This window comes from Candidatus Latescibacter sp. IFSED24, assembly GCF_058273205.1.
The window spans coordinates 1-113,805 of sequence record NZ_CM177850.1 but is presented as its reverse complement, the minus strand read 5'-3'; the positions used below and the strand labels follow the sequence as shown (position 1 = coordinate 113,805).

Genomic DNA, 113,805 nt, shown 5'->3' with positions numbered 1-113,805 from the left:
CTGCATGTCCTTACGCACGGCCTGCGGGTCTGGCCTGCCGCGGACCTGCTCGTAGACGGCGCGCCGCTCCTTCTGCTTCGGGGTCATCGTGCCCGACCGGCGTACCTCGCTGTCGGTGAAGTAGGGGAAGAAGGCGGTCTCCCTGTCCACGGCGACGTGGAAATGGAACGGGTGGAACTGGCTGTGCTCGAAGGAAACGAAGCCGTCGATGGCCAGGTCCTTGAAGACAGGCCTGTTCTGCATCATCCGGGTGTGGAAGAGCAGGGCATGCCGACCGAGACGGTAGATCTGGCGGTCGATGGTCGAGGGCGCAACGCCGAGGTCGAAGGCGATCTGGCTGTTGCAGGCGCCGCCGGTGACCTTGGTGGGCAGTTGGTCGAGGATGTCGGGCCGCTTGAGCCAGTAGGTGGTGCTGAAGGTCTGTGAACTGAAGGTGACGCCGCAGGCTTTGCAGCGGAACCTGCGGATACGGTTTGGGGGCACCTTTCGCCGGTAGTAGCCGGAGCGTTTCCAGCGCCATCCTTTGTTCAAGGGGTTGTGGAAGTGGCACTTGCGCGAGGGGCAGTGGGGTGGGACCCACGCGGGATTGTACAGATCGTGATTTTCCATGCAGAGGAAACTGCAAGGATGGGGCCGGCAACATTTTGCGCGGAATTACTCATACCGTGGAATCTCGGGGCAGCCGCGTCCAGAGTCCCGGCAGTCGTCTCCAGAGGATGTGCTGCCAGGAAACCCATGCAATACATTGACGGAGGAGGGCTGCGGGTGTGTTCTCATGACCGGTGAGGGCGAGCAGCCCCGCCGGACGCCCAGGCTCAGCCCCAGGAGAGGATCATGACCACGGCACGCTGGGAGGTCACCGCCGTCCTGCTGACCGGCCTGGGCAACACCCTGCTGGCCGACTGGCTCGGGTGGCGTCTGGCCTTCATCGCCGGAGCCTGCCTGTTCTGGACGGGCTTCGTGGTCGTGCGCGCGGCCAGGAACTCCTCGGTCCTGGCGCAGTGGGGCTTCACCACGCGAGGTTTCGGCCGGAGCGTCAGACTGCTGCTGCCGGCCCTGGTGGTGTCCGTGGTCGGCTTCGCCACCTTCGGACTGCTCACCGACCGCCTGGTCATGAACTCGCACCTGTTCTTGATCTGCCTGCTCTACCCGATCTGGGGTCTCGTCCAGCAGTTCCTCGTGGTGGCACTGGTGGCGGACAACATCAAGAAGCATATACGGCTCCCGGATCCGGCGATCGTCTGCCTGACCGCGCTGGCCTTCGCCGCGGTCCACAATCCGTCGCCGCCGCTCGTGGTGGCCTCATTCGTCCTGGCCCTCATCACCACCTCGGTCTTTTTCCGGACCCGCAACCTCTATGCCCTGGGCTTGTTCCACGGCTTGTTCGCCACCGCTCTCTATTACTTTGCTCTCGGCCAGGATCTCTGGAGGGAGGTGATCGGTGCTCCTCTGTGGCCATGATCCCATGCGAAACGATGGACAGCAGGAATGGTTGACGCTCGACAATGCCGCGAGGATCTACCCAGCATCGCTCGCCGATTGGTCTCCCGATGTCTACCGCGTTTCCGTGACGTTCAAGGCTCCCATCCGTGTCTCGCTGCTCCAGGACGCACTGCGGACGGTGTTCCCGCGGTTTCCCTATTTCCAGGTCCATCTCGAGCGCGGTCTTTTCTGGTACTACCTGCAACGGGATGACGAGATTCCCCGCCTGCATCCCATGAGCGGCGTGCCGGTCTCCGTGATGCCGGTTCACTGGGGCAGCCGCCATCTCCTGCGGGTGCAGGCACGCGACGCCACGATCGCCGTGGATTTCTCGCACGTCCTGACCGACGGCGCCGGCGCCATCCGCTTCCTCGGAACCCTGGCCACCGAGTACCTGCGCCTGCAGGGCGTGCGTGTCACCAGCTGGGAACCCTTTCTCGATCCGTCTACAACGCCGTCTCCCGGCGAGTACGAGGACGCCTACAAGCGGTATTGCGACCCCCGCCTGCCCGCGCCGACCAGTCTGTCGAGGGCCCGCCACCTTCCCGACGCGGCCCAATCCCGATCCCGGGTCATCACCGGGCGCTTGCCGGTGGGCGACGCTCTCGACCTGGCCCGCCGACACGGCGTCAGCCTCACCGAGTATCTGGTCGCGCTCTACATGCACGCGCTGGTGCAGGTCTGCGCGTCCACGGGTGGTGACGAGACCATCGTGCGGCTCGAGGTACCCGTGGATATGCGCCGGCACCACCCCTCGGAGACCATGCGGAACTTCTCCCTGTTCGCGTCTCCCGAGATCGACATGCGCCTTGCGCCCTATGACTTCGACGACATCGTCCAGAGGGTGCATCACAGCCTGAAGCTGCTGACGGACCGTCGCGAACTCGACCGGCAGATCGCCCGCAACGTGCGCGTCGAACAGAACCCGCTCGTCCGGATCCTGCCCCTGTTCCTGAAGGATCTGCTGTTCTCGTACGTGCGCGAACGGTTCGGCGAAGCACCCTATTCCGGCGTGCTCTCGAATCTCGGCCGGATCGCCGTGCCGGAGGAGATCGATGACCACATCGAGTCCTTCGGTGTCATGCTGGGACCGAATCCAAGAATGAAGAAGAATTGCGCGGTCCTCAGCTTCCGCGACGACCTGTTCATCAACTTCGGCAGCGTCGTCGAGAGTCGGGAACTCGAGAGGATCTTCTTCACGCACCTGGCCCGGGCCGGGATCCGGGTCATCCTGGCCGAGAGGAGCAGCGAACCATGATCCTATGCAGTCATTGCGGCGTGGAGGTCGAGGACGGCCTGCAACGCTGTCCGCTGTGCCGCCGTTCGCTCGAGCCCGGGCTGGACCATGAGGAATCGCCTCCGGCGCCGCCCAGGCGCGACGTCCAGGCAACCAACCGACGCCTCCACCGCTGGCTGCTGGAGGTGGTCTCCCTCTTCGCTCTGACCAGTATCCTGGTGGTCTTTGCGGCCGACCTCGCCACCGGTTTCGACATCACCTGGTCGCGCTATCCGCTGACATCCATCGGGTTCACCTGGCTCTCGGCAATCCTGCTCATCCTCTGGGTGCACCGCACCTGGATCTTCCTGCCAGCCGAGATCATCACCACCGGACTGTTCCTCTTCATCCTGGATCGCTTCACTCCCGGCACGACCTGGTTCCTGCCCCTGGCCTTCCCGCTGACGGTCCTGATCGGCACGGTGCTCGCATTGACCCTCGTGGTCGTCAGGAAACGGCGCCTGTCGCCCTTCGCCAACATCGCCACCGTGCTGTTGGCCTGCGGCGTGTTCGTCATGGGGCTCGAACTGCTGCTCAACCGCTATGCGGATGGCCACTGGCAGCTCAGGTGGTCGGCGGTGGTGTTCGCCTCGCTATTGCCCATCGTCGCGCTATTGCTCTACCTCCGCAGATGGCTCGGGCAGAGACAGCAGGAACTGCGCAAGCTCCTGCACCTCTAGGCTGGAACATCTCTGGATCAAAATCCGTGCGGCCAAGATTCCCGGAGCGGTGCGGTTTGCTCAGCGCACCTGGGCCACTGTCCAGCCCGCCTCGGCCAGGAGCGCCGGCACCCCGTCGTCGCCGCAGAGGTGCATGGCGCCGACGACCACGAACCAGCGTCCCCGCCGATTCGCCAGGCGGTCCGCCATGCCGCGATTGCGCTTGACCAGCAACTCCTCGTGGAAATCCACCAGCCGCGGATCGTCGCCGAAATCCTCGCGGTAGACCGCCTCCATGGCCTCCGGATCGCCCTCGCGCCAGGCCTGCAGCAAACGATCCAGCATGGCCTTCATCTCGTCGGTGCTCTCGGTGAGAGCCTCCTCCAGTAGCAGGGCGTCGATCACCGAATCGGGCCCGAAGATCAGCGCCACCTGCTGCTCCGGAGTCTCCAGCGACACCACCGGACGGTCGGCCTCCATGGCGCGCGTCAGGAGATGCATGTCCACGCCCTGCAGCGCGTCCAGACCCAGCTCGCCCATCACCGACTGCATCATCGTCACCGCCGCGAGCCCCGGCCGCATCCGCGGCAACATGGCGGCCATGGTCGAGCCGGCCACGCGTTCCTGGAGGATCGCCCACGTCTCGGCCGAGACGTGGTCCTGGAGCGACTCGTCCGCCGGATACATACCTTCCTTCATGACCAGCAGCGAGGTCCGCATGGCGACCCGGGGATCGGCCACGTTGATCTCGCAGGCGATGGTGTCGGCGCCGGTGAAGGCCGCCTCCAGGCGGTCGTCCAGCGGATACCAGTCGGCCTGTCCGGCGTGGATGCTGCCCAGGAGATGGAGCGTGGCCCCTTCGCGGGTGGCGGTCCAGCAGAAGAGCGGATCGTCGGCGGCCCAGCCCGTCAGCGGCGTCAGCGTGAGCAGCAGGATCAGCAGCAGGATCGGACGGGGCATGGCACAGGCCTCCGGCTCGAGGTTGTGGAATCACGGGAACACCCTATCATACACCCTTCGCGGCGCCCATCTTCTTGCCGAGACGGCTCGCCGGCGTCATCTTTCCCGTTCGCATCGTCTGCTGGACACCGGCCAAAGGATCATGACGTGACCGACCCCGCCTTCCGCTTCCAGCGCTGCCTCGTCACCGGCGGCGCCGGCTTCCTCGGCATCAACCTGGTGCGCTACCTCCTCGACCGCGGCCACGAGGTCGTCACCCTCGACCTGGCGCCCTTCGACTATCCCGAACGCGACCGCATCACCGAGGTGATCGGCGACATCCGCGACCGGGCCGCCGTCGATCGCGCCGTCCAGGGCTGCGACCTGGTGGTGCACTGCGCCGCCGCGCTGCCTCTCTATTCCGCCGAGGAGATCCGCACCACCGACGTGGAGGGCACGCGGACCGTGCTGGCGGCCGCGCTCGCCGCGGGCATCCAGCGCGTGGTCCACGTCTCGAGCACCGCGGTCTACGGCATCCCCGACCACCATCCGTTGCTCGAGGACGATCCGCTCGAAGGCGTTGGCCCTTACGGCGAGGCCAAGGTCGCCGCCGAGGAAGTGTGTCTGGAGTTCCGGCCCCGCGGCCTGACCGTGCCCATCATCCGGCCCAAGTCGTTCATCGGGCCCGAGCGTCTGGGCGTCTTCGCGCTCTTCTACGACTGGGCCATGAGCGGCCGCGGCTTCCCCATGATCGGCAGCGGCGACAATCGCTACCAGCTCTGCGACGTCGAGGACGTCTGCCAGGGGATCTACCTCGCCGCCACCGGGCCGGTCGAGGCCGTGGACGACGTCTTCAACATCGGCGCCCGCGAGTTCACCACCATGAAGGAAGACTACCAGGCGGTGCTCGACGAGGCCGGCTTCGGCAAGCGGATCCGCGGCTTCCCCGCCGCGCCGGTGATCTGGACGCTGCGACTGCTCGAGGCGCTCAAGCTCTCGCCGCTCTACAAATGGGTCTACGAGACCGCCTCGGAGGACTCGTTCGTCTCCATCGAGAAGGCCGAGCGCGTGCTGGGCTTCGATCCACAGTACTCGAACAAGCAGGCGCTGGTGCGTAATTACCGCTGGTACCTCGAGCACGTGGACGACTTCGCGGGCGCGTCGGGAGTCTCGCACCGCGTGCCGTGGAAGCAGGGGATCCTGCAGGTGGCCAAGCTCTTCTTCTAGGCCCGGCGGTCCGCAAACAGCGCGGCCCGTCCCCCGGGGGACGGGCCGCGCTCTCTTGCCGATGCGGTCCGGACTACTTGCTCGACTTCAGGTATCGATAGTAATCCGAATCGGTGGACAGCACCAGACGGCTACCCTTGTCGATGGTCGCCGGATAGCTCTCCATGGTCATCAGGAACCCGTAGAAATCGCGCGCCTCGGGGGAGCGGTTGTAGGCCGCGGCATAGATGCTGGTGGCCTCGGCATCGGCGCGACCCTTGATCTCCTCGGCGGTCTTGTAGGCGCCGGACTGGATGCGCAGGAGCTCGCGCTCCTTCTCGCCAGAGATGCGGCTGGCCTCGCCCTCGCCCTCGCTGCGGAAACGATCGGCGATGCGCTTGCGCTCGGCGACCATGCGCTCGTAGACCTTGCGCTGGACTTCCTCCACGTAATTGATGCGCTTGAACTGAATGTCGAGGATCTCGATGCCCAGGTCGCCGGTGCGCGTCTGGGCGTTGCTCAGGATCTCCTCGCGGATGTCGCCCCGACCGGCCGCGATGGGCACCAGGGTGACCTCATCCTCGGCCTCGGCCTCGCTGCGCTGGGCGGTGCGGTTGGTCGAACGCACCACCTCGACCACGTCGTACTTGGCGATGGCGTTGCGGGTCTCGCCGTCGAGGATGTCGTCGAGGCGAGTCTGGGCGCCGCGCTCGTCGCGCAGGCGCTGGAAGTAGAGCAGCGGATCGGTGATGCGCCAGCGCGCGTAGGTGTCGACCCAGATGAAGCGCTTGTCCTTGGTGGGCAGCTGGTTGGGATCGCCGTCCCACTCGAGGAAGCGCTTCTCGAAACGGTTGACCTTCTGGATCATGGGAATCTTGAACTTGAGGCCCGGAGTGTCGACGGGATCACCCACGGGTCGGCCGAACTGGGTGATGATCACCTGCTCGTATTCGCTCACCACGTAGAGCGACCCGAAGACGGCGATCAGGCCCACCAGCACCACGAGGATCAACAGGATGCGGTTCATCGCTCACCTCCCTGGCTGCTCGGGGCATCGAGATTGAGCAGTGGCAGCACGCTCCGCAGCTCGCCGTCCACCACGACCTTGCTGTCGACCTGGGGCAGAACCTGCGCCATGGTCTCGAGGTAGATGCGCTTGCGGGTGACCTCGGGAGCCTTGCGGTATTCCTCGAAGAGCGCCACGAAGCGGGCCGAGTCGCCACGCGCCCGGTTCACGCGCTCGAGCGCGTAGCCCTCGGCCGCCTGGATCGTCTGCTGCGCCTCGCCCAGCGCGCGCGGAATCACCTTGTTGTACTCGGACTGCGCCTGGTTGATGAGCTTCTCGCGCTCCTGCTGCGCCTCGTTGACCTCGTTGAAGCTGGGCTTCACCGGGTCGGGGGGATTCACGTCCTGCAGCACGACCTGGTCCACCGAGATTCCGATCTCGTACTGGACGCAGAGTTCCTGGAGCGCCACCTGGACCTCGCTGGCCACCTCGGCGCGGCCCACGGTGAGCACCTCGTTGACGGTGCGGTCGCCGATGACCGAACGCATCACCGCCTCGCTCATGTAGCGGAACGTGGCCTCGGGGTTGCGTACCCGGAAGCTGAACTGGTAGGGGTCGACCACCCGGTACTGGACCACCCATTCCACGAGGGCGGCGTTGAGATCGCCGGTGAGCATGTTGGCTTCCTCTGCGTATGCGCGGGTGGCGTACTGGGAGCGGACGCCGGCCTTCACGGTCCGGAAGCCGAACTCCTCCTTCCACTGCCGCTGCACCTGGACCTTGCGGACCTGCTCGATGCCGAAGGGCAGCTTGAAGGCCAGACCGGGGTCCGTGCTGCGGACATAGCGGCCGAAACGGAGCACCAGGGCGGTCTCCTCGGGTTCGACGGTGTAGAAACTGGTGAAGGCCAGGATCAGCACCAGCACGCCCACCAGCACGTTGCGAATCAGTTTCTTGTTGGGCTGTGGCAGCCTGATCTCCGGCCCCTGAGGCGAGTCGTCGAAACGACCTGGGTCGCTCATCGCAATCCTCCGCGTTGGGGAATACTCTCTCTCTGGGCGCACCATACACCGCGTCTGGCAGGAGAGCCAACCCCAATCGGACACTGGAGCCTGGCGGTGTCGGGGGCCCCTCCTATCATGTGCATGTCGGAGGTAACCGCAACCCACGGGGTTTATTCGCCCCGGTAATTCCAGAGGAGGCTGACCATGGCTTTTGAGCTGCCCGACCTGCCCTACGCCCACGACGCCCTCGCGCCGCACATCTCCCGGGAAACCCTCGAGTACCACCACGACAAGCACCATGCGGCCTACGTCAACAATCTCAACGGGCTGGTTCCTGGCACCGAGTTCGAAGCCAAGTCCCTCGAGGACATCGTCAAGACCGCGCCCGCCGGCGGCATCTTCAACAACGCCGCCCAGGTCTGGAACCACACGTTCTACTTCAACGGCCTGAAGCCCGGCGGCGGCGGCCCGGCCACCGGCGCTGCGGCCGGGGCCATCGAGGCCAAATTCGGCAGCTTCGACGCGTTCAAGGAGGCGTTCACCAAGTCCGCCGTCACCAATTTCGGCAGCGGCTGGACCTGGCTCGTGCGCACCGCCGGTGGCGATCTGGAGATCGTCAACACTCAGAACGCCGGCTGCCCGCTCACCGACGGCCACACCCCGCTCCTGTGCATCGACGTCTGGGAGCACGCCTACTACGTGGACACGCGCAACGCGCGGCCCAAGTACATCGAGAACTGGTGGAACCTGGTGAACTGGGACTTCGTGAACAAGAATCTCGGCTAGCGCCCGGGCCCTGCTTTATCATCGCGAACCCCCGCGGACTTCGGCCCCGGGGGTTCGTCTTGTCATGAACCCAGGTCCCCCGCTGGGAACACCACGGTGAAGACCGCGGTCCCGCCGCCGCCGTTCTCCAGCGAGAAATCGCAACCATGGCCCAGCAGGATCTCCTGGACCAGCGTCAGGCCGATCCCCTGTCCCCCGCTCTTGGTAGTGTAGAACGGCGTGAAGAGCTGGTCCAGGACCTCGGCTGGCACACCGCCGCCGGAATCGATCAAACGCAACCGCGGCCGGCCGTCCTGGCGGTCGAGCCGCACGGTGACCCGGCCGTCTCGCCCCACGGCCTCCAGGGCGTTCTTGGCCACGTTCAGGAGTGCCTGTTCGAGCTGGACCGCGTCGGCGAGCACCGGAAGGTGTTCGTCCGTCACCGACCAGCGCCACGTCACGTGCCGGCGCACGCTCTCATGATCCAGCAGGGCGACGGTCCGCTCCACGATCTCACGGAGATCACACGGCGCCAAGTTGGGTGCCGGCAGACGGATCACGTCGGCGAATCCCTGGACGAAGCGGTGGAGGTTGCCCGTCCGCGTCAGCGCCACCGCCACCGCCTCGGCGAAATCGTCGCGGTCGGCGGCGCGGAGCTGTTCGCGGTACTGCAGGCACGACTCGAGAAGCGAGCCCACGGCACCGGCCGTGTTGCCGACCTCGTGGCTCACCATGCGGATGAGCTTCTCGTAGGCCGCCTTCTCGGTCCGGTGCAGTTCGTCGGTGAGTTCGTCGACCAGCAGGAACCGCCGCGCGAAGCCGCGATCCATGAAGGTCAGGACCTGGCAGCGGACCCGGCGCCGCCCTTGCAGGCGGATCAGTTCGGTCTGGCCCTCCTCGAGTCGCGACAGCGCCGCCGCCAGCGGGGAGCCCAGCTCGGCGAGCCGCTGGCCCCGTACGTCGCGGGCGCCGTCGCCCAGCAGCGCGCGGGCCGCCGGGTTGGCCATGGAGATGCGTCCGTCCAGGTCCAGCGTCAGGATGCCCGCGGGCGACGCGCCGACGATGCGTTGCAGGAAGTGCTCCTGCTCCTCGCTGCGGATGCGCTCCTCGCGCAGGTGGTCGGCCATCTGGTTGTAGACGCGGATCAAGGGATCCAGCTCGACGTGACCCACCTCGCGGAAGCGGGTGGTGAAGTCGCTCTCACGCAACAGGTCGACCCCGCTGCGCACCACGCGCAGGGGACCGAAGAGGCGCTGCAGCAGGGACAGGCCCACGACCAGGCTGACCACCACGCCGACCTCGAGCGCCAGCAGCGACGGGCCGCTCGAGCGCAGCAGCCAGCCCGCGATCCCGCCCAGGACCACATGCACCAGGACGAGATGGACCGTCAGGCCGCGCCGCAGGCTCACGACCGCATCCCGTATTTCTCGAGCCGGCGGTAGAACGCCGCGCGGCTCAGGCCCAGCGCCTCGGCGGCGCGGCTGACGTTGCCCTGATGGTGCTCGAGGCTGCGGGTGATCATGGCGCGTTCGAGGTCGTCCAGGGTCATGCTACCCACCGGAGGCAGCTGGGCGTCGGCGGGCGGTGCGGCCGGTTCCATGGTCTCGGTGCTCGTGAACGCGGCCGCGGTCAGGACGTCGCCGCCGGCGATCAACAGGGTGCGCTCGACCAGGTGCTTGAGCTGGCGTACGTTGCCCTGCCAGCGCTGGCGTTGCAACCAGGCCACGGCGTCGGCCGACAGCGCCGGCAGCGGCACACCGTGGGCCGCCGCCGCACGGGCGGTGAAGTGCGTGGCCAGCCGGGGAATGTCGTCGCGCCGCTCGGCCAGCGGCGGCAGCGCCATGGTGATCAAGTTCAGGCGGTAGAGCAGGTCCTCGCGAAAAAGGCCGCGGCCGACCTCGGCGGCGAGATCGCGGTTGGTGGCCGCGATCACGCGCACGTCCACGGTGCGGGTCTCGCTGCTGCCCAGGACCTCGAAGCTGCGGTCCTGCAGCACCCGCAGCAGCTTGACCTGGCAGCGCGGGTCCAGCTCGCCGATCTCGTCGAGAAAGATGGTGCCGCCGTCGGCCTTGCTGAAGCGGCCCTCCCGGTCGCGGTGGGCGTCGGTGAAGGCGCCGCGCACGTGGCCGAACATCTCGCTCTCGAAGAGCGTGGGCGCCACGCCGCCCAGGTTGACCTTCACGAAAGGTCCGCCGGCGCGGCGGCTGTTGCGGTGGATGGCCTCGGCCAGCACCTCCTTACCGGTGCCGCTCTGGCCGGTGATGAGGATCGAGGCGTCGGTGGGCGCCACGCGGCCCGCCAGCGCCAGGATCCGGCACAGCGCGGGGTCGGCGCCCACGAGGCCCGACAGGTCCAGCGCGGCATCGAGTTCCTCGCGGGTGGGATCGGCCGGTGTCTCGTCCGCGGCCAGTTCCAGCGCCGTGCGCACCGCCTGGATCAGCCGCTCGTTGCTCCAGGGCTTGGTCAGGAAATCCACCGCGCCGGCCTTCATGCCGGCCACGGCCAGGTCGATGTTGCCCCAGGCGGTCATCAGCAGGATGGGCAGGTGCGGCCAGCCGGCGTGGATCCGCGCCAGCAAGTCGAGCCCCTCCTCGCCGGTGGTGGCGCGGGAGAAGTTCATGTCCTGCAGGACCAGCGCCACCGGCCGGCGCTCGAGAACCGCCAGAGCCTCGGCGGGTCCCGGCGCCCGGAGCGGGGTATAGCCGTGCTGCTTGAGCAGCAGCGCCAGCGAGGTGGTCACCGCGTGGTCGTCGTCGACGACGAGCACCGAGGGTCCGCTCATGGCTACTCGCACTGCAGGGCCCGCGCGGGTTCGATCCGCGTGGCCAGCCAGCTGGGGTACAGGCCGCAAACGATCACGAAGACGGACAGCAACACCGCCGACGCCACCGCCGCCAGGACCAGGACAGGATACCCGATGGAGCCGGTCATGCCCAGCAACGGTGCCTGGAAGAAGAGGAGCGTCCCCAGGGCCACCGCCACCGCGGTGAGCCCCAGCAGCTCGGCGATGATCTGCCCGCGCACCCCTTCGTTGGTGGCGCCCAGCGCACGGCGCAGGCCCATCTCGCGGGTGCGGCGGATCACCGCCTGCCAGAGCACACCCACTAGGCCCAGGCCGACCATGACGATCAGGAAGCCGGCCACGATGCTCGCCAGCAGGAGCGGCATGAGGGTCTGGGTGCGTGCCTCGTCCTGGCGGTCGGCGTAGCTCTCCACGGTGTAGTTCCAGTCGGGCCCGATACCGCGCAACGTGACCAGGAGCGTCTCCTCGAAGGCCCGCGGAGTGCCCGGCGCCACGGTGAAGACGATGTTGCTCCAGGTGGTGTAGTCGCGACCGGGTCGATTGACCGAGAAGGCCGCATGGATGACCGGGTCCCCCAGGCGTCCGTCCCGCCGGTAGGCCGAGACCAGGCCGACGATGCGGCGGATGTCCTCCGGCCCGTCCACTTCGCGCGGCGTGCCGTCATGCTCGGTGACGGGCATGAGTTGACCCAGGGGATCCTCATCGCCGAAGAGGTTGCGGGCCAGGTCGCGCGTGATGACCACGGGTGTGAAGTCGAGCAGCTCGTCGCCCTCCTCGAGCCAGCGGCCGGCCACCAGCTCGAGCGCCAGCACCTCGCGCGCCGCCGGGTCGACCACGACCTGGTCCATGCTGACGGTCCGGCCCGCGATGGTCGTGGCGGTGATGGACCGGGACCCCGCGAGCGGCGAGTTGAAGACCAGGGCCGCCTGCTCGACCTCGGGCCGGTCGGCCACCGCGCGCCGCATGTCGCGGACCATCTCGCCCAGGCGCGCCTCCTCCTCGTCGGAGACGTCCAAGAACGGGATGCCGTCGATCTCCACCTCCCAGCGCCGCTCCACCGCAAAGCCAAGCGGCTGCCGCCAGCGGTGCAGCGCGTCCAGGCCCATGGTCGTCACGGCGCAGAGGACCACGAAGCAGGCTAACAGCTCCACCAGGATCAGGCCGTTGGCGCGCTTGCGGTTCCAGATCAGCTTCAGCACGTGCCGGGTCATCGCAGACCTCCTCGCAGGGCGTCCACCGGGTGCTGCATGGCCATGCGCCAGGCCGGCCAGACGCCGGACATCAGGCCGAAGAACACCGCCAGCAGCAGCGCCCAGCCGAAGAGGCGCCAGTTCAGGCTCATCTTCACCACCACGTGATCGGGCACCAGGGCGGGCATGACCGCCATCACCGCGCCGGCCAGCAGGAGCCCCAGCAGGCCGCCCAGCAGCGACAGGAACACGTTCTCCACCACGAACTGTCCCACCAGATCGCCCGACGAGGCGCCGAACGCCTTGCGCACCCCGATCTCGGTGCTCCGGTCCCAGATGCGGCTGAGGTTGATGTTGACCAGGTTGACCGCCGGCAAGCTCATGAACAGCACAGCCAGGCCGGCGACGATGGCCAGGAAGCGGGCCACCGCCACGGGTGCGTCCTGATCGACGCCGGCCATGGTCTGGACCGTGCGCTCGAGGCGGGTCAGGAGCCGGGACTCGGCCTGGTCGTAGCGATCGGGGTCGGGGTACTCGATCCGCTGGAGCCGCTCCTGGAACGCGGCCTTGACCGCGTCGAAGTGGGCGGGGTCGTCCACCAGGAAGGCGGCCGAGAAGCCGGAGAGCAACGAGTCGCGCCAGTCGTCCGCCGGGATGGCCGACAGCGGCGCCCAGATGTTGGCCCGCGCCATCTCCAGGTAGATGGGCACCGTGGGCACCACGCCGACCACCTGGAAGGTGCGCGCGCCCAGGGTCAGGGACCGCCCCACGGCGGGTTCCCCGCCGAAGAAGCGATGCCGAGTGCGCTCATCGATGACCACGACCCGGCGGCCGGCGGCGTCATCGGCCGCGTCGAAGGCATGGCCTTCGAGGAACTGGAAGTCGAGCACGCGCCAGTAGGCGGCGTCGACGTAACAGAGGTCCGAGGCGATCTTCTGGCCACCCAAGAAGCTGGTCACGGTCTCACCGCTATTCTTGACCGCCATCGCCTGGACGTGCGGGAGATCGCGGCAGTAGCGGTCGAGCAGGAGATAACCGGCGCTCGAGGAGATGTCGGTCTTCTTGCCCCACATGTGGACGCGCCGGAGCATGAGCACGTGGTCGAACCGGCCCTCGGGCGTACGCGGCACCACGGTGTGGTCGAACTGGGCGGCCACCAGCAGCAGCACCGCCAGGGTGACGCTGATGCCGAAGAGGCTGACGAACGTGAAGAACTTGCGCCGCGCCAGCACCCTCAGGGTGATCTTCAGGTAGTTGCTCAGCATGGCTCCTCCTGGTGCACCTGGCGACCGTCGAAGAGGCGCAGGGTGCGCCGGGTGCGGTCGGCCTGGCGCTGGTCGTGGGTCACCATGACCACGGTGACGCCGGCGTCGCGGTTGTACTCCTCGAGCAGGTCCAGGATCTCGTCGCCCATCCGGCTGTCGAGGTTGCCGGTGGGCTCGTCGGCTAGCAGGACGGCCGGAGTGCCGACGATGGCGCGGGCCACCGCGACGCGCTGCTGCTGGCCGCCGGAGAGCTGGCCGGGGAAGTGGTGGCGGCGGCTGTCCAGACCAACCCGGGCGAGGGCCACCTCGGCCATGCCGCGGCGGTCGTGTCCCGGCAACCGGCGGTACAGCAGGGGGAGCTGGACGTTGTCCAGGACGTCGAGATCGGGGATGAGCTGGAAGGTCTGGAAGATGAAGCCGATGGTCTCGTTGCGCAGCCGGGCGCGCTCGCGATCGCCGAGGTGGGCGGTATCGCGGTCGCCGATCACGACCCGACCGCCGCTGGGCGCGTCGAGCAGGCCGAGGATGTTGAGCAGGGTGCTCTTGCCCGAACCGCTGGGGCCCATGATCGAGACGAACTCGCCGGCAGCGATGGACAGGTTCACGTCGCTCAGGGCGATGGTCTCCACGCGGTCGGTCCGGTAGACCTTGCGCACGTCCCTGAGCTGGAGGCCCTGGCCGATGCCGACGGGCGTGCGGTCGATGGCGGCGCTGGCGATGGAATCGTTCATGTCTGGTCGCTCCTTTGGAAACTCGGCTCAGCGGAGCCGCACCTCGGCGCGGTGCAGGTGATCGCTCATGTCGGAGAGGATGACCTCTTCGTGCTCGCGCAGGCCGGAGAGCACCTCGAAGTACTCGTAACTCACCAGGCCCAGCTCCAGATCGCGGCGTACGGCGTGCTCGCCTTCGATGACGTAGGCCTTGTAGCTGCCGTCGCGGGCCAGGAACTGGCCGCGCTTGATGCGCAGCGCGTCGGTGCGCGAGGCGGTGACCACGTGCACCTCCACGCGCAGATTCGGGCGCAGGCTGGGATGGTCGGGCTGGTCCAGCTCGATTTCCAGGACCAGGGCGCCGTCCTGGACGGTGGGCCGCACGCCGGCCACGTGGCCGGTGAGGCGCTGCTCACCGCTGGCGACCACCACCGGCTGGCCGGTCTGGACGCGGCTGACGTGGACGTCGGCGACCTGGGCGTCGACGCGATAGTCACTCAGATCGCTGACCCGGGCCAGGACATCGCCCTCGCGGACAGTGGCGCCCTCCTCGCTCAGGACCCAGGTGACCACGCCGTCGCGGTTGCTGGCGGCGCCGGCCAGGTCGAGGCGGCGGGCGGCGTCGTCGCGATCGCGGGCCAGGATGGCAATCTCCAGATCCAGGCCCTGCAGCTCGGCCGCCAGGGTGGAATCGGCACTGACCAGGGCGGTCTGCAACTGCCGCTCCTCCATCTCGGCGCGGCGGGCCTCGGTGCGCGAGCGGCGCAGCTCGTCGTCGCTGATCAGGCCCAGCTCGAAGTACTGCTCGTTGCGGCTGGCCTCGTAGTAGCTGGCCTCGCGCGCGAGTTCCTGCAACGCCAGCCGACCCGCCAATCCCTGTCGCTCGCGGCGCAGGACCAGCTCGCGGCGGGTGCGTTCGTTGCGCTTGAGGGCGAGCTGGTCGTCGCGGCGCTCGAGGTCGAGGCGGGCGCCGGCCAGGTCCAGCTCCACCAGGCTCTGACCGGTGGTCACCGCCTCGCCCGGGCGCACCAGGATCCGCGCCACCCGGCTGTCGATGCTGCTGGTGACCACGGTCTCGCGGCGCGGAACCACGGTGCCGCTGGCGGTGAGCGTCTCGCTCACGGGACCGCGCTCGACGCGGGCGGTGCGAATGCGGCTGCGGTCGACGCCGGGAGTGATCCAGGAACCCAGAACCAGGGCGGCGGCGACAACGGCAGCGATGACGACGGCGCCCAGGCCCAGGCGGCGGAGCCGGCGATTGCGACGATGCTCGGGTGCGACCGGTCGATCCATGCTTGACCTCCGCGCCAGGTCGAGCAACCGGAATGCCACGATTCAAGTCGTTGTCATGGAGTCACTTGAGATGAAGAGCCTCGGCTGCGAACGTCCGTTTGCGAACGTCAGTGTCCGGATCCGGACAGCATCCCCAGCGCCTCCGCGGCCAGGGCGTACCCGAACATTCCGGGCAGCATCATATTGCTGGGTTGCCGCCGCTGGATGCGCGGCTCGTCGGCCGGCTCCTGCCCGGGCGCCACGGCCACCGGCCCCACCGGCGTCTCCAGTGACCAGATCGCGCGCACCTGCCCCGCTGCGAGACCACGCAGCCGGAGCTTCTGCCGCACCTTCTTGGCCAGGGGGCAGACCCGCGAGTCGAAGACGTCCCCGGCGCGCAGTTGCCCCGGGTCGCGTTTGCCCGCGGCGCCCAGACTGCACAGCACCCGCCAGCCGTGTTCGACGCCGTGCGCGAGGAGCGAGACCTTGGCCTCGACGCTGTCGATGCAATCGACGAGCACGGGATAGAGCTCGCGCTCGTTGGTGGGCACCAGCTCGGTGACGTTCTCGGGATCGACGCAGGCCGCCACACCTTCCACCTCCGTATCGGGGCAGACCTGTCCGGCCCAGGCGGCCAGGACCTCGGTCTTGAGCCGGCCAAGATCCGCGGGCCCGGCCACCGGATGGCGATTCAGCGAACTGACGGTGACGCGGTCGAAGTCGATGAGCTTCAGGCGGCCGACACCCGACCGGGCCAGCGCGGTCACGCAATGGGCCCCCACCCCGCCCAGGCCCACCACGAGGATGCCACCGTGGCGGATCCGCTGGAAGCCGTCGGCACCGTAGAGATCGACGGTGCGGGTGAAACGTGGCGGATAGCGATGCGGCATGAGAGGCCTCCGGGCGATCAGGACTCGTCGAGAACGCTGGTCGCCGCTAAGATGCCAGAGGAGCCCCGCCACGGCCAGCGCGATTCGCGCCGGCTCACCGCAGCGCCGGAGGTCCCGTGATGCCGTTCCGCCTCCCCCTCACCGCCCTCGTGCTCGCCTTCTGTTGCCTGGTCGCCGCCTGCGATCGAGCGGATCAAGAGTCGCCCGTCCCGGACGACCAGACCATCCAGGCCGCCGCCACGGTGATCGGCCTCGAACTGACCCGCAGCGAGCGCGATTCCCTCGCCGAGAATCTGCATGACCAGCGCGCCGACTTCGCCGCCCTGCGCGCCGACCCGGTCGACAACGCCGTCGCCCCCGCGCTCCGCTTCGACCCGCTGTTCTGGCATCCGGGCGCCGCCGACAGCCTGGCCCGGGCAGCGCTCGTCCCCGGCACCGATCCGGTGTGGCGGCAGCACCCCGGCCTGCAGCGTCCGGACGACGATGGCGAACTGGCCTGGCTCTCGGTGGGCGAACTGGCCGAGCTGCTGCGTACGCGCCAGGTCACCAGCGAGCAGCTCACTCGCCTCGCCCTGCAACGCCTGCGCGACCACGACCCGCAGCTACACTGCGTCATCACCCTGCTCGAGGACCGCGCCCTCGCCCGCGCCCGCCTAGCCGACCGCGAGCTGGCGGCCGGCCGCTGGCGCGGCCCGCTACACGGCGTTCCCTGCGGCGTGAAGGACCTGCTCGCGCTCCCCGGCCATCCCACCACCTGGGGCGCCGCACCTTTCCGCGAGCAGGAGCGCCCCGAGCTGGCCACCGTGGTCGCCAGACTCGACACCGCCGGTGCCGTGATCGTGGCCAAGCTCACCCTGGGCGCCCTGGCCTGGGGCGACGTCTGGTTCGGCGACATGACCCGCAATCCCTGGAACCTCGAGCAGGGCAGCAGCGGCTCGTCGGCGGGGTCGGCAGCGGCGGTGTCGGCAGGACTCGTGCCGTTCGCCATCGGCACCGAGACCTGGGGCTCCATCGTCTCGCCGTGCACGCGCTGCGGCGTGACCGGTCTGCGCCCCACCTTCGGCCGCGTCAGTCGCCACGGCGCCATGGCGCTGAGCTGGTCCATGGACAAGATCGGCCCCATCGCCCGCAGCGTGGAGGATTGCGCGCTGGTGCTGGACGCCATCCGGGGACCCGATGCCCACGACCCCACCGTGGTGGCCGCGCCGCTGCCCATCCGCCCCGAGTTCGATCCGGGCTCGATCTGCCTGGGCTACACCGAGGAGTTGTTCGAAGACGCCCTGGACCACGACGTCCTCGGCGTGCTGCGCGACGCGGGCTTCGAGCTCGTCTCCATCCCGCTGCCCGAACGCGACCCTTACCCGCTGGCATGCATCCTCTCGGCCGAGGCGGGTGCCGCGTTCCAGGAACTCATGCTCTCGGGGCGCGACGACGAGCTGGTTCGCCAGATCCGCGACGCCTGGCCCAACGTCTTCCGCGCCGCCCAGTTCATCCCCGCCGTGGAATACCTCCAGGCCAACCGCCAGCGCCTGCTCCTGATGCAAGATTACGCGGAGATCTTCGCCCACGTCGACGTGCTGGTGACGCCGTCGTTCGCTGGCGGCGGCCTGCTCATGACCAACCTCACCGGCCACCCGCAGATCGTGGTGCCCAACGGCCACGGCGAGGACGGCCCCCGCTCGGTGAGCTTCGTGGGCGACCTCTTCGACGAGGCCACCCTGGTCATGGTGGCGCGGGCTTACCAGGACGCCACCCGCTGGCACGAACAGCGACCGCCGGGATTCTGAGCGCGGGATCAGATGCCGAAGAGCCGGCCGGCATTGGCGGAGGAGGCCGCCGCGATCGCCGCCGGCTCCACCTCCCGCAACGTGGCGATGGCCGCGGCCACGTCGCGCACGTGGCACGGCTCGGCGGCCACGGGATCGATCCCCTCGAGCCCGATGGACGGCGCGTCGGTCTCCAACAGCAGCCGCTCCAGCGGCATGGATGCCACCGACTCGTGGAGCCTGACGGCACGCGGTCGCGTCACCGCTCCCCCGATGCCCAGGTACAGGCCCAGACGCAGGAACTGCCGCGCCAGCTCGGGTGCGCGCGAGAACGCGTGCACCACGCCGCTCAGTCGCGGCGTGAAACGGTCGAGGATCTCGATGGTCTCGGCGAACGCGCCCCGGCAGTGCAGGATCACCGGCAGGCCCAGATCGCAGGCCAGCTCGAGCTGCTTCTCCAGCACGGGGATCTGCACCGCCAGAGGCGGTGTGTCGACCTTGCCGTCGAGGCCGATCTCGCCCACGGCCACGGCGCTTGAATCCTGGAGATGGCGCGCGAGGTGGTCGAGGTCCAGCGGCTGGTCGGCGACCCAGGGATGCAGGCCGATGGCAGGGAAGACCACGCCGGGGTAGGTGCGGGCCAGGGCGGCGACCTGGTCCCAGGACCGCGGATCGTAGGCCGGCACGACGATGCGGGTCACGCCGGCCTCCTGGGCACGGTCGAGGACGGCGGAGAGGTCTTCGCTGAGGGGCGGGAAGGTGAGGTGGCAATGGGTGTCGACGAGCATCATTCCCCCCGTCCCGTCGCCAGCGCCTGCAGGTGCCCGATCATGGTCTCCAGCTCGGCCCCGAACACCTCCTCCAGCACCGGATTGCTGCTCATCTCCTGGGCGAGTTGCTGCACCGTGGCCAGGTGCCCGGTCGCCAGCTTACCCAGCTCGATCTGACCTTCTGGCGACAGGCGCGGGGCGTTGTAGACCAGGTCGTCGAGATCCTGGTTCACCTCGCCGAGGCGTTGGGCTGCGGCCTCGGCCGAGGGCATGTCGCGTACCCCGGCCAGCGCCTTCTGAGCTCGCTCCATCTGTCCGTCGAGGAGTTCGCCGTAGTTGAAGTTGGGCATCTGCAGCGACTCGTGGTAGCGCTTGCCGCCGCAGCCGACCAGGACCAAAAGCAGCGACAGAAGAGCGATGGTGACGAGGGTGCGGGACATGAGGACTCCTTGCTAGTACCAGTCGAGGATGCGGACCTCGGTGATCTGTTCGGCCGCGAGTTCGGCGGTGAGCGCCTCGAGGTCGGCCATGGTGCCGCCTCGATTGCGGAAATGATAGGGGTAGAGCACGCGCGGGGCGACGAGGCGCGCGGCAGTCGCCGCCTGCTTCACCGACATGGTCCAGGGCAGGTTCATGCAGAGGAACGCGGCGTCGATGCTGCCGAGTCCGGCCAGTTCGGGCACGTCCTCGGTGTCGCCGCTGATGTAGACGCGGAAGCCGGCCAGGTCGAGGACGTAGCCGTTGTCCCGACCCCGGGGATGGTACTCGAGGCGGTCCTGGGTCCGGTTGTAGGCCGGCACCGCGGTCACCGTCACGCCATGGGCGACAGTGGCCTCGCCGTTGGCCAGGGCCACCGGATCGTTGGCCGGAATCGACTCGGCCACGTCGGCCGGCGTGATCACCACGGTGTGTTCGCCGGCGAGGTCGCGGAGGGTGTCGATATCGAAGTGGTCGCCGTGACGGTGGGTGATCAGGATCAGCTGCGGCCGGGGCAGGCCGGCATAGCGCGCGGCTCCACCCACCGGATCGACGGCGATGCTGAGGCCGTTCCACTGGAGGAAGAACGAGGCGTGGCCGAAGGGGTGGACGAGGAGCTCGCCCTGCGAAGTGGGGAGCCGATCGCCGGGCGCGGGCGGCTCGGCGGCCGCGGCGAGCAGCGCGGACAGCGACAGGAAACCGAACAGGACGGCGCGAGCGGGCATGCATGCTCCTGGGCTGGCTCATGGGTCCGGTCGACGTCATTGAACACGAAAGTACCGCCAGAGCGCAAGGGCCAGGGCGGTCTTCCATTAGAAACGGCAGAGCCCCCGATCCGGGGGCTCCGTCGTACTCAGGCGAAAAGCGGTGGACTTACTCGAAGAGAGTCTTGACCTGCGTCCAGCTCTGGGCCTCAACGCCAACCGTCACGAAGACGAAGTTGCCGCGGATGGCGCCATTGGGGCAGGCCTCACTGGCGATCTGCACCGCCAGCATCTCGTTCTCGACGGCCGCAGCCAGCTCGGGGGTGTACTCGACGGTCATGGCCAGGGGCGAGCCCAGGGGCAGTTCCATCAGCACGGTGCCGGCCTCATCGGCGGCGCCAGCCAGCAGCACGGCTCCGGTCTGGGGAGTATCCAGACCAGCGAAGTTCAGAGTCAGATAGGCGAATGTCCGGTCGGTGTTGACGATCATCGTCGCCTGACCATAGCCATCGCAGTCACTCGGGGGAACGACATACCCGCTCATGAGCTCGGCGTCGTAGACGACGTCGGCCATGGCCGAGCCAGCACCGATAATGAGCGCGACAAGAAGGAAAGCCAGCGTTCGCATGCGCACCATATCTTATACCTCCGTTAACAAGGGTTGCGCCGAAGTGAGAGTAGTATACCACAACAGCCATGACAGGTCTACCAAAAAGATCGTACGATCCCTAAAAAGCGCTGATTTCACATCAACCCCAGTAATTCTTTGATTTCAATAGAGTTACTGGTTGGTTTCTGGCACGATCCACGCTCACAGATGTAGACCTGAGCAGCATTTTCGGTGGCGATCTTGAATCTAAGCACGGGAGCCAGTTCCAGCAACGCCTCCGCGGCTCCGATTCCGGGAACAGGGGTCACCACCAGTCCGGGCGAGAGCGAACCCGCCACCAGTTCATAGAGCGCCACGGTGTCCTCGTTGCCGGCATCGCCGGCCACCACCACCTCGCGCAGGGAGCCGTGCAACCGCAGGGCCGCGTCGAGCCACCCCGCCATCTCCAGCCCCGCCCGCCGCATGAGATCGCCCTGGCTCGCCAGCTGCTCGGCCACCGTCGCGGCGGCCTCCAGGTCCCCCGTGAGCGCGCCATGGGTCAATCTGGCCAGCAGCGTGACGGCGCTGCCGCTGGGAATGACGCTGTCGAAGGGATCGCGGCGGCGCCCCAGCGGGGTGTCCGCCGTGACCGCGGTGTCGTACCAGCCGCCGCCGTCGCGGCCGAACTCGTTGTCGATGGTGGCGAGCAACTCCCCGGCCCAAGCCAGGTGCTCGGCTTTGCCGGTGATCTGGAAGAGGTCGAGCAGGCCCATGGCCAGCAGGGCATGATCCTCGAGGACGCCCTGGCCCACCGCCTGGCCCGCGTTGCTGGCGCGCAGGAGCCGGCCCTCATGATCGTGGTGCACGCGGGCGAGGTAGTCGGCGATGGCCTCGGCGCGCCGGCGAAACGACTGGTCGCCGGTCACCCGATAGCCGTGGGCGAAGGCCGACATGGCCAGCCCGTTCCAGGCCGTCACCACCTTGCGATCCAGGCCGGGTGCGGGGCGCTGGGCGCGGACCTGGCGCAGGGTCTCGCGATGGCGGGTGAAGAGGTCGGCCACCTCGGCGGCGCTGAGTCCGTGGCGTGCGGCCACCGCGTCCGGATCCTGGCGCCGGGTCACCACGCTGGCGGCGTTTTCGAAATTGCCCGCGGGGGTCACGCCCAGCAGGTCGGCCAGGATCGGACCGTCGTCGGGGCCCACGGCCGCGGTCAACTGCGCCGGCGTCCAGACGTAGTAGGTGCCTTCCTCGCCGCCGCTGTCGGCGTCGAAGCTCGCGTAGCAGGCGCCCTCGTCACCGCACATCTCGCGATCGAGGAAGCGCAGCACGTCGACGCCGGCGGCGGTGAAATCGGGGCGGTCGAGCGCCACGCCGGCTTCCAGGAGCAGCGAGGCGAGCTGGGCGTTGTCGTAGAGCATCTTCTCGAAATGGGGCACGGTCCAGCCGGCGTCCACGGTGTAGCGGTGGAAGCCGCCGCCGACATGGTCCTGCAGGCCGCCTCGCACCATGGCCTCGCAGGTGCGCTCCACCAGCCGCCGTGCCTCGGGAGCGCCGGTGCGGCGCCAGTGATGCAGGAGATAGGACCAGCGCACCGGGACCGGGAACTTCATGGGGCCGGCGAAGCCGCCGTGGCGCTCGTCGAACCGCTCCACCGCTCCACCCACCACCGCGGCCAGGAATGCCTCGTCCACGGCCAGCGTCACCACGTCGCTCGCCGCCGGCTCGGCCTGGATCTGCCTGGCGACCTCGCCCGCCTGGCGCTGCAGCTCGCCGCGCCGGGTCCGCCAAAGTTCGTCGATGCGCGCGAGCAGCTCCAGGAAGCGGTCGTGCGGGATGTAGGTGCCCCCGAAGAACGGCTCGAGGTCCGGGGTCATGAACACCGACATGGGCCAGCCCCCACCGCCGGTCATCATCTGCACCGCCTGCATGTAGGTGGCGTCGATGTCGGGCCGCTCCTCGCGGTCGACCTTGATGCAGATGAAGTGCTCGTTGAGCGCCGCGGCCACGTCGTCGTGCTCGAAGACCTCGTGCTCCATGACGTGGCACCAGTGGCAGGAGGAGTAGCCGCTGCTCAGGAAGATGGGCTTGTCCTCGGCCCGCGCGCGCGACAGCGCCTCCTCGCCCCAGGGATACCAGTCCACCGGATTGCGGGCATGCTGCTGCAGGTAGAGCGACGATTCGGCACGCAGCCGGTTGCCGGTGCGGCGCACTTCGTCGGGGGTGCGGACGCTACTGGTGATATCCATGCCATCTCCCTGGCAACCGCTCCCGAGCACCGAGGCGAGGATCACCACGATCGGAAGGCGTCGCCCGAATAGGAATCGCTTGCGTATCCCGGAAAAATACATTCTTTATGTATACCTTTTTAGTATTGATTCAGCCACCCCGTCTCCTGCGACGGGGTGTTCCAGAGAAACGGGAGACAGCGCGACATGATCAATCTCACCGAAAACGCCGCCGCCGAGTTCCGCCGCCTCATGGACGAGCAGGGGCTCGACGCGGCCGTCGTTCGCATCGACGTGGAATCCGGCGGCTGTTCCGGCCTGCAGTACAACATGGACTTCGACGAGCAGGCCCGGGCCAACGACGTGGTCTTCGCGCAGGAGAACGGCCTGCAGGTGGTCTGCGACAAGGGGTCGCTGGTCTACCTGGACGGTCTGCAGGTGGATTTCACCAAGAAGCTCATGGGCGGCGGTTTCCGCTTCGAGAACCCCAACGCGGCCAAGAGCTGCGGTTGCGGCACCTCGTTCCGCATCTGATAATCGTCCGGATACCCGACAAAAGGGGCTGGCGTTCGCGGAAAAAAGGTTGTTAACTGGTTGGCTGACCGGGCAATTTCTCCTGCCCGGTCGGCCTGACAGGACCCGGCCCCAGGGTTCTGCGCATCCAGAACGACCTTTCAGCCCACCGGGAGGACGCCCCCCTTGGCTGACGACCACGAGAAGGGCCCCCAGGCTCCGTCGCCGGAGCCCGCCACGCGCGAGAAACGATTCCTGTTCCCCCGCTGGACCAACCTCCTGGCCCCGGCCTCGGCCGTGATCGCCATCGGTGGCCTGGTCTACATGACGGTCCTGGTGACCGCGGTCTTCCATCCCCGCAACTCGGCCATCGGCTACGCTCCCGAGCAGCCGGTCCCCTACAGCCATGCGCTGCACGTGGGCGAGCTGGGTCTGGATTGCCGCTACTGCCACACCACCGTGGAGAGCTCCGCCCATGCGAGCATCCCCACCGCCCAGGTCTGCATGAACTGCCACAAGACCGTGCACACCGAGAGCGCCAAGCTGCTGCCGGTGCGCGAGTCCTATGCCTCGGGCAAGACCATTCCCTGGGTGCGGGTCCACGATCTGGCTGATTACGCCTATTTCAACCACAGCGCACACATCACCGCCGGGGTGGGTTGCGTGAGCTGCCACGGGCGCGTCGACCGCATGGAAGTGGTCTCCCAGCAGGAGAAGCTGACCATGAGCTGGTGCCTGGATTGCCACCGCAATCCCGAGCCCCACCTGCGTCCGGTCGAGTTCGTCACCAGCATGGACTGGGTGCCCGACGAGGACCCCACGGTGCTGGGAGCGCGGCTGCGCCAGGTTCACGACATCAACCCGTCCACCGACTGCACGACCTGTCATCGCTAGGTGCCACGACCGCCGGGAGCGACGACGGAGGGAAGCATGACCACGACGAGCAAGGCCGGACTCAGCGGCCGCGGATACTGGCGCAGCCTGCAGGAACTGTCCCAGAGCGACGAGTTCCGCCAGCACCTGGAGAACGAGTTCCCCACCGGCATCCAGCCGCCCGACAGCGGCCTGAGCAGGCGGCGCTTCCTGCAGATCATGGCCGCGTCCACCGCCATGGCCGGCCTCGCGGGCTGCCGCTGGCCCGAGGAGAAGATCGTCCCCTTCGCCAAGCGCCCCGAGGGCTACATCCCGGGCGAGACGCGCCAGTTCGCCACCGCCATCGAGACGGGCGGCGTGGGCGCCGCGCTGCTCGCGACCAGCTTCGACGGCCGACCCATCAAGGTCGACGGAAATCCCGACCACGCCTGGAGCCTGGGCGCCACCACCGCCCAGCAGCAGGCCAGCGTCCTCGACGTCTGGAACGTGGACCGCAGCCGCACCGTGGTGCGCCGCGAGCGCGGCCAGGAGGTCAAGGCCGGCTGGGAGGAGTTCGCCGCCTTCGCCGCCGACCATTTCCCCAAGCTGACCAGCAGCCGCGGCCAGGGCCTCGCCTTCCTCGCCGGCGTTTCCGGATCGCCCACGCGCGCGCGCCTGCGCCGCCAGTTGCAGCAGCAGTTCGCCGCCGCGCGCTGGTACAGGCACGAGCCCATTTCCGACCGCACCCGCATCGAGGGCGCCGCCCGCGCCTTCGGCCGACCGCTGCGCGACGTGCCACTGCTCGAGCACGCCCGCATCGTGGCCGACTTCGACTGCGACCTGCTCCACGCCCACCAGGGCGGCCTGCGCAACGCGCGCATGTTCGCCCGGCACCGGCGGCCCGACCGCGACGTCATGAACCGGCTCTACGTCTTCGAGACCACCATCAGTCAGACCGGCACCCTGGCCGACCATCGCGTGCCGCTGGCGCGCACCCAGGTGCCCGCCGCGCTGGCCGCGCTGGCCGCCGAGATCTTCCTCGGCCACCATGTCGCCATCCCCGCCGGCGCCGGATTCGACGGCGGCGACCTCACGGCCTGGCGCGGCAAGGCCGCCCGGCCCGAGGTGATCGCGGCCCTGGCCGACGATCTGGTCCGCCATCGCGGCGCCGGCCTGGTCGCCGTGGGCGACCGCCAACCCGCCGCCGCCCATCAGCTCGCCCACGTGCTGAACGCGGCGCTGGGCAACCTGGGCCGCACGGTGGCGCTGCGCCCGGCCGCCGCCCTGGATCCCGACCTGCGCGCCCTCGTCGACGACATCACCGCCGGCCGCATCGACACGCTGGTGATCCTCGACGGCAACCCGGTGGCCACCGCCCCGGCCGACCTCGACCTGGCGGCCGCCCTCGGCAAGGTCGGCGTGACCATCCACCTGGCCGGCCACCAGGACGCCACCAGCCACCGCTCTTCCTGGCACCTGCCGCGCGCCCACTATCTCGAGAGCTGGGGCGACACCGTGGCCGCCGATGGCAGCGTGCTGGCGATCCAGCCGCTCATCGAGCCGCTCTACGGCGCCCGCAGCGACCTCGAGCTGCTGGCCATGATCCTGGGCGAGCCCGCCCCCCGCGGCCACGACCTGGTGCGCACCACGTTCCACCGCCACGGTGGCGGCACCGGCGAGGCGCCGCGGAACAACCCGCGCTTCGAGGAACGCTGGCGCCGCTTCCTGCACGACGGCTTCCTGCCCGCCCCGGACGCCCCCGCGGTGCCCGCCCTCGCGGGCAACCGGCTCGAGCTGGCCAGCGTGCCGGCGCCCGGTCAGGACCGACTGGAACTGGTGATCGCCGCCGACCCGTGCCTCTATGACGGCCGCTACGCCGACAACGCCTGGCTCCAGGAGATGCCCGACTTCGCCACCAAGGTGGTCTGGGACAACGTGGCCAGCCTGAGCCCGGCCACCGCCGCCGAGCTGGGCGTCGGCCACGGCGACCTGCTCGAGCTGGAATTCCACGGCCGCAAGCAGCACATGCCCGCCTACGTCCTGCCCGGCCACGCCGCGCACACCGTGACCGTGACCCTGGGCTACGGTCGCCAGGACTGCGGCCGCGTGGGCCAGGGCGTGGGCCACGACGCCTACGCGCTGCGCCCCAACGCCGCGCTGCACGGCGGCCCCGGCCTCACCGTCCGCAAGACCGGCCGCAGCTACCCCCTGAGCTGCACCCAGGACCACCACGCCATCGACCCCAAGGGTTACCAGGAGCGCGAACGCCGCACCGGCTCGCTGGTGCGCGAGGCCGATCTAAACCACTACATCGAGCACCCCGAGTTCGTCGACCACCAGGGCATCCACCATCCGCCGCTGGTGTCGCTGTGGACCGAGAAGGACTACACCGGCCACAAGTGGGGCATGTCCATCGACCTGTCGATCTGCACCGGCTGCAACGCCTGCGCCGTGGCCTGCCAGGCCGAGAATAACATCCCCGTGGTCGGCAAGGAGGAGGTGGGCCGCAGCCGCGAGATGCACTGGCTGCGCGTGGACCGCTACTTCCAGGGCGACCCCGAGAGCCCCGACATCGCCGCCCAGCCGGTGGCCTGCGCCCATTGCGAGATGGCGCCCTGCGAGGGAGTCTGCCCGGTGGCGGCCACCGTCCACACCGAGGAGGGGCTCAACGCCATGGCCTACAACCGCTGCGTCGGCACGCGGTACTGCGCCAACAACTGCCCCTACAAGGTCCGCCGCTTCAACTTCTTCAACAACATCGACGAGATCACCGAGACCGAGAAGATGCGCCTGAACCCCGAGGTCACCGTGCGCGCCCGCGGCGTCATGGAGAAGTGCACCTACTGCGTGCAGCGCATCCAGAACGGGAAGATCAAGGCCAAGAACGAGCGGCGGCCGTTGCGCGACGGCGAGATCCTCCCCGCGTGCGCCCAGACCTGCCCCACCGAGGCCATCACCTTCGGCGACCTCAACGACCCCGAGAGCCGCGTGGCGAAGGCCCGCGCCGACAAGCGCAGCTACGACATGCTGGCGTTCCTGAACATCAAGCCGCGCACCAGCTACATGGCGCGCATCCGCAACCCGCACCCGAGTCTGGCGATGCACGCCGACCACGGTGCCGACCATGCCGCCCCCGCCGGCCACGGCCAGGGCGACCACGACGATCACGGCCACGGCGGACATTAGCCGCCACGGACCGCGGCGCTCACCCCGCCGCCAGAGGGAAACCGGAGCCTGACGCATGAATCGCGCCACCGCTGCGCCCGAGATCGACAACACCATCAACGATCCCGGCACCCCCACCGACCTCGTCCTGGGCGGCGAGACCTTCACCACGGTGACCGACCGGGTCTGCGGCATCGTCGAGAAGCCCAAACCGCCCCGGGCCTGGTACATCGCCATCACCTGCTCGGCCGCCCTGACCGGCGTGCTGTTCGCCATGCTGGGCTACCTGATCACCACCGGCGTGGGCGTCTGGGGCGTCAACAGCACCGTGGGCTGGGGCTGGGCCATCGTGAACTTCGTGTTCTGGGTGGGCATCGGCCACGCCGGCACGCTGATCTCGGCGATCCTCTTCCTGCTGCGCCAGAAGTGGCGCACCTCGATCAACCGCTTCGCCGAGGCCATGACCATCTTCGCGGTGGTCTGCGCCGGCATCTTCCCCGCGGTCCACGTCGGCCGCATCTGGGTGGTGCACTGGCTCTTCCCCATCCCCAACTACCAGGCCATGTGGCCCAACTTCCGCAGCCCGCTCCTGTGGGACGTGTTCGCCGTGGGCACCTACGCCACGGTCTCGCTGCTCTTCTGGTTCACCGGCATGGTCCCCGACCTGGCCACGCTGCGCGACCGCGCCAAGACCAAGGGCCGCAAGCTGGCCTACGGGTTCTTCGCCATCGGCTGGCGCGGCAGCCACCGCCACTGGCACCGCTTCGAGAAGGCGTATCTGCTGCTCGCCGGCCTGGCCACGCCGCTGGTCCTCTCGGTGCACTCGGTGGTGTCGTTCGACTTCGCCGTCAGCCAGATCCCCGGCTGGCACACCACCATCTTCCCGCCCTACTTCGTGGCCGGCGCCGTGTTCTCCGGCTTCGCCATGGTGGGCACCCTGCTGGTGCCGGCGCGGCAGTGGTTCGGCCTGAAGCACTTCATCACCAAGCATCACCTCGACAACATGAACAAGATCATCCTGGCCACCGGCAGCATGGTGGGCTACGCCTACGCCATGGAGTTCTTCATCGCCTGGTACGGCGGCAATCCCCTCGAGCAGTTCGCCTTCGTCAACCGCGCCTTCGGCCCCTACGCCTGGGCGTACTGGATCATGGTCAGCTGCAACGTGATCTCGCCGCAGCTCTTCTGGTTCAAGAAGATCCGGCACTCGCTGCCCGCCATGTGGATCATCTACATCTTCGTGAACATCGGCATGTGGTTCGAGCGCTTCGTGATCACCGTGACCTCGCTGAGCCGCGACTTCCTGCCGTCGAGCTGGGCCTACTATCAGCCCACCATGGTGGACATCCTCACCTTCGTGGGCAGCTTCGGCCTCTTCTTCACCCTGGTGCTGCTGTTCATCCGCTTCCTGCCCATGGTGGCCATGGCCGAGGTCAAGACGGTGATGCCCGCCGCGAGCGTGCACGGCGGCCCGGCGCACCCGGTGGGCGACTACCACGGCGACATCCCCCGCGGCGATCACGGTCCCATGGGCAAGGAGGTGCGGCCATGACCGACAGCCGTCATGATCGTTTCTACGGCCTGCTGGTCGAATTCGACGACGCCCACGACCTGGTCGCCGGCTGCGAGAAGGTCCGCGACGCCGGCTACCGGAAGTGGGACGCCCACACTCCGTTCCCCATCCACGGCATGGACGCCGCCATGGGCATCCGCGGCACCAAGCTGCCCTTCCTGGTGCTGGGCGGCGGCCTGACCGGCCTGACCGCGGCGCTCCTGATGATCTGGTGGATGAATGCGGTGGACTATCCCTTCATCATCTCGGGCAAGCCGCTCTTCGGCTGGCCCGCCGCCGCGCCGGTGACTTTCGAGCTGACCGTGCTCTTCAGCGCGTTCGCCACGTTCTTCGGCATGTGGACCATGAACGGCCTGCCGCGCCTGCACCACCCGCTCTTCAGCAACCAGCGGTTCCAGCGCGCCACCAGCGACCGCTTCTTCATCGTCATCGAGAAGGACGACCCCCGGTTCGACCCCGCCCGCACCCGCGCGCTCCTCGAATCCCTCGGCGGCCTGGCGGTGGAAGAGGTCCATGACGAGGCGGAGGATTGAGATGCCACGTCCACTGATCTACATCGGGCTCATCCTGCTGGCCCTGTCGCTGGTCCCCATGGCCTGCGTGGTGAAGAACTGGAACGACCCCAACAAGACCGCGGGCCGCATCCAGGTCATCCCCGACATGGACAGCCAGGTCAAGTTCAAGGCCCAGACCGTCAACCCGTTCTTCGCCGACGGGCGCGCCATGCGCCAGTGGTCCGAGGGCACCGTGGCCCGCGGCCTGCTTCGCGAGGACTCGCGGCTCTACCGCGGCCTCGAGCCCGACAGCACCGAGACCGCGGCGTTCCCGCTGCCCGTGACCGAGGCGCTGATGGCCCGCGGCCAGGAGCGTTTCGAGATCTTCTGCGCCACCTGCCACGGCCTCGGCGGCGCCGGCGACGGCATGACCCACCGCCGCGCCGAGTCGCTCGAGCAGGGCACCTGGACGCCCCCCACCGACCTGGCCACCGAGACGGTGGTGGCGCGGTCCCACGGCTACCTGTTCAACGTCATCACCAACGGCATCCGCAACATGCCGGCCTACAACCACCAGATCTCGCCGGAGGATCGCTGGGCCATCGTGGCCTACGTCCGCGCACTGCAGCGGGCCCGCAACGCCACCCTCGAAGACGTGCCCGAGGAGAACCGGCGCACACTGCGTTGACCGATAACCTTGGCTGACCCAGGAGACGAACCGTGACCGAACGTCCGATCCCCAAGCTGAGCGACACCCTCATCGAGATGGGCAACCTGGGTCCGCGCGTCTGCCGCATCGCCGGCGCCGTGGGCGTGCTCGCCCTGGCCGGCGCGCTGCTGCTTGGCGTGACCGAGGGCGATCACCTCCGCCACTTCTCGTTCAGCTGGCTGGTGAGCTTCGCGCTGTTTTTGGGCATCAGCCTGGGCGCGCTGATCTTCCTGCCCATCCAGTTCGTGACCCGCGCGAGCTGGTCGGTGGTGATCCGTCGTCTGGCCGAGGTCATGGCCATGGCGCTGCCCTTCCTGGCGCTGCTGAGCCTGCCGGTGGTGCTGAACCTTAGCCAGGTCTACGACTGGGCCAGCGCCGCGCCCCAGCACATCACCCCCGAGCTGGCCGCACACAAGGCACCGCTCTTGAACGCGCCGTTCTTCTACATCCGCTGGGCGTTCTACTTCGTGGTCTGGACCTGGCTCGCGCTGTTCTACTGGCGCACCAGCCGCGCCCAGGACGCGAGCAAGGACAAGGCGCTCACCCTGCGCCTGGAGAACCGCTCGGGCCCCGCGATCCTGATCTTCGCCTTGACCTGCTCGTTCGCCGCCATGGACCTTTTGATGTCGCTGGACGCCGCCTGGTTCAGCACCATCTTCGGCATCTACTACTTCGCCGGCAGCTTCGTGGCGTTCTACGCGGTGCTCACCCTGGTGACCATGGGCCTGCAGAACTCGGGCCGGCTCGAGCGCCTGGTCTCGGCCGAGCACTTCCACGACTACGGCAAGCTCATGTTCGCCTTCACGTTCTTCTGGGCGTACATCGCCTTCAGCCAGTACCTGCTCTACTGGTACGGCAACATCCCCGAGGAGACCGCCTGGTACCTGATCCGCCAGAACTCGGGCTGGGGCCAGCTCGGCCTGCTGCTCGCGGTGGGCGCGTTCCTCTTGCCGTTCGCCGGCCTGATCTCGCGCTTCGCCAAGCGCAGTCGCAAGCTGCTGGCGTTCTGGGCGGTGTGGATCCTGGTCATGCAGTACTGCAACCTTTACTGGGTGGCCATGCCCGTCTTCAGCCCCGAGCGCGTGCCGCTCAGCCTGCTCGACCTCCTGTGCCTGCTCGCCGTGGGCGGGATCTGGCTCGCGCTGGTGGCCCGCCTCGCCGGCACCGGCCACCTGGTGCCCGTGGGCGATCCGCGCCTCGACGAATCGCTGGCCTTCGAGAACGCCTGATCCGAAAGGAAACGACCGCATGGCAGCCGCCAAGGACAACCTCGAGACCGGCATGATCGTGACCATCGGCCTGCTGCTGGTGATCCTGGTCTTCGCCCTCATCCTCCTGGTCCAGGGCTGGTTCTACAAGGCCCAGAACGACGAGTACGTGCGCAAGGTCATCGAGCCCCGCAGCGAGGAGTTGGCCTCGGCCACCGCCGCCCAGCAGGAGGCGCTGCACAGCTACCGACTGCTCGACCAGGAACAGGGCAAGGTGGCCATCCCCGTCGAGCGCGCCATGGAACTGGTGGTCCGCGAGGGTCTGTAGTTACGTGTCGGACAGGGCCCGGCTCCGGCCGGGCCTTTTTTGCTGATCGCCGCCGAAGGAGAGGGATATGCGGCTGTTTGTTTTCGCAGCGCTGGTGCTGGCGCTCGTCGCCGGACCGCTCGCCGCCCAGACCGACCTCAAGGACACCGACGCCCGCGGCGAGCCGCTGCCCGCCGAACTCGAGGGCGTGGGCGTGACCGAGAAGCTCGCCGACCAGGTCCCGCTGGACCTCCGGTTCCAGGACGAGAACGGCCAGGACGTGACCCTGGCCAAGTACTTCGACGGCGCCCGCCCGGTGATCCTCAACCTGGGCTACATGGGCTGCCCCATGCTCTGCGGCCTGGTGGCCAACGGCATGGTCGACGCCATGAACGGCATGAAGCAGACCGCCGGCGAGGAATACGTGGTGCTCTCGGTGAGCATCGACCACACCGAGACCGCCACCCTGGCCAGGGCCAAGAAGCAGGGCTACCTGCAGCAGTACCAGCGCCCGGCCGCCGCCCAGGGCTGGCACTGGCTCACCGGCCGCGAGGACCAGATCCGGGCGCTCACCGACGCGGTGGGCTTCGGCTTCAAGTGGAACGACAAGCGCCAGGAGTACGCCCACGCCGCGGTGCTCATCGTGCTGTCCCCCGACGGCCGCGTCATGCGCTACCTCTACGGCATCCAGTTCGACCCCAAGACGCTCCAGCTCAGCCTGGTGGAGGCCGCCGACGGCCACACCGGCAGCAGCCTCGACAAGTTCCTGCTCTTCTGCTTCCACTACGACGCCGAGACCGGCCGCTACGGACCGGCGGCGCGGAACATCATGAAGGCCGGAGGAATAGTCACGGTGGTGGTCATCGTGGGGGTGGTGCTGGGATTCCGGCGACGGGAGCGGCGAATCCAGCGGACCAGCGTTGGCAGCTGATTTTCGCTGCGGATAGTCCTTATTCGCCACCGTATCCCGGTTTACCACCCGTGCTTGGTCTTTTTTTGCACGGCAGGTTGCAACTCCGACAATTCAGGTCGATATTCAAGACCAGTTTCGGCGCCTGACCCGATACCCATCGGGCCGAACCTGCCCGCCCCCTCGTGGTGGCGGTCGACGCCACCGAGGAGACACGAGCCCTTGAGCGACCTATCCCATGCTGCCGCGGCCGCGCCGCTGGCCGCCCTGCGCCCGTTCCTGGCCCAGCTACCCGACTCGTTCTGGATGCCGGCCCAGGCCTCGTCCAACGCCGGCGAGGTCGACACCGTCTTCTACGTGATCTACTGGATCTCGGTGTTCTTCTTCGCGCTGATCGTGGGCCTGATGGCCTGGTTCGTGGTGCGCTACCGGCGCCGCAGCCCCGGCGAGGAGGCCGGCCGCTCGGCCACCCACAGCACCGCGCTGGAAGTGACCTGGACCGCGATCCCGGTCATCGTCTCGCTGATCCTCTTCGTGGTGGGCTTCAAGAGCTTCATGAACATCGCCACCCCGCCGCGCAACGCCTACGAGATCACGGTCACCGGCCAGAAGTGGCAATGGTTCTTCACCTACCCCAACGGCTACGTCAGCGACGAACTGCACGTGCCCGTGGACCGCCCGGTGAAGCTGACCATGACCAGCGAGGACGTCATCCACTCGCTGTGGATCCCCGCCTTCCGCGTGAAGAAGGACGTGGTGCCCGGCCGCTACACCCGCACCTGGTTCGAGGCCAACGAGGCCGGCACCTACCCGCTGCTCTGCACCGAGTACTGCGGCACCGGCCACTCGGACATGTTGTCAATGGTGACGGTGCACGAGTCGGGTCGCTTCGAGACCTGGCTCGAGAAGGCCGCCAACCTCTACGACACCATGCCGCCGGCCGAGGCGGGCGAGATGCTGGTGCGGCGCAAGGGCTGCGTCCAGTGCCACAGCCTCGACGGCACCGGTGGCATCGGCCCCAGCTTCAAGGAGCTCTACGGCCACACCTTCGCCACCCGCGAGGGTCGGCAGATCGTGGCCGACGACAACTATATCCGCGAGTCCATCCTCGAGCCCATGGCGTCGGTCGTCGCCGGCTTCGATCCGGTCATGCCCACCTACGCGGGCAAGCTCAAGGACAAGGAAATCACCTACATCATCGCCTACCTCAAGTCCAACTCCAGCCTCGGCGGCACCGACGAGGAGTCCGCCACCGACGAAGCCGCCGCCGAAGCCACGGAGGAGCAGTAGCCATGAACACGGGCGCCACGACCACCGCCGGCCACCTCGCCGGCACCGCCGACCACGACCACGGCGGCAACTACCTGACCTGCGACCGCGGCTGGCGCAGCTGGCTCTTCACCCTCGACCACAAGCGCATCGGGGTGATGTACCTGGCCGCCATCCTCTTCTCGTTCCTGCTCGGCGGGATCTTCGCGCTGCTGGTGCGCACCGAGCTGCTCACCCCCACGCGCACCATCATGGACGCCGACGACTACAACCGGCTGTTCACGCTCCACGGCGCGGTGATGACCTTCCTGTTCATCATTCCGGGCATCCCCGCCGCGCTGGGCAACTTCATCCTGCCGTTGATGCTCGGCGCCAAGGACGTGGCGCTGCCGCGGCTCAATCTGGCCAGCTTCCACATCTACATGGTCGGCGCGATCATGGCGGTGTGCTCGATCCTGGCCGGCGGGGTCGACACCGGCTGGACGTTCTACACGCCCTACAGCACCACGACCAACGGCGCGGTGATCCTGGTCACCCTGTCGGTGTTCGTGCTCGGCTTCAGCAGCATCTTCACCGGCATCAACTTCATCGTCACCATCCACAAGATGCGCCCCGCCGGCATGGGCTGGTTCCGCATGCCGCTCATGCTGTGGGCGCTCTACAGCACGGCGATCATCCAGGTGCTGGCCACCCCGGTGCTCGCCATCACGGTGCTGCTGCTGATCGCCGAGCGCGCGCTGGGCATCGGCATCTTCGACCCCGCCCTGGGCGGCGACCCCGTGCTCTTCCAGCACTTCTTCTGGTTCTACAGCCACCCCGCGGTCTACATCATGATCCTGCCCGCCATGGGCGTGATCTCGGAGCTGGTGTCGATCTACAGCCGCAAGCCCATCTTCGGCTACCGCGCCATCGCCTACTCGAGCATCGCCATCGCCATCTTCAGCTTCCTGGTCTGGGGGCACCACATGTTCGTCTCGGGTCAGAGCGAGCTGGCGGCGGTGATCTTCTCGGCGCTCACCTTCTCGGTGTCGATCCCCTCGGCGGTGAAGGTCTTCAACTGGTTGAGCACCATGTACAAGGGCGCCATCAAGCTCGAGACCGCCATGGTCTACACGCTGTCGTTCATCTTTCTGTTCGGCATCGGCGGCCTGACGGGCCTCTTCCTGGCCACCCTCGCCACCGACGTCCACCTGCACGACACCTACTTCATCGTCGCCCACTTCCACTACACCATGATGGGCGGCGTGATGATCGCCTTCCTCGCGGGCATCTACCACTGGTGGCCCAAGATGTTCGGCCGCGAGTTCTCGCAGAAGTGGGGCAACATCGGCGCGGTCCTGGTGTTCATCGGCTTCAACCTGACGTTCTTCGTCCAGTTCGTCATGGGCGCCAAGGGCATGCCGCGGCGGTACTTCAACTACCCGCCCGAGTTCGAGATCTACCACCAGCTCTCCACCCTGGGCAGCTACGTCCTGGCGATCGGCCTGTTCATGGCCGCCGGCGTGCTCCTGCACAGCCTGATCGCCGGCCGGCGCGCCGCCGCCAACCCGTGGGGCGGCGCCTCGCTCGAGTGGCAGGCCGCGTCGCCGCCGATCCACCACAACTTCGACGGCCCGCTGCTCTTGACCGACCCCTACGACTTCACGGGTCTCGAGTGGGACGACGCCGAGCGCGGCTTCGTCCGCCGCCAGAGCCACAAGGAGACGCCGAGCACATGAACGCCGCCGCCACCCCCACGTACGAGGGCAAGCACCACCTGGCGCACCACTTCGACACGCGCGCCCAGCAGTTCGGCAGCCACAAGCTCGGCATGTGGCTGTTCCTGGTGACCGAGATCCTGATGTTCGGCGGCCTGTTCTGCGCCTACGCCATCTACCGCGCCAACCATCCCGAGATCTTCCTCTACGCCCACACCCTGCTCGACAAGAACCTGGGCGCCATCAACACCATCGTCCTGCTGTTCAGCTCGTTCACCATGGCCTGGGCGGTGCGCGCGGCCATGCTGGGCCAGCGCCGCCTGCTGGTGGGCCTGCTCGCGGTGACCCTGCTCTGCGGCTTCGGCTTCCTCGGCATCAAGGCCGTCGAGTACCACCACAAGTGGCAGCACGGCCTCCTGTGGGGCGAGCGGTTCGACTACGCCGCCTTGCAGGAGCACGCGGGCGGGCACGACACCGAGCATGGCACCGTGGTGATCGACGAGCATGCCACCGAACCCGGGGCGGCCCACGACACCGAGGCCGACGCCGTGATGACCGAGCTCGACCAGGCCGCCGAGGTCACCGTGGCCCACGGCCATGCCCCCGAGGACATCCCCCGCAACCTCCACATCTTCTTCGGCATCTACTTCGTGATGACCGGCCTGCACGGGGTCCACGTCATCGCCGGCATGATCATGATCAGCTGGCTGCTGGCGCGCGCCGTCCGCGGCGATTTCGGCTCGCGCAACTACACCGCCGTCGACCTGGGCGGCCTCTACTGGCACCTGGTCGACCTGATCTGGATCTTCCTGTTCCCCCTGCTCTACCTGATCCACTGACGGAGGACGCCATGAACGAGCCCGGCTACATTCTCCAGCCCCAGGACACCGGTTCCGTCCACGACGAACCGGACGGCGGCGACCTCCACCCCCATCCCGTGCCGTTGTGGATGCTGGCGGGCGTGTTCGGCGCGCTCATCGTGCTGACCGTGCTGACGGTGGCCGTGACCTACGTCGACCTCGGCAAGTGGAACATCTACGTCGCCCTGATCATCGCCACGGTGAAGGCCGGCCTGGTGGCCGAGATCTTCATGCACCTGCGCTGGGACAAGCCGTTCCACCGCGTGGCGTTCCTCGGCGCCGTGGCGTTCGTGGCGCTGTTCATCGGGATCTCCATGCTGGACACCGAGAGCTACTCCGCGGACATCATCCCGGGCTACGCGCCGGAGATCACGCAGTAGCCCTCCGGCACGACCCCACCCTCACGGCGTCTCGCGGGCCAGTAACCCATACATGGCGAACGTCCCCAGCCAGTGCCCGCCCTCGTAATGGCCGGCGGCCAGGCCCTCGTGGCCGGCCGCCACGTGCCGCACGCCGGCCCCCTGCAACACTTCGCGCCGCGGATCGTCGGCTGGCAGCCCCCGCCGGATCCCCGCCAGCATCCAGCCGCGGCTCAGGTTGAGGCCGTCGAGATGCGCCAGCTTGCCGTCGCTGCGGTCGGAGACCACCGCCACGGGCAGCCACTCCGGACCTGAGACCGACGGGATCTGCGGCAAGAACCCGTCGAGCCACTCGGCGAACTCGACCGGCGGCAGCACCCGGCGCATGAGGTCGGCCTCGGCCAGCGCGGGCGAGAGGAAATCCTGCCCCGAGGGCTCGAACGCCAGATCCACGCCGCGGTCGTCGGTGTAGAGGCGGCGCGTGGTCTCCTCCAGCAGAGCCGCGAAGCTCGTGTCGCCCACCGACCTCGTGTAATCCAGGGCCAGACCGAACGCGAACGCGGTCTGGCTGTGTTCACCGGTGCGGATGGGGTAGGTGAGCTTGGGCAACCAGACGGCCAGGCGGTCCTTGCAGGCAAGTTCGAGAGGGCGCAGCGCGGCGGCCCAGCGCCGGGCGTCGGGATCTTCCCAGGCGTGGAGCGTGCCGGCGAGCTGCAGGAGCCAGGCCAGGCCGTAGGGGCGCTCCCACGAGGCGCGGCCCTCGGCCTGCAAGTAGGCGACCTCGGCGGCCATGGCGTCGGGCTGCAGGTGCGCGTCGAGGATGCGGCGGGCCTCGGACGCCAGCTCGTGCTCCGGATACCGCCGCGCGAACGCCGCCAGCAGCCAGTGGCCGTGCACCGACGAGTGCCAGTCGAAGCAGCCGTAGAACGCCGGATGGAGCGAGCGCGGCGTGCCCTGGTCGGCGTCCGACTGCATGGTGTGGGCGATCTTGTTGGGGTATTCCTGCTCGGCACAGTCGATGGCGAGCTGGACGTAAGGGGCGGCGTCCACCGCTGCCCGCGGATCGCCGGCGAACGCGGCCACCGCCGCGAACAGGACGAGAATCGCCAGGGACCTTCCCTGATGCATGGGCCACTCCTCCGTCAGGAATACCGAGACGCCGTTGCACACCCATGATCCCGGTCAGCGGGAAGTTTGTAAACGCAGGAGGTTGACCGCCGGCCGGCTGCCTCGGCCATCAGCAGCCCGCATGCAGCCGAGGCATCGGACCTGCCTCACCCGCCATCGGTATCGGGGGCATCCTCTCCACCCGGCAACCAGGCCAGGATCCCGCCCGCCACCGTGGCCGGCCGCCAGCCATTCGTGCGGGCCCATTCCGAGAACGGTCCGTCCCACGGCGAGGTGGCCACGACCACCATCGCCGACGGATCCAGCCGGGCCACCGCCCGGTCCAGGTTCCCGGGCGTCACCAGTTCCAGCGCCGACACCACCGGTTCCGGCACCCACCCGCCCAGTCGCCAGAGGAAGGGGCCGGCGGCCAGGGCATGGGCCGGCGGTCGACCTGCTTCCAGGGCATAGAGCGGATGGGTCGTGAGGATGGGCGCCTGCGGGTCGTCGACCGTGAGGGCGGCCAGCGCTCGACCGGCCAGCCGCACATCCAGCGGTGTCCAGTGCTCTCCGGCCAGCAGTCGCCTGGTCAGTTGCATGTCGCGACCCGCGTGATGGCCGACACTCACCAGGCAGGCCAATACGACCAGGACCTGCAGAGCGCGGGCCGAGCGTCCCTCGAGGCGGCACGAGGCGGCAGCGGTCACCACGGCGGCCCCCAGGATCAGCAGCAAGTAGTAGTGGTCCTGGATCGGGTTCGGCACCAGCACCAGCACGAGTCCGGCCACGAGCAGCAGCCACGCCAGCCGCCATGTGGTGGGCCAGGCCCGCCGCCCTCGCCAGCAGGCCAGCCCTGTCGCCAGGAGCGCCAGCCCCGCCACGCATGCGTGATCGGTTTCCCGGTACAGGCGCCTCAGGTCGTGGAGCTTGGCGGCCGGAGCGGCATGGTGACGCAGACCGGATTCGGCATGGAAGCGGGCGTTGAGCAGATGGTAGTCCAGGACGTTGAAGCGCAGCAGCGTCGGGTCCACACGCGCCGCCACCACGAGCAGGGGCACCAGGCCGATCAGCAGGCCGGACAACGTGAAGCGCAGGTCGCGCCGACCGTCGGTCAGGGTCTGTGGCGCCAGCAACGGCCAGCCCACCACCAGCAGCGCCGGCACGGCATAGGTGAGCTTCAGACCCACCGCCACGCCGGCCAGGGAGCCGGCCGCCACGAGACGCCAGCCCTGTTCCTCGTCACCCGGCCGCAACGGCAGCAGGAGCAGGCCGCCCAGCGTCGCCAGCAGGGCCAGGTCGTCGCTGCGGGCCAGCGGCAAGGCGCCACGCCAGACACCGTCGTGCATCAGGAGCACGACCAGCACCGCGGCCAGCCACCCCGGAGCCCCGAAGCGGCGCAGCAGCAGCCAGACGCAGAACAACAGGCCCGATCCGGCCACCGCCTTGAAGAGCCGCGCCGGTAGCAGGACCTCTCCCCCCGGCACGAGCCAGACCACCCCGGCGTAGAGCCAGGCCGAGTAGGGAGTCTGCAGGAAGGGGATCTCGGCATAGAGCGTTCCCTCGCCGAGCAGTGCGGCGGCCGTCAAGTACATGTTCTCGTCGATGTTCAGCGGTGCGGTGAGAGCCAGGGCCAGGCACAGGCAGCAGGACCAGGCCAGCAGGACGGCCACCAGCCACCGTTGATGCATCACGTGCCGGGTCCAGCCGCGAGATCGGCATAGAGCTCGCAGAAGCGGTCGACCTGGCGGTCGAGGGTGTAGCGGTCGGCGTGCTGGCGGGCATGGCGGCCCTGGACCAGGATCAGGTCGCGATCGCCGGCGTAGCGAAGCAGGGCGGCGGCCAGGGTCCCGGCCTCGGGCTCGATGATCGTCCCGGTCTCGCCCTCGACCACGACCTCGGGGATGCCGCCGCGGTCGGCCCCGATCACCGGCCGGCCGTGCATGTAGGCGTCGAGCATGGTGCGCGGAAAGTTGTCGTGCCACACCGAGGGCACGGTCACGAACGAGCACTCGCGCAGCAACGCCGTCTTGGCCTCGCCCTGGACCATGCCGTGGAACGCGACGCGACCCGGATGCCGCGCGCAGAACGCCTCGACTTCCGCCTGCAGGGGACCGTGGCCGGCGAGGTCGAAGCCGAATCCGGGCGGGGCCTCGGGCAACACGCGCTCCAGGGCCTCGAGCAGCACGCCCACGCCCTTGTGATGATCGAGCTGGCCGAGGTAGAGGCCGCGCGTGCGCTCGGCGGGCGGCTCCCGGTAGGCCGGCGGATCGCCCTCGCAGGCGTTGGGCACCACCTCGCGGCGGATGTCGGCGAAGAAGCCGAAGCCGGCGTGACGCTCGAGCACGAACCGCGAGGGCGCCGTTGCCAGGACGACCCCTTCGGTGTGCCGCCGCTTCAACCAGCGCAGCACCTGGCAGGGCAGCGGCCCGCCAGCGCACTGGGCGCCGCTGGAGCGTTGCAGGGTGGTGCGCGGGCAGAGCAGATGGTAGTCGCGCAGGGTGTGCAGCACCGGGATCCCGCGCAAGTGGGCCGCCTCCCAGACCGCGGTGGAGAGTCCGACGATGGTGTTGGTGTGGATCACGTCGGGCCGCGAGCGGTCGAGCGCCTGCAACGCCAGCCGCCGCCAGCGCGCGTCGTGGACCTGGGCGAAATGGTGGCGGCCGCGAGTGACCAGGCCCGTCGCGGGTTCATCCTCGCGGACGAGCAGGTGCTGGTGGCCGCAGCTCGCAGCCTCGAGGATCTCGCCGCCGATGCCCTCGAGCTCGCGCGCCGCCAGCTCGTCGCGCGGCCCCTCGTCGAGGTAACCGGTGCTCGCCAGGGCGTCGACGTGCCACCCACGCGCGGTCAGCTCGCGCGCCAGCAGCCAGCTCGACATCTCGGCGCCGCCGACCACCTGGGGATAGAAGGTGCTGTTGACGATCAGGATGCGATGGCTCACCTGCAGGCCTCCGGGTCGACGACGATGACGGCGGCCCCATCGAAACGCCCGGCGCGCAGGTCGTCAAGCGCGGTGTTGACGTCGGCCAGCGCGTAGGGCGTCACGGTGGTGCTCACGGGGATCCGCGGCGCGAGCTGGAGGAACTCCTCGCCGTCCCGGCGGGTGAGGTTGGCCACCGAGACGATGCGACGCTCGTGCCAGAGATCGGCGTAGGGGAACGAGGGGATGTCACTCATGTGGATCCCCGCGCAGACCACCCGCCCGCCGCGGTCGGTCGCACGCAACGCGGAGGGCAACAGCGCGCCCACCGGCGCGAAGATGATGGCAGCACCCAGCGGTACGGGGCCCGGCTCGTCGCTGGGACCCGCCCAGACGCAACCCAGGCTCCGGGCGAACTCCATGCCGCGTTCGTCGCCGCGGCGGCAGAATCCGTACACCTCGGCGCCCTCGTGCCGGGCCACCTGGACCAGGATGTGGGCGGCGGCACCGAAACCGTAGAAGCCCACGCGGCGCGGCTGCTCGCAGAAGCGCCAGGCGCGGTAGCCGATGAGCCCGGCGCAGAGCAGCGGCGCCACCTGCAGATCGGGATAGCCCGCAGGCAGGGGGAAGCAGAAGCGGGCGTCGGCCACGGCATACTCGGCGAAGCCGCCATGGCGCTGATAGCCGGTGTAGATGGCGTGCTCGCAGAGGTTCTCGTGACCGTCCGCGCAGTAGCGACAGGTCCCGCAGGAGCCGCCGAGCCAGGGTACGCCTACACGCTGGCCCGCAGCGAACCCCTGCACACCCTCCCCCACCGCCAGCACCGAGCCCACGATCTGATGGCCGGGCACCAGCGGCAGGAGCGGCTCGGCGAGGTCGCCATCGACCACATGCAGATCGGTGCGGCAGAGGCCGCAGCAATGGACCTTCAGGAGGACCTGGCCCGGTCCCGGCACGGGATCAGGAAGCGTGGCGGGTTCGAGCGGAGCGCCCTGCCGGGGGAGGATCATGGCGTGCATGGGTCGGCTCCAGGCTGAAGAACGGCAACAGATCCGGATACCTGGCGCGGATCTCCGCCAGGATATCCAGGCAGGGCCACCCGGACCACCGCCGATCCCGCCGATCGTAGACCCTGGCCGGACCAGGAGCAAGGATGGCCGCCTCCTAACCTGGAGTCCTGGGCCTGGACCCAGGCCGATCCTGGCCGGCCGATTCGCACCGCGCGAACCACCCCGGCCGCCCCCGCTCGTGCCACAGCCGGTGGCAGGCGCTGCACAGCGTGATCAGGTTCGCCGCCGCGTTGGTGCCTCCCCGGTTGCGCGGCACGATGTGATGGACCTCCAGGAACCGCGTGTGCGTGCAGCCCGGCGTCCGGCAGCGATGGCGATCGCGCGCCAGCACCGCGCGCCGCGTACCGGGCGGAATCGTGGTGGTGTTCCGCCCGCCGGGCTCGGCCAGCGCCGCATCGCATTCCACGCGGGCAGCGTCGGCATTGTCCAGTCGCCGCCCGGCCGCCTCCATGGCCCCGCACTCGGGGCAGCGATGGACGTGGATCTGGACCGGAGGACGCGTCCCCCGGGGGCTGGCTCCAGCGCATCTGCTTTCATCGCTGTCACTTACGCCTTTCGATGTTCCCCGCGCCTCCACCAGCTCCGCCAGCGCCGCCAGCAGGTCCTCCGCGTTCGGCGCCCGACCCAGCTCCTGCCACAGCGCCTCGTACCGCGCCGCCTGCTCGGCCGTCAGCCGCAGGCCGACCTGGACCGGAGCGGCCGCCGCCAGCCGGGTCTCGGACGCGGACTCGGTGCTCGGCAGCAACTCCCCCTGCCCCACCCGCGCCGCCCGACGCGCCTGCGCCTTCCGCCGCACCCGCTGGACCTTGGCCTCCAGCTCGCGGCGCGAGGAGGATGCCGCCGTCTGCAGCCATTCCGCCTCGGTGCGCGGGCTCGCAACCTTGACGATCTCCCGCGCCTTGGTGTAGCCCAGCTCGCCGCTGGCCACCGAGGCCCGCAGGCGCGGCAGCTCGTCGAGGCGCGCGGCCAGGCGGTCGAGGTCGGCGGCACGAGTGGTAGAGAAGCCCAGCCGCGTCACGGCGTACTGGCGCATGGAGGCGCAGTCGAAGGCGCGGTAGAGCCGGCGGCGGCGCACCTCGGCGAACCAGACGATCACGTGGTGCTCGGCCTGGTTCAAGGAACGAACGGCTTCCACCAGGCGCGCGTGGACGGCGCCGGCGGGCAGATCCGGTTGGAAGGACATGGGAAGACCAGCGATCCGGGAGGAGGTGGCTAGGAAGAATTATACGAAAATAAGGCGAAAATATCACGAAGAATTTCGGGTAAGATGGAATTATTTCGTTTGTCGACAAATGATTGAGATATTGGGAAAAGGTTATGAATTATATTTTCACCGACCAGACGACCAGACGACCAGACGACCAGACGGCCATGACGGCTACGCGACCACGCGGCCGCGCGACCAGCCCCCCCTCACTCCCCCACCACCTCCTTCACGAACCGATACCCATGCCCCCGCGCGAACGCCACTCCCGACCGTCGCGACAGCCCCCACGCCAGCTGATCCTTCGACCGCCCCCCCTCCGGCACCGCGAACGACGCCACCGGGAACCGCAACAGATCGCTGCTCGCATAGCTCCCATAGGGGTCGCGCTTGTAGGCCGCCCGCATGTCGGGGTCGGGCCACGGCACGGTCGTTGCGGGGAATGCGGCGCGCCATTCCGCCCATCGCACCAGCGCCGAGGGAATCACCGCCAGCGTGTCACCCAACGCCTGCCCCGCCACCGCCTCGCCCAGCAGCGGCAGCCACAACGACCCGGCGCCATCGTGCAACAGATGGTGCGAGTTCCAGACCAGCCCGCTCACGCTCAGCGAGACCACGCCATCGCCCAGCCGCCGGTCGAGCACCACCGCCGACCCGCTCAACGGATGCCGGCAAACGGCCACCGGCACGCCGCCGAGGGTGTCGTTGGCCACCTCGTGCCAGTCGAGGACGCGCACCGGGTAGGCGCGGGCGGTGGTGCCCACCACGACCCCGATCACCAGGTCGTCCGGGACCAGGTACTTGCCGCGCTCGGCGTGATTGAGCGAATCCACCTGGGCCGCGCCGAGCAGCGGGGGCCGGTCCAGGGGAATGAGCGTGTCGCGGGGCATGCCGGCGGCGAGCCACTGGCGGGAGATGGAGAGCGCCGACAGATCGAAACCGTAAGTCGCGGGATCCCTGCCGTCGCCGACGTGGGCGTGTTCACGGCTGCGCCGGACCTCGCCGAGCTGCAACACCGCCACCGCCACGAAGAACACGCCGACCACCGCAACCACCCACCAGGCGCCGCGCAGGCTCCGGCGGGGAGCAGCTGAAGGATCGAGGCGGCTCAACGGAGGGCCTCCTCGACCACCGGGGACGGAGTCGCCGCCACCGTGTCCGGTCGCGGTCTGGTCTCGAGCCACACGTCCTCGGCGCGGCCCGGGCCGCGGTCGGCCACCATCAGGAGCAGGGCCAGCGGCAGGTAGGCCAGGCTGGCGAGAAAGACGCGGCGGGCATCGCGGTCGCTGTGGCTGCGGTACAGCCGCAAGCCGAGCCAGCCCCACCACATCCCGAGCAGCAGCGACCCCACCGCGAACCACGGTCCGGCCACCCCGGCCAGCGTCACGAGGAGGCCCAGCGGCAGGTGCAGCGCGGCGAAGAGCACGGTGACCGGGAAGGTGATGCGACCCTCAGGGTCGACCACCGGCAGCATGCGCAGGCCGCCGCGGGCGTAGTCCTCGCGGTACATCCAGGCCAGCGCCAGGAAGTGAGGCATCTGCCAGACGAAGAGCAGCGCGAAGAGCAGCCAGCCGCCCAGGGCGAAGCCGCCGGTGGCGGCGGTCCAGCCGATCAGCGGCGGGATGGCGCCACAGATCGCGCCCACCAGCGTGTTGAGCGTGCTGCTGCGCTTGAGCGGGGTGTAGACCAGGACGTAGAGCAGGATCGTGGCCGCGGCGAGGACGGCGGGCCATACGCCGCTCCAGGCCAGGAGCACGAAGGTGCCGAGCATGCTCACGGCCACGCCGTAGGTCAGGGCGGCCAGCGGCGAGAGGCGTCCCGCGGGAAGCGGCCGGTGTCGCGTGCGGTGCATGTGGGCGTCGATGTCGCGCTCGCGGAACTGGTTGAGAGCGTTGGCGCCGAACGCGGTGAGCATGGTGCCCGCGAGAGTGGCCGCGAACACCGTCCAGTCCAGGCGCGGGACAGCGAGCAGATAGCCCACGAGGGTGGTGATCAGGACCATGCCGCAGAGGCGGGCCTTGGAGAGTTCAAGATAGTCGCGCAGCATGGTGATGGCGGTCCCCCGGTCGGTCGGACTTTGCAGAAGTGGACTGGTTGAATTCCGATATCAATGGTAATGTATTATTGAACACGGATTTCGCCGGAGCTTTTTTCACCCAGGAGGAACGCCCTCGATGTCCGACCCCTCCACCGCCCCCGCGGTGCGCTATCACCACGGGAGCGACCTGCTGGCCCTGGGCTTCGGCACCACGGTGACCATGTGGGCCGTGGGCTACGTGTCCCGGTTCCCCGGTGTGAACGCGCCGGCCTGGCTGCTCATGGTCCTGCTGCTCTTCTGCCTGGCCGCCGGCGGCTGGGCGGCCGTCCGGTTCACCGACCGCGGCCTGCTCGGCGGGCTGCAGGTCGGCCTCCTGGTGGGACTGTTGAATCTCCTGGTCCTGGGCAGCCTGCTGACCAGCGCCGAATCGCCCAACAGCCTGACCCCATCGGCGCTCTGGTGGGTGCCCGGCTCGCTGCTCTTGGGCGGTGCGCTGGGGCTGCTGGGCGCCGCCGTGAGCCGGCGGCCGGAGACCGGCCAGCCACCGCTGCTGTCGCGGCACGGGCTGCCGGGATTCGCGGTGGTGGCCGCCGCCGCCACCTTCCTGCTGCTCGTGGCCGGCGGCATCGTCACCGGCAGCGAGGCCGGCCTCGCGGTGATCGACTGGCCCAACAGCTACGGCTACAACATGTTCCTCTACCCGCTGTCGCGCATGACCGGCGGGATCTATTACGAGCACGTGCACCGGCTCCTCGGCTCGCTGGTGGGGCTGACCACGCTGGTGCTGGCGATCCACCTGTGGCGCGTGGAGGATCGCGGCTGGCTGAAGCGGCTGGGTCTGGTGGCGCTGGTGCTGGTGATCGTCCAGGGACTGCTCGGCGGCCTGCGGGTCACCGGCCACTTCACGCTCAGCGACGACCCCGCCATCACGCGGCCCAACCTCATCCTGGCCGTGGTCCACGGGGTCACCGGCCAGGTCTTCTTCGGAACCATGGTGGCGCTGGCCGCTGTCAGCACCCGGCGCTGGCGCGAGGCCACGGCGGTCGCCACCCCCGCCGCCGGGCTCGAGCGCAAGCTGGCGCTCTGGCTCCTGGGCGGCCTCGTGGTTCAGCTGACCCTGGGCGCGCTGCTGCGCCACACCGACACCGCGCTGCACGCCCACATCACCGTGGCCGTGCTGGTGCTGGCGGTGGGTGTGGTGCTGGGCAGCCGGCTCGCGCTGCGGCACAAGCAGCAGCCCGAGCTCAGGCGGCTCGGACACGGGCTCATGCACGGCCTCGCCGTCCAGCTGATCCTGGGCTTCGTGGCGCTCTTCGTGCGCAACCTCTCCGGCCCCGTCGGCGGCCCACACACCGCCGACGTGGTCGTCACCACCGTTCATCAGGCCGTGGGAGCGCTCCTGCTCGCCACGGCGGTCCTGACGGTCCTCTGGACGCGGCGGTTGCTGCGCCCCGAGACCGCCTGAAGCCCTCGAAAGGAGACGCCAGATGCAAGTCAAGGAACTGCTGGCCCGGAAAGAGACCACGGCCCTCTACACCGTGACCCCCGACCAGACGGTCTTCGAGGCGGTCACCAAGATGGTCCAGTGCAACGTGGGCGCCATGCTGGTGACCCAGAACGAGCAGCTCGTGGGCATCATCACCGAGCGCGACTACCTGCGCCTGGTGACGGTGCAGGGCCGCACGGCCCGCGACACTCCGGTCAGCGAGGTCATGACCCGCGCGGTGATCTACCTCACCCCCGACACCTCGCTCGAGGAGGCCATGGCCACCATGACCGAGAAACGCATCCGACACCTGCCAGTGCTCGACGGCGACACCATCCTGGGCGTGCTCTCCATCGGCGATCTGGTCAAGGCCAAGTCCCAGAAGACCGAGCTGCACCTGCGCACCCTCGAGGCCTACATCTCCGACGGCTATCCCGGTCCGTCGCGGTCGGCCAAGAGCTGAGCGAACGATCGGCCCGGCCGGCCTCTCGCGCCGACCGGGCCGACCTTGCCCCCCCGACCCTCGTTGACCACCTTATTCCTCTCGAAATCATCGACCACCGCGAGGGAGAGGTCCGCCGGAATGCTCATCACCAATCTCAGCGACGCCGACAAGGCCTGGGTCCAGGAACGCACCGAGCTGCTCTTCGGCGGCAACTTCCTGGTCAGCCGCGACGTGGTCCACGACCCCACCAGGCTGCCCGGCTTCATCGCGGTGCAGGACGGTGAGCGCGTGGGTCTGGCCACCTACGACATCCAGGGCGACCGCTGCGAGGTGGTAAGCATCGACGCGCTGTGCCAGTACATGGGCATCGGCACCGAGCTGCTGCAGGCGGTGGAGGCCGCCGCCCGCGCCGAGGGCTGCCGCTGCCTGTGGGCCATCACCACCAACGACAACCTGGACAGCCTCCGCTTCTTCCAGCGCCGCGGCTTCGTGATCACCGACTTCCGCATCGGCGGCATGGAGAAGATCCGCATGCTCAAGCCCAACATCCCGCACGTTGGCCAGTACGGCATCCCCATCCGCGACGAGGTCGAGCTGGAGAAGCCCATCGAGGTCGGCAAGGGCTGGCGGGTCGTCTGATCGCGGGAACACATCCGGCCGATCCACTGTATATTGCCTCTGATATTGGATCGCATGTTCCGGCGGGTCGCCCCGCCATACCCGGGAGAGATCCTGATGATGGATGATCGTCTTCGCAGTCCTGGCGGCGAACAGGCCCTGGGCGTGGAGCAGCTCGCTGCCATGCGCGCCACCTTCCTGCGCCGCGTCTACGGCCACCTCGCCGCGGCCATCGCGCTCTTCGTGCTGCTCGAGGTGCTGCTCTTCACCAGCGGCGTCGCCGTGTCCATCGCCCGCGCGCTCACCGGCACGAGCTGGCTGCTGGTGCTCGGCGGCTTCATGCTCTCGGGCTTCCTGGCACGCAACTTCGCCTACCGCGCCGGCAGCATCGGCAGCCAGTACCTGGGCCTGGCGCTCTACGTGGTGGCCAACGCCATCATCTTCGTGCCGCTCCTGTTCATGGCCAACTACTACGCGCCGGGCGCCATCGAGAGCGCGGCCCTGATCACGCTCATCGGCTTCACCCTGCTGACCATGGTGGCGCTGTCCATGCGCCGGGACTTCTCGTTCCTCGGCGGGCTGTTGCGCTGGGCGGGAATCGTGGCGCTCCTGGCCATCGTGGGCGGCGTGATCTTCGGCTTCGAGCTGGGCACGTGGTTCTCGGTGGGCATGGTGGCCCTGGCCGGCGCCGCCGTGCTCTACGACACGCAGAAGATCCTGGTCTCGTTCCCCGACGACCGCTTCGTGGGCGCCGCGCTCGAGCTCTTCGCCAGCATCGCTCTGATGTTCTGGTACGTGCTGCGGCTGTTGATCGGCTCCCGCCGGTAGGTATTCCCGCACCGACCCTGCCAGCCCCCGCTCCGCGCAGTGGGGGCTGGACAGGCGAGAAACTGTCCTGCCATTATCTTCTCCTGACAAGTCGATCCCGACCTCCCCCAGCAGGATGGCCAACATGCTGAACGAGAACCTGGTCGAGAGTTTCGCCGCCAGCCTCCGCGATCACTGGGATCGCCCGTGCTACAGCGACTGGCAGGGCGCCACCCTGAAGTACGGCGACGTCGCCAACCGCATCCTCCAGCTGCACTACATCTTCGCCGAGGCCGGCGTGGAGCGCGGCGACAAGATCGCGGTCTGCGGCCGCAACAGCGCGCACTGGGCGGTCACCTTCTTCGCCACCATCACCTACGGCGCGGTGATCGTGCCCATCCTGCCCGACTTCACCCCGGAGGAGATCCACCACTGCGTCTCCCACTCCGACTCGGTGCTCCTCTTCGTGGCCGACCCCATCTACGATAGCCTCGACGACAAGCGCATGAAGAACCTCAAGGGCATCTTCCGCCTCGAGGACTTCTCGCTGCGCACCCACGAGCAGAAGCAGCTGCCGGCCATCGTCGCCGGCGCGCCCACGGGCTACGTCGAGCGTTACCGCACGGTCCTCTCGCGCACCGACCTGAAGTTCGACCCCACCCCGGGCCCCGACCTCGCCACCATCGTCTACACCAGCGGCACCACCGGCTTCAGCAAGGGCGTGATGCTCAGCCATCATTCGCTCATCGTGAACGCGCGCTACTACCTGGACAGCCTGGACCTCTCGGTGAACCAGAACGTGGTGAGCTTCCTGCCGCTGGCCCACAGCTACGGCTGCGCCTTCGACCTCATCTCGCCGTCCATCGGCGGCGGCCACGTCACCTTCATCAGCCGCATGCCAACGCCCAAGGTGCTGCTCGAGGCCTTCGCCAAGGTCAAGCCCGTGGTGGTGCTGTCGGTGCCCCTGATCATCGAGAAGATCTACCGCAACAAGATCAAGCCCCAGCTCGAGACCCCCGCCATGAAGGCGGCGCTCAAGATCCCCGGGGTCAATCTGCTGCTGCGCCGCAAGATCAAGCAGCGGATCAGCGAGAACTTCGGCGGTGCGTTCCAGGAGGTCGTCATCGGCGGCGCGGCGTTCAACAAGGAGGCCGACGCCTTCTTCCGCAGCATCGATTTCGACCTGGCCAACGGCTACGGCATGACCGAGTGCGGCCCGCTGATCAGCTACTCGGTGGTCAAGGACGGCCCGCCGCTGGGGTCGGTGGGCAGGGTCATCCCCTACCTCGAGTGCAAGATCGACCTCACCGATCCCGAGCACGGCGTGGGCGAGGTTTTGGTCCGCGGCGAGAACGTTATGATGGGCTACTACAAGGACCCCGAGACCACGGCCGCCTGCATCGACCAGGACGGCTGGCTGCACACCGGCGACCTGGGCCACCTCGACGAGAACGGCTACCTCTTCCTCACCGGCCGCAGCAAGAACATGATCCTCACCGCCTCGGGCCAGAACGTGTACCCCGAGGAGGTGGAGGCACGGCTGAACGACCTGCCCTACGTCATGGAGTCGGTGGTCCTGGACTGCAACGGCAAGATCTGCGCGCTGGTCCACCCCGACGTCGAGCGCGCCGACCAGGACGGGGTCGACGAGAAGAAGCTCGAGGAGATCATGGAGGAGAACCGCCAGGCGCTGAACAAGCTGGTGCCCGGCTACGCGGCCGTGGTGCGGTTCAAGCTGGTGTGGACCGAGTTCGAGAAGACGCCGACCAAGAAGATCAAGCGGCGGCTGTACGACGTGTTCCATTGAGCGAACGGGAGCCACGCTTGAAGATCCGCCGCATCATCTCCGTCAACATGCTCCTCTCCTTCGTGGTCATGTCGCTCACCGGCCTCGTGCTCTGGATCGTCCCCCAGGGCCGCGTGGCCCACTGGGCCGACTGGCGTCTGCTGGGCCTGGACAAGGACCAGTGGGGGGCGCTGCACACCACGTTCATGGTCCTCTTCCTGGTGGGCGGGATCTGGCACCTGGTGCTGAACTGGCGCGCGCTCACCCTCTACCTCAAGGACCGCACTCGCCGGCTGCGCGTGTTCACCGGCGAGTTCAACGTGGCGCTGGTCCTGTGCGTGTTCTTCGCCGCGGGCACCCTCGCCGCCTGGCCGCCCCTGACCTGGATCACCGACCTGGGCGGCTGGGCCAAGACGAGCTGGGAGCGCACGCTGGGTTCGCCGCCCTGGGGCCACGCCGAGCTGACCCCGCTGGGCCGCTTCGTGGGCGGGCTCGAGAACTGGGCGCGCTGGGAGGGCCGAACCCTCCGCACCAGCGACCCGGAGGCCGCCGCCGCCATCCTGCGCGAAGCCGGCTACCACGAGGCCACGCCCGAGCGCACGGTGCTGGAGATCGCCCACGCCGCCGGCCGCAGCCCGCAACAGCTGCTCGAGGCCTTGCTCGAACCGGCAGCCGCCTCGGCCGCCGCTCCCACCGAGGCGTTCCCCCACCCGGCATCGGGCCTGGGCCGGCTGACCCTGAGCCAGTACGCCGAACGGTCGACCCTGGACGTGGCCACGCTCCAGGCGCTGGGCATGCGGCGAGGCTGGTCCCTGGATCCCGACACCAGGTTCAAGGACCTTGCCGAGGGGCTGGGTCTGAACCCCGGGGCGCTCCTCGACAGCCTCGAGGTCACCTGGCAACAGCCGTGACACCCGCGAGCCGGAATCGAGTGGCCTGAAGCCCGGTCCCACGCGCGGCCCACGCCCGGAAGCCATCGAAAAGGGGCCCGGATTCCAGCAGAACCCGGACCCCGGACGAGCGCCGCGATCCCGGAGCAACGCAACATCCTGTCGGCGTTCGTGCCCTGAACGCCACCACAGCCAGCGCAAGAACCAAGCCAGGTTTTGTGTTTTATTATCTCATTCTCTTACAACATGTTACGATTGTATTCGAGCAGGAGTGTTGACGGACCCCGAACAAGGGGATATACAGTCGCATAGACACGACTATAGCCCCAAGGAGTCCGCATGCCCCTCCCAGCCCTGCCTCCCGTGCTGACCGATGTCATCGACAGCATGCACGACGGTCTGTTCCTGGTCGCCCCCGACGGCAAGATCCTCATGGTCAACGACGCGTTGCTCGAACTCACCGGCTATGCCCGCGAGGAACTGGAGGGCAAGCCCTGCACCATTCTGGGCTGCGACCAGTGCTCGCAGAACCGCCTGCAATGCGGCGACCACTGGTGTCAGCTCTTCGCGGTCGGCGGCAAGATCCGCCAGCACTGTCACATCTTCACCAAGGACGGCGCCTGCCTGAAGGTGCTCAAGAGCAGCCAGCTCGTGCACGACGACCAGGGCGAGGTCATCGCCACGGTGGAGAACGTCACCGACATCGGCGACCTGCTCGCCGCCGAGCAGCGCATCGTCCAGCTCCAGGAACGCCTCGACGGCAGCGACGACTTCTGCGGCATGGTGGGCCGCTCGTCGGCCATGCGCGCGGTCTTCAACCTGGCGGAGAAGGCAGCGCAGAGCGACGTCACGGTGATCATCCACGGCGAGTCGGGCACCGGCAAGGAGCTGGTGGCCGAGGCCATCCACCGCCTCGGACCGCGCCGCGACAAGCCTTTCGTGCAGATCAACTGCGCGGCGTTCAACGAGTCGCTCCTGGAGAGCGAGCTGTTCGGCCACGTGCGCGGCGCGTTCACCGGCGCGCACCGCCACCGCATCGGTCGCTTCGAGGAAGCCGGCGCGGGCGACCTCTTCCTCGACGAGGTCGGCGACATCCCCCTGCCCACCCAGGTCAAGCTCCTGCGCGTCCTGGAGACCCGGGAGTTCGAGCGCGTGGGCGACAACCAGCCGCTGCCCATGGACGCCCGCCTCATCTCCGCCACCAACCAGGACCTCGAGCGCCTCATCGCCGAGGGTCGTTTCCGCCGCGACTTCTTCTTCCGCATCAACGTGATCCCGCTGCACGTACCGCCGCTACGCGAGCGACGCGAGGACATCCCGCTCCTGGCCGACCACTTCATCCGCCAGCTCCGCCGGCGCACCGAACGCGACATCCCCGGCCTCGCCCCCGAGGCCCTGGACCGGCTGATCCAGCACGATTGGCCCGGCAACGTCCGCGAGCTGCGCAGCGTGCTCGAGTACGCGTTCGTGGTGTGCCAGGAGGGTCCGCTGATGGTGGCGCATCTGCCGCGGCTGGAAGCGGGCGCGGCGACGGCCGGCCCAGCGACCGGAGCAGCGGCGGCCAGCCTGCCGTCCCGGCTCTCGGCCGCCGAGACCGAGCAGCGCGACGCCCTGATCGCGGCGTTGCGCGAGGCCGGAGGCAACAAGTCGCAGGCCGCGCGGCTGCTCGGCGTCACCCGCGTGACGGTGCTCAACCGGATGCGCAAGTACGGGGTGGATCTGCGGCAGGTGCTGGTGACCTAGCGAAACACGGGCGGGGGCGTGTTAAGCACCCCCCCACCCGTGATCGGTCTTCCTACTCCGACTCGAAGATCATCTTGAGCTTGACCTTGGCCTTGATCGGTTCGCCGTTGCTTGTCCCCGGCGCGAACTCGCTGGCCGTCACCGCCTTGACGGCGGCCTTCTCCAGCTCGGGATAACCCGGTACTCCCTGCTTGACCTGGACGTCCAGAACCGAGCCATCAGCATCGACCACGGCGACCACGACCACCGTTCCCCCGACCCCATCCTGCTTGGCGCGTTCCGGGTACTCCGGTTCCACCTTCTTCATACACTTCGGCGGGACGTAGAGATCCTCGCCCGCCGGCTCCGCCTGGGGTGCGACGGCGGGCTCCGGAGCCTCGGCCGGGACGGGCGCCTCGGCTGGTGCCGGCGCCTCTGCGGTGGCCGGACTCTCAGCGGGCGCGGCTTCCTTGGGTGGCGCCGGCGGCACCGGCGCCACCTGCGCGCTCAGGTCCAGGGGCACGAAGACCGCGGCGCCCACCACGAGGATCGCCGCCAGCATCACCAACTGTCCGTACTTCATGGTCGGTCCTTTCGGCGCGCCCAGGCGGGCGAGGCGCCTGTGCAGGAGATTGCCGCCGCGGCCCACCGTGGCCACGAGCGGGGGAGCGGGGTCCAGACCCCGGCGAATGGCCCGGGCCATGGCCCGGATGTAATCCTCGGCGCGGGCGCCGCCGGCGAGCGCCGCCTCGTCGCAGGCATACTCGCTGCACTCGTGGAGGCGCCCCAGCAGCCAGAACAACGGGGGATAGAACCAGAAGACCGTGGCCACCAGCCGACCGATCAGCAGGCGCAACGGATCGCGGCGCCGGCGGTGGCGGTCCTCGTGGCGGAGCAGCGCCTCCAGCTCCGTCGGGCAGAGCACGGTCACCAGATGGGGCGGCACGAGGATCCGAGGCCGCCACCAGCCCTGCACCAGCGGCAGCCCCGCGCGCGGCGCCACGAGCAGGCTCGACCGGGGGATGCCGGCCCGGGCGGCGGCGGCGAGCAGCGGGCCCTCGGTGGCCGGATGCGCGTGGCGGGCGAGCCGGCCCTGACCGACCAGGTCGCGGCCGAGGCGCCAGAGTTGGCGGGACACCCCCACGACCCAGATCCCGGTCGCCGCCAGCAGCAACGGGCCCCACCAGCCGGCGGCGGCGGGTTCGCCCGACACCGGGGCGAGGACGTCGATCACTATCGCGGACACGGGCAGCTCGGCGGGCAGTCGCGGCGCGAAGGCGGCCAGCGCCGCGGCGCCCAGGGCCGCGGGTGCCGCGACCTTGACCACGGCCAGCGACCAGAGGTCGGCGCGATAGGCGGCGGGGGCGCGGCGCAGGGCGAGGTCGAGCACGAGGAGCACCACGCCGACCAGGGTGCACTGCCAGAGATGGTTGGCCATGCCGAGCCAGAAGGCAGCCAGCGGCTCGTACCAGGCGGTCATGGCGTGTCCTTTCGGTCGGGATCGTCGAGGTGGCGTTCGAGGGCGCGCAGGTCCTCGAGGCTGAGGGCGTCCATGTCGGCGAGGGTGGAGACCAGGCCGTCGGCGTGGCCGCCGAAGAGGGTCTCCAGGAAGCGGCCCACCTCGCGGCGGCGGACGGCGGCGGGGTCGAGCAGGCTGCGGTAGAGCCAGGCCTTGCCGTCGCGGGCGGTGCGTTCGATGGCGCCCTTCTCCTCCAGGCGGGTGAGGATGGTGCGGACGGTGGAGTAGCTGGGCGGGTCGGAGAGGGCCTGGTGGATGTCGCGGGCCGAGGTCTCGCCGCGCTCCCAGACCAGGCGCAGGCACTGCAGCTCGAAGCGGGAGAGGTCTGGCAGGTTCGGGGTCATGGCGGCCTCCAAGTGTGACAGGTGTCGCACTCAATGTGCGACAATTGTCGCGGGTTGTCAAGGGGGCCCCTGACCTGCCGGCGCCCACGCCTGCCCGGCGGCAGGTCGTGGGCGCCGGTTGCGGGCACGAGTCACTTGAGGAGCGTCAACTTCCGCGCCACCACCTGCGCGGCGGTCACCAGCCGGCAGGTATAGGTTCCCGAGGGCAGGTCGCGCGGCTCCCAGGCCACCGCGTGCCGTCCCGCCGACCGTGGGCCGTGGTCGAGGCAGGCCACCCGGCGGCCCGCGACGTCCCAGACCTCCAGGGTGACCGCCGCGGCGCGGTCGAGGGTGTAGGTGATGGTGGTGCGGGGATTGAACGGATTGGGCGCTGCGGACACCGTCAGGCCGCGCGGCAAGGTCGCCGGCCCCTCGCCCTGGCCGGGGCCGTCCGCCACGCCCACCATGGTGAGGTTCTCGCACCAGTTCACGCGGTTGCGGGAGCGGGCGCACGCGACCACGTCGAGGTCGCCGTCGCCGTCGATGTCGCCGGCGCGGGCGCAGAACGCGTTGGAGAAAATCTCGTCGACGTTGCGCTGGGTGAAGTTCATGGCCCCGTCGTTGTCGAACCAGGTGATGCCGCCGATGTTGGACGCGCCGAGCAGGTCGACGTCGCCGTCCTGGTCCAGATCGGTGGGCTCGATCCAGAAGTTGTAGAACGCGGTGGAGCCGATGACGTGGCGGGTGAAACCCTGCGCGCCGTCGTTCTCCCACCAGGAGTAGTCGCTGGGGCTCCAGGAGCAGGTGGCCAGGTCGAGATCGCCGTCCTGGTCGAGGTCGCCGGCGAAGCCGGTGTGGGCGTTGTTGTAGGCGGCGGAGACGACGTGTTGGGAGAACTGGCCCGTGCCGTCATTCTCGTACCAGAGCAGGTTGGCGCCGGTGCCCTGGACCGTGACGAAGAGGTCGAGGTCGCCGTCCTGATCGAGGTCGATCGCCTGGATGCAGCAGCCCATGTCGTCGGGATCGGGCAGGTCGTGGCGGGTGAAGGCCATGGCGCCGTCGTTCTCGAACCAGGCGAGCTCGTAGCCGGTGGCGGCGAGGTCGAGGTCGCCGTCCTGATCGAGGTCGCCGGACACCAGGGTGTGGGCGCCGTCGAAGTCGGCGTCCACGACATGTTCGGTGAAACTCATGGCGCCGTCGTTCTCGTACCAGAGGAGCTGATCGCCCATGAAGGCGGTGACGAGCACGTCGCCGTCTCCGTCCTGGTCGAGGTCGAGGGTCTGGCCGTCGGGGCCCACCATGACGATGGAGCGTGGGCCGTCGGGGGTGCCGAGCACATGGGTGGTCCAGTTCTGGTCGCCGTCGTTCTCGAGCCAGATCGCCTGGTCGCCGTCGTAGCCCACGGCGCCCAGGTCCATGTCGCCGTCGAGATCGAGGTCGGCCAGGGCGCACTCCATGGCACCTTGGAGCCCGATGGCCGCCGCGTGGGCCTCGAAGTTCAGCTCGTGCGCCGTGGCCACGGATGTCCCCCCCGGGAACGCGGTCACAGCCAGCGCCACGATGGCGGCCACCGGGCCGATCGAATGGTGGCGGAGATCGGTCGTACGGTTCATGATGGAACTCCTCGGTTCGGGTGCCGGTTCCCGGCGGCGGGCCGGGAACGCCTCACCTGAAGAGTCTGGCCCGCGCCGCCTCGCGGGGCCTGATGAGGAGCTGATGAAATGGTCCGGAACGGCGGAAGATTGCCGGCCGACCCCTTCCGGCTGGGCGACTGGACGGTCCAGCCCACGCTGAACCGCCTCGAACGCGACGGCCGCACCGAGCAGCTCGAACCTCGGGTCATGCAGGTCCTGCTCTGCCTGGCCGCCGCCGGTGGCGAGGTCGTCTCGCGCGAGGAGATCCTGGAGACCGTCTGGCCCGACACCATCATCGGCGAGGAAGGCCTGACCCGTCGCGTCTCCCAGCTCCGCAAGGTCCTGGGCGACGACCGCGACCAGCCGCGTTACATCGAGACCATCCGCAAGGGCGGCTACCGGCTGGTGGCGGCGGTCGAGCCGCTGACCGGCAGTCCGTCCGCCGCGGGTCTTCCGCCGGAGGCGCCGCGCCGCCGCTGGCCGGGAGTGGTCCTGGTCGCGGTCCTCGGCCTGGCCCTGCTCTGGGTGGCCTGGTGGCGCCAGCTCGACACCACCGGCACCCCGGCGCCCACGGTCGACCTGCTGGCCTCCCGCCCTCTGACCAGCCATACCGGCCGCGAGCTCATGCCCGCCGTCTCCCCCGACGGCACCCGCGTGGCCTACGCCTGGAATCCCGACGACCGCGGCCGCTACGCCATCTACGTCCAGCAGATCGGCTCGGAGAATCCGCTGCAGCTGACCAACGGCCCCGGCCATCAGCTCCATCCCGCGTGGTCGGCCGACGGCGCCCGCCTCGCCTACGTCCAGACCGCGCGCGGCCGGTCCACCATCCGCTCGGTGGCCGCGCTGGGCGGCAACCACCGCCTGCTGCACCAGCCCGACGGCCGCCTCTACAGCCTGGCCTGGCTCGCCGACGGCTCGCTGGTCTACAGCCAGCCCGACACCGCCACCGGCACCGTGCGCCTCTACCGCGTGGATCCGGCCGACAGCACGGTGACCGCGCTGACCAGTCCCGAGGCGCGCCACAGCGGCGACTACAGCCCGTGCCAGCAACCCGGCGGCGACCTGCTCGCCTTCGTCCGCGACGACGGCAACGGCTACCGCGACATCCACCTGCTGGCGCCCGAGGGCGAGGTCCGGCGGCTCACCCACCAGAACGCCGAGCTCGCGGGCCTGGCCTGGTGGCCCGACGGCACGTCGCTCCTGGTCAGTTCCAAGCTCCGCGGCCGCTTCGAGCTCTGGCGCATCGACGCCCACAGCGGCGAGGGCGAGCCGCTGCCCGCCACCAGCCACGCGGCGATCTCGCCGGCGGTGGCCCGGGACGTGCCGGTGGTGGTGTTCGAGGAGTTCCGCTCGGATCTGGATGTCTGGCGGCTCGATCTGACCGACGCGGCCACGGCCGCGGGTCCCCCACGTCCCGCGGTGGTCTCCACACGCCAGGATTACGGCGGCGCCCTCTCTCCCGACGGTTCCCAGCTGGCCTTCCTTTCCGACCGATCGGGCTTCCTCGAAGTGTGGTTGCAAGACGACAATACTGGAGAAGTTACTCAATTGACGCGACTTGGAGGCGCCGACGTCCGCCACCCCCACTGGTCGCCCGATGGCCGCCTCCTGGCCTTCGGCGCGCGCCACGAGGGGACCCAGGCCGTGTTCCTGCTCGATCGCGAGACGGGGAGCCTGCGGCGCCTCGGCGGCGAGGGGCACCATGACCGCCTGCACGGCTGGAGCGCCGACGGCCAGCGCCTGCTCGTCAGCAGCGACCGCGGCGGCCGCTGGGCCATCTGGGCGCTGGATGCGACCACCGCCGCGGCCACGCTGCTGACCGACCGCGGCGTCATGCTCCTGGGCGCGCGCGACCACGAGCGGGTGCTCTTCTACCGCAAGACCAACCGCGCCGCCATCCACCGCCTGGACACCGCCACGGGCGAGGAGACCGTGCTGGTGGACGAGGCCGCAGGCCGGACGCTCCGCGGTCTGCACATCGCCGCCGAGGGATACTACGCCACGGTGGCGCAGGGCGATTCGGTGGCGGTGCAATGGCGGCCCCGCGACACCGGTGAACCCGTGGTCCTCGGCCAGCTGGCATGGCGCGCGGGGGCCGAGCTCGAGCTCTCCGCCGACGGGCGCACCCTGCTGATGGATCATGTCCAGGGGGTGCACAACGATCTGCGGGTGGCTGGGCCCTGACGGCTGCCGGCGCCACCACCGTGCCGGTGGCCGACAGGAGGGCACCGGGATTATGGTAGGAGCGACGGTCCCGTGGAACTCCAGCCCCCCGACTGCGTAGACCCTGGACCCACTCCCACGAAAGGCCCCTCCGGCATGAGATCTCGCAGCCTGCAGTCGCTCATCCAGATGACCACGGTGCTGGTGATCGTGGTGGCCGCCGTGCTCCTGGTGGCGGTCTGGCGCTGGCCCGTGGTGCGCGACGTGTTCCTGGCCGACTGGAAGAGCATCCTGCTCAACGGCGTCATCGTCCTGGTCTTCGCCCTCGGCCTCTTCCAGCTCTACCGCGGCTTCACCCACTACGCCCTCGAGGAACAGCGCCTCGCGCGCTTCGAGTCGCTGCGCGCCGAGGGCCGCCGCACCGCCGACATCCTCGCCGACCCCGCCGACGAGTCGCTGCTCGCCACCCGCTACCGCACCATCCAGTCGCTCTTCGACCGCGGGGTGCCCATCGACCACGGCGCCATCGCGGCGATCTCGGTGGCCGAGGAATCGCTGCACCAGAGCTTCCCGCGGTTCGTCAACAACGTGCTCATCCTCACCGGCGTCTTCGGCACGGTCAGTTCCTTGATCTTCGCGTTGATCGGCGCCAGCGACGTGCTGCGCTCGGCGCTGCCCGGCGAGGGCATGGGCCTGATGTTGCTGGGCATGAACACGGCGTTGACCACCACCGCCACGGCCATCGTCTGCTTCTTCCTGTTCACCTACTTCTACCAGAAGCTCACCGACGTGCAGACCTTCGTCATGAGTCGGGTCGAGCGTGCGGTGCTGCTGCACGTGGTCCCCGAGTTCTCGTTCGAATCCGAGACGGTCGACCACCAGTCCAAGCTCCTGTTGAACCAGCTCGGCCTGATGGTGGACGAGATCCGCAGCGGCGTGGCCACCGTGCGCCAGACCATGCAGGAGCTGGAATCGCGGCAGGCCGACCACGCCGTCCAGTGGCAGGCCGCGCTGACCGGCCAGCAGGAGCAGCAGCGCCGCCTCGACGGTCTGCAGTCTGCGCTGGAAGAACTGCGGCGGGTGCTGCTCGAGGGCTTCCGCCTGCGCCCGTGACCGGGTCCGGAGGACCAGATGCACCGCTTCCACGGCTTCGCCGACCTGAGACTGAACGCCCGCGAGCGCCAGAGCGAGGCGAGCATGTGGCCGTCGTTCACCGACATCATGACGGTGATCCTGATGGTGTTCATGCTGACGATGATCGTGGTCATCGTGAAGAACTCGCAGCTCGCCGAGCGCATCCGCCTTAGCCAGGAGCTGCAGGCCGCCGCCGAGCTGGAGGCCGCGACCGCGCGCGACGATCTGGCCGCCCTCGCCGCACGCAACACCGACCTCGAGGACAGCATGCGCGGCTACAACATGCAGATCATCCTGCTGAACGACGAGGTCGACCGGTTGCAGGAGGTCATGGACGCCAAGCTGGCGGTGATCGAGGGGCTGGCCGAACAGAACGAGGAGCTGCTGGCGCGGATCCGCATGATCGAGCTGCAGCTCGCCGACAAGGACGAGGAGCTCGAAGCCGCGACCCTGACCATGGAGGAGATCCGTGCCGCGAGCAGCGAGGCCGAGCGCGACCTGCGGCGCGAGATCACCGCACTCCTGGCGCAGCTCCAGGACAAGGAGGCCGCGCTGGTCACGCTGTCGGACGAGAAGACCGACCTGGAGCTGGCGCTGGCGCGCAACCGGCAGGACCTCTCCTCGCTCGAGGACAAGTACCTCAAGCTGATCCGCCCGGCGCGGTCGGCGGCGGGCAAGGTGGTCGTCGCGGTGTACATCGCCCGGGTCGGCGACCGGCTGCGCTACCAGTTTCAGGGGGCGGCGGTGGGGTCGGAGCCGCAGACCGTCTCGCTGGACGAGCTGCACCGGCGGCTGCAGGCGGCCAAGGAGCGGTTCGGAGCCGAGCTGTATGTCAAGGTGGTGATCCCCGACGACAGCGGACTGTCCTACAACGAGGCGTGGCAGTTCACCAAGGAGATCCTGACGCGGTACGACTATTACTACAAGGACGGGTGGTAGCCGCCGAGCGAAGCTCAGTCCTGATCGTCGACATCCACGGCATCCCCATCCGCCGCCAGGAACCGGCGCACCGACTCCTCGGGGATCACGTGATATCCGTTTTGCGGGGTGAGGGTCTCGGGCTCGTCCGTGGGTTCGAGCCAGACGTGGAGGCCCGCCACCGCGCCGATCTTTAGGCAGTCGTCCACGTCGTAGAGATCATCGGTATGGACCGATTCCAGGCCCACCAGGAGGTTCTCCTTGGCGCGGCGCTTGGCCGTCCGCGGGTCGGTGGCGACCAGGAAGGCCACGGCGTGCAGCTCCCCGAACAGCCCTGGCCGGTAGGCGCCCAGGTTCACGAAGAAGAGGCGCGGCCCGTCCGGCGGCGTCTCGGGGCGCAGCTCGACACGATGCCCGTCGACCACGGTCAGCTCGAGCCAGGAATCGACGTGCATCTCGGTCGGCGTGCCGAACCATCGCGCCAGCAGGTCGTCGTAGGTGTCCTCGAGGCGGTCGCCCGCCGTGAAGACGATGTCGTGGAGCTCGATGCTGGCGCCGGGAGCGCGGCCACCGAGGTAGACGGCGAGGAGCTTGGTCATGGGAGATATCCTTTCCGGTCGCGTCCAGCCCATTCCGAGCGCAGGATCGCGAACACCAGGTCGTCGACCCAGGCGCCCTTGAACCACAGGCTGGCGCGGAAATGCGCCTCCTGCCGCATGCCCACCCGCTGCAGCAGGGCGATGCTGGGCCGGTTCCGCGGATCGACCGAGGCGATGACGCGATGCTTCGCCAGGTCGCCCAGAAGATGGTCGAGCAGGCCGGTCACGGATTCGGTGCCGAAGCCGCGTCCCTGGTGTCGGGGCGCCACGGTGAAGCCGATCTCCACCTGACGCGGATCCTCGGCGAGGAAATGGGATCCGATGTCGCCGATGAGCAGACCGGACTCGCGGAGACGGATGGCGAACTGGAACCACGTCCCGGCGGTAGCGAAGACGTTGGCCTCGAGGCTGCCGATGAACGCCTCCACGTCGGCCAGCGTCCCGGGCTCGAAGGTCTGGTACCGGCACACTTCGGGGTCGGAGCGATACTCGTACATCGCCGGCGCGTCGCCGGCGGCGAGTTGCGAGAGCCGCAAGCGCGGGGTCAGGATCTCGGGTCCGGACACGAACCATCTCCCGCATCGGGGTCGAACTCGACCGTGGACAGCCGCCGCCGGTCCACCACCAGCCGCGTCACGTCCGGACGCGCATAGTGCCCCGCCGGATCGAAGTTCTGACGCTCCTCGCGCACGCGGCGATGGTCGATGGTCGCCAACACCAGCGCCTCCTGGCCCACCACGGGTTCGCTGACCCACTGGCCATCGGGACCGGCCAGGCAGGAGCCGCCGTCGGCGAGGACCTCGGGACAGCGTGCCAGCAGCGCGTCGCGGTGCGGCGTGCCCTCGGGGATGTCGCTGCGCCGCATCAGGCCCGAGGTCGAGATCACGAACGACCGGCCTTCCTTGGCCAGGAAGCGCGTGATGTCCGACGTGTTGTGCACCCCGCCGGGCCAGATCGCCACGTGCAGGTCCTCGCCCAGGCCGTAGAGCGCGGCGCGCGGCAGCGGCATCCAGTTCTCCCAGCAGTTCAGGGCGCCCAGGGTGAACGGACCCAGGCGATGGACGCGCAGGCCGTGGCCGTCGCCCGGCGACCAGGTCAGGCGCTCGTCATAGGTGGGCATGAGCTTGCGATGGACGGTGCCGATACGACCGGCGGGGTCGAGATAGACGAGCGAGCAGTAGAGGCTGTGGCCGCCGCGGTCGAGGGGGCGTTCGATGGTGCCCACCACCACCGCGATCCCGTGGTCGGCGGCGCACTCGGCGAGCCGGTCCAGGTGGCCGGCTTCGAGTTGCACCGCCTGGTCGAGGTAGTGGGCGTGGAAGTCCTTCTGCACGGGCGAGTCGAAGACCGCGCCGTCGGTGAGTCCGATCCAGAACGGGTAGCCGGGCAGGAGCGCCTCGCCGAAGGTGACGAGCTGGCAACCGACGCGGCCGGCCTCCTCGACGCGGGCGATGATCCGGTCCAGGGTCCGCCTTCGGTCGAGCCAGACCGGGGCGATCTGGGCCAGGGCGACGGTGAGCTGGTCGGTGGACATGGCGAGTGGCTCCCGGAAAGAGGCCCGGCGGCCAGCGCCGGGCCCGGTCGACACGAGGGGCGCCTGCTAACGGTCGCGCGCGCCGATGAACTTGTAGATCACGGCGCCGATCACCGCACCCACGATGGGCGCCAGCCAGAACAGCCAGAGCTGCCCCAGCGCCCAGTCGCCCACGAAGACCGCCACGCCGGTGCTCCGCGCGGGGTTCACCGAGGTGTTGGTCACGGGGATGCTGATCAGGTGGATCAGGGTCAGGCAGAGGCCGATGGCGATGGGTGCGAAGCCGGCGGGGGCGCGGTCGTCGGTGGCGCCCAGGATCACCAGCAGGAACATGGCGGTCATCACGACCTCGCACACCAGCGCCGCCAGCAGCGAGTAGCCCCCGGGCGAGTGGGCGCCGTAACCGTTGCTGGCGAAGCCGGCCGAGACGTCGAAGCCCGCCTGGCCGCTGGCGATGACGAAGAGGATCCCGCCGGCGGCGATGCCGCCGAGGACCTGCGCCACGATGTAGGGCAGCAGCTTGCCCGCCGGGAAGCGGCCCCCGGCCCACAGCCCCACCGACACCGCGGGGTTGAGGTGGCAGCCCGAGATGTGGCCGATGGCGAAGGCCATGGTTAGCACCGTCAGGCCGAAGGCCAGCGACACGCCGAGCAGGCCGATGCCCACCTGGGGGAAGGCGGCGGCCAGAACCGCGCTGCCGCAACCGCCGAGGACGAGCCAGAAGGTGCCGAAGAATTCCGCGCCGTATTGCTTCATGAATGGTTCTCCCTGGTCAGACGAGGTTCCGGGCAGGGCATGGATCGCGATCATCAAACAATGCATCCGGAGCAATGACAACCGTTTTGGTGCCCTACGACCCGGCCGGACAGGCAACGACGCCCGATTTCCCACCAAAACCCCATTCAGGCCTGCTAGAATGCGAATACCCCTGTCCAGGAGGAACGCCATGCTCCGCCTCGCCCTCGTCCTCGCCCTGACGATCTGCGCCTCCATCGCCACCGCCCAGATCGTCTCCATCCACGACATCCAGTACACCACCGACCCCTCGGGCGACTCGCCTTACGACGGCCAGGTCGTCGCCTGCGAGGGGGTGGTCACGGCCGTCCATTACGACGGGTTCGTCATCTATGCCGGCGCCGGCCCCTGGCAGGCGGTCTTCGTCTACGATTTCATGGTGGGCCCCGCCGTGGGCGACGGGATCGTCCTCACCGGCACGGTGCAGGAGTACTACGGCATGACCGAGATCACCGACCTCCAGGCCTGGGAGATCACCTCGCACGACAACCCGGTCATCCCCCTGGTGGTGCCGAGCGCCGAGGTGAGCCAGGAGCAGTACGAGTCGGTGCTGATCACCGTGACGGAACCCACGGTCACGGCGCTCTTGACCTACGGCGAATGGACCCTCGACGGCACGCTGGTCTGCGACGACCTCAACGACTATCTCTACTTCCCCCGACTCGACGACCAGCTCGATGCGGTCACCGGCACCCTCTTCTACAGCTTCAGCGTCTTCAAGCTCGAACCGCGCGACACCGGCGACATCGTCGGCGATGTGATCGCGCACTACGCTCTCGGGGGCGACGTGGTCACCATGAACGCGAACCGCGAGGTCCTGCCCGGCCACTGGGTGGAGGTGCTGGGTGACCGGATCGTGGCCGTCCACGCCGCCGCGCCCGCCGGCCTGCCCGCCGTCGCCACCGGCGGCCTGATCTTCCCCGGCCTCATCGACGCCCACAATCACCCGGCGTACAACGTGCTAGGACCGATCCCCTTCACCCAACTCTACGAGCACCGCGACGAGTGGCGCAACGACCCCCTCTACGACGACTTCAACGCCCAGTACCAGGCCATCCTCGACAATCCCGATTCCGACCTGCAACGCGTCAACATCGTCAAACTGGCCGAAGTCCGGGCCATGGCCAGCGGCACCACCACCATCCAGGGCCCCAACAGCTACGGCCACGGCTATGACGAGTACGCGCATCAGGGGATCGGCATCAACAACGCCCACCGCTGGCCCCCGCGCATCTTCCACAGCACGTTCCCGCTGTGGGACTCGGCCAGCGAATGGCAGGAGCGGGCAGACGAGAACTGGCGCCGCTTCGTGGTCCATGTGGCCGAAGGCACCAACCAGACCGCGCGCGACGAGTTCGCCCAGTGGCAGGCGCTGATCCCGCTCGACGAGCGCACCACCATCATCCACGGCACCGCGCTGCAAGCGGCCGAGTGGTCGGCCATGGCGGCGGCGGGAGCACACCTGGTCTGGTCGCCGCAATCCAACATCGCGCTCTACGGCACCACCACCGACGTGCCCGGCGCCCTGGCCGCCGGCGTGAACGTGGCGCTGGCGCCCGACTGGACCGAAAGCGGCTCCAACGACCTGCTCGCCGAGATGAAGGTGGCCCGCGACTGGTCCGACAGCGAGTGGGGCGGCCTGCTCACGGCCGAGCTGCTCACCGAGATGGTCACCGTGAACGCGGCCGAGGCCCTGGGCATGAGCGACCTGCGCGGCCGTATCGAACCCGGCCTGCGGGCCGACCTCATGGTCATCGACGGCGATCCGGCCCAGCCCTATCAGACGTTGCTCGCAACCGAGCCCGCCGACGTCAAGCTCACCGTCATCAGCGGGCGCCCCGGCTACGGCGACCCGACGCTCATGGACCAGTTCCCCACGCTCGACCTGACCGAGGACATCACCATCGCCGAGCAGCCCAAGCGGCTGGCCCTCGCCGTGGAGTCCCACGCCATCGACCTCTCCGACATGCCGTTCAGCGAGGTGCTGGCCATGCTCGAGTCCGCGTACGAGGTGGCCACGCCGGAACTCTGCTGCTTCCGCGGACTCGAGGTGAGCGAATGCGACCTCACCGACGTGCCCGAGTTCGGACCGTCGCTGGTGCAGATGCAGGCTCATCCCAATCCGTTCAACCCGCAGCTGGCGGTGACGTTCACGCTCCAGCGGCCGGAGCCGGTGACGGTGGCCGTCTACGGCCTCGACGGCCGCCGCGTGGTCGATCTCGCCCAGGGAAGATTCGCGGCCGGTGCCCATGTGCTGCGCTGGGATGGTCGCGGCCAGCAAGGGCAGGCCATGCCGGCGGGAGTGTATCTGGTGCGGCTGGCAGCCGGGACCACCACGCTCAGCGAGAAGGTGGCGCTGGTGCGGTGAATTCTCTTCCGATCGTGAGCCGGCACTCGGGGTGGATGGGTGTCGGTTCACGGTATCGGCGATGACCAGATTTCGCGCAGGATCCCGCGATTGTCCCGGCTCGCGGCGCCGGATCCACCCGGTTCAACCCCAGCTGATTTCCTCGAATCGCTCGTCGCGCTGGAGCCGGTCGAGAACCGCGAGACCCTGGTTCAGGCCGCGCCTGCGCAGCCCCAGGGTCACCTTGCAATACCCGGCGCCCGGATGACGGACAACGCTGCGGCTCTTGACCTGCACCCGCTCCTCGCTCAACTGGTCGATGACCTCGTCGATCAGACCGAGTTCGCCGTTCCACTTCAGATGCAGCGAGAAGTAATGGTCACCCCTGATCGGCAGGCGATGCAGCACGTAGAGCGCCACCAGGACCAGCAGGGTCAGGCAGGCGGCGATGATGTACTCCCCGAGCCCCACCGTCACGCCGATCGCCGCGACGACCCAGATGGAAGCCGCGGTGGTCAACCCGCGCACGAAGTTGCTGCTCTTGACGATGGTGCCGGCGCCGAGGAAACCGATGCCGGTGATCACCCCCGCGGCGGCCCGGGCCGGATCCATGCGGATGGCCGATTCGGCCCCGACGTTGAACTCGAGGGACAGCTTCTGGAACGCGACGATGATGGCGGCCGAACCCAGACAGACCAGGATGTTCGTCCGCAGGCCGGCGGCTCTCCCGCGGGTCTGGCGCTCCATGCCGACGAGTCCGCCGAGGACCATGGCCACCAGAAGCCGCAGCATGAAAACCCCGTCACTGCTGACGGCGTCGAGAAGATGATCCATGGCATTCTCCCGTTCGAATGATCCGCCGGACGCCGCCGCCCCTAGAACTCCGCCAGCTTGGGCGCCCGCGGGAAGGGGATCACGTCGCGGATGTTCTTGATCCCCGTGACGTAGTTGACCGCGCGGTCGAAACCCAGGCCGAAGCCCGCGTGGGGGCAGGTGCCGTACCGCCGCAGGTCGCGGTACCACCAGTACGATTCCTTGTCCAGCCCCAGCCCCTCGATCCTGGCGTCGAGCACGTCGAGGCGCTCCTCGCGCTGCGAGCCGCCGATGATCTCGCCGATGCCCGGGGCCAGCACGTCCATGGCGGCCACGGTCTTGCCGTCGTCGTTCAGCCGCATGTAGAACGCCTTGATCTCCTTGGGGTAGTCCATGACCACCACCGGCACCGAGCACAGCTCCTCGCAGAGGTAGCGCTCGTGCTCGCTCTGCAGGTCGCTGCCCCACTCGGTGGCGTACTCGAACGACTTGCCCGACTTCTGCAGCTGGGTGACCGCCTCGGTGTAGGTCATGCGCTCGAAGCTGGAATCCACGAAGCGCTCGAGCCGCTCGATGCAGTCCTTCTGGATGTGCTGGGCGAAGAACGCCATGTCGTCGGCGCGCTCGTCGAGGACGGCCTTGAAGATGTACTTGAGGTAGGCCTCGGCCAGATCGGCGTCGGCGCTCAGATCGGCGAACGCGATCTCAGGCTCGATCATCCAGAACTCCGACAGGTGCCGGCTGGTGTTGCTGTTCTCGGCGCGGAAGGTGGGCCCGAAGGTGTAGACCCGGGTGAGCGCCTGGCAGTAGGTCTCCACATTGAGCTGGCCCGACACCGAGAGGAACGCCTGCTTGCCGAAGAAGTCCTCCGACCAGTCGACCGCACCCTGGTCGTTGCGCGGCGGGTTCACCGCGTCCAGGGTCGACACGCGGAACAGCTCGCCGGCGCCCTCGGCGTCGCTGGCGGTGATGATGGGCGTGTGGATCCAGTAGAAGCTGTTCTCGTGGAAGAAGCGGTGCGTGGCCTGGGCCAGGCAGTTGCGCACGCGGGCCACGGCGCCGAAGGTGTTGGTCCGCGGCCGCAGGTGCGCCACCTCGCGCAGGAACTCCATGGTGTGGCGCTTGGGCTGGACGGGGTAGGTCTCGGGGTCGTCGACCCAGCCGATCACGCGGATAGCCTCGGCCTTCAGCTCCACCGACTGCCCCTTGCCCTGGCTCTCCACCAGCTCGCCGTCGCATTCCACCGCGCAGCCAGCCGACAGCCTGGCGACGTCGTCCGCGTAGTTCGGGAGCTCGCCCGGTGCCACCACCTGCACCGCGTCGAAGCAGGTCCCGTCATGGACCTGGATGAAGCTCAGGCCAGCCTTGGAGTCGCGGCGTGTGCGCACCCAACCCTTGACGGTGACAGCGGATCCGACTGGAACCTTTCCAGCCAGCAGGTCGGCAATCTTTTCCCAGGCCATGGTCGTTCCTCGCATTCTGCAACGGCTATTCGCGGGTTACGGGCAGGGAAGATAGCATGCCCGGCTGGTACAAACAATGCAGGGGGAGGGGACGGTGAAAGGCGCCCGATCGGAAATCCAGGCTCAAGTCCCTGGCGAAACGGTCGAATACCCCACCAGGCAATGGCTTTTCTTCGTCCGGGAGGACCTCAAATGCGCAAGTTCATGATCATGCTCGCCGCCGCCTGCCTGCTCACCGTTCCGGTGATGGCGGCCCAGACCTACACCTACGACTGGGCCGATGGCGATGCCGACTACCTCGGCTGCTTCGACAACGACACCGGTTGCCTGGTCTCGACGCTCTGCAACCGCACCGGCAGCGCCGGCAGCGGCCTGGCCCTCGAGAAGCAGACCTACCTCTACGCCGACGGCGTGGCCGAGGGCTTCCTGGCCACCGTCTGGAACCTGGTCGAAGGCGACGAGGTCACCGTCAGCGTGTGGCGTTACGACTCCAACGCCAACATGCCCTACTTCCGCCTCTGGGCGCACTACAACGACCACCTCGAGGAAGCCGCCGATGCTCGCGGCCAGGACATGCTGGCCAACGACGGCGACATGCAGGGCAACAACAGCTTCGGCAACCAGACCGGCTGGGAGCAGTTCTCCCACACCTGGACCGTCGAGGCCGGCCACACCGGCATGGTGATCGACGCCGCGGTCTTCGGCGACTACCTGGCCACGGTCTACATCGACGATCTCGAGATCACGGTGCCCGACCACGCCAGCGTGCGTCTGCCCAACGCCATCTACGCCGCCGGTGGCGAGGTCACCCCGGTGCAGATGGAGACCTGGACCTCAGTCAAGAACCTCTTCGACTAGGTTCGCCCGGTCCGAGCAACACTTGCGCAAGGAGCGGAGGCTGCGCCCCTCCGCTCCTTGCACATCCAGCGGTCAGGCTCAGAACGGCGGGCGGCCGGCCGGGCCGTAGCCCGTCAGCTCCATGTAGCCGCGCCCGCCCACCCCGCGGGCAGACCGCGCCCGCACCGCACCCTCCCAGTAAACCACGCCACTGCGCCGGCCCACGTTCTCCTGCCCCTCGATCAGCGCCTCGACCGTCAACTCCAGGTCGGCCGCGGGCACAGCCACGGTCCAGGCGACCGGGTAGCGCGCGCCGGTCTCCGGGCTGGTCCACCAGCGCTGCGGGCGGATCGCGTCGGGCGCCGGCTCGAGCCAGCGTACCGTGCCGTCGGCGGCCACCAGCGTGGCGCGAGCCACGTCGGGCGCTCCGGTGGTGTCGCGCAGCGCGAAGACCATGAGGTCGCGGCCGTCGTCGAGTTGCAGGCTGAGCCAGTCCCAGCCCTGGTGCCGGGCGGCGAGCTGGCTGGTGAAGATCTCACGGTCGAGCCAGGCGCGGCCCTGCACCGTGAAGGTGTCGGCGCCCGCGGCCGCACGCCCCTGCGCCGCGAGGCGCGTGAAGCTGTAGTAGAGGCTGCCGGCGCCGGCGGCGGGATCCTTCTCGCTGTAGCCGCCGGGTCCCTGGAAGACCAGCGGCCGCTCCGGGACGAGCCGCAGGTCGAGCAAAAGGCCGCGCCGGGCGTCGGTGGCGGCAACGGCGAACGCCTCGCCATCGTGCTGCACCGACCAGCGGCCGGCGGTACCGGCCGGGGCGCGGCACCATGCGAGCACCGAATCGCCGGGAGCCGGGAAGCCCCCGCGCCCGGGTCCGGTCCTGGTCAGGACCTCGCTGAACAGATGCTTGCCCGTGGCGAGGTCGGTGACCGCGGCGTGGCCCAGGACCAGATCGCGCGCGGTCCAGGCGCTGTCCCAGGACGGGCGATCGGGCACGAGGCCGAGGCGGAAGATGGTCAGCTGGAATCCCAGGCGCGGCGGCGTGTCGGACGCGGCGGCGAGCTGTCCCGTGACGTACCACCACTCGCTGCGGTAGTCGGGATGGGCGTGATGGTCGCGCGGGAACGACCAGTCGTGGCCAGGCGCGGCTGGTCGCCATTCGGTGGCGCCGACCGCCAGGGCCAGCAGCAGCCCGAGCATCAGCATGGCCGCCCTCACAGCAGATCCTCCCGGGTCAGTTCGGCCACCGGCGTGCGGCTCGCCCGCAGCGCCGGATAGACCGCCGCCGCCAGCGCGCCGCCCAGGATCCACACCGCCTGCCAGGCCAGGGCGCCCGCCGGCAGGGCGAAGCGGATGGTCCAGCCGAACCAGTCGCGGTTGATCAGCAGGATGAGGATGGCCGCCAGCGCCGCGCCCCCGGCCAACCCCAGCACCAACCCCAGCGCGCCCAGCCCCGCACCCTCGCTGAGGCCGAGTCGGAAGAGCTGGCGGCGGGTGGCGCCCAGCGAGCGGTAGAGCGCCAGTTCGGTGGCGCGTTCGCGGCCCATGATCAGCAGGGTCAGCGACACGCCGCACACGGCGATCACCAGCGCCATCACCTGCAGGATGCGGGTCACGGCGAAGGTCTGGTCGAAGATGCCCATGACCTCGGCGCGGAGCCGCTGGTTGCTCCGCAGCTCCACCGCCGTGCCGGCCAGGGCGGCGCGCATCCGATCGAGCACCTCCTCCACGTCGCGCCCCTCGGCGAGGGTGAGCGCCAGCGCCACGGTGCCGCCGGGGCCATAGATCCGGGCCATGGTCTCGCGGGTCAGGAACACCACTCCGTTCTCGCTGGCGTAGTCGTAGCCCACGCCGGCGACCGGCAGCGGCGCCGGCCCCCGCGGTCCGGCGATCCACAGCGTGTCGTTCACCGCGAGCTGCGCGCGCCGGGCCAGCGGCTCGCTGATCAGCACCGCGCCCTCGTGGCGCAGGCGCCGCTCCACCTGATCGGGGTCGCCGGCCAGGAGCGGCACCCGCGTCACCCAGCGTCCGGGCGCCTCGCCCACCCGCGAGAACGCCACCAGCCGCACCGGCTGGTCGTCCACCGTGCGCGCGTCGAGACGGCGCTGCAAGTCGGCGGCCCGCACCCCGTCGAAATGCACCAGCGTGTCGACCACCTCGTCCGAGAGCCACGCCCGCCCGTGGTCGCGCTGCCAGCTGGCGCCGGTGACGAAGATGTCGGCCACCAGGCTGCGCTGGATCCAGGTGTCGAGGGTGGCGCGGAAGCTGCCCACCAGGAGCGTGATGCCCACGAGCATGGACACCGTCACCGCCAGCGCCGCCACCGCGAAGCTGGTCGATTGCAGGCGCGAGGCGAGGCCGCGCAGGCCCAGGCGCCAGCCGAAGCCCGACGGCGGCACGCGGCCGCAGGTCTCGCGGAGCAGGAGCGGGGTCAACAGCGGCAGCACCACCATGAGAAAGAACGCGAGCACGAAACCGCTCTCGCGCAGCGCCCGACCACCCAGGATGTACCAGCTTAGCACCGCCACCCCGATCACCACCGCGAGCCCGGCCAGGCCCGGCGCCAGGCGCGACAGGCGCTCGGGCAGCCCCGCCGCGCCGAGCAGGGTCACCGGGTCGCGGCGGGCGATGTCGATCGCGGGCAGCAGCGAACCCAGCAGCGCGCCGCCGGCACCCACGGCCACCGCCAGCAGCACCAGCGTCAGCGGCAGCCGGAGCTGCTCGATCTCGCTCAGGAGGTAGATGTTGGTCAGCGTGGTGCTCACGGCCGCCACGTTCTGGCGCGCGGCGAGGTAGCCGAGCGGGATGCCCAGCGCGGTGCCAGCCAAGCCGAGGAGGCTGGACTCCAGGAGGATCACGCCGAGGACCTGGCCGCGCGTGGCGCCGAGGGAGCGCAGGAGGCCGAAGTGGCGGCGTCGGCGGACCAGCGAGGCGTGCACCGCGCTGAAGATCAGGAACACGCCCACCAGTACCGAGATCAGGCTGAGGGCGGTGAGGTTGAGGCTGAACGCGGCGAGGAGGCCGGCGGCGCTCTGCTCGCGCTGGTCGGGCGTCAGCACGCGGACGCCGGGGCCGAGGGCGGCCTGCAGGCTGGCGGCGGTGGTGGTGGGATCAAGGTCGGGGACGAGCCGCACGTCGATCTGCTGGATCTGACCGCGGCGGCCGAGCAGGTGCTGCGCCTGGGCGATGTCCATGAGCGCGAGCTTGCGGCTGGCCAGGGGTGCGTGGCGGCGGAAGTCCACCAGCGCCCCCACCTCCAGGCCGACCCGGCGGTCGGCCACCGCCACGGTGAAGGTGTCGCCGCGGGCCAGTCCGAGTTCGGCGGCGAATTCGGGCGTCAGCGCGATCCAGCCGGGCCGCGCCAGCAGATCGGCGAAGCGGCTGAAACCCGTCTCACCGCCGGCGTCCAGCCGCACGGGGAAGCTCACCGGCGCGAACACGTCGATACCGATGATCTCGAGATAGGTGTCGGCGCTGCCCGCGAGCCGGCCCCAGGCGCGGACCAGCGGCCAGGCGGCCGCAACCTCGGGCCGGGCGAGCACCTGCGGGTAGAGCGCCTCGTCGAGATCGGGGGCCTGGCCCAGGATCACCAGGTCGGCGTCGCCCGAGACGGCCTTCACCCCGCCGCCGAACGCCGCCATGGCGCTGGAGGCCAGGGTCTGGATGCAGACCACCGAGGCCACGCCCAGCGCCACGCCCAGCACGGTCAGGAGCGTGAGCGTGCGGGCCTGGTGCCAGTGCGCCAGCATGCTGCCCAGCAGGCGGCCATTCATGGCGCCACGGGTTCGCTGGCGAGGCGGCCGTCGCGCAGTTGCAGGACCCGGTCGGCGCGGGCGGCCTGCTCACGGCTGTGGGTGACGTAGAGCAGGCCGGCGCCCTCCTGGGCGGCGAGTTCGAGGAGATGGTCCATGATGCGGGCACCGGCGGCCTCGTCGAGGTTGCCGGTGGGTTCGTCGGCCAGGATCAGCGGCGGCCGGCGCAACAGCGCACGGCACAGCGCCACGCGCTGCATCTCGCCGCCGCTGAGCTTGCCCGCGGTGTCGCTGGAGCGGTCGGCCAGTTCGACGCGGGCCAGCAGTTCGCGGGCGCGACCGCGGACCTGGTCCGCCGGATCGCCGGCCACCCAGCCGGGCAGGCAGACGTTGTCGAGCACCGACAGGTGCGGCAGCAGGTGGAAGAACTGGAAGACCAGGCCCACGCAGCGGCGGCGCAGGAGCGAGCGGTCCACGTCCGAGAGGTCGGCCAGGGACGCACCGTCGAGGACGACGGCACCGGTGGTGGGCTGGTCGATGCCCGCAGCCAGATGCAGCAGCGTGGACTTGCCGCTGCCGCTGCGGCCCACCATGGCCAGCGACGACCCGCGCTCGAGCCGGAAGCTGACCCCGTGCAGAACGTCACGCCGGCGGCCCCCGGGCAAGTCGAAGGCCCGCCCGACCCCTTCGAAACTGAGCAAGTTGCCTGTCATGACCACTCCTTCTCGATGGCCCATGGTAGCACCGACCGCGCCGGACGGCACACCACCGAGTAAACGAGAGCATTTTCTGGACAATAGTTGGACATAAACATCAAAAGTGAAAATCACCAAGCGAACCCACGGCAGGCAGTTAGCGGATCAGCAACACGGAGTCTTGACCAATTTTGGCCATTAATGCAGACATTTGTCCGAATGTGGACGACACGGCGACACGAAGGAGCAAAAAATATACACTTGCAAGGTCTTGTTTTACGTCCAAAAAATGTCTAGATTCAACCTGTACCCAGACATCGCCATGCAGGGAGCGCAGGAGTCATGATCATGACCAGAAGGATTCCGGACATCGCGGTCGTTGGCGGAGGTGTGGCCGGACTGGCCTGCGCTGCGCGGCTGGCCGAGAGTGGTCTCCAGGTCCAGGTCTTCGACAAGGGGCGGCATCCTGGAGGCCGGGTGGCGAAGCGTCAGCGCGGCAACCTGGTCTTCGCCCACGGGGCGCCCGGCCTGCAGCACGTTGTCGACCGGCTGCTCGAGCGCGTGGCGGTGGCCAGCACCAGCCGGGTCACCCGGATCGAGCGTCTCGGCGACGGCAACTGGCGCCTGCACGTGGAGGGGCATCCGCTGGGGAGCTCGTACGCAGGTCTGATCCTGGCCCTGCCCGCCCCCCAGGCCGCCGGTCTGCTCGGCGATCACCCCCACCTGGTCTCACGTCTGGACACCGTGACCATGCGCCCCACGCTGGTGGCCATGGTTGGTCTGCCCGGTCCCCTGGGGCGTTCCTGGGACACCGTCCGCTTCAACGACCCGAGCCTGGCGGAGGCGCGCCGTCAGCCCGGTCAGTTCCGCGAGGGACCCGAGGGCTGGGTTCTCGAGGCCACCCGCTGCTTCAGCGAGGATAATCTCGAGTGCGACCCCGACGCGGTCGCCCGCCACCTCTGGCAGCGCTTCCGTGTCCTGCTGGATCTGTCCACACCCGCGCCCATCTACCTGCGGGGCCACCGCTGGCGCTACGCCCGCACCAAGCAGGCGCTGGGCCAGGACTGTCTGCACGACGTCGACCTCGGGCTCGGCCTCTGCGGCGACTGGTGCCTGGGCGATGGGGTCGAACTGGCCCAGGCCAGCGGCCAGAGCCTCGCCGCCCGGATCCTCGGGATTCCCGAGCGGCCCAGTGGACGGCGGCTCGCCACCAGGGAGGAGCAGGCGTGACGCGCGCTGGCTGCTTGCCGGCAAGTCGCAATGGATCAGCGGGCCGATCGTGCCCGTGAACGGGGATCTGCGGCTGGCGCGGCCGATGGGGCGGAGGGGCGCCCCGCTCTGCTAGGCCGCCCGGCGAATCAGTTCAGCGCCTGCTTCTTGGAACGGGCCCGCAGCGCGGGCCGGTGCAAGAGTCGACCCATCAGCGCGAATCCATCCTCGCTGATCATGGCCGTGGTCGGCAGCAGCACCGTGGTCAGGAACGTGGAGACCGCCAGACCGCCCATGATCACCAGCGCCATGGAGTAGTAGTAGACCCCGCCCAGGCTGGGCTTCTGCACCGCGATGGGCACCAGCCCGATCACGGTGGTCAGCGCGGTCATGATCACCGGACGCAGGCGTTCGCGCCCGCCGCGCAGCATGGCGTGCAGGCGGCCAGCGCCCTGGCGGCGGTGGAAGTTGATGTGCTCGAGCATGACGATGCCGTTGTTGACGACGATGCCGATCAGCAACAACAGCCCGATGCTCGCGGGCTGGTCGAAATCGGTGCCGGTGAGGTAGAGCACCCAGAACGCACCCGCCAGCGCGAAGGGCAGCGCCACCATGAGCGCGATGGCCTGGGGCACCGACTCGAAGAGGCCGGCCATGACCGCGAAGACCAGCAGCAGAGCCAGCAGCAGGTTGGCGAGCATTTCGCGCGACTGCTCGGCCTGCATCTCCTGCCAGCGCCCGAAGGTCCACGAGTAGCCCAGAGGCCAGTCGAAGCTGTCGAGGATCGTCGCCACCCGCTGGTTCCACTCGTCGCTGGTGCCCTCCTCGTAGCGGGCGAAGACGCGCACGTTGGTCATCCGGTTGTTGCGCTGGATCCGCAACGCGCCGGGCACCCGGTCCAGCGAGGCCACGGCGGCCAGCGGCACCTGCGCGCCGTCATCGGTGAACAGCGGCAGGTTGCGCAGGTCCTCCACCGAACGTTCCTCCTGCTCGTCCAGGGCCAGCCGCATCTCGCGTTCGCCATCGGGGGTGCGGAACCGGGGCAGCCGCCGCCCCCGGAAGGTCAGGCCGACCATCTGCCCGATCTGATCGGGCCGCATGCCGTAGCGCGTTGCCAGCTCGCGGTCCACGGACACGTGCAACTCCTCGGCGGCGTCCTGTCCGCCCGAGTTGATGTCGAGTAACCCCGGCACCTGCTGCAGCTCTGCGACCACCTTCTCGGCCAGCTCGTTGAGCACCGCGGTGTCCTCACCCACCAGGTTGAACATGATCCGGTTGCGCCCGCCCTGGTGGCGCCAGCCCTGGGTGTTCTCCTGGATCGTGAGTTCGACCCCGGGGATCTCGGGCAGCAGGCCGCGCAAGGTGTCGCGGACCTGACCCAGGGTGGCGTCGTCGGTGGCGCCCTCGTGGGGATAGATCCGCAGCAGCGACCAGCGGTCCGACCAGAACGCGTAGATGGCGCGGGCCTGCAACTCGTCGCGATGCGGTTCGAGATGCTGTTCCAGCTGGGTGATCAGCGCCTCCTTGCGCTCCAGGCTCACCTCTTCGGTGAAGAGGATCCGCAGCTGGATGAACATCTCGGGATTGGAGGTCCCGAAGTTCTTGTCGATGTGCGTGAACGGATACCAGGTGGACACCAAAATGCCCAGGCCGATGAGGGGCGTGAGCCAGCGGTGCCGGAGATTGAAGGCCAGGAGCCGCTGGTAGCCGCGCTCGAGCGCGCGCATGAGGCGCAGCTTGCCCCGCGGCTGGGAGCGGATGAAGCGCGTCATGGCCAGCGGGATCAGGGTCTGGGAGACGAAGAGCGAGGCGAGCAGGGTGAGGCAGACCGTCACGCCCAGTTCGCGGAGGATCAGGTTCATCTCGCTGGGCTTGTTGAAGATCAAGGGCAGGATCACGATGACCGAGGTCAGGGTGGCGGCGGTCACGGCCACGGCAACCTCGCCGGCGCCGCGCCGCGCCGATTCGCGCCGGTCGAGCCCCTTCTCGCGATAGCGGAAGATGTTCTCCATGATCACCACGGCGTTGTCCACGAGCATGCCCACGCCCACGATCAAGCCGAGCAGGACCAGCGTGTTGAGCGTGCCCCCACGGGCCCAGACCACGCCCAGCGCCACCACCAGCGAGAGCGGGATGCAGAGCACGGCGAAGAAGGTGCTGGCCAGGCGGCGCAGGAAGACGAAGAGCACGAGCGACGCCAGCAGCGAGCCGAAGATGCCGGTGAACATGAGATCGCGCAGCGCGTTGTTGATCTCGTCACCCTGACTGAACCAGGTGATGAAGTTGACCCCCTCCAGCTCGGGGTCCTCGTTCATCGCGGCGATCCGCTCCTGGAGCGCGGCGCAGACGGCCACCGTGTTGGCCTTGCTCTCCTGGGCCACCGAGACGCCGATGGCGAAGTCGCCGTCGAGGTGGCGGCCGTACTCCAGGGGCGGCTCGGTGTACTGGACGTCGGCCACGTCGCGCAGCTTGAGTCCGTCGGCGCGTAGCGGCAGCATGGCGATCTCGTCGGCGGTGCGGAAGGCCCCCACGGTGCGCAGCGAGAACTCGCGCTCGCCGGTGTCGATGCGCCCCAGCGACTGGTCGAAGTTGCTGGTGCGGAGGATCCGGCTGACCTCGCGCACATCGATGTTGTGCCGCTGCATGTCGGCCGGCCGCAGGTTGATCCGCACCTCGCGCGGATTGACCCCGTCGAGGCTCACGGCGGCCACCCCGGCCACGCGCTCGAGCGGCCGGATGATCTTGCGTTCGAGCAGATCGTAACTCTCGGAGAGGTTGCGCTTGCTCGACAGACGCCCCTCGAGGATGGGCTCGGTCTCCTCATCGCCCGACCACGAGCGGCTGACCTGGATGTCGCCGATATCCTCGGGCAGGTCGCCGCGTATGCGGTCGATGCGTTCCCAGATCTCGACCCGCGCCAGGTGCAGGTCGGCGCCCCAGTCGAAGCCCAGCCGCAGGCGCGCACCGTCGGGTCCGCAGCGCGCCCACATGTCCTTGAGCCCCTTCACCGAACCCAGCGCGTCTTCCAGCGGCCGCGCGATCATGCGCTCGACCTGCTCGGGCGCGGCGCTGGGATAATCCACCTGGACGAAGAGCTCGGGCTCGACGATGTCGGGCATGAACGCCAGCGGCAGGCGCGTCAGCGCCACCGCGCCCATGGTCAGCAGGCTGACCAGGACCATGAGCGTGGTCACGGGGCGCTTGATGGCGAGATTGGGTAGCGACATGGTTGCTCCGGATGCTGATGGGTGGGCAGAACATAGCCAGGAATCTGGTCCGCGTCACGCTCGCGGTCCGTGTCTCCGGTGCATCGGATCCTTGCTGGTGCCCGCCGCCAGGATCCTCTATCCTGCCATTCCATGTTGACCTATTGGCTTCTCGCCGCCCTGGCGCCCCTGCTGGTCGCCATGGGGCTGCTCGTCCTGCACGACGTCGCCTTCGTGTTCGTGACCTATCACCTGATGCTCTGCCTCGGCGTACCTGCGGTCCTGACCCGGCGCCGGGGCGGATCCTGGCAGGAACACTGGCGTCGCCTAGGGATCACCGGCCCCGGCACCCGGACCGGCCTCTGGATCGGCATCCCCCTCGGCCTGGCCCTGTCGGCGTTGCCGCCCCTGGCCCTGGTCCTCCTGCCAGACCTCTTCCCCGACGCGGACCAGCTCCGGACGGTCCTGCACGGCTGGGGCATGGACCCCGCCGCTCCGGGCCCCGTGCTGCTGTTCCTGGCCCTGGTCAACGCACCCGCAGAGGAAATGTTCTGGCGCGGCTTCCTGCAGGATCGCCTGCTGTCCGGGACTGCCGCCACCGCGCCACGCGGCACCGTGCTGGTGGTTCTTTTCGTCAGCTACCACATCCTCACGGTCGGCGCGCTGGCGCCCGGCACGTGGGGACTGGCGGTGATGCTGGCCGGAGTGACGGGCGCGAGCTTCTTCTGGGTCTGGAGCCGCCACCGCTGGCGATCGCTCTGGCCCGCCCTGCTCTCTCATACCGGTGCCACCCTGGGTTACCTGGGCGTTTGCTGGCGGCTCCTGCAGTAGTCCTTCGCAAATCGAGGCCGGAGCGACTATCATACCCCTGCGGCTCGCTTGAGATCGATCCCGAACCAGGCAAGAGGAACGCCATGCCCAAGAGCAAGGTCGCCATCCTGCGCACCACCCCCGCCACGGTCCGCCGCGACTACCACGAGTTGATGAACCTGGCCGACTACCAGGACACGCTGGGCAAAGACGCCGACACCGCGTTGAAGATCAACATCAGCTGGCACTTCTTCTTCCCCAGCAGCTCGACCACGCCGTGGCAGCTCGACGGCGTGATCAACGCCATGCTCCAGGACGGCTACCAGCGCGACCTCATCCACGGCTGCCACAACCGCACCGTGGTCATCGACTCGCACCTCGGCGAGCGCGAGAACAAACAGATCGACGTGGTCGACCACTACGGCCTGCGCAACGTCCACCTCTACGAGGGCGAGGAGTGGCTCGACATCAAGGACGCCGTCGGCGACCTCACGCAGAAGTTCCTCTGCCTCAACGAGGTCTACCCCAAGGGCTTCTCGGTGCCCAAGCGGTTCATCGGCGAGAACATCATCCACCTGCCGACCGTGAAGACCCACGTCTTCACCACCACCACCGGCGCCATGAAGAACGCGTTCGGCGGCCTGCTGAACGAGCATCGCCACTGGACGCACCCGGTGATCCACGAGACGCTGGTGGATCTCCTGATGATCCAGAAGAAGATCCATCCCGGCATCTTCGCGGTGATGGACGGCACCTTCGCCGGCGACGGCCCCGGCCCCCGCTGCATGACCCCCCACGCCAAGAACGTGATCCTCGCCAGCAGCGACCAGGTGGCCATCGACGCGGTGGCCGCCGCGCTCATGGGCTTCGATCCGCTACGCGACTGCCGGTTCATCCGCCTCGCCCACGAGGCGGGCCTGGGCTGCGGCGACATCCGCGAGATCGAGATCGCCGGCGACCTGTCCGCGGCGCAGGAGCGCTGGAACTTCACCGGCCCGTTCAAGAAGATGACCTTCGCCAGCAAGATGCAGCACAAGATCTACTGGGGCCCCCTGAAGCGGCCCATCGAGTGGTCGCTGAAGACCTGGCTCGCCCCGTGGTCGTACATCGCCAGCGTGCTCTACCACGACCTCTACTGGTACCCGCGCTTCAGCCGGCCCAACATGGAGCAGGTCCTGGCCAGCCCGTGGGGGAGGCTGTTTCAGAACTGGACCGAGGCGATGGAGCGGGCCGATGCGCAGGGCTTCCCCTGGGTGGGCGAGATGCAGCCCGAGTTCCAGCGCAACATCTCGGCCATGCTCAAGCAGGGCACCCGGGTGCTGGGCACCTGCATCAAGGAAGCGCCGGAGACCCAGACCCGGAAGCGGCGCCAGCGCCTGACCCAGCTGCAGGACGTGCCGCCGCGGTGAGGATTCGGAACAACGATGAATGAGCCCCGCCAGCACGACGACAAGGGAATCCGCCGCGCTCTCGCCGCGGGCATCTTCGCCAACCTCGGCGTGGCCGTGGCCAAGTTCGCGGCGTTCCTCGCCACGCGGTCGGCCGCCATGCTCGCCGAGTCGGTGCACTCGGTGGCCGACAGCAGCAACCAGCTCCTGCTCTTGGTGGGTCTGATCCGCAGCAAGAAGGCCGCCGACCGGCTCCACCCGCTGGGCTACAACGTCGAGCGCTACTTCTGGAGCTTCGTGGTGGCGGTGAACATCTTCGTGCTGGGCGCGGTGGTGGCGATCTACGAGGGGGTCCACAAGATCCTCGACCCGCACCCGCCCACCGACCCGATCTGGAACTTCCTGGCGCTGGGACTGGCGGCGATCTTCGAGAGCGCCGCGCTGCGGGTGGCCTGGCGCGAGTTCCAGCACTTCCGGCGCGAGAATCCTGGCTCGCTCTGGCGCAACCTCCGCGACGCCAAGGATCTGGCCCTGCCCACGGTGCTGTTCGAGGACACCGCGGCGCTGCTCGGCCTGCTGCTGGCGGCGGTGGGTGTGGGACTGGCGGTGGTCACGCACAACGGCGTGTGGGACGGCGCCGCCTCCATCGCCATCGGGGTGGTGCTCCTGAGCGTGGCCTACTTTTTGGCCAGCGAGAGCCACAGCCTGCTCATCGGCGAGGGCGCCACGCGGAAGGACAATCAGATCATCCGTCGCGTGGTGCTGGCCGACAACGCGGTCGAGGCCATCGTCGAACTGGCGACGCTTCAGCGTGGCCCCCGGCGCATCATGGTACTCATGGACATCGACTTCGCAGACCAGCTCGACACCGCGGGTCTCGAGGCGACCATCGCCCGCCTGCGCACGGACATCCAGGCGGCGGTGCCCGCGGCCCGGGACATCTACCTCTCGGCCAGGCGGCGGCCCGACGCTGTCAAACCCGCTTGACGCGTCGCGCCAGCACCGCCGAGCTGAGCCCCGCGGAAAGAAAGAGCCCGGCCGCCGCCAGGAACACCTCGCGGTAGCCCAGGAAGGTCAGGATCAGGTAGCCCAGCACCGGCGCCAGCACGCCGCGCAGTCCCACCATGGCCACGTGGATCCCCTGGTAATGTCCGCCGCGGCCCGGCGGCGCGAAGGCGATGCTGCCCACGTTCCATGTGACGTTGACCCCCGCCATGCCCACCGAGTAGATGACGAAGGCGGCGTAGGCCGTCTGAGTGGCGGTCAGGCCCAGCAGGGTCGGGCCCAGCGCCAGGGTCAGCGGGAAGAGGGTCACCCAGCCGAAGGCCAGCGCGCACAGTCGCACCGGGTGGAGGCGGTCCATGAGCTGCCCCGCCAGCGGGCCCAGCAGCGCGATGCCCAGCGAGCCGATGAGGATGCGCGCGCGGGCGATGTCCTGGTAATCGAGGGCCAGCTCGCCGGTGAAGTACAGCGGCACCACCGGCACCAGCATGATGAACGCCACGCCGTAGATGGTGAAGTTGATCTGGTACCAGAGGTAGGCGCGGTCGCGGCGGAAGGTGTCGCGGGCGTCGAGGAACGGCTGCCAGAGCACCGCGGCGAGGGGCCGGGCCGCGGGCGGCGCCGGTGGACCCGTGGTGACCTCGCGCGGCGGCGCGACCGGCCGGGGCAGCCGCGACAGCACCAGAGGGTAGCCGAAGCCCAGCACGCCGAGGAGCGGGTAGATCCAGCGGAAGGCCAGGGGGTCGCGGTCCAGGAGCAGGCCCACGATGAGGCTGCACAGCGCCGCGGTCCCGTGCTGGACCAGGGTGCCGCGTCCGAAGACCTGGCCGCGGCGTTCGGCGGGGATGTTCTCCTGGAGGATGCTGTTCTGCGCCGGATAGACCAGCGCGATGAACAGGTAGACCACCGCGAGCATGGCCACGAACGCGCCGGGCGTGGTCACCAGCAGCGCCGACACCAGGATCCCGCGCCCCAGGAGGCCGCCCCAGAACAGCGCGCGCCGCCGCCCGCCCGAGGCCATGAGCTCGCCCCAGTAGAGGCCCATGACCATGCCCGAGGTCTCCATCATCACCGAGAGGGTGACGAGCCAGCCGGGCGCCGCCAGCGACTTGGCCAGCACGAAGGGGAAGAGGTACTGGCCCGTGGTCCAGATCCCCTGGAAGATGGTGCCGACGTAGTAGCGTCGGGTGGTGGTGCGTTCGAGGTCCGGTGTCATGGCCCGAAGATGGTCGACCTGCCAGAGCGGGGCAACCGCCGCGGGCCCGACATTGACAACCCCCGGCCTCAACCGCGAGATTTCAGGACCGGAAACCTCCACTCCCCCGAGCCCGAGGCCAGCCCATGTCTTCCCGGCCCGCGCCGACCGCCACGCCCGCACCCTTCCTGCCCATAAGCCGGCAGGAGATGGACGTGCTTGGCTGGGACCGGTGCGACGTCGTCCTGGTGACCGGCGACGCGTACGTGGACCACCCCGCGTTCGGCACCGCCATGATCGGCCGGCTGCTCGAGCGCCACGGCTGGCGCGTGGGGATCATCGCCCAGCCCGACTGGCAGGGCCCCGAGGCGTTCGCCGCCCTGGGAGTGCCCCGGCTGTTCTTCGGCGTCACCGGCGGCAACGTGGACTCGTTGATCGCCAACCTCTCGGCCAACAAGCAGCGGCGGCGCCAGGACGACTTCAGCCCCGGCGGCCGGCCCGGCCGGCGCCCCGACCGCGCCACCCTGGTCTACGCCAACCGCGTGCGCGAGGCCTGTCCCGGCGTGCCCGTGGTGCTGGGCGGCCTCGAGGCGAGCCTGCGGCGCCTGGCGCATTACGACTACTGGGACGACAAGGTGCGCCGCTCGCTGCTGCTCGACACACGCGCCGATCTCCTGGTCTATGGCATGGGCGAACAGCAGATTTTGACCGTCTGCGAACGGCTTGCCGCCGGCGAAGCCCTCGACGGCATCCCCGGCACGGTGACCGTGCGGCCCGCCGAAGAGGTCCCGCCGGATGCCGTCCGCCTGCCCTCTTTCGAGGAGGTGGCCGCCGACCGGGAGCGCTACGGGCAGGCGTTCCAGCTGGCCGACCAGGAGCTCAGTCCCACCGACGCCCACCCCCTGGTCCAGGCCCACGGCGACCGCGTGGTCGTGCAGTGGCCACCGGCGGCGCCGCTGCCCCGCGCCGAGCTCGACGCGCTCTACGAGCTGCCCTTCCGCCGCGCCTGGCACCCCAGCTACGACCAGCAGGGCGGCGTGCCCGCCCTCGAAACGGTCCGCACCTCCATCACCGCGCACCGCGGCTGCTGCGGCGACTGCTCGTTCTGCGCCATCACCTCGCATCAGGGCCGCATCGTGCAATCGCGCAGCGAGGCCTCGATCCTGGCCGAAACGCGCCGGATCGCCGCCGACCCCGATTTCAAGGGCACCATCACCGACATCGGCGGCCCCACCGCCAACCTCTACGGCGCGCGCTGCCGGCGGTGGGACCAGGGCCGCTTCTGCCGCGATCGCCACTGCCTGCTGCCCGAGCCCTGCCCGCATCTGAAGCTGGGCTACGACGCGGCGGTCCGGATCTACCGCAAGGCCGCCCGCGTGCCGGGGGTCAAGCACGTGTTCCTCGGCAGCGGCCTGCGCTTCGACCTGCTCGTCGACGACGCCGCCCGCCCCTACCTCGAACAGGTCGCCGCCCACCAGGTGAGCGGTTTGCTCAAGGTGGCGCCCGAGCACTGCGACGACCGCGTCCTCGAGCTCATGAACAAGCCGCGCTTCGCGGTCTACGAGGAGTTCCTCAAGCGCTTCCGCGAGGCCTCGCGCCGCGCTGGCAAGCAGCAGTACGTGGTCAACTACTTCATCGCCTCGCATCCGGGCAGCTCGCTGCGCGAGACCCTGAAGCTGGCGCTCTATCTGGCCAAGCGGCGCATCAAGCCCGAGCAGATCCAGGACTTCATCCCCTCGCCCATGACCCGCGCCACCTGCATGTACCACACCGGCCGCGACCCGCTCACGCGCAAGCGCGTCCACGTGCCGCGGACCCTCCACGAGCGCCGCATGCAGCGCGCGCTCCTGCAGTACGACCGTCCCGCCAACCGCAAGCTCCTCGAGGCGGCGCTCACCGAGCTGAACAGCCTGCACGTGCTGCCCAAGTTCCTGGCCGCCACGGCGCGCGCGCCGGCCGCCGGCGCCGGCTCCCGATCCACACCCCGCCCCGGAGGGAAGGCCAAGCCGCCGGCCCGTCGCCTCCCCAGGGGCCGGGGCAAACCACGCTCCCGCCGAGGACGGTCATGAGCCACCAGCGTCCCCAGGAATTGACCCAGCGCGAACAGGCCACGCTGCTGCCCGACCTCTTCGCGCTCTGGTCGCGCTACGTCGCCGACACCGCGCCGCCTTACCTCGACCGCTGGCTCGCGCGGGCGCTGTCGGCGCTCGATGGCCTGCCGCGCCAGAAGCGCCTCTGGCTCGGCGCCCGGCTCACCGACGGCGTGCGCTTCGCCTGGCTGGCACTACTCTGCCAGGAGGCCAGCGGCCAGGCGCCCTGGATCGCCCTGGACCACGTCCAGCAGGGCATCGACGATCCCCGCGAGGCGTGGCCGCGCCTGCAGGCCGTGCCGCCGGCCGACCTCTTCTTCTGGATCTTCCTGCGCCTGCGCGAACAGGCCGAGCACCCGCCGCGCCTCGACGAGCCCCGCCCGGGCGCGGTGAACGACTGGCACCGTATCCGCACCGGCCTGAACACCGACCCCGACCTGCTGGCGCGGCTGATCTGGCACGGTCTGCCGGCGTCGCTGGCGCCCTACCTCGACCGCCGCGCCACCGACTCCGCCTGGTCGCGCGAAGCGCGCCGCCTCTTCCTGGACCGCCAGGTCCTGCGGCCGCCGCTCTGGCTGAGGCTCGCCGACCCCGCCCAGGCCGCCCCGGTCCTCGCCGAACTACGCCAGGCAGGCTTCCGGGTCGACCGGACCGACGACGCGCTCGCCGTGCGGGGCGAACGCGGCATCCACACCCTCGACTGCGTGCGTCAGGGCAGGGTCGAGATCCAGGATCTGGCGAGCCAGGCCATCGGGCAGGCGGTGGCGGCGACGCCCGGGCAGTTCATCTGGGATTGCTGTGCCGGCGGCGGCGGCAAGAGCCTGCAGCTGGCGGCGGCCATGCGCGGCACCGGCGCGGTCTACGCCACCGACAAGAACGAGAAGGCGCTGGCCGACCTGCGCCAGCGCGCCAGACGTGCCGGCGCCACCAACGTGCGCGCCTATCCCTGGGATGGCACGGACTTGCCCGACTTCGGCAAGTCCGTGGCACGACGCGGCGGCTTCGACCAGGTCCTGGTGGATGCCCCCTGCTCGGGCAGCGGCACCTGGCGTCGCAATGCCGACGGCCGTCTGCGCAGCGTGGTCGGCAGCCTGGACGAATTGACCGCGACCCAGGCCAGCCTGCTGGCCGTGGCCGGCGGCGGCGTGAAACCGGGCGGCCGGTTGATCTACGCCACCTGCTCGTGGCTGGTGGAAGAGAACGAGGACGTGGTGGCCGACTTCCTGGCCGCGCACCCCGGGTTCGCCCTGGTGGCGCAGGCGATCCACGGCAACCCCAACCAGGATGCCGACACCACGTTCAGCGCGGTGCTGCAGCGCGCGGAAGCCTGACCGACCGCCGAGGAGGGTGGTGCCGCCGCGACGGCACCACCCCCCACTCCACTCAGACCATGATCTTCTCGTAAGGCCAGTTCAGCACCCCGCCGTCCATGACCAGGACCCGCTCCAGCCCCGCCTCCTTCAGGATCAGCGCGGCCTCGTAGCCGCGGAGGCTGATCTTGCAGAAGGTCACCACTTCCCGGTCGCGCGGCACCTCGGTGAGACGGTCGCGGAGCTGGCCCAGCGGGATGTTCACCGCGCCCGGCAGGCCTACCGCGGCCACCTCGTCGGGATTGCGGACATCGAGGAAGAAGAACTCCTCGCCGGCACGCTGCCGCTTCTGCACCTCGCCCGGCGCGATCCCGTCGAAGAGACCATCCAGCTTGTTGCGCGCCACGTTGCAGGCGGTGATCAGGTTGTCCATCGCCGGCGAGTAGGGCGGTGCGTACGTGAGGTCGGCATTGGCCAGCTGGTCCACCGTCATGCCCGTGGTCAGCGCCATGGCGGCCACGTCCACGCGACGGTCGGCCTCGCCCGGACCCACGGCCTGGGCGCCCAGCAGGCGGCGTGTGTTCCGCTCTACCACCAGCTTCAGCATCAGCGGCATGGACCCCGGCATGAAGTGCGGCCGGTCCGGGCCCGGCGCCAGCACGCTGATGACGTCGAACTGCCGGCGACGCGCCTCGATCTCGGTGAGGCCGGTCCGGGCCACGTTGAAGTCGAAGACCTTGCAGATGGCGCTGCCGGTCACCCCGGGGAAATGATCGGCCACGCCGCAGATGGCGTTGGCCACCACGCGGCCCATCTTGTTGGCGGTCGACCCCATGGGCGCGAAGGTCGGCCGTCCGGTGACCAGGTCGTGGGTCTCGACACAATCGCCCGCGGCATAGATGTCATGATCCCCGGTGCGCATCACCTCGTTGACCACGATGCCCCCGGTCTCGCCGATGGCCAGGCCCGCCTCGGCAGCCAGCCGCGCGTTGGGCCGCACGCCGCAGGCCAGGATCACCATGTCGGCCGGCACGATCTGGCCGTCGACGGTGTTGACGGCCGCCACCCGTCCGTCCTCGGCCTCGATGCTGTGGGCCTGCACTCCGGTGAGGATCCGCACGCCCTTGCTCTGCATGTGCTGCGCCACCAGCGCCGCCATCTCCGCGTCGATCAGGCCCAGGATCTGATCGGTCGCCTCGAGGATGGTCACCCGGCAGCCCTTGCTGACCAGCGCCTCGGTGACCTCGACCCCGATGAGGCCCCCGCCGATGATGACCGCATCCCGGGCCTGCTCGCCGGCCAGGACCTCGCGTACGCCCTCGGCGTCCTCCACGCCGTGGAGCTGGAAGACCTGGGGCAGGTCGCGGCCCGGCAACGGCCGCGGCACCACGGGCGTGCCGCCGGTGCAGAGCACGAGCTTGTCGTAGTCGAGCCAGCGTTCCTCGCCATCCTCGAGGTTGCGGACCAGCAGACGGTTCGCCCGGCGATCGATCCGCAGCCCCTCGTGATGGTTCAGGACCTCCAGACGCTTGCTCTGCCGGAAATAGTCGGGATCGCGCACCACGCCCAGGGGCGTGCACATGAGTTCGGCCTGGCTGCCCACCTGGCCCGAGATGTAGTAAGGCAGCCCGCAGCCGGCGTAGGAAACGAAGATGCCCTTCTCCACCACGGTGACCTGAGCGCTGGGTTCCAGCCGCATGATCCGTGCCGCGACCTTGGGTCCAGCGGCGACACCACCCACGATGACCACCCTCTTCGACACCGCCATGTCACACCTCCTCGATATCCTATAAATCACTGTCATTTCGCCAGATAGGCGACCTGAAGCAAACAACGTGTCTGGTAATTTGAAAAGCAATATCAAAATAATCCCACCACCCTGGAGGGAGGTGGTGGGATGGAGGCAAGTCGTGGGCAGGTGGCTACTTCGCGGCCTCGATCACCGGCGGCAATTCCTCGCCGTCGGCCACGAAGACCAGCGAGATGGAGTTGACGCAGTGCCGCGTGTCCTTGGTCGTGAACCCCTCGCCGCGGAACACGTGGCCCAGGTGGCCGCCGCAGTTGGCGCAGAGGATCTCGGTGCGCCGGCCGTCGGCGTCGACCTCGCGCCGCACCGCCCCGGCGATCTCGTCGTCGAAGCTGGGCCAGCCGCACCGGGCGTCGAACTTGTCGTCCGAGCGGTAGAGCGGCGCGTTGCAGCGCTTGCAGAGGTACTGGCCCGCCTGCCAGTGATGCTCGTACTCGCCGGAGAAGGGCCGTTCGGTGCCCTTGTGTTCGATCACGCGCGCCTCCTCGGCGGCCAGTTCGTTGTACTTCACGGGGGGCGCCTCCTGGGGCTGGGGACCGGCGCTGGCCACCACGGCCAGCAGGACGATCGAGCAGATGGGAACGAGGGTGCGCATCGGGTTGCCTCCTCACCAGGGTCGAGTCTCGGAGCTGAGTCGTCCAACACCATCTTTATCAGATTAGTTTCATCCTTCTTCAATCGCCCGCATGGCCGCCCATTGCCGTCCGAGCCGCCTGAGCCTAGAATGAGGACAATAATTTTCCTCTTTCAACGAAGGGTCCCTCATGCTCGGCGAGACCATCGGTCCCTACCACGTGGAATCCCTGCTCGGACGCGGCGGCATGGGCGAGGTCTACCGCGCTCGGGACAGCCGGCTAGAACGCGACGTCGCCCTGAAGATCCTGCCCGCCGACCTCTCCGGCAACCGCGACCGCCTCGGCCGTTTCGAGCGCGAGGCACGGCTCCTGGCGTCGCTCCAGCACCAGAACATCGCCAGCATCTACGGCATCGAGGAATGCGAGGGCCAGCCGGTGCTGGTCATGGAACTCGCCGAGGGCGAGGACCTCAGCCGGCGCCTGGAGGCCGGCCCGCTCGACGTGGACGAGGTCGAGCGGATCGCGCGGCAGCTCGCCCGCGGCCTGGAGTTCGCCCACGAGCGGGGCATCGTGCACCGCGACCTCAAGCCGGCCAACATCAAGGTGGGCCCCGACGGCCGGGTGAAGATCCTGGACTTCGGCCTGGCCCGCGCCTACACCGGCATCACCGAGGGGTCGGGTCTCGGGTCGAGTCCCGCCATGACCCAGGCCACCCGCCCCCAGGAGCTGACCATGGCGGGCACGGTGCTGGGTACCGCGGCCTACATGAGCCCCGAACAGGCCCGCGGCTACGAGGTCGACCGGCGCACCGACATCTGGGCCTTCGGGGTGATCCTCTTCGAGATGCTCACCGGCCGCCGGCTCTTCACCGGCGAGACCGGCTCGGACGTGCTGGCCGCGATCCTGCGCCAGGAGCCCGACTTCGCCGAGCTGCCCGCCGAGACGCCGCCGGTGCTGGTGCAGCTCATCCGCCGCTGCCTGCAGAAGGACCCGCAGCTACGGCTGCGCGACGTGGGCGAGGTGCGGATCGCGCTGGAGGACGGCTCGTCGTCGGTGCTGGCGGTGGGCTCCGGCTCGGGCATCGCGCCGGCTCCGCCGCCGCGGCCTTCCCGCCACCAGCCGCTGCCCTGGATCCTGGTGGCCGTACTGGCGGTATTGCTGGGCGGCGTGCTGACCATGGGCATGAGCGGCCACCTCGGCCCCCGACCGGCCCCGCCGCCGCTGGTGCGGGCCCAGATCCCGCTGCCGGAGAAGACCACCTTCCATCTCAACCCGGCGCGCCCGGGCCCCCCGGTCATCTCCCCCGACGGCCGCACCCTGGCCTATTCCGGGCTCGACTCCACCGGGCGGATCATGCTGTTCGTCCAGAACCTGGGCGAGACCGAGGCCCACGGCATCGCCGGGACCCAGGGCGCGGCCTACCCGTTCTGGGCGCCGAACAGCCGCGAGATCGCCTTCTTCGCCGACAACGACCTCAACCGCGTCGACATCGCCGGCGGGCCGGTGGTCCCCATCTGCCCGGCCGAGAACGGCAAGGGCGGCTCGTGGCACCGGAACGACATCATCCTCCTGGCGCCCACCCACGTCAGCCCGATCCTGCGGGTCGACGCCAGCGGCGGCGAGGCCATGCCCGTGACCTCGCTCGAGGCCGACTCGCTGGCGCGGTCGCATCGTTTCCCCTGCTGGCTCCCCGACGGCGAGCACTTCGTCTACCTCTCCTGGCGGCACGCCAACGCCGCGCGCGAGTCGGGCAACGAGACCGTGCTGCGCCTCGGCAGCCTCGACGGTTCGGTGGACCGCGAGCTGATGCCCTCGCAGACCAACGCCATCTACACCGAGGACCTCCTGCTGCACATCCACGAGGGCAACCTCATGAGCCGTCCGTTCTCCTGGGAATCGCTGGAGTTCACCGGCCCGCCGCGCCCCCTGCTGGGCGGCGTGCTGGCGCTGCAGTCGGCGCACGTGGGCGTGTTCTCGGCCACGGCGGCCGGCGTGCTGACCTACGTGGCCGGCGGGGGGGTCTTCGGCCTCTCGCAGCTGCTGTGGCTCGATCCCGACGGCCAGGAGCTCGGCAAACTGGGCAGCACGGTCATCAGCCCCCAGGGCATGAGCGTCTCCCCCACCGGCTCGCGCGTGGCCGTCTCCCAGGCCGACGAACGCGCGGGCACCTTCGACATCTGGACCTACGAACCCGACCGCGACGTGGGCGCGCGCTTCACCTTCGAGGCCGAGTCCGAGATGACCCCGATCTGGTCGGCCGACGGCCGCTGGATCACCTACTCGGCCTCCTCGCCCAACTCGGCGGGCGCCATCTTCCACAAGCAGGCCAGCGGCGCCGGCCGGGCCGAGATCCTGGTGGAGCGCAGGAACGGCTGCTTCCCCTCGTCCTGGTCCTTCGACGACCGCCAGCTCCTGTTCACCACCAGCGACGACTCGGGCGATTTCGACATCTGGGTGTACGACCGCGACGGTCCCGACTCGATCCAGGTCTTCCGCGACACGCCCTTCAACGAGGGGCAGGCGGTGTTCTCGCCCGACGGCGCGTGGCTGGCCTATGTCTCCGACGAGACCGGTGAGATCGAAGTCTTCGTCGAGTCGCTGACCGCCGGCGGCGGCCGCTACCGGATCTCCAGCGCCACCGGGTCGCATCCCACCTGGGCACCGGACGCCGAACGGATCTACTACCTCGATTCCACCGGCAATCTCCTGGCCACCCGGCTCACGGCGGTGGGGACCAGTCTGGTCATCGGCGAGACCGCGACCATCACCAGCGGCCTGGAGGTGGACCTGCAACGGACCTTCGACGTGGACCCGGCCACGGGCAACCTGCTCCTGCAGCGCCCGCTCCAGGATCGGGTGAGCGATCGGCTGCAACTGGTCACCGGCTGGCAGAACCTGCTGGCCGCCACCAACGGTCGCTAAAGGCTCTCAGGCCGTGGTCAAGGCGCGAGGAACGTCGCCGTATCGGTGACCTCTGCGTACGCCCGCAGGGTGGCCAGGGTGGAAGCGTGCACGTCGGCCGCCGTCACGGTACGTCCGTTCTCGGTGAGGTCGCGCGTGGCACAGGCGTCGCCCACCACCACGCACGCGAAGCCCAGATCGGCGGCGGCCCGCACCGCAGCCTCCAGGCACATGTGGGTCTGCATCCCCGCCAGCACCAGCCGCGTTACACCGGCTTCTTGCAGGACCAAGAGCAGCTCGGTGTCGCGGAATGCGTTCACCTGGCGCTTGGTGATCACTGTCTCACCGGCGCGCGGGGCCACCTCCGCATGGATCGCCATGCCGGACTGCGCCTGGTGGCAGACGTGGACCACGAGATCGCCCTGCTCGCGAAAGCGGGCGAGCAGCCGCGCGGCGTTGCCGCTGGCCAGCTCGGGGTCGACCAGCGGCAGCGATCCGTCGGCGAAGTAGAAATCCTGCACGTCGATGATCACCAGCGCGGTGACCGGAGTCGTCTCGGCGCCGGCCGCCAAGGTCAGCGCCAGGGCGACTCCCAGGCAAATCCAGAACCTGAGCATGCTCCCTCCCGTGATCAGAGCGCCGCCAGCAGCGCCTTCTTGAGCCCGCCGTCAGCCGGCTTCTCGCCGAACCACACCGTCCAGAGCGCCTCCATGAAGGCGGTGCCGGCGATGGTCCCCTTGACCTCGCCGTTGAGCGTGGTGGTGACACCCATCGTGGGCGCGTAGTCGAAGACGATGCGGTCGCCCTCCTGGGCGTCGCGATCGAAGTAGGCCATGAAGGTCTCGAGCTCGGCGGCGAAGGGCGCGGTGTCATCGTAGTTCTTGTCGATGACGTTCTTGAACGAGTCCACCAGCTTCTCGCGGCTGAACCCGCGGCGCAGGTCCATCTGGATGCGCTTGGGCACGTCGAGGGCCCGCAGCTGCGCGCCGGGATCGTCGCCCAGAGCGGCACCCGCCTGCACGTAGGAGACGATGGTGTAGACATCGACCTTCATGATGGTCTTCTCGCGCAGCCCCACGCCGGTGGCCGTGAGCGCCGCCTCCTGGCCGCCCAGATCCACGCTCAGCTGGTCCGGATACTCGGTCTCGGTCTTGGGCTCGACCACGGCGCCGGCCACCAGGGGCAAGAGGAGCAGACAGGCAGCGACGAGCGCGACGGCGTTTCTCTTCATGGCGAAACTCCCGGGACGGGGTCCTCACGGCATGGTGGTTCGATGCCGCTGCGCCGATCCTACAAGCAGGAACGGGCCGGGACAACCGTTAGCCGTCCCGGCCCGCAAGTCGCTCGTCCGCAGCCGTCTAGAGCGCCGGCCGCTCGTCGATGGGAGTATCGACCCCGATGCGCGCCTCGGTGAGCTGGTCGAAATGCCGCTGCTCCTCGGCGGCCAGCTCCTCGCAGAACTCGCGCAGCTCGCCGTCTTCGACCCGCTGGCCCAGCGCCAGGTAGTTGTCGCGCGCCTGGGCTTCCATCTGGATGGCGAAGTCGATCACCGGCCGCAGGTCGGCGTCCTCGAGCAGCTTGACCTCCTCGGCGCCGAGCGTCTTCTCGGTGTCGGTCTCGAGATCGGCTAGGAACGCCTCGGCGTCCACGCCGTCGCGCCGCATGAGCTCGCCGAAGTTGTCGACGAGCCGCCGGGCGTGCTGGTCCTCCATCTCCACCAGCTCCATGAAGACCATCTGGGCTTCCCCGTCGCTGGCCAGCTCGCCGGCCTTGCCGTAGAAGACCTTGGCCTTCACCTCGTTCTCGATGGCGATCTTGATGATGTCGACGATGGACTCCATGGTCGGACCTTTCGCGATTTCGTTCCTGGGTGCGCCGGCCGTGGTCTCCACACCGGCGTGATCGTACGCCGGGGAAGATAACCAATTCCCCGCCATCTGCACAGGTCAGCGGTCGCCGCCGGCCTGGACCCGCGAGGGCACCAGCGCATAGGCCGCCGGGATCACCACCAGGGTCAGCAGGGTCGACAGCAGCAGGCCGCCCGCCACGGTGATCGCCAGCGGCGAACGCAGTTCGCTGCCCTGACCGAAGCTGAGCGCCATGGGCAAGAGACCGAGCACGGTGGTCGCCGTGGTCATGAGGATCGGGCGCAGGCGCGCGTGGCCGGCGCGGATCACCGCCTCGCGCTTCGGCAGGCCGCCGCGGCGATAGCGGTTGATGGTGTCGATGAGCACGATGGCGTTGTTGACCACGATGCCCACCAGCATCACCGCCCCGATGAGCACGATCACCGTCACGGTGGTGCCGGTCGCCACCAGCGCGACCACCACGCCCACCAGCGCCAGCGGGATGGTGAAGAGCACGATGAACGGATGCAGGAAGCTCTCGAAGGTGGCGGCCATGACCAGGTAGACCAGGAACACGGCCAGGGTCAACGCGAAGCGGAGGCTGCGGAAGCTCACCTCCATCTCCTCGTTCTGGCCGCCCAGCTCCACGGTGATGCCGTCGGGAGGCGGCGTGTCGGCCAGCGCGGCGCGCACGTCGGCCACCGCGCCGCCCAGGCTGCGGCCCTCGAGGTTGGCGCCCACCACGGCGGCGCGCTGCTGCTGCAGGCGGTGGACCTCGGCGGGACCGCGGTCGAGCCGCGCGTCGGCCACGCTGACCAGGCGCAGGGGTGCGCCGTCGGGGCCGGGCACCACCAGCGCGCGCACGTCCTCGAGGCTGCGGCGATCGGCCTCGCGATTGCGCACGCGGATGTCGATCTGCCGGTCCTGCTCCTTGAAACGGGTGGGCACCGCGCCCTGGACCCGGTCCTGCAGCGCCTGCGAGAGCGACGCCATATCCAGGCCCAGCGAGGCCAGGCGGTCGCGGTCGAAGATCACCTGGAGCTCGGGATTGCCGGCCTCGAGACTCGAGCGCACGTCGACCAGGCCGGGCACGCGTTCGAGGCGCCTGGCCACGTCGAGCGAGTATTCGCGCAGGAGCTCGAGGTCCTCGCCGAAGAGCTGGACCTCCACCGGCGTCTTGAGCGTGAAGTAGGCGGGACGGCCGAACTCGATCTCGAGGTCGGGGATGGAGGCGTAAGCACGGCGGAGCTCCTCGCTCACAGCCAGCTCGAGCGCCGGGTCGGTCCGGTCGGTCAGGACCACGTTGAGCTGGCCCAGGTTCTCGGCCCGCGTGTTGGTGGTCACGCCGCCGGCCCCCGAGCGGCTACCCACGGTGGCGTAGTCGAGCGCGACCCCCTCGGTCTGCGAGGCGGTGGCCTCCATGCGCTGCAGCACGCGATCGGTGGCGGCGAGGCTGGTGCCCTCGGGCAAGAGGACCTCGAAGAAGAACTCGCCCTCGCTCAACTCGGGGATCAGTTCCACGCCCAGGCCGCCGGCGCCCCAGACGCTGACGGCGAAGAGGCCCGCCGCCACCAGCAGGGTCAGCACGCGGCGGTGGACGGCGCTCTCGAGCAGGTGGTCGTAGAGCCGGCTCATGGCCCCCAGCGTGAAGAGGCCGCGTCGGTCCCCGGCGGTCAGGGCCTCGTCGTCGGCGGGTTCGGCGGCGCTCTGGCGATCCTCGCGGCCACCGCCCAGCGCGCTGAGCATGGGAATGAGCGACACCGCCACCAGCAGCGAGGCCAGGAGCGAGAAGGTGACCGTGAGCGCCTGGTCGCGGAAGAGCTGGCCGGCGATGCCCTCGACGAAGACGATGGGCAGGAACACGGCCACCGTGGTCAGCGTCGAGGCGGTCACCGCAGCGCCCACTTCGCTGGCGCCCTCCACCGCGGCGCGCGCCAGCGAGAGGCCTTGCTGACGTCGCCGGGCCACGGCCTCCAGCACCACGATGGAGTTGTCCACGAGCATGCCGATGCCCAGGGTCAGGCCGCCGAGCGACATGAGGTTCAGCGAGATGTCGAGCTGGTAGAGCAGGATGAAGGTGGCCACAACCGACAGCGGGATCGACAGCGCGATGATCAACGTCGAGCGCACGTGGCGCAGGAACAGGAAGAGCACGATCACCGCGAGCAGACCGCCCAGCAGCGCGGCGTTGCGCACCTCCGCGATGGCCTGGGCGATGAAGACCGACTGGTCGAAGAGCACGTCCAGGCTCATGCCCTCGGGCAGCTTGCCCTGGCGCCAGGTCTCGAGGCGGCGGTGCAGGTCGCGCGCCACGGCCACGGTGTTGGCGTCGCCCTCGCGGTAGATGGCGATCTCCACCGACTCGCGACCGTCGACGCGGGTGATCTCCTCGCGCTCCTTGGCGCCCCAGTAGACCTCGGCCACGTCGCGCACGCGCACCGCGCGGCCATCCTGGTGGTTGACCACGATGTCGGCGATCTCGTCCACGTCCTGATACTCGTTGATGGTGCGCACCAGGAATTGCTCGTCGCGGCCGCGGAGCGCGCCGCCGGGCAGGTTCAGGTTGCCCGCGCCCACGGCGTCGCGCACCTGGCTGAGGGGGATGCCGAGCGCCGCCAGCCGCCCCTGGTCCACCGCCACCTCGATCTCCTCCTCTAGGCCGCCCTTGATCTGGGCCGAGGCGACACCGGGCACGGTCTCCAGGTCGGGCTTGAGCTGGCGGTCGGCGATGCGGCGCAGGACGGTGAGGTCCTCGTCGCCCGAGAAGGCCAGGCGCACGATGGGGTCGAGGCTCGGGTCGTATCGCAGGACCAGCGGATCCAGCGCGCCGTCGGGCAGCAGCAGGCGGTCGAGCTTCTCGCGCACCTCGAGCGAGAGCATGCCCATGTCGCTGCCCCAGTCGAATTCCAGGGTCACCTCGGACATGCCGGCGCGGCTCACCGAGTGGATGGTGGTCAGTCCGCGCAGCACGCCCACCACTTCCTCGATGGGCCGCGTGACGAGGTTCTCCACTTCCTGGGGTGCGGTGTCGGGGAACTCGGTCTGGATCACCAGCGAGGGGTAGCTGATGTCGGGCAGCAACTCGATGGAGAGGCGCTCGAGGGCGACCCAGCCGAAGGCCACCACGGCGATGGCCGCCATGGTCACCGAGACGGGCCGGCGGACCGAGAGGTCGATGATCGCGCGCATCAGGCGTCCTGCCCCTGGCCGCGATGGTCGACCGTCGCCTCGGCGCCCGGCCCCTCGAGGATCTTGAGCGGCTGCCCCGGCTTGAGCGAACGCTGCCCCTTGACCACCACCCGCTCTCCGGCGGTGACGCCGTCGAGGATCTGGGCATGGTCGCGGTCGGTGAAGCCCACCTCCACCACGCGACGCGCGGCGATGGTCCCCTCGTCCTCCGCCACCACGTAGACCACGCTCTCGCCCTTCTCGGAGACCACCGCGGTGCGCGGCACCAGCACCGCCTCGGGACGCAGTTCGGTGACGATGCGCACCTCGGCGAAGTCGCCGGGCCGGGTGTCTGCGGGATGGTCGGGTACCTCCACGGTCACCTTGATGGTGCCGCTGGCGGGGTCGATGATCGGGCTGATGAGCGTGATGCGGCCCTGGAGGCGATCGCGCGAGCTGTCGAGCACCAGCTCCACGGTCTGGTCCAGGGCGAGTTCGCGGAACTCGCGGCTGGGCACGTGGACCCGGGCCAGGAGGGGGTCCACGTCGACCACCGTGTAGAGCGGCGTGCCCACGCTGACGTTCTGGCCGGCGTCGACCAGCCGCTGGGTCACCACGCCGGCGAAGGGAGCGGTGACGGTGGTGTAGGAGAGGTCGAGGCGCGCCAGGCCCTCGTCGGCCTGCGCGCTGGCCAGGTCGGCGCGGGCGGTCTCGTATTCCGCCTCGGTGGCGAGTTCCTCCTGGCGCATCTCCTGGATGCGGTCGAACGCCGCGGCGAGTTGCTGGGTCCTGGACTCGGCCTGCTCGAGCCGATAGCGGTACTGGTCGTTCTCGATGCGCAGCAGCAGCCCGCCGGCGGGCACGCGGTCGCCCTCCTCGGCCACGATCTCGCGGACCAGACCCTCGGCGCGCGCCAGCACCTCGGCCTCCTTCTCGGCCTCGAGGCTGGCGGTGGCGCGGTAGTAGCTGGCGATGGATCCGACCTCGGCTACGGCCACGGCCACGGGCGCCGGGGGCAGCTGGGGACGGCCCTGGGGGCCGGGTCCCTGGGCTTGGGCGGTCTCGCCGCCGCCGTCCTGGCAGCCGGTCGCCAGGATCAGGAGCATGAGCAGGGCCAGGGTGGTCGTGAGCCGCATGGGTCGCCTCTCGCTGCGTACGGGTGTCATGGGAGCCGGGGGGCCAGCGCCAAGGATATCGTCTACGGAGGAAGCTCGCCAAGGTTCTCTGCAGTGTGGATCGCCGGGGCCGCCTCCGCTATGCTCCCCAGGCAGAACACCAACACGCCCCGGAGGTCCCGTCATGATCCGCTCCGCCGTCGTCGTCTTGCTGCTGCTGGCAGCCGTCCCGCCCGCCGTCGCCCAGGAGACCATCACCCTCCAGGACCTTTCCGACCAGCTCACCGGCGTCCAGGGCACTCTCGAGTCGCGTGGCCATGATCTCGACGTCCTGCAGAAGAAGATCGACGACGTCCTCTGGTTCGAGCGGGTGGGCGACGTGGCCGCCATCGACAAGGTCCGCCTCTGGGGCCCGCCGCGCTGGAAGGAAGCGAGCGAGACCGCCATCGGCGCCGGCCAGCCGCTCAAGTTCTGGGCCTACGTGTTCATCCCCCACCGGCTCGACCGTTCGCGCCAGGCGCCCCTGCTGGTCTTCCCCCACGGCGGTGTCCATGGCGACTTCACCACCTACTACACCCACATCGTGCGCGAACTGGTCGCCCAGGGCTACGTGATCGTGGCTCCCGAGTACCGCGGCTCCACCGGCTACGGCCGCGGCTTCTACGAGAACATCGACTACGGCGGGCGCGAGACCGAGGACGCCCACGCCTGCCGCCGGTACATGCTCGAGAATTACGACTTCATCGACGCCGACCGCGTGGGCATGATCGGCTGGTCCCACGGCGGCCTCATCGGACTGATGAACGTCTTCCGCCACCCCGAAGACTACGCCTGCTGCTACGCCGGCGTGCCCGTCTCCGACCTCATCGCCCGCCTCGGCTACCTGGGCGAGGACTACGCCGCGCTCTACTCGGCGGAATACCACATCGGCCAGACCATCGAGGAGAACATCGAGGAGTACAAGCGCCGCTCACCGGCCTGGAACGCCGAGAAGCTCGAGACCCCGCTGCTGATCTTCACCAACCGGGGCGACGAGGACGTGAACGTCCTGGAGGTCGAGCACCTGATCAAATCGCTCAAGGCCGAGGGCAAGGACTTCGAGTACGAGATCTTCGACATCGCCGGTGGCCACAGCTTCGATCGGCTGGACACGCGCGAGGCCCAGACCATCCGCCTGCGGATCTACCGCTTCCTGGCGCGGTATCTGAAGCCCGCCGGCCCGTTCGAGAACGTCACGGAGCTGCATGCCGCGGGGTACCGATGAACCGTACCGACGGGCGGCGGCGGCCCTTCGTGTTACCTTGGTCGCCATCATGAGGAAACCACCGAGACCCCGTCCGCCCCACCTGCTGGCCGCCGCGCTCATCGTGCTGCTGGTGCCCCTGTTCGTGGGCATCCCCATCGAGCTGCGCAAGAACGTGCTCATCGACTCGCTGGGCGACCGTTACCACACGGTCCTGTTCCTGACCCTCACGCTCCTGCTCCACCGCTGGGGCCCCCTGGCCGGGAAGCTCTGGCGCGTGATCGCGGTCCTGCTCGCCCTCGGCCTCGCCACCGAGGGGCTGCAGATCCTCGCCGACCGCTCGTTCGCGCTCTTCGACTGGTACCAGGACGCCCAGGGGGTGGCCCTTGGCGCCTGCCTCGTCCTGGCCCGCCGCCCCCGCCTGCGCTGGCCCGCCATCCTGGCCGCCATCGCCCTGGTGGCGGCGGTGGTCTGGCCGCTCCGCCAGTTGCCGCGCCTCGCCCACGAGGTCGAACTCCAGCACGGCGAGTTCCCCGTGCTGGCCGATTTCGAGCGCCCCGGATCGCTGATCCTCTGGCGCGAGCACAAGGGCGGCCTGCTCTCCCTGGTGACGGTGTCCACCGGCAGCCAGGTGCTGCAGATCGACCACGACGGCAAGGGCGAGGACCCGGGCGCCATGAGCCGTCGCCTGCCCTACGACTGGCGGGGTTACGACCGGCTCCGCTTCGAATGCCGCCTGGTGCCGCCCGCACCCGCCGAGCTCCGCCTCGGCGTATGGATCGAGGACCGGGCCGGCCGGTACGCCCGGGACTACACCATCAAGCTCTTCACCGTCGACCACGCCTGGCAGACCATCGAGCTCGACCTGGCCACGCTGGCCACCCACCGCGATCCCCGCCCCCTCGCCCGCCAGGAGATCCTGGGCCTCGCCATCTACCTCCGCCGCCCCGACGGTCCGGCCGCGTTCCAGATCGACAACGTCCGCCTGGTCCCCGAAGGTTGACGGATCCGCCCGCTCCTGTTAATGTCCCCCTGTTCCTTTAAGCGCGGCCCGTGAGCCCGGAAGGAAGAACGTGACCGATCCGCGACGCGCACCGACAACCACCCCACGCATCGCCACGATGCGACGGGGTCTTTTTTTGCCCGACAGCACCCTTTAATTGGCGACAGCGAGCGCCAGAAGGAGTGGTCCCCATGCACTGCACCAGCGATTCCATCCCCCGCAGCGGCCTCGACCGCGCCCCCGGTTCCGCTCCCACGCCCCGGCGGCTCCGTCAGGTTCGTCAGGCCCTGACCGACGAACTGGAGGCCATGGCCGCCGACCACGGGTTCCAGCTCGAGACCGGCGCCGACCCCGACGAGCGCATCCTGCGCAGCACGGACCTGGACCTCACCTGGTTCTGCGACTTCATCGAGGCCGGCCTCAAGCGGGTGGTCCGGCGTCTGTCGGCCGACCTGATCGGCGGCACCAACGTCACCCGTCTCGACGGAGCCCTCACCCACGGGCACCCGCGCCTGCCCTACCGGCGGGCGCTGCGCATCGTCGGCAACCGCGGCTGGCGACTGCCCCTGGGCGAAGACCTCCCCCCGGCCGCCCAGGCCTCGCTGGTACGGTTCTGCGGCCTCCTACCGGTGCAGGTCATGTTCCTGGCGGGGCAGCCTGCTCCGGACAGCTTGCCCGACGGCTGCCAGGGCGTATCCTACGTGCTGCCTTTCGCGGGAGAGGCGCTGCGCGGCGAGTTGCCCGCGGCCGGTCAACCCGGCGGCGCCGTCTGCCGCTTCCGCATCGACCGCCTGCTGCAGTTCGTCCTCGCGGTGGGCGAGACCGAGCCGCTGCAGACGCGGGCGGCGGGGGACTGACGGGCCCCTGATCGGCGTTTCCGCTAAATCCGGGCGCCTTCCTGCCGAACCGGACTGAGAAACCCCAGGTTCCTCAAGCCCGGAGTCGTCATGACCGAGATCGTCGACAAGGCCCCCACCGCCGGCACCCTGATCGCCGACCTGCTCGTGCAGGAGGGCCAGATCACGCCGGAACAGCTCGCGTATGCCCTGCGCGTCCAGGCCAAGCTCACGGGCCAGCGGCCACTGGTCGCAGTGCTACAGGAACTGGGGCTCGTCGATCAGCAACAGGTCCGGCAGACCCTCCAGGCCCGCCGCCTCGACATCCGCCTCGGCGACCTGCTGTACGAGCTGGGGGTGCTCAAGGAGAGCGATCTGCAGGCCGCCCTGGCGCTGCACCGGACCCAACCGGACCAGCGGTTCGGCCAGGTCCTCGTGGACAACGCGTTCCTGGGCGAGGACACGCTGCTCGAGATCATCGCCGTCCAGCTCGGCCTGCCCTACCTCCGCAACGACCGCCTGCTCTACGACGAGCAGCTGGTGAAACGGCTGCGGCCGGCCACCCTGCGCAAGCTGCGCTGCGTCCCGGTCCGCGACGACGGCGGCGGTCTGCTGCTGGTCTTCGAGGACCCGCTGGTCGCGCCGCCGCACGCCGAGCTCCAGGTCCTGGTCCGCGGCAGCTTCACGCTGGCCATCGCGCGCCGCCAGGCCGTGGAGGACGCGCTGGGCAGCATGGTCGCCGAGGGTCCGGCGCGTCCCCAGATCAACGAGAATCTGGTGGTGCGCAAGGTCGACGCGCTGATCCAGACCGCCCTCGACGACGGGGTCAGCGACATCCACATCGAGCCATTGAAGGACCGCCTGCGCGTCCGCATGCGCCAGGATGGCGTGCTGATCCCCCGCGAGGATCTGCCGCTGGACATGGCCCGCCCGCTCACCAGCCGCATCAAGATCATGGCCGGCGCCGACATCGCCGAGCGCCGCCGTCATCAGGACGGCCGGATCCTGTACGAGAAGGACGCGAACAAGGTCGACCTGCGCGTGTCGTTCTACGCCACGGTCTTCGGCGAGAAGGTGGTGCTGCGCCTCCTGAACAACCGCAGCCGCCTGCTCGACGTCTCCGAGGTGGGCATGCAGCCCCGCACGCTGCAGCGTTTCAAGGACGACGTGCTCGACGTGCCCAGCGGCGTGACCCTGGTCACCGGCCCCACCGGCTCGGGCAAGACCACCACACTCTACGGGGCGATCAACTACCTCAATAGCCCCAACACCAGCATCATCACCGCCGAGGACCCGGTGGAATACGTGATCGAGGGCATCAACCAGTGCTCGATCAACGCCAAGATCGGCATCACCTACGAGGAGACGCTGCGCCACATCGTGCGGCAGGATCCCGACGTGATCGTCATCGGCGAGATCCGCGACAAGTTCTCGGCCGACACCGCCATCCAGGCCGCGCTCACCGGACACAAGGTCCTGACCACCTTCCACACCGAGGACTCCATCGGCGGCCTGCTGCGCCTGCTGCACATGGACATCGAGGCGTTCCTCATCTCCTCGACCGTGGTCTGCGTGGTCGCCCAGCGCCTGCTGCGACGGGTGTGCGGCGAATGCGGCGTCGAGCATCGTCTGGCCGCCGACGAGATCCGGCGCCTCGGCTACAACCCCGCCGAGACCCGCGACCTCGCGTTCCGCCGCGGGACCGGCTGCCCTCATTGCAACTTCCTCGGCTACAAGGGGCGGGTCGGGGTCTTCGAGATCCTCATCCTCAACGAACCGGTGCGCGACGCGTTGATCAACCGCCGGACCAGCTTCGAGATCCGGCGCATCTGCGCCGAGAGCACCGGTCTGGTCTCGCTGCTCGAGGACGGGATCGTCAAGGCCGCCCAGGGGCAGACCTCGTTCGAGGAGATCATCCGCACCCTGCCGCGGCTCGACAAGCCTCGCCCCGTGGCCGAATTGCACCGTCTCTTGGGAGTCCGCACATGAGCGAGAAGCTATCCCTCCTGGACATGATCGAGCAGGCCATCGCCGCGGACGAGGTATCCCTGCCCCCGCGCAGTCAGACCGCCCAGCAACTCCAGCAGATCCTGGGCTGCGACGACTGGGACATCCAGGAGATCCTGGACCTCATCGAATCCGACCAGGCCCTCACCGCCGAGGTCCTGCGCGTTGCCAACAGCGCGTTCTACGGCGGCCTCTCCGAGGTGGCCACGGTGCGCAAGGCCGTGGTCCGCATCGGCGGGCCCGAGGTGGTCCGCCTGGCCATCGCCGCCACCGAGAAACAGAACTACCTGGTCCGTGACGAGGATCTCGCCCGCTACATGCCCGACCTCTGGCAGCATTCGCTGGGCGTGGCGCTGGCCTCGCGCTGGCTGGCGCGCAAGCTGGGCTATCGCGAACTCGAGAGCGAATGCTTCATCGCCGGGTTGCTCCACGATGTGGGCAAGCTCCTGCTCGTCCGGGTCTGCGACGACCTGATCCAGGCCGGCCGGATCGACCGCGCCATCCCTGCACCGGTGATCCGGGAGATCCTCGAGGCCGGCCACTGTGAGCACGGTGCCGCCCTGCTCGCTCACTGGGGACTGCCCACGGCCTACCAGGCGGTGGTCCTGCACCATCACGACGAGGTCGTCGATCCCCACCACACCCTGGGCCTGATCATCCGCATGTCCGACCTGGCCTGCCGGCATCTCGGTGTGGGGATGAACAAGGATGCCTCGCTGAACCTCGCGGGGACCGAGGAAGCCAACCTCCTCGACGTCCGCGACATCATGCTGGCCGAGCTGACCATCATGCTCGAGGACAGCTTCGCGCTGGCCTGAACGGCCGCTGCCCCCTGATCCGCCCCCTGATCCGGGAGTGATTTTTTCAAACCGACATGCAACCATTTGCCGCCCCGGACGTTCTATACCCGGTTGATTTTATCCCCCGCTGGGTTCCGCGGAGCGAAAGGCAGCATCATGAGCGACCTCTGCAAGCGCCTCACGGCCATGGCCTTCGCCATGGTACTGACTACCGGAATTGCTTGTGCAGGCGACACTTACCTGGGCATCACCATGTCCAGCCTGAGCCCCAGCATGGCCAAGGCCCTGCAGCTCGACGAGGGCCAGGGCGTGCTGATCGACGAGGTCGTGGCCGACTCGCCCGCCGACGAGGCCGGCCTCCAGGCCGGCGACGTGATCATCGCCATCGCCAGCGAGCAGATCGAGGGCCTCAAGGGGCTCTCCCGGGCGATCCACAATCACGAGCCCGGCGACGAGGTGGCGATCACCGTGCTACGTCAGGGGGAACGCCGCGACCTGATGGTCACCCTCGGCGAGCGCAAGAAGCGCAGCTTCACGGTCTGGACCGACAAGAACAGCGACAAGAACGTCCAGGCCTGGTCCAAGGCCGAGAGCGAGGGCAAGGTCTTCCACTGGCAGGACGAGGACGGCAATCACCAGATCACCATCGACGGTCTGGGGCTGGCCGCCATGGACCGCGGCTTCCTGGGCATCGTCCCCACCGAGGATGAGGACGAACCCGGGGTGGTGATCGACGAGCTGGTGGACGATGGCCCGGCCGAGAAGGCCGGCCTGCGCGCCGGCGATCGCATCGTGGCGCTCGACGACGAGCGTATCGCCAGCGGTAGCGACCTCCACGAATTCCTCGAGGACACCGATCCGGGCGAGACCATCCAGGTGAAGGTCGTGCGCGACGGCCGCAAGAAGGAATACGAGGTCACCCTCAGCGAGATGCCCAGCAAGCTGAAGATCGCCGAGAACCTCCACCTCTTCATGCCGCGCGACCCCAGCGACCCCTCGCACCCCCGGTTCTACGAGTTCCACAGCGGCACCGTGCCGCCCACCCTCGAGCTGCAGGAGCTGCGCAAGCTGAAGGACGAGGAGCGCCAGGAGGTCGAGGAGATGCAGAAGGAACTGCAGGCCCTCAAGGAAGAGCTCGCCAAGATGCGCGAGGAACTCGAGAAGAAGAAGTAGACCGGCGCCCCGGAGCGAAAGATCCGGCCCCGCGACCCCAGGGTGGCGGGGCCGCTCGTTTTCCGCCTTCAGGCCACCCCGTCGCGGGTCTCCAGTCCGGCGAGCCAGCGACGCAGACCGGCATGGAAACGGGGGCCGCCCTCGAGGCAGGCCCGGGCGTGGGTGCCGCGGATCTTGAGCAGGTCGCGCGGCGGTGCCGCCCGACGCTCGAGCCGGCGCGCCAGGGTGAACGGCACCGTGCGGTCGTCGATGCTGTGGATGAGGAGCTTGGGGCAGCGGATGCGGCCGATCCGATCCTCGCTGGCGAGCTGGATGCGGATCAGCTGGCGCACCGGCAGCCAGGGGTAGCGGCGCGCCGCCACGTCGGCCGCGCGGGTGAAGCCGGCCTCGAGCACCAGGCCGGCCGGCTGCACCTGCGCGGCCAGGTGGGTGGCCAGGCTCGCCCCCATGCTCTCGGCCACCACCAGGACGTGGTCGGCGGGCACGTCGCGGCGGTTCGTCAGCCAGTGCCAGGCCGTCTCCACATCGGTGTAGAGCCCGGTCTCGCTGGGCCGGCCGTTGCTGCGGCCGTACCCGCGATAGTCGAGCGCCAGGATCTCGAACCCCAGGTCGTGCCAGTAGCGCAGCGCGTCCACCCGGTCGCCCAGGTTGGTGTTGGCCCCGTGCAGGTAGAGGACGGTGAGCGCGGTGCCGGGAAGGTCGGGCGCCGGCACCGCGGGGCGCGGCAACCACCAGGCGTGGAGGCTGACCCCGTCGGGGGTGGTCAGGGCCAGGTCCTCGAAAACCAGGCCGTCGGTGTCGGGCGTCGCCGCCAGGCCACGCTTCGGCTGGAAGAAGAGCTGGTCCTGACGCATGGCGAACCACAACGCCACCGCCAGGTATCCGAAGCCGACCACGAAGAGGATCGCCAGGCCGGTGGTCACAGCATCACCTCCGTGAGGGCCTCAGGTCGACCCGCCGCGGCCAGCTGGGTCCAGAGCAGCCAGCACCGCACACGGCGATCCGGATAGAGCAGGGCGAGGGCCTCGCCGTAGGCCGCCAGTTGCGGCCGGTAATGGTCGACCAGGGCGGCCAGCTCGCCGTCGTCCAGTCGGTTCGACTTGTAATCGACAATGTCCACGCGTTCGGGTCGGATGACCAGTCGATCGATGAAGCCGGTGACCCGGCGCTCGGGCCCGGCGCCCGGCAGGCGATGCAGCACCGGCACCTCGCTGAGACCGGTGCCGCCATGGACCGTGGAATGGAAGATCCAGGCCAGCTGGTCGTTCTGGAAGGTGGTCTCGGCCTCGCGCCACTCCTCGTGGGCGACGGGGTCGCGGGGCGCGGCGGGCATTCGACCCAGCCGACAGGCGTGCTCGAGCCAGCGGTGGATCCGCGTGCCGCGGCGCGTGGCCGGCGTGTCCCGGTCGACCGGCAACGGCGCAATCGCGGCGCCGTCATCGCGTCGCTCGGCCGAGCGCCGGCGATCGTCGTCGAGCTGGGAGGGCTTGACCTGCTGGAAGCGCGGAGCCAGCACCGGAGGCGTCCAGGCGCGCAGCCGGGCCAGGCTGCGGGCTGCCCGGTCGCGCGGCGCCTCCGCCATGGCGCTGGCGACCGCAACCAGGCCCGCAGCCGCCACCTCGGCGGCGAAATCGTCCGGGGATCGCCAGCGCACAGCGCGGTCAACCGGCTCGGAATCGGCCTGATCGAGCCAGCCCAGGTAGCTGCGCCCGGACCGGTCGGCGCCCTGACGGTCGTTGAGGCCGCCGATCACGTAGAGACGGTCTCGCGCGCGGGTCAGGGCCACGTACAGGATGTGCGCTTCCTCGGCATGGAGCCGGGCCAGCGCCTCGTCACGCGGGGCGGCCAGCGGTCCCGGCAGCCGCGAGCCGTCGGGGAGTTGTGGCCCCTCGTAGAACGCGCGCTGCACGTCGTGGACCCAGGGGCCGTCGGCGGTGGCCTCGGCCAGCAGCAGCTCCTCGGTGGCATCCCGCAGGGGGACCGCCGCGTCGACCACGATCACCATCGGCGCCTCGAGCCCCTTGGACCCGTGCACCGTCATCACGCGCACCCGGCCCGTGCCCATCTCCCCCGGCAGCGCCCCCTCCTCCTCGCCGCCGAGCCGGTCGGCCTGGTCGAGCTCGGCCACGAAGTCGCGCAGGCTGCCCCCGCGCGCCTCGGCGGCCAGGGCCAGATCGAGCAGGCGAAGCAGGTTGTAGCGCGCCTGCTCGCCGCCGGCGGTCTCGAAGCGTTCGAGCAGCTCGCCCTCGCGGAAGATCCGGCGCAGGAGGTCGTGCAGGGGCAACAGGCCCGCCAGGCGGAACCAGCCCTCGAATCGCTCGACCAGCTCCTGGAGCCCGTGCGCGACACCCTCGCGGCGCAGGACCTCGCGCAGGTCGCGGCGAGGGCGCTGCAGCCGGGCCTGCAGCAGGGTCTGCACCGTGCCCTCGTCCAGCCGGCAGCAGGGCGAACGCAGGACCGTGGCGGCGGCGATGTCGTCGGCCGGATAGCTGAGCCAGCGCAGCAGCGCCAGCACGTCCTGGACCTCGCGGCTGCGCGCCAGCAACCCCCGACCCGCCGGCGTGAAGGGGATGCTCGCCCGGCGCAAGGCCGCCTCGTAGCTGGCGAGGTGAGTCTTGTTGCGGGCGAGGATCAGGATGTCGTCATGGCGCAGGGGGCGCGGGCGGTCCCGGCCCATGGCGGGGTCCCAATCCCAGGTCTCCACCGCGCCGTCGAACAGGCTCTGGACCAGGGCCACGGCGGCGGCGGCGGCGCGGTCATGGCCCCCGGCGTTGGCGTCGCGGGCGAAGGGCTCGACGAACACCACCCGGCCCGGATCCACCATGCGCGCCGTGTCCTGGCGGGCGCCCGCCGCCTCGGCGCCGAGAAAACCCCGGAGCGGCTCCCGCTGGTAGAGGTCGGCCACCGTGGTGACGATGGCGGGCAGGCTGCGGAAATTGGTGGGCAGGCGCAGCAGCGCCTCGGAGCCGGCCTGCCGGGCGAGGAGCGCGGCGGCGGCGCCGAACACCGCGGGGTCGGCGCCGCGGAAGCCGTAGATCGATTGCTTGACGTCGCCCACCACGAACGCGGTGCGCGCCGCCTCGCCGCCGGCGAGGATCTCCACGAGGAGCGGCAGCAGCAGGTCCCACTGGTTGCGGTTGGTGTCCTGGAACTCGTCGAGCAGAAGGTGGTCGAGGCGCGCGTCGAGGCGGAAGTGGACCTGTGGGCCGGTGCGGGGATCGCTGAGCAGCCGCAAGGCCAGGTACTCCAGATCCTGGAAGTCGACCACGCGGTCGCGGCGCTTGGCCGCGGCGTAGAGGTCGAGGGTGCGCAGGGTGCAGCCGAGCAGGATCCGGTTACGGTCGAGCAGCTCGAGGAGCGGCGGCAGCGCCACCAGCTGTAGGACCGGCCGGCTGGCGGTGGCGAAGGCCTGCTGGCGGTCGTCCTTGGTCTCCTTACGGCCGTGGAAGGTGCGCAGCTTCTTGCGGTCGCTGGTGAGCAGGCTGGTCGCGATGGCGTCGGCCTGGGCGGTCAGCGTGGCCGGGTCGCGGTCGAGCTGGTCCGCCGTCGCCAGGAGGTCGGCCTGGAGCTGGTCGTGCTGCTTGCGGAATCCCGCGGTGAGGCCGAGCCCGGCGTCCACCGCGGCGACGGCGGCCAGCCCAGGGCCGGCCAGTTCGCGCAACGCATCGGCGAGCGGCGGCGCCAGGGCGGCCGGATCGGGCGGGTCCGTGTCCTGCCACGGCGTGCCGGTGAGCAGGGCACGCCGCAGATCGGCCAGCAGACGTGCGGTGAGTGGCGTCAGCTCGCGGGCGAGGGCGCCGGCCGCCGACGCGGCCGGCGGCGCCACGCGGTCGAGCCAGCGCTGCAGGTGGACCCGGCGACCGAAGAGGCCCGCGATCTTCTGCCGGGCTCCGGCCACCGAACCGGTCATGGTGGCGTAGGCCGCGGCGGTTTCCGGTTCGGCGCCGAGTTCGAGCTCGAGACGGTCGAGGGCCTCGGCGCGGTACTCGACCTCCTGCCGCTCGTCGAGCACCGCGAAGCGCGGGTCGAGTCCCGCCTCGGCGGCGAACCGGCCCAGGACCTTCTGGCAGAACGCGTGCAGCGTGTCCACCCCCAGGCCCGCGGGATCCTCGAGCAGGCTCTCGTGGAACCAGGCCGCCCGCGCGAGCTCGCCGGATGCTGGGGCACGGCCCAGGATGTCGGCGAGCGCCGTCTCGAGATCTTCCCCCGACCGCGTGGCCAGCCGCCGCGCCTGGGCCTGCAGCCGCGCCATGATCTCCACGGTGGCCTTGCGCGTGAAGGTGATGGCCAGCACCGCACGCGGGTCGACCCCCGGTCCGGTCAGGCACAGCCGCAGGAAGCGGTCCACCAGCACCTTGGTCTTGCCCGACCCCGCCGCCGCCTCGAGCACCACCGACCGTCCGGGGTCGGCTGCCGCGTGCTGGATCGCCCGGGCGCGCTGCACGGCCTCGCTCATGACACGCTCCGCGGGCTCTCGGCGAGCAGCGCGGCCACCCGCGCGGCCAGCGCCGGCGTGGCGTCGCGTTCCTCGAGGCGGCAGATGCCGCGGAATTCACAGGTGCGGCAGGGCAGGCTGCCGGCGGCGTCCTCGACCTGCCAGTCGGGGACCAGGGCGAAGGGCACGTCGGGGTCGAGAATCGCCAGGGCTTGCGCGAGGATCAGGCGCACCCCGATCGCGAGGTCGGCCCGGTCCTGGAGCAGGGGCTTGAGGCCGAGATCGCGGGCGCGCAGGATGTAGAAGCCACCGTTGTCGAGCTGCCACGCGCCGACTGTGGATGGTGGCGCGAGGCCCGCCACCTCGCCCGCCTCCACGGCCAGGGCGTAGAGGGTGAGCTGGAGCTGGCGGCCGTCGTGGACACTCGCCCGGGTGGGCGCCTGTCCGGTCTTGTAGTCGATCACCGCGGCCAGCGGCGTGCCGTCGCGCCGGACATCGATGCGGTCGATGGCGCCCTGGAGCGGCACCTCGGCCAGGTGGTCCGGCAACGGTGGCGGGTCCTCGCCCGCCGCGATCAGCCAGGCGCGGGCGGCGGCGAGGCTGATGGTGAACGACGCCTCCAGCGCGGCCGGCCGCCAGAGCGCCGCGCGCTCGACCTCGGCGTCCGCCAGCGCCGGCGCCAGGGCCAGCAGGCCGCGGAGGGCCACCGCGCTGCCCGGCAGGTCGCGGCCGCGCTCGGCGAAGACCGTCTCGGCGATCTCCTCCAGCAGCCGCCGGGCGGTGGCGACATCGCCTTCCCGCAGCGCCGGGAGCGCCGGACCGGCGGGGTCCAGCCAGCGCTGCATGACCGTGTGGGCCAGGTTGCCCAGGTCCTGGGGCGTGAAGGCGGCGTCGAGGGGATCGGGGCGACGCAGTCCGAGGACGTTGGCCAGCAGGAAGCGGTAGGGGCAGTCGCGGTAGCGCTGCATGGCCGTGTGACTCAGGCGCGAGGGCCGGGGCACCGCGGGCGCCGGCACGGGCTCGGGCTCGGCGCGATGGGCCGCTTCTCCGGCGGCCAGCGCATCGGCTGCCGGCAAGCGCCGGCGGTAGAGCACCGACTCGTCGGCCACCGCGGGCTCCTCGGGCGCCGTCATGGCCAGGCGCTGGACCAGCGGCGAGGGCAGGCTGGGCCGGCCTTCGCGCTCCCTGGGCCAGGTGAACGTGACGCGGGGCGCCGCGTGGAGCAGGCGCAGGAAGAGCTCGGCGTCGCGGCCGGCTCGCTCACGCCAGTGCGGCAGGCCCAGGCCGCGGCGAACGCGGTCGGCCAGGAAGAGCGGGCGCGCCAGGCTGCCGGGGAACACGTCCTGGGCGAGACCGGCGAGGAACACCTGGTCGGCATCCTCGAGCCGCGCCTCCACCAGGCCCATGAGACGCACCGGCAGGTGGCGCTGACGGTGCGGGCGGACCTCGTGGGCCGGATCGGCGGCCAGGTCGTTCAGCGCGGCGGTGATGGTCGCCAGCGGCGCGTCGGGCAGCCGGGGCGCCGCCTGTTCGAGTGCCCCGAGCAGGCCGTCGACCGCGCCCAGATCGTCGTGGTCGCCACGCGGATCGGCCACGCCGCCCAGCGGGCGGTCCGGCGCCAGATTGGACCAGACCAAGCGCACCGCGGCGAGCACCGCGGCCCAGTCCGGTTCGCCGTGGGCCAGGCGCGTCAGCGGCGCGAAGGCGCCCTCGAGGTGTTGCTGGACGAACGGATCGAGCCAGGCCTGGCCGCGCACGCGGTCGTCCTCGGCGGCCGCGGCTCGCAGCGCGGCGAGCCCCCCGCGCGCCCGGCCCGCCCGCCGCACCGCCGCCTCGAGCAGTTGAACCAACACGGCGTGGCTCGGCCGCGCATCGCGTTCGGCCAGGCGCACGTACGGATGCGTGAGCACCTCGAAGAGCGGGCCGAAGGGCCAGCCCGCCACCACGGTGCGCAGGAGGTCGCGGAGCAGGCGGCCGGCGGGCAGGCTGGCCAGGGGTCGGCCGCGGGTGTCATCCACGTCGATGCCGGCGTCGCGGAGCTGGGCGGCCAGGCGCGCGGCCAGGTCGCGATCGGGCGTGGCGACCACGATGGCCGGCGCGGTCTCGGCGCCTGCCAGTGCCTGGCAGACCGCGGCGGCCACCACCCGGCTCTCGTGCTCGGGGTCGTGGCAGGCCAGCAGGCGGAGCGGACCTCCGGGCGCGAGCTGCGCGCGGGCGCCGGCCAGGTCGGCCAGGCGTGATGGCAGGTCGCTCCCGGGAGGGATTTCCATCGGCGGGACCTCGGCGCAGAGCTTCTGGGCGAGGGCGCGCACCCCGGCCAGGGGGTGCGACGGCGCGCCCGGGTCGCGGTAGGTGGCCAGGAGCAACGGCGCACGATCATCGTCCGCCGCCACGGTCAGCCAGTGCGCGGGCACGCCGCTGGCTGACAGGCCGGCCAGCAGGTCGGCCGTGACCTGGTCCAGCCGGCCCAGGTGCGCCGCGGCCAACAGGCTGGGCGGCTCGCCGGGCCACTGGTGGGTTGCCGCGGCCATGGCCGCCACCCGATGGTCGATCTGGTCGGCGGGCAGGATCTCGCGATAGAGCTGCCAGGCCTGGCGGATGCGCTCGAGGTCGGTCTGCAGCACCTCCTCGCCCCCCGTTTCGGCGTGGCCGAGGAGGATCGTGTCGTCCTCGCCGGCCAGGACCAGCGACGCGAGACCGGCCAGCCGCGCCTCGTCGAAGAGCGCCACCAGCTCGGCGGCGAGCCCGGCCGCCGCCTCGGGGCGCTGGCGGAGCCAGTCCAGAGCGGCGAGCCGTGGGGCGAGCAAGGTCGGGCGCAGGGCGAGGTCGGGCAGGGTGTCGTCGGCCAGGCCCAGGGCCGCGGCCAGTTCGTCGGCCAGGCGCCCCGGGGTGGTGATCCGCGGCAGGAGGATGGCGGCCTCGCCCGAGGCCTCGAGAAGGGCGTGGCCGAGCTGGCCGCAGGCGCGGGTCGAGGGCAGCAGGACCAGCGCAGCGGCCAGGGCTTCGGGCGCGGGATCCGGCCGGTGCGACAGGAGCCAGCGGGCCACCGCGGGCAGGGTGGGTTCGCAGAGGGGCAGCGGGTGCAAGGCCAGCGACATATCGGTCGTTCCCGGGGTTCGGCGTGGTGTGCCGCCGAGCCTAGCACGCACGATCGCCGAGGACATCTGTTGAATCACCGCCGGGGCCACGATAGAATCCTGACTTCAACCGAGGGGGAATGGCCCGCATGACCTGGATCCGCGCCCTGTCACTCTTGTTCGTCATCCTCGCCATCGCCGTCGCCGCCCGGGCCCAGGACACGCCCGTCCACGAGATCGGCTGCGAGACCGTTTGGGAAGTCTCCGGCGAGACCGCCGACTACCTCCTGGGCGGCCTGCTGGTGGCCGCCGGCTGGGATCACGAGGGCCGGCTCTGCGTGGTCGACTACAAGAACAAGGACCTCAAGGTCTTCGGCGCCGATGGCCGCTACCTGCGCACCCTCGGCCGCGAAGGCGAGGGCCCCGGCGAGTCGCGCGACGCCCGCGGCCTACTCCTGGCCGACGACGGCCGCGTGGGTCTGATCCAGATGTTCCCGGCCTGCGTGGTCTGGCTCCAGCCCGACGGCGACCCCGGCGGCAAGCTCACCATGGAGAACACCCTGGGCGCGCGCGGCGGCTACGTCGGCATGCCCCACACGGTCCAGTACCCCGGCGGCGTCATGGCCTACGTGACGGTGATGGCGCTGGAGCAGGGCGGCATCACCGAGAACCACTGGATCGCCCCGGCCGACCTCGACGGCACGTTCGGCACGCCGGTCTGGCACCAGATCCACCAGGAGCCGCCGCGCGACGGCCAGGGCCGCCTCGCCGAGGGCGACCTCTACTTCGTCTGGGCCGCCCGCTGGGCCCCCGACGGCCGCGGCGGCGTCTGGGTCGCCGAGGAGCGCGACCGCTACCGTATCGCCCACTACGGCCACGACGGCACCCGCCTGCCCGACTTCGGCCGCGACGACTACCCGCTCGTCCGGCGCGACGATCTCGGCCGCCGGCAGGCGCTCGAGCAGCTCACCCGCCGCCGCTACGCCGGCGACGAGGTCGTCCTGCGCGACACCGCCCCGGTGGTGGCGCGCCTCCGCCTGGCCGACAACGGCAACCTCTGGGTGGACCTCGACCTGGGCGGCCGTGGCCCCGCCGAGGGCACCATCGCCCACGTCGACGTCTACGACCCCGAGGGGCTTCGCCTCCGCCAGCTGGTGATCCGTGGCGAGTTCGACCCCGAGCTGGACCAGCGCCTCTTCGTGGACGACCGCCACCTGGTGGTGCTCCACGCCGACCGCGACGAGGTCTCGTTGCGCCTGCTCCGCCTCCTGGAGGCCGTGCCGTAGCGGCAAACTCTTCCGGGCGGCAATTTTTTCCTCAAGGTTCCGCATGCGGGTGCCGATATCCTGGGTGGGTTCAGGGCACGAACCATCCAGCGAGAAGAGCAGCACATGCGCACCTTTCTTGCGTTCCTATGTCTCGGCCTGGTCTTCGCCCTTCCGGCCGCCGCCGTCGATCTGGTGACCAATGGTGTCGTCGACATCATCGAGGGCATCACGCTCACCCAGACGACCTCCCTCAACTTCGGCGTCATCGTGCTGAACAACGGCGTGCTCGTCATCTCGGCCGCCGACGGCACCTACACCGACGCCAGCAACCTGGTTTACGACAACACCAACATCAGCCAGGCCATCCTGCAGGTGGATTCGAACACCGGCGTGGACATCACCGTCAACTGCGCCGCCGGCGCCATGCCCACCGGCCTGCTCCTGGGTTCGTTCACCGCCGACTGGGCCGACGCCGGCGCCGAGGGCGCCGTCCCCCAGGCCCGCACCATGGCCGCCAATACCGAAGCCCTCGAGATCGGGGCCAGCCTCACGGTCGACCGGACCACCGCCGTGCCCACCGGCGGCACCCCGGCCTCTCTGCCCTACACGATCTCGGTGACTTTCCAGTAATCCCCGGGGTTGGGCGACCCTGGGCGATACCGGTCCACGAGGATCGGGAACGCGAGGCCGGATCCGGCCGCTCCTGTGGGAGCTGGTCGGATCCGGTTTTTTATCGCCGCCGGCGAATTCCGGCTTGGCCCCCGGGGTAGGGGCGGTATCCTGTGCACAGGACCCTCCAACCTCGCGAGGAACGAA

Annotated in this window: 93 protein-coding genes (1 of these 93 only partly in view); 46 read left to right on the top strand and 47 right to left on the bottom strand. The window is 69.5% G+C overall.

Translation table 11 applies throughout. From position 1 onward, the window contains the following. A protein-coding gene (locus IFSED24_RS00465) for a hypothetical protein (protein ID WP_491333259.1) crosses the window boundary here: on the bottom strand, nucleotides 1–609 show its 5' portion. 498 nt of this gene lie to the left of the window's left edge; only the first 609 of its 1,107 coding nucleotides appear in the window; its start codon is at nucleotides 607–609; its stop codon lies off the left edge, out of view. 225 nt (nucleotides 610–834) lie between these two features. Here IFSED24_RS00465 and IFSED24_RS00460 point away from each other — a divergent pair, with 225 nt between their 5' ends. From IFSED24_RS00460 to IFSED24_RS00450, 3 genes are read left to right on the top strand one after another with little or no spacing between them, the layout of a single operon-like run. Beyond that, nucleotides 835–1,461: a CPBP family glutamic-type intramembrane protease gene (locus IFSED24_RS00460; RefSeq protein WP_491333258.1), complete on the top strand. Its 627-nt coding sequence runs from the start codon at nucleotides 835–837 to the stop codon at nucleotides 1,459–1,461. A 4-nt stretch (nucleotides 1,462–1,465) separates the two neighbouring features. Next, nucleotides 1,466–2,740, top strand: coding sequence for a hypothetical protein (locus IFSED24_RS00455; RefSeq protein WP_491333257.1), 1,275 nt, complete (start codon nucleotides 1,466–1,468; stop codon nucleotides 2,738–2,740). Continuing rightward, on the top strand, nucleotides 2,737–3,438 hold the full coding sequence (locus tag IFSED24_RS00450) for a DUF6320 domain-containing protein (protein ID WP_491333256.1): 702 nt from the start codon (nucleotides 2,737–2,739) through the stop codon (nucleotides 3,436–3,438). The genes IFSED24_RS00455 and IFSED24_RS00450 overlap by 4 nt, the downstream gene beginning before the upstream one ends. Nucleotides 3,439–3,498: 60 nt before the next feature. Here IFSED24_RS00450 and IFSED24_RS00445 read toward each other — a convergent pair whose 3' ends face one another. Continuing rightward, nucleotides 3,499–4,377: a TraB/GumN family protein gene (locus IFSED24_RS00445; protein WP_491333255.1), complete on the bottom strand. Its 879-nt coding sequence runs from the start codon at nucleotides 4,375–4,377 to the stop codon at nucleotides 3,499–3,501. Between the two features lie 147 nt (nucleotides 4,378–4,524). Here IFSED24_RS00445 and IFSED24_RS00440 point away from each other — a divergent pair, with 147 nt between their 5' ends. Further along, complete coding sequence (locus IFSED24_RS00440; protein ID WP_491333254.1) at nucleotides 4,525–5,583, top strand: NAD-dependent epimerase/dehydratase family protein; 1,059 nt, start codon at nucleotides 4,525–4,527, stop codon at nucleotides 5,581–5,583. A 73-nt stretch (nucleotides 5,584–5,656) separates the two neighbouring features. Here the strand turns inward: IFSED24_RS00440 and hflC are convergent, their stop codons facing one another. Next, the gene (gene hflC, locus IFSED24_RS00435) at nucleotides 5,657–6,589 is read right to left on the bottom strand and encodes a protease modulator HflC (RefSeq protein ID WP_491333253.1); all 933 of its coding nucleotides are present in this window, start codon (nucleotides 6,587–6,589) and stop codon (nucleotides 5,657–5,659) included. After that, nucleotides 6,586–7,590 (bottom strand): FtsH protease activity modulator HflK, encoded by a 1,005-nt coding sequence (hflK, locus tag IFSED24_RS00430; RefSeq protein ID WP_491333252.1) that lies wholly within the window; start codon nucleotides 7,588–7,590, stop codon nucleotides 6,586–6,588. Before hflK ends, hflC begins: the two co-directional genes overlap by 4 nt. Nucleotides 7,591–7,776: 186 nt before the next feature. On the opposite strand from hflK, the gene IFSED24_RS00425 reads away from it, so the two are divergent. Then, nucleotides 7,777–8,358 (top strand): superoxide dismutase, encoded by a 582-nt coding sequence (locus tag IFSED24_RS00425; protein ID WP_491333251.1) that lies wholly within the window; start codon nucleotides 7,777–7,779, stop codon nucleotides 8,356–8,358. A gap of 62 nt (nucleotides 8,359–8,420) precedes the next feature. Here IFSED24_RS00425 and IFSED24_RS00420 read toward each other — a convergent pair whose 3' ends face one another. The 7 genes from IFSED24_RS00420 to IFSED24_RS00390 all read right to left on the bottom strand — a co-directional run bounded on the left by IFSED24_RS00420 (nucleotide 8,421) and on the right by IFSED24_RS00390 (nucleotide 16,467). After that, the gene (locus tag IFSED24_RS00420) at nucleotides 8,421–9,746 is read right to left on the bottom strand and encodes a sensor histidine kinase (RefSeq protein WP_491333250.1); all 1,326 of its coding nucleotides are present in this window, start codon (nucleotides 9,744–9,746) and stop codon (nucleotides 8,421–8,423) included. Continuing rightward, nucleotides 9,743–11,119: a sigma-54-dependent transcriptional regulator gene (locus tag IFSED24_RS00415; RefSeq protein WP_491333249.1), complete on the bottom strand. Its 1,377-nt coding sequence runs from the start codon at nucleotides 11,117–11,119 to the stop codon at nucleotides 9,743–9,745. The genes IFSED24_RS00420 and IFSED24_RS00415 overlap by 4 nt, the downstream gene beginning before the upstream one ends. A 2-nt stretch (nucleotides 11,120–11,121) precedes the next feature. After that, nucleotides 11,122–12,351, bottom strand: a complete 1,230-nt coding sequence (locus IFSED24_RS00410) for an ABC transporter permease (protein ID WP_491333248.1) — start codon at nucleotides 12,349–12,351, stop codon at nucleotides 11,122–11,124. Continuing rightward, on the bottom strand, nucleotides 12,348–13,595 hold the full coding sequence (locus tag IFSED24_RS00405) for an ABC transporter permease (RefSeq protein WP_491333247.1): 1,248 nt from the start codon (nucleotides 13,593–13,595) through the stop codon (nucleotides 12,348–12,350). Before IFSED24_RS00405 ends, IFSED24_RS00410 begins: the two co-directional genes overlap by 4 nt. Beyond that, nucleotides 13,589–14,326, bottom strand: a complete 738-nt coding sequence (locus IFSED24_RS00400) for an ABC transporter ATP-binding protein (RefSeq protein ID WP_491333246.1) — start codon at nucleotides 14,324–14,326, stop codon at nucleotides 13,589–13,591. The genes IFSED24_RS00405 and IFSED24_RS00400 overlap by 7 nt, the downstream gene beginning before the upstream one ends. 27 nt (nucleotides 14,327–14,353) lie before the next feature. After that, nucleotides 14,354–15,598 carry an efflux RND transporter periplasmic adaptor subunit gene (locus tag IFSED24_RS00395; RefSeq protein ID WP_491333245.1) on the bottom strand — a complete coding sequence of 415 codons (1,245 nt, stop codon included), beginning with the start codon at nucleotides 15,596–15,598 and terminating at the stop codon, nucleotides 14,354–14,356. A 107-nt stretch (nucleotides 15,599–15,705) separates the two neighbouring features. Next, nucleotides 15,706–16,467, bottom strand: a complete 762-nt coding sequence (locus IFSED24_RS00390) for a tRNA threonylcarbamoyladenosine dehydratase (protein ID WP_491333244.1) — start codon at nucleotides 16,465–16,467, stop codon at nucleotides 15,706–15,708. Between the two features lie 119 nt (nucleotides 16,468–16,586). Between IFSED24_RS00390 and IFSED24_RS00385 the strand changes: the two genes are divergently transcribed. Continuing rightward, a complete protein-coding gene (locus IFSED24_RS00385) occupies nucleotides 16,587–18,254 on the top strand; it encodes an amidase (protein WP_491333243.1) in 1,668 nt (555 codons plus the stop codon). Nucleotides 18,255–18,262: 8 nt separating this feature from the next. Here IFSED24_RS00385 and IFSED24_RS00380 read toward each other — a convergent pair whose 3' ends face one another. From IFSED24_RS00380 to IFSED24_RS00360, 5 genes are all read right to left on the bottom strand, one after another. Beyond that, nucleotides 18,263–19,024 (bottom strand): TatD family hydrolase, encoded by a 762-nt coding sequence (locus IFSED24_RS00380; RefSeq protein WP_491333242.1) that lies wholly within the window; start codon nucleotides 19,022–19,024, stop codon nucleotides 18,263–18,265. Further along, nucleotides 19,021–19,443 carry a hypothetical protein gene (locus IFSED24_RS00375; protein WP_491333241.1) on the bottom strand — a complete coding sequence of 141 codons (423 nt, stop codon included), beginning with the start codon at nucleotides 19,441–19,443 and terminating at the stop codon, nucleotides 19,021–19,023. The genes IFSED24_RS00380 and IFSED24_RS00375 overlap by 4 nt, the downstream gene beginning before the upstream one ends. A gap of 12 nt (nucleotides 19,444–19,455) precedes the next feature. Continuing rightward, nucleotides 19,456–20,205 (bottom strand): MBL fold metallo-hydrolase, encoded by a 750-nt coding sequence (locus IFSED24_RS00370; RefSeq protein WP_491333240.1) that lies wholly within the window; start codon nucleotides 20,203–20,205, stop codon nucleotides 19,456–19,458. A 148-nt stretch (nucleotides 20,206–20,353) separates the two neighbouring features. Continuing rightward, nucleotides 20,354–20,821 carry a CHRD domain-containing protein gene (locus tag IFSED24_RS00365; protein ID WP_491333239.1) on the bottom strand — a complete coding sequence of 156 codons (468 nt, stop codon included), beginning with the start codon at nucleotides 20,819–20,821 and terminating at the stop codon, nucleotides 20,354–20,356. A gap of 107 nt (nucleotides 20,822–20,928) precedes the next feature. Beyond that, nucleotides 20,929–23,019 (bottom strand): thioredoxin domain-containing protein, encoded by a 2,091-nt coding sequence (locus IFSED24_RS00360; protein WP_491333238.1) that lies wholly within the window; start codon nucleotides 23,017–23,019, stop codon nucleotides 20,929–20,931. A gap of 186 nt (nucleotides 23,020–23,205) precedes the next feature. Here IFSED24_RS00360 and IFSED24_RS00355 point away from each other — a divergent pair, with 186 nt between their 5' ends. From IFSED24_RS00355 to IFSED24_RS00295, 13 genes are all read left to right on the top strand, one after another. Next, entirely contained in the window at nucleotides 23,206–23,532 is a 327-nt protein-coding gene (locus IFSED24_RS00355; RefSeq protein WP_491333237.1) for a HesB/IscA family protein, read from the top strand. Between the two features lie 165 nt (nucleotides 23,533–23,697). Further along, entirely contained in the window at nucleotides 23,698–24,405 is a 708-nt protein-coding gene (locus IFSED24_RS00350; protein ID WP_491333236.1) for a cytochrome c3 family protein, read from the top strand. 36 nt (nucleotides 24,406–24,441) lie between these two features. Continuing rightward, nucleotides 24,442–27,549 carry a TAT-variant-translocated molybdopterin oxidoreductase gene (locus IFSED24_RS00345; protein WP_491333235.1) on the top strand — a complete coding sequence of 1,036 codons (3,108 nt, stop codon included), beginning with the start codon at nucleotides 24,442–24,444 and terminating at the stop codon, nucleotides 27,547–27,549. A gap of 55 nt (nucleotides 27,550–27,604) precedes the next feature. After that, complete coding sequence (gene nrfD / locus IFSED24_RS00340; protein WP_491333234.1) at nucleotides 27,605–29,080, top strand: NrfD/PsrC family molybdoenzyme membrane anchor subunit; 1,476 nt, start codon at nucleotides 27,605–27,607, stop codon at nucleotides 29,078–29,080. Continuing rightward, nucleotides 29,077–29,634 carry a DUF3341 domain-containing protein gene (locus IFSED24_RS00335; RefSeq protein WP_491333233.1) on the top strand — a complete coding sequence of 186 codons (558 nt, stop codon included), beginning with the start codon at nucleotides 29,077–29,079 and terminating at the stop codon, nucleotides 29,632–29,634. Before nrfD ends, IFSED24_RS00335 begins: the two co-directional genes overlap by 4 nt. Before the next feature lies 1 nt (nucleotide 29,635). Beyond that, entirely contained in the window at nucleotides 29,636–30,283 is a 648-nt protein-coding gene (locus tag IFSED24_RS00330) for a c-type cytochrome (RefSeq protein ID WP_491333232.1), read from the top strand. Between the two features lie 32 nt (nucleotides 30,284–30,315). After that, nucleotides 30,316–31,533 (top strand): quinol:cytochrome C oxidoreductase, encoded by a 1,218-nt coding sequence (locus tag IFSED24_RS00325; protein ID WP_491333231.1) that lies wholly within the window; start codon nucleotides 30,316–30,318, stop codon nucleotides 31,531–31,533. A gap of 19 nt (nucleotides 31,534–31,552) precedes the next feature. Continuing rightward, on the top strand, nucleotides 31,553–31,840 hold the full coding sequence (locus IFSED24_RS00320) for a hypothetical protein (protein ID WP_491333230.1): 288 nt from the start codon (nucleotides 31,553–31,555) through the stop codon (nucleotides 31,838–31,840). 67 nt (nucleotides 31,841–31,907) lie between these two features. Further along, nucleotides 31,908–32,750, top strand: coding sequence for an SCO family protein (locus IFSED24_RS00315; protein ID WP_491333229.1), 843 nt, complete (start codon nucleotides 31,908–31,910; stop codon nucleotides 32,748–32,750). Between the two features lie 201 nt (nucleotides 32,751–32,951). Next, on the top strand, nucleotides 32,952–34,019 hold the full coding sequence (gene coxB, locus IFSED24_RS00310; RefSeq protein WP_491333228.1) for a cytochrome c oxidase subunit II: 1,068 nt from the start codon (nucleotides 32,952–32,954) through the stop codon (nucleotides 34,017–34,019). 2 nt (nucleotides 34,020–34,021) lie between these two features. After that, the gene (locus IFSED24_RS00305; RefSeq protein WP_491333227.1) at nucleotides 34,022–35,716 is read left to right on the top strand and encodes a cytochrome c oxidase subunit I; all 1,695 of its coding nucleotides are present in this window, start codon (nucleotides 34,022–34,024) and stop codon (nucleotides 35,714–35,716) included. Continuing rightward, complete coding sequence (locus tag IFSED24_RS00300) at nucleotides 35,713–36,534, top strand: cytochrome c oxidase subunit 3 family protein (protein ID WP_491333226.1); 822 nt, start codon at nucleotides 35,713–35,715, stop codon at nucleotides 36,532–36,534. The genes IFSED24_RS00305 and IFSED24_RS00300 overlap by 4 nt, the downstream gene beginning before the upstream one ends. Nucleotides 36,535–36,545: 11 nt before the next feature. Beyond that, nucleotides 36,546–36,935 (top strand): cytochrome C oxidase subunit IV family protein, encoded by a 390-nt coding sequence (locus IFSED24_RS00295; protein WP_491333225.1) that lies wholly within the window; start codon nucleotides 36,546–36,548, stop codon nucleotides 36,933–36,935. A 21-nt stretch (nucleotides 36,936–36,956) separates the two neighbouring features. On the opposite strand, the gene IFSED24_RS00290 is transcribed toward IFSED24_RS00295, so the two are convergent. From IFSED24_RS00290 to cyoE, 7 genes are all read right to left on the bottom strand, one after another. After that, nucleotides 36,957–38,042: a DUF2891 domain-containing protein gene (locus IFSED24_RS00290; RefSeq protein ID WP_491333224.1), complete on the bottom strand. Its 1,086-nt coding sequence runs from the start codon at nucleotides 38,040–38,042 to the stop codon at nucleotides 36,957–36,959. Nucleotides 38,043–38,188: 146 nt separating this feature from the next. Then, complete coding sequence (locus IFSED24_RS00285; RefSeq protein ID WP_491333223.1) at nucleotides 38,189–39,712, bottom strand: hypothetical protein; 1,524 nt, start codon at nucleotides 39,710–39,712, stop codon at nucleotides 38,189–38,191. After that, the gene (locus IFSED24_RS00280) at nucleotides 39,709–40,959 is read right to left on the bottom strand and encodes a glycosyltransferase family 4 protein (protein ID WP_491333222.1); all 1,251 of its coding nucleotides are present in this window, start codon (nucleotides 40,957–40,959) and stop codon (nucleotides 39,709–39,711) included. The genes IFSED24_RS00285 and IFSED24_RS00280 overlap by 4 nt, the downstream gene beginning before the upstream one ends. Beyond that, nucleotides 40,956–41,957 (bottom strand): zinc-dependent alcohol dehydrogenase family protein, encoded by a 1,002-nt coding sequence (locus IFSED24_RS00275; RefSeq protein ID WP_491333221.1) that lies wholly within the window; start codon nucleotides 41,955–41,957, stop codon nucleotides 40,956–40,958. Before IFSED24_RS00275 ends, IFSED24_RS00280 begins: the two co-directional genes overlap by 4 nt. Before the next feature lie 145 nt (nucleotides 41,958–42,102). Next, entirely contained in the window at nucleotides 42,103–43,191 is a 1,089-nt protein-coding gene (locus IFSED24_RS00270) for an HNH endonuclease (RefSeq protein WP_491333220.1), read from the bottom strand. A gap of 230 nt (nucleotides 43,192–43,421) precedes the next feature. Further along, entirely contained in the window at nucleotides 43,422–44,324 is a 903-nt protein-coding gene (locus IFSED24_RS00265; RefSeq protein WP_491333219.1) for a DUF3179 domain-containing (seleno)protein, read from the bottom strand. Continuing rightward, entirely contained in the window at nucleotides 44,321–45,259 is a 939-nt protein-coding gene (cyoE, locus tag IFSED24_RS00260) for a heme o synthase (protein WP_491333218.1), read from the bottom strand. The genes IFSED24_RS00265 and cyoE overlap by 4 nt, the downstream gene beginning before the upstream one ends. Before the next feature lie 127 nt (nucleotides 45,260–45,386). On the opposite strand from cyoE, the gene IFSED24_RS00255 reads away from it, so the two are divergent. The 7 genes from IFSED24_RS00255 (at nucleotide 45,387) to IFSED24_RS00225 (ending at nucleotide 53,025) form a co-directional block, all read left to right on the top strand. Continuing rightward, nucleotides 45,387–46,715 (top strand): COX15/CtaA family protein, encoded by a 1,329-nt coding sequence (locus tag IFSED24_RS00255; RefSeq protein ID WP_491333217.1) that lies wholly within the window; start codon nucleotides 45,387–45,389, stop codon nucleotides 46,713–46,715. 22 nt (nucleotides 46,716–46,737) lie between these two features. Then, nucleotides 46,738–47,199, top strand: a complete 462-nt coding sequence (locus IFSED24_RS00250) for a CBS domain-containing protein (RefSeq protein WP_491333216.1) — start codon at nucleotides 46,738–46,740, stop codon at nucleotides 47,197–47,199. A gap of 120 nt (nucleotides 47,200–47,319) precedes the next feature. Continuing rightward, the gene (locus IFSED24_RS00245; RefSeq protein WP_491333215.1) at nucleotides 47,320–47,820 is read left to right on the top strand and encodes a GNAT family N-acetyltransferase; all 501 of its coding nucleotides are present in this window, start codon (nucleotides 47,320–47,322) and stop codon (nucleotides 47,818–47,820) included. 96 nt (nucleotides 47,821–47,916) lie between these two features. After that, nucleotides 47,917–48,627: a Bax inhibitor-1/YccA family protein gene (locus IFSED24_RS00240; RefSeq protein WP_491333214.1), complete on the top strand. Its 711-nt coding sequence runs from the start codon at nucleotides 47,917–47,919 to the stop codon at nucleotides 48,625–48,627. 124 nt (nucleotides 48,628–48,751) lie between these two features. After that, nucleotides 48,752–50,413, top strand: a complete 1,662-nt coding sequence (locus IFSED24_RS00235; protein WP_491333213.1) for an AMP-binding protein — start codon at nucleotides 48,752–48,754, stop codon at nucleotides 50,411–50,413. 17 nt (nucleotides 50,414–50,430) lie between these two features. Then, nucleotides 50,431–51,303 carry a DUF4405 domain-containing protein gene (locus IFSED24_RS00230; RefSeq protein ID WP_491333212.1) on the top strand — a complete coding sequence of 291 codons (873 nt, stop codon included), beginning with the start codon at nucleotides 50,431–50,433 and terminating at the stop codon, nucleotides 51,301–51,303. A gap of 318 nt (nucleotides 51,304–51,621) precedes the next feature. Then, nucleotides 51,622–53,025, top strand: coding sequence for a sigma-54 interaction domain-containing protein (locus IFSED24_RS00225; protein ID WP_491333211.1), 1,404 nt, complete (start codon nucleotides 51,622–51,624; stop codon nucleotides 53,023–53,025). Between the two features lie 52 nt (nucleotides 53,026–53,077). Here the strand turns inward: IFSED24_RS00225 and IFSED24_RS00220 are convergent, their stop codons facing one another. From IFSED24_RS00220 to IFSED24_RS00210, 3 genes are all read right to left on the bottom strand, one after another. After that, nucleotides 53,078–54,484 carry a M56 family metallopeptidase gene (locus IFSED24_RS00220; RefSeq protein ID WP_491333210.1) on the bottom strand — a complete coding sequence of 469 codons (1,407 nt, stop codon included), beginning with the start codon at nucleotides 54,482–54,484 and terminating at the stop codon, nucleotides 53,078–53,080. Further along, complete coding sequence (locus tag IFSED24_RS00215; RefSeq protein WP_491333209.1) at nucleotides 54,481–54,867, bottom strand: BlaI/MecI/CopY family transcriptional regulator; 387 nt, start codon at nucleotides 54,865–54,867, stop codon at nucleotides 54,481–54,483. Before IFSED24_RS00215 ends, IFSED24_RS00220 begins: the two co-directional genes overlap by 4 nt. Before the next feature lie 131 nt (nucleotides 54,868–54,998). Then, complete coding sequence (locus tag IFSED24_RS00210; protein ID WP_491333208.1) at nucleotides 54,999–56,459, bottom strand: FG-GAP-like repeat-containing protein; 1,461 nt, start codon at nucleotides 56,457–56,459, stop codon at nucleotides 54,999–55,001. 108 nt (nucleotides 56,460–56,567) lie between these two features. On the opposite strand from IFSED24_RS00210, the gene IFSED24_RS00205 reads away from it, so the two are divergent. The 3 genes from IFSED24_RS00205 (at nucleotide 56,568) to IFSED24_RS00195 (ending at nucleotide 60,719) form a co-directional block, all read left to right on the top strand. After that, a complete protein-coding gene (locus IFSED24_RS00205) occupies nucleotides 56,568–58,667 on the top strand; it encodes a winged helix-turn-helix domain-containing protein (protein WP_491333207.1) in 2,100 nt (699 codons plus the stop codon). Nucleotides 58,668–58,802: 135 nt separating this feature from the next. Beyond that, entirely contained in the window at nucleotides 58,803–59,759 is a 957-nt protein-coding gene (locus IFSED24_RS00200; protein ID WP_491333206.1) for a hypothetical protein, read from the top strand. A gap of 18 nt (nucleotides 59,760–59,777) precedes the next feature. Next, nucleotides 59,778–60,719 carry a hypothetical protein gene (locus IFSED24_RS00195; protein WP_491333205.1) on the top strand — a complete coding sequence of 314 codons (942 nt, stop codon included), beginning with the start codon at nucleotides 59,778–59,780 and terminating at the stop codon, nucleotides 60,717–60,719. A 14-nt stretch (nucleotides 60,720–60,733) separates the two neighbouring features. On the opposite strand, the gene IFSED24_RS00190 is transcribed toward IFSED24_RS00195, so the two are convergent. The 4 genes from IFSED24_RS00190 to aqpZ all read right to left on the bottom strand — a co-directional run bounded on the left by IFSED24_RS00190 (nucleotide 60,734) and on the right by aqpZ (nucleotide 63,587). Then, entirely contained in the window at nucleotides 60,734–61,297 is a 564-nt protein-coding gene (locus tag IFSED24_RS00190) for a DUF1543 domain-containing protein (protein WP_491333204.1), read from the bottom strand. Beyond that, on the bottom strand, nucleotides 61,294–61,863 hold the full coding sequence (locus IFSED24_RS00185) for a GNAT family N-acetyltransferase (RefSeq protein WP_491333203.1): 570 nt from the start codon (nucleotides 61,861–61,863) through the stop codon (nucleotides 61,294–61,296). Before IFSED24_RS00185 ends, IFSED24_RS00190 begins: the two co-directional genes overlap by 4 nt. Beyond that, entirely contained in the window at nucleotides 61,842–62,831 is a 990-nt protein-coding gene (locus IFSED24_RS00180) for a carbon-nitrogen hydrolase family protein (RefSeq protein ID WP_491333202.1), read from the bottom strand. Before IFSED24_RS00180 ends, IFSED24_RS00185 begins: the two co-directional genes overlap by 22 nt. A gap of 66 nt (nucleotides 62,832–62,897) precedes the next feature. Next, on the bottom strand, nucleotides 62,898–63,587 hold the full coding sequence (aqpZ, locus tag IFSED24_RS00175; RefSeq protein ID WP_491333201.1) for an aquaporin Z: 690 nt from the start codon (nucleotides 63,585–63,587) through the stop codon (nucleotides 62,898–62,900). Nucleotides 63,588–63,777: 190 nt separating this feature from the next. Between aqpZ and IFSED24_RS00170 the strand changes: the two genes are divergently transcribed. Further along, a complete protein-coding gene (locus IFSED24_RS00170; RefSeq protein ID WP_491333200.1) occupies nucleotides 63,778–65,994 on the top strand; it encodes an amidohydrolase family protein in 2,217 nt (738 codons plus the stop codon). Between the two features lie 123 nt (nucleotides 65,995–66,117). Here IFSED24_RS00170 and IFSED24_RS00165 read toward each other — a convergent pair whose 3' ends face one another. Together IFSED24_RS00165 and asnS are read right to left on the bottom strand one after the other, a co-directional pair. Further along, nucleotides 66,118–66,807, bottom strand: coding sequence for an MgtC/SapB family protein (locus tag IFSED24_RS00165; RefSeq protein WP_491333199.1), 690 nt, complete (start codon nucleotides 66,805–66,807; stop codon nucleotides 66,118–66,120). A gap of 41 nt (nucleotides 66,808–66,848) precedes the next feature. Further along, nucleotides 66,849–68,249: an asparagine--tRNA ligase gene (gene asnS / locus IFSED24_RS00160; protein ID WP_491333198.1), complete on the bottom strand. Its 1,401-nt coding sequence runs from the start codon at nucleotides 68,247–68,249 to the stop codon at nucleotides 66,849–66,851. 192 nt (nucleotides 68,250–68,441) lie between these two features. On the opposite strand from asnS, the gene IFSED24_RS00155 reads away from it, so the two are divergent. Continuing rightward, on the top strand, nucleotides 68,442–69,107 hold the full coding sequence (locus IFSED24_RS00155) for a hypothetical protein (protein WP_491333197.1): 666 nt from the start codon (nucleotides 68,442–68,444) through the stop codon (nucleotides 69,105–69,107). A 78-nt stretch (nucleotides 69,108–69,185) separates the two neighbouring features. On the opposite strand, the gene IFSED24_RS00150 is transcribed toward IFSED24_RS00155, so the two are convergent. Genes IFSED24_RS00150 through IFSED24_RS00140 form a run of 3 tightly spaced genes read right to left on the bottom strand, consistent with a single transcriptional unit; the run spans nucleotide 69,186 to nucleotide 73,542 of the window. Then, nucleotides 69,186–70,283 (bottom strand): lipocalin-like domain-containing protein, encoded by a 1,098-nt coding sequence (locus tag IFSED24_RS00150; protein WP_491333196.1) that lies wholly within the window; start codon nucleotides 70,281–70,283, stop codon nucleotides 69,186–69,188. 8 nt (nucleotides 70,284–70,291) lie between these two features. Next, nucleotides 70,292–72,850, bottom strand: a complete 2,559-nt coding sequence (locus IFSED24_RS00145; protein ID WP_491333195.1) for an FtsX-like permease family protein — start codon at nucleotides 72,848–72,850, stop codon at nucleotides 70,292–70,294. Next, nucleotides 72,847–73,542, bottom strand: a complete 696-nt coding sequence (locus tag IFSED24_RS00140; RefSeq protein ID WP_491333194.1) for an ABC transporter ATP-binding protein — start codon at nucleotides 73,540–73,542, stop codon at nucleotides 72,847–72,849. Before IFSED24_RS00140 ends, IFSED24_RS00145 begins: the two co-directional genes overlap by 4 nt. Before the next feature lie 330 nt (nucleotides 73,543–73,872). On the opposite strand from IFSED24_RS00140, the gene IFSED24_RS00135 reads away from it, so the two are divergent. Further along, on the top strand, nucleotides 73,873–74,754 hold the full coding sequence (locus tag IFSED24_RS00135) for an NAD(P)/FAD-dependent oxidoreductase (protein WP_491333193.1): 882 nt from the start codon (nucleotides 73,873–73,875) through the stop codon (nucleotides 74,752–74,754). A 128-nt stretch (nucleotides 74,755–74,882) separates the two neighbouring features. On the opposite strand, the gene IFSED24_RS00130 is transcribed toward IFSED24_RS00135, so the two are convergent. Further along, entirely contained in the window at nucleotides 74,883–77,960 is a 3,078-nt protein-coding gene (locus IFSED24_RS00130; protein ID WP_491333192.1) for an efflux RND transporter permease subunit, read from the bottom strand. Between the two features lie 132 nt (nucleotides 77,961–78,092). Here IFSED24_RS00130 and IFSED24_RS00125 point away from each other — a divergent pair, with 132 nt between their 5' ends. The 3 genes from IFSED24_RS00125 (at nucleotide 78,093) to IFSED24_RS00115 (ending at nucleotide 81,124) form a co-directional block, all read left to right on the top strand. Then, on the top strand, nucleotides 78,093–78,770 hold the full coding sequence (locus IFSED24_RS00125; RefSeq protein ID WP_491333191.1) for a CPBP family intramembrane glutamic endopeptidase: 678 nt from the start codon (nucleotides 78,093–78,095) through the stop codon (nucleotides 78,768–78,770). 83 nt (nucleotides 78,771–78,853) lie between these two features. Continuing rightward, nucleotides 78,854–80,158, top strand: a complete 1,305-nt coding sequence (locus tag IFSED24_RS00120) for a DUF362 domain-containing protein (protein ID WP_491333190.1) — start codon at nucleotides 78,854–78,856, stop codon at nucleotides 80,156–80,158. A 15-nt stretch (nucleotides 80,159–80,173) separates the two neighbouring features. Continuing rightward, complete coding sequence (locus tag IFSED24_RS00115; protein ID WP_491333189.1) at nucleotides 80,174–81,124, top strand: cation diffusion facilitator family transporter; 951 nt, start codon at nucleotides 80,174–80,176, stop codon at nucleotides 81,122–81,124. On the opposite strand, the gene IFSED24_RS00110 is transcribed toward IFSED24_RS00115, so the two are convergent. After that, nucleotides 81,111–82,355 (bottom strand): MFS transporter, encoded by a 1,245-nt coding sequence (locus tag IFSED24_RS00110; RefSeq protein WP_491333188.1) that lies wholly within the window; start codon nucleotides 82,353–82,355, stop codon nucleotides 81,111–81,113. The genes IFSED24_RS00115 and IFSED24_RS00110 overlap by 14 nt on opposite strands. Before the next feature lie 125 nt (nucleotides 82,356–82,480). Here IFSED24_RS00110 and IFSED24_RS00105 point away from each other — a divergent pair, with 125 nt between their 5' ends. Continuing rightward, on the top strand, nucleotides 82,481–84,403 hold the full coding sequence (locus tag IFSED24_RS00105; RefSeq protein WP_491333187.1) for a YgiQ family radical SAM protein: 1,923 nt from the start codon (nucleotides 82,481–82,483) through the stop codon (nucleotides 84,401–84,403). Then, complete coding sequence (locus IFSED24_RS00100; protein ID WP_491333186.1) at nucleotides 84,400–85,755, top strand: RsmB/NOP family class I SAM-dependent RNA methyltransferase; 1,356 nt, start codon at nucleotides 84,400–84,402, stop codon at nucleotides 85,753–85,755. Before IFSED24_RS00105 ends, IFSED24_RS00100 begins: the two co-directional genes overlap by 4 nt. Before the next feature lie 52 nt (nucleotides 85,756–85,807). Here IFSED24_RS00100 and IFSED24_RS00095 read toward each other — a convergent pair whose 3' ends face one another. Together IFSED24_RS00095 and IFSED24_RS00090 are read right to left on the bottom strand one after the other, a co-directional pair. Next, nucleotides 85,808–87,502: an FAD-dependent oxidoreductase gene (locus tag IFSED24_RS00095; RefSeq protein WP_491333185.1), complete on the bottom strand. Its 1,695-nt coding sequence runs from the start codon at nucleotides 87,500–87,502 to the stop codon at nucleotides 85,808–85,810. Nucleotides 87,503–87,656: 154 nt separating this feature from the next. After that, nucleotides 87,657–88,136 (bottom strand): methionine-R-sulfoxide reductase, encoded by a 480-nt coding sequence (locus IFSED24_RS00090; protein ID WP_491333184.1) that lies wholly within the window; start codon nucleotides 88,134–88,136, stop codon nucleotides 87,657–87,659. Nucleotides 88,137–88,305: 169 nt separating this feature from the next. On the opposite strand from IFSED24_RS00090, the gene IFSED24_RS00085 reads away from it, so the two are divergent. After that, nucleotides 88,306–91,038, top strand: a complete 2,733-nt coding sequence (locus IFSED24_RS00085; protein WP_491333183.1) for a protein kinase domain-containing protein — start codon at nucleotides 88,306–88,308, stop codon at nucleotides 91,036–91,038. 17 nt (nucleotides 91,039–91,055) lie between these two features. On the opposite strand, the gene IFSED24_RS00080 is transcribed toward IFSED24_RS00085, so the two are convergent. The 5 genes from IFSED24_RS00080 to IFSED24_RS00060 all read right to left on the bottom strand — a co-directional run bounded on the left by IFSED24_RS00080 (nucleotide 91,056) and on the right by IFSED24_RS00060 (nucleotide 97,168). Then, nucleotides 91,056–91,634, bottom strand: a complete 579-nt coding sequence (locus tag IFSED24_RS00080) for a cysteine hydrolase family protein (RefSeq protein ID WP_491333182.1) — start codon at nucleotides 91,632–91,634, stop codon at nucleotides 91,056–91,058. Between the two features lie 14 nt (nucleotides 91,635–91,648). Beyond that, nucleotides 91,649–92,248: a chalcone isomerase family protein gene (locus tag IFSED24_RS00075; RefSeq protein WP_491333181.1), complete on the bottom strand. Its 600-nt coding sequence runs from the start codon at nucleotides 92,246–92,248 to the stop codon at nucleotides 91,649–91,651. 127 nt (nucleotides 92,249–92,375) lie between these two features. After that, nucleotides 92,376–92,858 (bottom strand): hypothetical protein, encoded by a 483-nt coding sequence (locus IFSED24_RS00070; RefSeq protein ID WP_491333180.1) that lies wholly within the window; start codon nucleotides 92,856–92,858, stop codon nucleotides 92,376–92,378. 105 nt (nucleotides 92,859–92,963) lie between these two features. After that, on the bottom strand, nucleotides 92,964–96,053 hold the full coding sequence (locus IFSED24_RS00065) for an efflux RND transporter permease subunit (RefSeq protein WP_491333179.1): 3,090 nt from the start codon (nucleotides 96,051–96,053) through the stop codon (nucleotides 92,964–92,966). Next, nucleotides 96,053–97,168, bottom strand: coding sequence for an efflux RND transporter periplasmic adaptor subunit (locus IFSED24_RS00060; protein ID WP_491333178.1), 1,116 nt, complete (start codon nucleotides 97,166–97,168; stop codon nucleotides 96,053–96,055). The genes IFSED24_RS00065 and IFSED24_RS00060 overlap by 1 nt, the downstream gene beginning before the upstream one ends. A gap of 163 nt (nucleotides 97,169–97,331) precedes the next feature. Between IFSED24_RS00060 and IFSED24_RS00055 the strand changes: the two genes are divergently transcribed. The 6 genes from IFSED24_RS00055 to IFSED24_RS00030 all read left to right on the top strand — a co-directional run bounded on the left by IFSED24_RS00055 (nucleotide 97,332) and on the right by IFSED24_RS00030 (nucleotide 104,209). After that, nucleotides 97,332–98,411 carry an alpha/beta hydrolase family protein gene (locus IFSED24_RS00055; RefSeq protein WP_491333177.1) on the top strand — a complete coding sequence of 360 codons (1,080 nt, stop codon included), beginning with the start codon at nucleotides 97,332–97,334 and terminating at the stop codon, nucleotides 98,409–98,411. A gap of 49 nt (nucleotides 98,412–98,460) precedes the next feature. After that, nucleotides 98,461–99,393 carry a hypothetical protein gene (locus IFSED24_RS00050; protein ID WP_491333176.1) on the top strand — a complete coding sequence of 311 codons (933 nt, stop codon included), beginning with the start codon at nucleotides 98,461–98,463 and terminating at the stop codon, nucleotides 99,391–99,393. A 191-nt stretch (nucleotides 99,394–99,584) separates the two neighbouring features. Continuing rightward, nucleotides 99,585–100,250, top strand: a complete 666-nt coding sequence (locus IFSED24_RS00045; protein WP_491333175.1) for a hypothetical protein — start codon at nucleotides 99,585–99,587, stop codon at nucleotides 100,248–100,250. A gap of 90 nt (nucleotides 100,251–100,340) precedes the next feature. Further along, nucleotides 100,341–102,218, top strand: coding sequence for a GspE/PulE family protein (locus tag IFSED24_RS00040; RefSeq protein ID WP_491333174.1), 1,878 nt, complete (start codon nucleotides 100,341–100,343; stop codon nucleotides 102,216–102,218). Next, nucleotides 102,215–103,054, top strand: a complete 840-nt coding sequence (locus tag IFSED24_RS00035; RefSeq protein ID WP_491333173.1) for an HDOD domain-containing protein — start codon at nucleotides 102,215–102,217, stop codon at nucleotides 103,052–103,054. Before IFSED24_RS00040 ends, IFSED24_RS00035 begins: the two co-directional genes overlap by 4 nt. Nucleotides 103,055–103,192: 138 nt before the next feature. Beyond that, nucleotides 103,193–104,209 carry a PDZ domain-containing protein gene (locus tag IFSED24_RS00030; RefSeq protein ID WP_491333172.1) on the top strand — a complete coding sequence of 339 codons (1,017 nt, stop codon included), beginning with the start codon at nucleotides 103,193–103,195 and terminating at the stop codon, nucleotides 104,207–104,209. Between the two features lie 68 nt (nucleotides 104,210–104,277). On the opposite strand, the gene IFSED24_RS00025 is transcribed toward IFSED24_RS00030, so the two are convergent. The 3 genes from IFSED24_RS00025 to IFSED24_RS00015 are packed head-to-tail and all read right to left on the bottom strand — an operon-like array spanning nucleotide 104,278 to nucleotide 111,742. Continuing rightward, nucleotides 104,278–105,132, bottom strand: a complete 855-nt coding sequence (locus IFSED24_RS00025; RefSeq protein ID WP_491333171.1) for an alpha/beta hydrolase — start codon at nucleotides 105,130–105,132, stop codon at nucleotides 104,278–104,280. Then, nucleotides 105,129–108,665: a UvrD-helicase domain-containing protein gene (locus IFSED24_RS00020; protein WP_491333170.1), complete on the bottom strand. Its 3,537-nt coding sequence runs from the start codon at nucleotides 108,663–108,665 to the stop codon at nucleotides 105,129–105,131. The genes IFSED24_RS00025 and IFSED24_RS00020 overlap by 4 nt, the downstream gene beginning before the upstream one ends. Then, entirely contained in the window at nucleotides 108,662–111,742 is a 3,081-nt protein-coding gene (locus IFSED24_RS00015; RefSeq protein ID WP_491333169.1) for a PD-(D/E)XK nuclease family protein, read from the bottom strand. The genes IFSED24_RS00020 and IFSED24_RS00015 overlap by 4 nt, the downstream gene beginning before the upstream one ends. 128 nt (nucleotides 111,743–111,870) lie before the next feature. Here IFSED24_RS00015 and IFSED24_RS00010 point away from each other — a divergent pair, with 128 nt between their 5' ends. Further along, nucleotides 111,871–113,007, top strand: coding sequence for an NHL repeat-containing protein (locus IFSED24_RS00010; RefSeq protein WP_491333168.1), 1,137 nt, complete (start codon nucleotides 111,871–111,873; stop codon nucleotides 113,005–113,007). 105 nt (nucleotides 113,008–113,112) lie between these two features. Continuing rightward, nucleotides 113,113–113,619, top strand: a complete 507-nt coding sequence (locus IFSED24_RS00005; RefSeq protein ID WP_491333167.1) for a hypothetical protein — start codon at nucleotides 113,113–113,115, stop codon at nucleotides 113,617–113,619. Nucleotides 113,620–113,805 lie beyond the last annotated feature (186 nt).

What these genes read in the sequence shown, in the direction of transcription:
- IFSED24_RS00215 (WP_491333209.1), bottom strand. Translation starts at nt 54,867, where the DNA reads ATGACCCCGAACCTGCCAGACCTCTCCCGCTTCGAGCTGCAGTGCCTG.
- aqpZ (WP_491333201.1), bottom strand. Translation starts at nt 63,587, where the DNA reads ATGAAGCAATACGGCGCGGAATTCTTCGGCACCTTCTGGCTCGTCCTC.
- IFSED24_RS00225 (WP_491333211.1), top strand. Translation starts at nt 51,622, where the DNA reads ATGCCCCTCCCAGCCCTGCCTCCCGTGCTGACCGATGTCATCGACAGC.
- IFSED24_RS00245 (WP_491333215.1), top strand. Translation starts at nt 47,320, where the DNA reads ATGCTCATCACCAATCTCAGCGACGCCGACAAGGCCTGGGTCCAGGAA.
- IFSED24_RS00450 (WP_491333256.1), top strand. Translation starts at nt 2,737, where the DNA reads ATGATCCTATGCAGTCATTGCGGCGTGGAGGTCGAGGACGGCCTGCAA.
- IFSED24_RS00050 (WP_491333176.1), top strand. Translation starts at nt 98,461, where the DNA reads ATGAGGAAACCACCGAGACCCCGTCCGCCCCACCTGCTGGCCGCCGCG.
- IFSED24_RS00105 (WP_491333187.1), top strand. Translation starts at nt 82,481, where the DNA reads ATGTCTTCCCGGCCCGCGCCGACCGCCACGCCCGCACCCTTCCTGCCC.
- IFSED24_RS00095 (WP_491333185.1), bottom strand. Translation starts at nt 87,502, where the DNA reads ATGGCGGTGTCGAAGAGGGTGGTCATCGTGGGTGGTGTCGCCGCTGGA.
- nrfD (WP_491333234.1), top strand. Translation starts at nt 27,605, where the DNA reads ATGAATCGCGCCACCGCTGCGCCCGAGATCGACAACACCATCAACGAT.
- IFSED24_RS00195 (WP_491333205.1), top strand. Translation starts at nt 59,778, where the DNA reads ATGCACCGCTTCCACGGCTTCGCCGACCTGAGACTGAACGCCCGCGAG.
- IFSED24_RS00100 (WP_491333186.1), top strand. Translation starts at nt 84,400, where the DNA reads ATGAGCCACCAGCGTCCCCAGGAATTGACCCAGCGCGAACAGGCCACG.
- IFSED24_RS00415 (WP_491333249.1), bottom strand. Translation starts at nt 11,119, where the DNA reads ATGAGCGGACCCTCGGTGCTCGTCGTCGACGACGACCACGCGGTGACC.
- IFSED24_RS00115 (WP_491333189.1), top strand. Translation starts at nt 80,174, where the DNA reads ATGAATGAGCCCCGCCAGCACGACGACAAGGGAATCCGCCGCGCTCTC.
- IFSED24_RS00070 (WP_491333180.1), bottom strand. Translation starts at nt 92,858, where the DNA reads ATGGAGTCCATCGTCGACATCATCAAGATCGCCATCGAGAACGAGGTG.
- IFSED24_RS00035 (WP_491333173.1), top strand. Translation starts at nt 102,215, where the DNA reads ATGAGCGAGAAGCTATCCCTCCTGGACATGATCGAGCAGGCCATCGCC.
- IFSED24_RS00080 (WP_491333182.1), bottom strand. Translation starts at nt 91,634, where the DNA reads ATGCTCAGGTTCTGGATTTGCCTGGGAGTCGCCCTGGCGCTGACCTTG.
- IFSED24_RS00455 (WP_491333257.1), top strand. Translation starts at nt 1,466, where the DNA reads ATGCGAAACGATGGACAGCAGGAATGGTTGACGCTCGACAATGCCGCG.
- IFSED24_RS00445 (WP_491333255.1), bottom strand. Translation starts at nt 4,377, where the DNA reads ATGCCCCGTCCGATCCTGCTGCTGATCCTGCTGCTCACGCTGACGCCG.
- IFSED24_RS00155 (WP_491333197.1), top strand. Translation starts at nt 68,442, where the DNA reads ATGCGCAAGTTCATGATCATGCTCGCCGCCGCCTGCCTGCTCACCGTT.
- hflK (WP_491333252.1), bottom strand. Translation starts at nt 7,590, where the DNA reads ATGAGCGACCCAGGTCGTTTCGACGACTCGCCTCAGGGGCCGGAGATC.
- IFSED24_RS00210 (WP_491333208.1), bottom strand. Translation starts at nt 56,459, where the DNA reads ATGAACCGTACGACCGATCTCCGCCACCATTCGATCGGCCCGGTGGCC.
- IFSED24_RS00355 (WP_491333237.1), top strand. Translation starts at nt 23,206, where the DNA reads ATGATCAATCTCACCGAAAACGCCGCCGCCGAGTTCCGCCGCCTCATG.
- IFSED24_RS00405 (WP_491333247.1), bottom strand. Translation starts at nt 13,595, where the DNA reads ATGCTGAGCAACTACCTGAAGATCACCCTGAGGGTGCTGGCGCGGCGC.
- IFSED24_RS00400 (WP_491333246.1), bottom strand. Translation starts at nt 14,326, where the DNA reads ATGAACGATTCCATCGCCAGCGCCGCCATCGACCGCACGCCCGTCGGC.
- IFSED24_RS00380 (WP_491333242.1), bottom strand. Translation starts at nt 19,024, where the DNA reads ATGATGCTCGTCGACACCCATTGCCACCTCACCTTCCCGCCCCTCAGC.
- IFSED24_RS00360 (WP_491333238.1), bottom strand. Translation starts at nt 23,019, where the DNA reads ATGGATATCACCAGTAGCGTCCGCACCCCCGACGAAGTGCGCCGCACC.
- IFSED24_RS00130 (WP_491333192.1), bottom strand. Translation starts at nt 77,960, where the DNA reads ATGTCGCTACCCAATCTCGCCATCAAGCGCCCCGTGACCACGCTCATG.
- IFSED24_RS00390 (WP_491333244.1), bottom strand. Translation starts at nt 16,467, where the DNA reads ATGCCGCATCGCTATCCGCCACGTTTCACCCGCACCGTCGATCTCTAC.
- IFSED24_RS00370 (WP_491333240.1), bottom strand. Translation starts at nt 20,205, where the DNA reads ATGCCCGCTCGCGCCGTCCTGTTCGGTTTCCTGTCGCTGTCCGCGCTG.
- IFSED24_RS00005 (WP_491333167.1), top strand. Translation starts at nt 113,113, where the DNA reads ATGCGCACCTTTCTTGCGTTCCTATGTCTCGGCCTGGTCTTCGCCCTT.
- IFSED24_RS00320 (WP_491333230.1), top strand. Translation starts at nt 31,553, where the DNA reads ATGGCAGCCGCCAAGGACAACCTCGAGACCGGCATGATCGTGACCATC.
- hflC (WP_491333253.1), bottom strand. Translation starts at nt 6,589, where the DNA reads ATGAACCGCATCCTGTTGATCCTCGTGGTGCTGGTGGGCCTGATCGCC.
- asnS (WP_491333198.1), bottom strand. Translation starts at nt 68,249, where the DNA reads ATGGCCTGGGAAAAGATTGCCGACCTGCTGGCTGGAAAGGTTCCAGTC.
- IFSED24_RS00200 (WP_491333206.1), top strand. Translation starts at nt 58,803, where the DNA reads ATGAGATCTCGCAGCCTGCAGTCGCTCATCCAGATGACCACGGTGCTG.
- IFSED24_RS00150 (WP_491333196.1), bottom strand. Translation starts at nt 70,283, where the DNA reads ATGCTGATGCTCGGGCTGCTGCTGGCCCTGGCGGTCGGCGCCACCGAA.
- IFSED24_RS00140 (WP_491333194.1), bottom strand. Translation starts at nt 73,542, where the DNA reads ATGACAGGCAACTTGCTCAGTTTCGAAGGGGTCGGGCGGGCCTTCGAC.
- IFSED24_RS00295 (WP_491333225.1), top strand. Translation starts at nt 36,546, where the DNA reads ATGAACGAGCCCGGCTACATTCTCCAGCCCCAGGACACCGGTTCCGTC.
- IFSED24_RS00345 (WP_491333235.1), top strand. Translation starts at nt 24,442, where the DNA reads ATGACCACGACGAGCAAGGCCGGACTCAGCGGCCGCGGATACTGGCGC.
- IFSED24_RS00020 (WP_491333170.1), bottom strand. Translation starts at nt 108,665, where the DNA reads ATGAGCGAGGCCGTGCAGCGCGCCCGGGCGATCCAGCACGCGGCAGCC.
- IFSED24_RS00055 (WP_491333177.1), top strand. Translation starts at nt 97,332, where the DNA reads ATGATCCGCTCCGCCGTCGTCGTCTTGCTGCTGCTGGCAGCCGTCCCG.
- IFSED24_RS00060 (WP_491333178.1), bottom strand. Translation starts at nt 97,168, where the DNA reads ATGCGGCTCACGACCACCCTGGCCCTGCTCATGCTCCTGATCCTGGCG.
- IFSED24_RS00250 (WP_491333216.1), top strand. Translation starts at nt 46,738, where the DNA reads ATGCAAGTCAAGGAACTGCTGGCCCGGAAAGAGACCACGGCCCTCTAC.
- IFSED24_RS00365 (WP_491333239.1), bottom strand. Translation starts at nt 20,821, where the DNA reads ATGGTGCGCATGCGAACGCTGGCTTTCCTTCTTGTCGCGCTCATTATC.
- IFSED24_RS00120 (WP_491333190.1), top strand. Translation starts at nt 78,854, where the DNA reads ATGCCCAAGAGCAAGGTCGCCATCCTGCGCACCACCCCCGCCACGGTC.
- IFSED24_RS00315 (WP_491333229.1), top strand. Translation starts at nt 31,908, where the DNA reads ATGCGGCTGTTTGTTTTCGCAGCGCTGGTGCTGGCGCTCGTCGCCGGA.
- IFSED24_RS00090 (WP_491333184.1), bottom strand. Translation starts at nt 88,136, where the DNA reads ATGCGCACCCTCGTTCCCATCTGCTCGATCGTCCTGCTGGCCGTGGTG.
- IFSED24_RS00015 (WP_491333169.1), bottom strand. Translation starts at nt 111,742, where the DNA reads ATGTCGCTGGCCTTGCACCCGCTGCCCCTCTGCGAACCCACCCTGCCC.
- IFSED24_RS00460 (WP_491333258.1), top strand. Translation starts at nt 835, where the DNA reads ATGACCACGGCACGCTGGGAGGTCACCGCCGTCCTGCTGACCGGCCTG.
- IFSED24_RS00165 (WP_491333199.1), bottom strand. Translation starts at nt 66,807, where the DNA reads ATGGATCATCTTCTCGACGCCGTCAGCAGTGACGGGGTTTTCATGCTG.
- IFSED24_RS00275 (WP_491333221.1), bottom strand. Translation starts at nt 41,957, where the DNA reads ATGCACGCCATGATCCTCCCCCGGCAGGGCGCTCCGCTCGAACCCGCC.
- IFSED24_RS00410 (WP_491333248.1), bottom strand. Translation starts at nt 12,351, where the DNA reads ATGACCCGGCACGTGCTGAAGCTGATCTGGAACCGCAAGCGCGCCAAC.
- IFSED24_RS00240 (WP_491333214.1), top strand. Translation starts at nt 47,917, where the DNA reads ATGATGGATGATCGTCTTCGCAGTCCTGGCGGCGAACAGGCCCTGGGC.
- IFSED24_RS00075 (WP_491333181.1), bottom strand. Translation starts at nt 92,248, where the DNA reads ATGAAGAGAAACGCCGTCGCGCTCGTCGCTGCCTGTCTGCTCCTCTTG.
- IFSED24_RS00110 (WP_491333188.1), bottom strand. Translation starts at nt 82,355, where the DNA reads ATGACACCGGACCTCGAACGCACCACCACCCGACGCTACTACGTCGGC.
- IFSED24_RS00395 (WP_491333245.1), bottom strand. Translation starts at nt 15,598, where the DNA reads ATGGATCGACCGGTCGCACCCGAGCATCGTCGCAATCGCCGGCTCCGC.
- IFSED24_RS00205 (WP_491333207.1), top strand. Translation starts at nt 56,568, where the DNA reads ATGGTCCGGAACGGCGGAAGATTGCCGGCCGACCCCTTCCGGCTGGGC.
- IFSED24_RS00170 (WP_491333200.1), top strand. Translation starts at nt 63,778, where the DNA reads ATGCTCCGCCTCGCCCTCGTCCTCGCCCTGACGATCTGCGCCTCCATC.
- IFSED24_RS00235 (WP_491333213.1), top strand. Translation starts at nt 48,752, where the DNA reads ATGCTGAACGAGAACCTGGTCGAGAGTTTCGCCGCCAGCCTCCGCGAT.
- IFSED24_RS00270 (WP_491333220.1), bottom strand. Translation starts at nt 43,191, where the DNA reads ATGTCCTTCCAACCGGATCTGCCCGCCGGCGCCGTCCACGCGCGCCTG.
- IFSED24_RS00305 (WP_491333227.1), top strand. Translation starts at nt 34,022, where the DNA reads ATGAACACGGGCGCCACGACCACCGCCGGCCACCTCGCCGGCACCGCC.
- IFSED24_RS00010 (WP_491333168.1), top strand. Translation starts at nt 111,871, where the DNA reads ATGACCTGGATCCGCGCCCTGTCACTCTTGTTCGTCATCCTCGCCATC.
- IFSED24_RS00330 (WP_491333232.1), top strand. Translation starts at nt 29,636, where the DNA reads ATGCCACGTCCACTGATCTACATCGGGCTCATCCTGCTGGCCCTGTCG.
- IFSED24_RS00375 (WP_491333241.1), bottom strand. Translation starts at nt 19,443, where the DNA reads ATGTCCCGCACCCTCGTCACCATCGCTCTTCTGTCGCTGCTTTTGGTC.
- IFSED24_RS00030 (WP_491333172.1), top strand. Translation starts at nt 103,193, where the DNA reads ATGAGCGACCTCTGCAAGCGCCTCACGGCCATGGCCTTCGCCATGGTA.
- IFSED24_RS00290 (WP_491333224.1), bottom strand. Translation starts at nt 38,042, where the DNA reads ATGCATCAGGGAAGGTCCCTGGCGATTCTCGTCCTGTTCGCGGCGGTG.
- IFSED24_RS00190 (WP_491333204.1), bottom strand. Translation starts at nt 61,297, where the DNA reads ATGACCAAGCTCCTCGCCGTCTACCTCGGTGGCCGCGCTCCCGGCGCC.
- IFSED24_RS00045 (WP_491333175.1), top strand. Translation starts at nt 99,585, where the DNA reads ATGCACTGCACCAGCGATTCCATCCCCCGCAGCGGCCTCGACCGCGCC.
- IFSED24_RS00220 (WP_491333210.1), bottom strand. Translation starts at nt 54,484, where the DNA reads ATGACCGCCTGGTACGAGCCGCTGGCTGCCTTCTGGCTCGGCATGGCC.
- IFSED24_RS00385 (WP_491333243.1), top strand. Translation starts at nt 16,587, where the DNA reads ATGCCGTTCCGCCTCCCCCTCACCGCCCTCGTGCTCGCCTTCTGTTGC.
- IFSED24_RS00335 (WP_491333233.1), top strand. Translation starts at nt 29,077, where the DNA reads ATGACCGACAGCCGTCATGATCGTTTCTACGGCCTGCTGGTCGAATTC.
- IFSED24_RS00300 (WP_491333226.1), top strand. Translation starts at nt 35,713, where the DNA reads ATGAACGCCGCCGCCACCCCCACGTACGAGGGCAAGCACCACCTGGCG.
- cyoE (WP_491333218.1), bottom strand. Translation starts at nt 45,259, where the DNA reads ATGCTGCGCGACTATCTTGAACTCTCCAAGGCCCGCCTCTGCGGCATG.
- IFSED24_RS00040 (WP_491333174.1), top strand. Translation starts at nt 100,341, where the DNA reads ATGACCGAGATCGTCGACAAGGCCCCCACCGCCGGCACCCTGATCGCC.
- IFSED24_RS00145 (WP_491333195.1), bottom strand. Translation starts at nt 72,850, where the DNA reads ATGAATGGCCGCCTGCTGGGCAGCATGCTGGCGCACTGGCACCAGGCC.
- IFSED24_RS00135 (WP_491333193.1), top strand. Translation starts at nt 73,873, where the DNA reads ATGACCAGAAGGATTCCGGACATCGCGGTCGTTGGCGGAGGTGTGGCC.
- IFSED24_RS00255 (WP_491333217.1), top strand. Translation starts at nt 45,387, where the DNA reads ATGTCCGACCCCTCCACCGCCCCCGCGGTGCGCTATCACCACGGGAGC.
- IFSED24_RS00065 (WP_491333179.1), bottom strand. Translation starts at nt 96,053, where the DNA reads ATGCGCGCGATCATCGACCTCTCGGTCCGCCGGCCCGTCTCGGTGACC.
- IFSED24_RS00180 (WP_491333202.1), bottom strand. Translation starts at nt 62,831, where the DNA reads ATGTCCACCGACCAGCTCACCGTCGCCCTGGCCCAGATCGCCCCGGTC.
- IFSED24_RS00125 (WP_491333191.1), top strand. Translation starts at nt 78,093, where the DNA reads ATGTTGACCTATTGGCTTCTCGCCGCCCTGGCGCCCCTGCTGGTCGCC.
- IFSED24_RS00425 (WP_491333251.1), top strand. Translation starts at nt 7,777, where the DNA reads ATGGCTTTTGAGCTGCCCGACCTGCCCTACGCCCACGACGCCCTCGCG.
- IFSED24_RS00085 (WP_491333183.1), top strand. Translation starts at nt 88,306, where the DNA reads ATGCTCGGCGAGACCATCGGTCCCTACCACGTGGAATCCCTGCTCGGA.